The organism is Billgrantia antri, from assembly GCF_019430905.1.
Taxonomy (GTDB): domain Bacteria; phylum Pseudomonadota; class Gammaproteobacteria; order Pseudomonadales; family Halomonadaceae; genus Halomonas; species Halomonas antri.
The window spans coordinates 444,879-557,786 of sequence record NZ_JAHYCA010000002.1; the positions used below are offsets into that span (position 1 = coordinate 444,879).

At 64.7% G+C, this 112,908-nt stretch carries 95 protein-coding genes and 7 tRNA genes (2 of these 102 running past the window's edge); 67 read left to right on the forward strand and 35 right to left on the reverse strand.

What is annotated here, in order from left to right; translation table 11 throughout:
* Together KPL81_RS06495 and KPL81_RS06500 are read right to left on the reverse strand one after the other, a co-directional pair.
* On the reverse strand, positions 1–791 hold the 5' end (the start) of the coding sequence (locus KPL81_RS06495; protein ID WP_219791155.1) for a methyl-accepting chemotaxis protein. 949 nt of this gene lie to the left of the window's left edge; 791 of the gene's 1,740 nt are visible here — the first part of the coding sequence; it begins with the start codon at positions 789–791; its stop codon lies beyond the left edge, outside the window.
* A 149-nt stretch (positions 792–940) separates the two neighbouring features.
* Positions 941–1,762: an acyl-CoA thioesterase gene (locus tag KPL81_RS06500; RefSeq protein ID WP_209476479.1), complete on the reverse strand. Its 822-nt coding sequence runs from the start codon at positions 1,760–1,762 to the stop codon at positions 941–943.
* A gap of 59 nt (positions 1,763–1,821) precedes the next feature.
* Here KPL81_RS06500 and tadA point away from each other — a divergent pair, with 59 nt between their 5' ends.
* Positions 1,822–2,313 carry a tRNA adenosine(34) deaminase TadA gene (gene tadA, locus KPL81_RS06505; protein WP_209476480.1) on the forward strand — a complete coding sequence of 164 codons (492 nt, stop codon included), beginning with the start codon at positions 1,822–1,824 and terminating at the stop codon, positions 2,311–2,313.
* Here the strand turns inward: tadA and KPL81_RS06510 are convergent.
* Positions 2,290–4,269 carry a sensor domain-containing diguanylate cyclase gene (locus tag KPL81_RS06510; RefSeq protein ID WP_219791156.1) on the reverse strand — a complete coding sequence of 660 codons (1,980 nt, stop codon included), beginning with the start codon at positions 4,267–4,269 and terminating at the stop codon, positions 2,290–2,292. The two genes, tadA and KPL81_RS06510, sit on opposite strands and share 24 nt — an antisense overlap.
* Before the next feature lie 12 nt (positions 4,270–4,281).
* A complete protein-coding gene (mltF, locus tag KPL81_RS06515) occupies positions 4,282–5,748 on the reverse strand; it encodes a membrane-bound lytic murein transglycosylase MltF (RefSeq protein ID WP_219791157.1) in 1,467 nt (488 codons plus the stop codon).
* A 156-nt stretch (positions 5,749–5,904) separates the two neighbouring features.
* Between mltF and purL the strand changes: the two genes are divergently transcribed.
* A complete protein-coding gene (purL, locus tag KPL81_RS06520) occupies positions 5,905–9,855 on the forward strand; it encodes a phosphoribosylformylglycinamidine synthase (protein WP_219791158.1) in 3,951 nt (1,316 codons plus the stop codon).
* A 174-nt stretch (positions 9,856–10,029) separates the two neighbouring features.
* Positions 10,030–10,548 (forward strand): AmiS/UreI family transporter, encoded by a 519-nt coding sequence (locus KPL81_RS06525; protein ID WP_209476484.1) that lies wholly within the window; start codon positions 10,030–10,032, stop codon positions 10,546–10,548.
* A gap of 237 nt (positions 10,549–10,785) precedes the next feature.
* On the opposite strand, the gene KPL81_RS06530 is transcribed toward KPL81_RS06525, so the two are convergent.
* On the reverse strand, positions 10,786–11,283 hold the full coding sequence (locus KPL81_RS06530; protein WP_209476485.1) for a hypothetical protein: 498 nt from the start codon (positions 11,281–11,283) through the stop codon (positions 10,786–10,788).
* Between the two features lie 326 nt (positions 11,284–11,609).
* Between KPL81_RS06530 and KPL81_RS06535 the strand changes: the two genes are divergently transcribed.
* Positions 11,610–12,440 carry a crotonase/enoyl-CoA hydratase family protein gene (locus KPL81_RS06535; RefSeq protein WP_219791159.1) on the forward strand — a complete coding sequence of 277 codons (831 nt, stop codon included), beginning with the start codon at positions 11,610–11,612 and terminating at the stop codon, positions 12,438–12,440.
* A gap of 33 nt (positions 12,441–12,473) precedes the next feature.
* On the forward strand, positions 12,474–14,330 hold the full coding sequence (gene radD / locus KPL81_RS06540) for a DNA repair helicase RadD (protein ID WP_479688646.1): 1,857 nt from the start codon (positions 12,474–12,476) through the stop codon (positions 14,328–14,330).
* 29 nt (positions 14,331–14,359) lie between these two features.
* Here radD and KPL81_RS06545 read toward each other — a convergent pair whose 3' ends face one another.
* Positions 14,360–14,929 (reverse strand): bactofilin family protein, encoded by a 570-nt coding sequence (locus KPL81_RS06545; protein ID WP_219791160.1) that lies wholly within the window; start codon positions 14,927–14,929, stop codon positions 14,360–14,362.
* Between the two features lie 152 nt (positions 14,930–15,081).
* Here KPL81_RS06545 and KPL81_RS06550 point away from each other — a divergent pair, with 152 nt between their 5' ends.
* The 7 genes from KPL81_RS06550 (at position 15,082) to nadA (ending at position 19,994) form a co-directional block, all read left to right on the forward strand.
* A complete protein-coding gene (locus tag KPL81_RS06550) occupies positions 15,082–15,660 on the forward strand; it encodes a polymer-forming cytoskeletal protein (RefSeq protein WP_219791161.1) in 579 nt (192 codons plus the stop codon).
* 58 nt (positions 15,661–15,718) lie between these two features.
* Positions 15,719–16,696 carry a segregation and condensation protein A gene (locus KPL81_RS06555; protein WP_240549126.1) on the forward strand — a complete coding sequence of 326 codons (978 nt, stop codon included), beginning with the start codon at positions 15,719–15,721 and terminating at the stop codon, positions 16,694–16,696.
* A complete protein-coding gene (scpB, locus tag KPL81_RS06560; protein ID WP_219791162.1) occupies positions 16,693–17,550 on the forward strand; it encodes an SMC-Scp complex subunit ScpB in 858 nt (285 codons plus the stop codon). Before KPL81_RS06555 ends, scpB begins: the two co-directional genes overlap by 4 nt.
* Positions 17,547–18,404 carry a 23S rRNA pseudouridine(2605) synthase RluB gene (gene rluB / locus KPL81_RS06565; RefSeq protein WP_219791163.1) on the forward strand — a complete coding sequence of 286 codons (858 nt, stop codon included), beginning with the start codon at positions 17,547–17,549 and terminating at the stop codon, positions 18,402–18,404. Before scpB ends, rluB begins: the two co-directional genes overlap by 4 nt.
* A 77-nt stretch (positions 18,405–18,481) precedes the next feature.
* Positions 18,482–18,557, forward strand: a tRNA-Lys gene (locus KPL81_RS06570).
* A 32-nt stretch (positions 18,558–18,589) separates the two neighbouring features.
* Positions 18,590–18,665, forward strand: a tRNA-Lys gene (locus KPL81_RS06575).
* 300 nt (positions 18,666–18,965) lie between these two features.
* A complete protein-coding gene (nadA, locus tag KPL81_RS06580) occupies positions 18,966–19,994 on the forward strand; it encodes a quinolinate synthase NadA (RefSeq protein ID WP_420827854.1) in 1,029 nt (342 codons plus the stop codon).
* Between the two features lie 53 nt (positions 19,995–20,047).
* On the opposite strand, the gene KPL81_RS06585 is transcribed toward nadA, so the two are convergent.
* A complete protein-coding gene (locus KPL81_RS06585) occupies positions 20,048–21,505 on the reverse strand; it encodes a M48 family metalloprotease (protein ID WP_219791164.1) in 1,458 nt (485 codons plus the stop codon).
* A gap of 149 nt (positions 21,506–21,654) precedes the next feature.
* Here KPL81_RS06585 and KPL81_RS06590 point away from each other — a divergent pair, with 149 nt between their 5' ends.
* Complete coding sequence (locus tag KPL81_RS06590) at positions 21,655–21,906, forward strand: sulfurtransferase TusA family protein (protein ID WP_209476500.1); 252 nt, start codon at positions 21,655–21,657, stop codon at positions 21,904–21,906.
* Positions 21,903–23,012 (forward strand): AI-2E family transporter, encoded by a 1,110-nt coding sequence (locus KPL81_RS06595; protein WP_209476502.1) that lies wholly within the window; start codon positions 21,903–21,905, stop codon positions 23,010–23,012. Before KPL81_RS06590 ends, KPL81_RS06595 begins: the two co-directional genes overlap by 4 nt.
* Before the next feature lie 42 nt (positions 23,013–23,054).
* On the opposite strand, the gene KPL81_RS06600 is transcribed toward KPL81_RS06595, so the two are convergent.
* A complete protein-coding gene (locus KPL81_RS06600; RefSeq protein WP_209476504.1) occupies positions 23,055–23,531 on the reverse strand; it encodes a peroxiredoxin in 477 nt (158 codons plus the stop codon).
* Between the two features lie 183 nt (positions 23,532–23,714).
* On the opposite strand from KPL81_RS06600, the gene dapA reads away from it, so the two are divergent.
* The 13 genes from dapA to KPL81_RS06665 all read left to right on the forward strand — a co-directional run bounded on the left by dapA (position 23,715) and on the right by KPL81_RS06665 (position 38,032).
* Positions 23,715–24,599 (forward strand): 4-hydroxy-tetrahydrodipicolinate synthase, encoded by an 885-nt coding sequence (gene dapA / locus KPL81_RS06605; protein ID WP_209476506.1) that lies wholly within the window; start codon positions 23,715–23,717, stop codon positions 24,597–24,599.
* A 52-nt stretch (positions 24,600–24,651) separates the two neighbouring features.
* Positions 24,652–25,623, forward strand: coding sequence for a lipoprotein, NlpB (locus KPL81_RS06610; protein ID WP_240549083.1), 972 nt, complete (start codon positions 24,652–24,654; stop codon positions 25,621–25,623).
* Positions 25,623–26,429, forward strand: coding sequence for an MBL fold metallo-hydrolase (locus KPL81_RS06615; RefSeq protein WP_219791165.1), 807 nt, complete (start codon positions 25,623–25,625; stop codon positions 26,427–26,429). Before KPL81_RS06610 ends, KPL81_RS06615 begins: the two co-directional genes overlap by 1 nt.
* A gap of 43 nt (positions 26,430–26,472) precedes the next feature.
* Positions 26,473–27,186 (forward strand): phosphoribosylaminoimidazolesuccinocarboxamide synthase, encoded by a 714-nt coding sequence (purC, locus tag KPL81_RS06620; protein WP_219791166.1) that lies wholly within the window; start codon positions 26,473–26,475, stop codon positions 27,184–27,186.
* A 239-nt stretch (positions 27,187–27,425) separates the two neighbouring features.
* Positions 27,426–30,416, forward strand: a complete 2,991-nt coding sequence (locus KPL81_RS06625) for a xanthine dehydrogenase family protein molybdopterin-binding subunit (protein WP_219791167.1) — start codon at positions 27,426–27,428, stop codon at positions 30,414–30,416.
* Entirely contained in the window at positions 30,413–31,258 is an 846-nt protein-coding gene (locus tag KPL81_RS06630; RefSeq protein WP_219791168.1) for an FAD binding domain-containing protein, read from the forward strand. The genes KPL81_RS06625 and KPL81_RS06630 overlap by 4 nt, the downstream gene beginning before the upstream one ends.
* Entirely contained in the window at positions 31,242–31,769 is a 528-nt protein-coding gene (locus tag KPL81_RS06635; protein WP_219791169.1) for a (2Fe-2S)-binding protein, read from the forward strand. The genes KPL81_RS06630 and KPL81_RS06635 overlap by 17 nt, the downstream gene beginning before the upstream one ends.
* A complete protein-coding gene (locus tag KPL81_RS06640) occupies positions 31,762–33,291 on the forward strand; it encodes an AMP-binding protein (protein ID WP_219791170.1) in 1,530 nt (509 codons plus the stop codon). The genes KPL81_RS06635 and KPL81_RS06640 overlap by 8 nt, the downstream gene beginning before the upstream one ends.
* 29 nt (positions 33,292–33,320) lie before the next feature.
* A complete protein-coding gene (locus tag KPL81_RS06645; RefSeq protein ID WP_219791171.1) occupies positions 33,321–34,124 on the forward strand; it encodes an enoyl-CoA hydratase/isomerase family protein in 804 nt (267 codons plus the stop codon).
* Positions 34,125–34,167: 43 nt separating this feature from the next.
* Complete coding sequence (locus tag KPL81_RS06650; protein ID WP_219791172.1) at positions 34,168–35,445, forward strand: benzoate/H(+) symporter BenE family transporter; 1,278 nt, start codon at positions 34,168–34,170, stop codon at positions 35,443–35,445.
* 39 nt (positions 35,446–35,484) lie between these two features.
* A complete protein-coding gene (locus KPL81_RS06655; RefSeq protein WP_219791173.1) occupies positions 35,485–36,459 on the forward strand; it encodes an XdhC family protein in 975 nt (324 codons plus the stop codon).
* Positions 36,449–37,045 carry a nucleotidyltransferase family protein gene (locus KPL81_RS06660; protein ID WP_219791174.1) on the forward strand — a complete coding sequence of 199 codons (597 nt, stop codon included), beginning with the start codon at positions 36,449–36,451 and terminating at the stop codon, positions 37,043–37,045. The genes KPL81_RS06655 and KPL81_RS06660 overlap by 11 nt, the downstream gene beginning before the upstream one ends.
* A gap of 111 nt (positions 37,046–37,156) precedes the next feature.
* Positions 37,157–38,032 carry a helix-turn-helix transcriptional regulator gene (locus KPL81_RS06665; RefSeq protein WP_219791175.1) on the forward strand — a complete coding sequence of 292 codons (876 nt, stop codon included), beginning with the start codon at positions 37,157–37,159 and terminating at the stop codon, positions 38,030–38,032.
* 14 nt (positions 38,033–38,046) lie between these two features.
* Here KPL81_RS06665 and tsaA read toward each other — a convergent pair whose 3' ends face one another.
* Positions 38,047–38,781 (reverse strand): tRNA (N6-threonylcarbamoyladenosine(37)-N6)-methyltransferase TrmO, encoded by a 735-nt coding sequence (gene tsaA, locus KPL81_RS06670; RefSeq protein ID WP_240549084.1) that lies wholly within the window; start codon positions 38,779–38,781, stop codon positions 38,047–38,049.
* 83 nt (positions 38,782–38,864) lie between these two features.
* On the opposite strand from tsaA, the gene KPL81_RS06675 reads away from it, so the two are divergent.
* Entirely contained in the window at positions 38,865–39,401 is a 537-nt protein-coding gene (locus KPL81_RS06675) for a GNAT family N-acetyltransferase (RefSeq protein ID WP_209476524.1), read from the forward strand.
* Here the strand turns inward: KPL81_RS06675 and nadC are convergent.
* A complete protein-coding gene (gene nadC, locus KPL81_RS06680) occupies positions 39,398–40,252 on the reverse strand; it encodes a carboxylating nicotinate-nucleotide diphosphorylase (RefSeq protein ID WP_209478512.1) in 855 nt (284 codons plus the stop codon). The genes KPL81_RS06675 and nadC overlap by 4 nt on opposite strands.
* A 77-nt stretch (positions 40,253–40,329) precedes the next feature.
* On the opposite strand from nadC, the gene ampD reads away from it, so the two are divergent.
* The 6 genes from ampD to KPL81_RS06710 all read left to right on the forward strand — a co-directional run bounded on the left by ampD (position 40,330) and on the right by KPL81_RS06710 (position 48,394).
* Complete coding sequence (ampD, locus tag KPL81_RS06685; RefSeq protein WP_209476526.1) at positions 40,330–40,890, forward strand: 1,6-anhydro-N-acetylmuramyl-L-alanine amidase AmpD; 561 nt, start codon at positions 40,330–40,332, stop codon at positions 40,888–40,890.
* A 333-nt stretch (positions 40,891–41,223) separates the two neighbouring features.
* Positions 41,224–43,896, forward strand: a complete 2,673-nt coding sequence (gene aceE, locus KPL81_RS06690) for a pyruvate dehydrogenase (acetyl-transferring), homodimeric type (protein WP_209476527.1) — start codon at positions 41,224–41,226, stop codon at positions 43,894–43,896.
* Positions 43,897–43,957: 61 nt separating this feature from the next.
* Positions 43,958–45,961 (forward strand): pyruvate dehydrogenase complex dihydrolipoyllysine-residue acetyltransferase, encoded by a 2,004-nt coding sequence (gene aceF / locus KPL81_RS06695; protein ID WP_209476529.1) that lies wholly within the window; start codon positions 43,958–43,960, stop codon positions 45,959–45,961.
* 241 nt (positions 45,962–46,202) lie between these two features.
* Positions 46,203–46,859, forward strand: coding sequence for an adenylate kinase (gene adk / locus KPL81_RS06700; RefSeq protein WP_219791176.1), 657 nt, complete (start codon positions 46,203–46,205; stop codon positions 46,857–46,859).
* A 120-nt stretch (positions 46,860–46,979) separates the two neighbouring features.
* Complete coding sequence (tsaB, locus tag KPL81_RS06705) at positions 46,980–47,684, forward strand: tRNA (adenosine(37)-N6)-threonylcarbamoyltransferase complex dimerization subunit type 1 TsaB (RefSeq protein WP_219791177.1); 705 nt, start codon at positions 46,980–46,982, stop codon at positions 47,682–47,684.
* Positions 47,681–48,394, forward strand: a complete 714-nt coding sequence (locus KPL81_RS06710) for a class I SAM-dependent methyltransferase (protein ID WP_219791178.1) — start codon at positions 47,681–47,683, stop codon at positions 48,392–48,394. Before tsaB ends, KPL81_RS06710 begins: the two co-directional genes overlap by 4 nt.
* A gap of 110 nt (positions 48,395–48,504) precedes the next feature.
* On the opposite strand, the gene plsB is transcribed toward KPL81_RS06710, so the two are convergent.
* Positions 48,505–50,946 (reverse strand): glycerol-3-phosphate 1-O-acyltransferase PlsB, encoded by a 2,442-nt coding sequence (plsB, locus tag KPL81_RS06715; protein ID WP_219791179.1) that lies wholly within the window; start codon positions 50,944–50,946, stop codon positions 48,505–48,507.
* A gap of 123 nt (positions 50,947–51,069) precedes the next feature.
* Here plsB and KPL81_RS06720 point away from each other — a divergent pair, with 123 nt between their 5' ends.
* Entirely contained in the window at positions 51,070–52,191 is a 1,122-nt protein-coding gene (locus KPL81_RS06720; RefSeq protein WP_219791180.1) for a phospholipase D-like domain-containing protein, read from the forward strand.
* Between the two features lie 70 nt (positions 52,192–52,261).
* On the opposite strand, the gene KPL81_RS06725 is transcribed toward KPL81_RS06720, so the two are convergent.
* A complete protein-coding gene (locus KPL81_RS06725; protein WP_219791181.1) occupies positions 52,262–52,924 on the reverse strand; it encodes a YecA/YgfB family protein in 663 nt (220 codons plus the stop codon).
* Between the two features lie 84 nt (positions 52,925–53,008).
* Between KPL81_RS06725 and KPL81_RS06730 the strand changes: the two genes are divergently transcribed.
* Both KPL81_RS06730 and acs read left to right on the forward strand, forming a co-directional pair.
* Positions 53,009–53,578: a SprT family zinc-dependent metalloprotease gene (locus KPL81_RS06730; protein WP_219791182.1), complete on the forward strand. Its 570-nt coding sequence runs from the start codon at positions 53,009–53,011 to the stop codon at positions 53,576–53,578.
* Positions 53,579–53,728: 150 nt separating this feature from the next.
* Positions 53,729–55,675 carry an acetate--CoA ligase gene (gene acs / locus KPL81_RS06735; RefSeq protein ID WP_219791183.1) on the forward strand — a complete coding sequence of 649 codons (1,947 nt, stop codon included), beginning with the start codon at positions 53,729–53,731 and terminating at the stop codon, positions 55,673–55,675.
* Between the two features lie 63 nt (positions 55,676–55,738).
* Here acs and ku (KPL81_RS06740) read toward each other — a convergent pair whose 3' ends face one another.
* Genes ku (KPL81_RS06740) through ligD form a run of 4 tightly spaced genes read right to left on the reverse strand, consistent with a single transcriptional unit; the run spans position 55,739 to position 60,498 of the window.
* Positions 55,739–56,935 carry a non-homologous end joining protein Ku gene (gene ku, locus KPL81_RS06740; protein WP_219791184.1) on the reverse strand — a complete coding sequence of 399 codons (1,197 nt, stop codon included), beginning with the start codon at positions 56,933–56,935 and terminating at the stop codon, positions 55,739–55,741.
* Entirely contained in the window at positions 56,928–57,704 is a 777-nt protein-coding gene (gene ku, locus KPL81_RS06745) for a non-homologous end joining protein Ku (RefSeq protein ID WP_219791185.1), read from the reverse strand. Before ku (KPL81_RS06745) ends, ku (KPL81_RS06740) begins: the two co-directional genes overlap by 8 nt.
* Positions 57,704–57,907, reverse strand: a complete 204-nt coding sequence (locus KPL81_RS06750; protein ID WP_209476549.1) for a hypothetical protein — start codon at positions 57,905–57,907, stop codon at positions 57,704–57,706. Before KPL81_RS06750 ends, ku (KPL81_RS06745) begins: the two co-directional genes overlap by 1 nt.
* Before the next feature lie 32 nt (positions 57,908–57,939).
* Positions 57,940–60,498 (reverse strand): DNA ligase D, encoded by a 2,559-nt coding sequence (ligD, locus tag KPL81_RS06755; RefSeq protein WP_219791186.1) that lies wholly within the window; start codon positions 60,496–60,498, stop codon positions 57,940–57,942.
* Positions 60,499–60,792: 294 nt separating this feature from the next.
* On the opposite strand from ligD, the gene KPL81_RS06760 reads away from it, so the two are divergent.
* Together KPL81_RS06760 and KPL81_RS06765 are read left to right on the forward strand one after the other, a co-directional pair.
* Positions 60,793–62,082: an ATP-grasp domain-containing protein gene (locus KPL81_RS06760; RefSeq protein ID WP_219791187.1), complete on the forward strand. Its 1,290-nt coding sequence runs from the start codon at positions 60,793–60,795 to the stop codon at positions 62,080–62,082.
* A 17-nt stretch (positions 62,083–62,099) separates the two neighbouring features.
* The gene (locus KPL81_RS06765; protein ID WP_219791188.1) at positions 62,100–64,142 is read left to right on the forward strand and encodes a CocE/NonD family hydrolase; all 2,043 of its coding nucleotides are present in this window, start codon (positions 62,100–62,102) and stop codon (positions 64,140–64,142) included.
* Positions 64,143–64,319: 177 nt separating this feature from the next.
* Here KPL81_RS06765 and KPL81_RS06770 read toward each other — a convergent pair whose 3' ends face one another.
* Complete coding sequence (locus tag KPL81_RS06770) at positions 64,320–64,838, reverse strand: ferritin-like domain-containing protein (protein WP_219791189.1); 519 nt, start codon at positions 64,836–64,838, stop codon at positions 64,320–64,322.
* A 315-nt stretch (positions 64,839–65,153) separates the two neighbouring features.
* The gene (locus tag KPL81_RS06775; protein WP_219791190.1) at positions 65,154–65,441 is read right to left on the reverse strand and encodes a con-10 family general stress protein; all 288 of its coding nucleotides are present in this window, start codon (positions 65,439–65,441) and stop codon (positions 65,154–65,156) included.
* A gap of 323 nt (positions 65,442–65,764) precedes the next feature.
* Between KPL81_RS06775 and KPL81_RS06780 the strand changes: the two genes are divergently transcribed.
* Positions 65,765–66,427: a LuxR C-terminal-related transcriptional regulator gene (locus KPL81_RS06780; RefSeq protein WP_219791191.1), complete on the forward strand. Its 663-nt coding sequence runs from the start codon at positions 65,765–65,767 to the stop codon at positions 66,425–66,427.
* Positions 66,428–66,549: 122 nt separating this feature from the next.
* Here KPL81_RS06780 and KPL81_RS06785 read toward each other — a convergent pair whose 3' ends face one another.
* From KPL81_RS06785 to KPL81_RS06800, 4 genes are all read right to left on the reverse strand, one after another.
* Positions 66,550–70,503, reverse strand: coding sequence for a hybrid sensor histidine kinase/response regulator (locus tag KPL81_RS06785; RefSeq protein WP_219791192.1), 3,954 nt, complete (start codon positions 70,501–70,503; stop codon positions 66,550–66,552).
* A 91-nt stretch (positions 70,504–70,594) separates the two neighbouring features.
* On the reverse strand, positions 70,595–71,110 hold the full coding sequence (locus tag KPL81_RS06790; protein ID WP_219791193.1) for a hypothetical protein: 516 nt from the start codon (positions 71,108–71,110) through the stop codon (positions 70,595–70,597).
* Positions 71,111–71,204: 94 nt separating this feature from the next.
* The gene (locus tag KPL81_RS06795) at positions 71,205–72,986 is read right to left on the reverse strand and encodes a sodium:solute symporter family protein (RefSeq protein WP_219791194.1); all 1,782 of its coding nucleotides are present in this window, start codon (positions 72,984–72,986) and stop codon (positions 71,205–71,207) included.
* A gap of 6 nt (positions 72,987–72,992) precedes the next feature.
* On the reverse strand, positions 72,993–73,253 hold the full coding sequence (locus KPL81_RS06800; protein ID WP_197449805.1) for a DUF4212 domain-containing protein: 261 nt from the start codon (positions 73,251–73,253) through the stop codon (positions 72,993–72,995).
* A 693-nt stretch (positions 73,254–73,946) separates the two neighbouring features.
* On the opposite strand from KPL81_RS06800, the gene KPL81_RS06805 reads away from it, so the two are divergent.
* The 3 genes from KPL81_RS06805 (at position 73,947) to ttcA (ending at position 77,472) form a co-directional block, all read left to right on the forward strand.
* On the forward strand, positions 73,947–75,773 hold the full coding sequence (locus tag KPL81_RS06805) for a DUF294 nucleotidyltransferase-like domain-containing protein (RefSeq protein ID WP_209476564.1): 1,827 nt from the start codon (positions 73,947–73,949) through the stop codon (positions 75,771–75,773).
* Between the two features lie 43 nt (positions 75,774–75,816).
* Positions 75,817–76,446, forward strand: a complete 630-nt coding sequence (locus tag KPL81_RS06810; protein ID WP_209476565.1) for a 3'-5' exonuclease — start codon at positions 75,817–75,819, stop codon at positions 76,444–76,446.
* Between the two features lie 93 nt (positions 76,447–76,539).
* The gene (gene ttcA, locus KPL81_RS06815; protein WP_209476567.1) at positions 76,540–77,472 is read left to right on the forward strand and encodes a tRNA 2-thiocytidine(32) synthetase TtcA; all 933 of its coding nucleotides are present in this window, start codon (positions 76,540–76,542) and stop codon (positions 77,470–77,472) included.
* 89 nt (positions 77,473–77,561) lie between these two features.
* Here ttcA and fnr read toward each other — a convergent pair whose 3' ends face one another.
* From fnr to ccoN, 11 genes are all read right to left on the reverse strand, one after another.
* Positions 77,562–78,308, reverse strand: coding sequence for a fumarate/nitrate reduction transcriptional regulator Fnr (gene fnr, locus KPL81_RS06820; protein WP_209476568.1), 747 nt, complete (start codon positions 78,306–78,308; stop codon positions 77,562–77,564).
* Between the two features lie 116 nt (positions 78,309–78,424).
* Complete coding sequence (hemN, locus tag KPL81_RS06825; protein WP_240549086.1) at positions 78,425–79,840, reverse strand: oxygen-independent coproporphyrinogen III oxidase; 1,416 nt, start codon at positions 79,838–79,840, stop codon at positions 78,425–78,427.
* A gap of 106 nt (positions 79,841–79,946) precedes the next feature.
* The gene (locus tag KPL81_RS06830) at positions 79,947–80,648 is read right to left on the reverse strand and encodes a sulfite exporter TauE/SafE family protein (protein WP_219791195.1); all 702 of its coding nucleotides are present in this window, start codon (positions 80,646–80,648) and stop codon (positions 79,947–79,949) included.
* Complete coding sequence (gene ccoS / locus KPL81_RS06835) at positions 80,648–80,890, reverse strand: cbb3-type cytochrome oxidase assembly protein CcoS (protein WP_219791196.1); 243 nt, start codon at positions 80,888–80,890, stop codon at positions 80,648–80,650. The genes KPL81_RS06830 and ccoS overlap by 1 nt, the downstream gene beginning before the upstream one ends.
* Positions 80,887–83,361 (reverse strand): heavy metal translocating P-type ATPase, encoded by a 2,475-nt coding sequence (locus tag KPL81_RS06840; RefSeq protein ID WP_219791383.1) that lies wholly within the window; start codon positions 83,359–83,361, stop codon positions 80,887–80,889. Before KPL81_RS06840 ends, ccoS begins: the two co-directional genes overlap by 4 nt.
* A gap of 33 nt (positions 83,362–83,394) precedes the next feature.
* Entirely contained in the window at positions 83,395–83,904 is a 510-nt protein-coding gene (locus KPL81_RS06845) for a FixH family protein (RefSeq protein WP_219791197.1), read from the reverse strand.
* A 5-nt stretch (positions 83,905–83,909) separates the two neighbouring features.
* Positions 83,910–85,349 carry a cytochrome c oxidase accessory protein CcoG gene (ccoG, locus tag KPL81_RS06850; RefSeq protein ID WP_219791198.1) on the reverse strand — a complete coding sequence of 480 codons (1,440 nt, stop codon included), beginning with the start codon at positions 85,347–85,349 and terminating at the stop codon, positions 83,910–83,912.
* A gap of 128 nt (positions 85,350–85,477) precedes the next feature.
* Positions 85,478–86,407, reverse strand: coding sequence for a cytochrome-c oxidase, cbb3-type subunit III (gene ccoP, locus KPL81_RS06855; protein ID WP_209476578.1), 930 nt, complete (start codon positions 86,405–86,407; stop codon positions 85,478–85,480).
* Positions 86,404–86,643: a cbb3-type cytochrome oxidase subunit 3 gene (locus tag KPL81_RS06860; RefSeq protein ID WP_197568002.1), complete on the reverse strand. Its 240-nt coding sequence runs from the start codon at positions 86,641–86,643 to the stop codon at positions 86,404–86,406. The genes ccoP and KPL81_RS06860 overlap by 4 nt, the downstream gene beginning before the upstream one ends.
* Positions 86,644–86,645: 2 nt before the next feature.
* The gene (gene ccoO / locus KPL81_RS06865; RefSeq protein WP_219791199.1) at positions 86,646–87,254 is read right to left on the reverse strand and encodes a cytochrome-c oxidase, cbb3-type subunit II; all 609 of its coding nucleotides are present in this window, start codon (positions 87,252–87,254) and stop codon (positions 86,646–86,648) included.
* Between the two features lie 22 nt (positions 87,255–87,276).
* The gene (gene ccoN, locus KPL81_RS06870; protein WP_209476581.1) at positions 87,277–88,704 is read right to left on the reverse strand and encodes a cytochrome-c oxidase, cbb3-type subunit I; all 1,428 of its coding nucleotides are present in this window, start codon (positions 88,702–88,704) and stop codon (positions 87,277–87,279) included.
* A 211-nt stretch (positions 88,705–88,915) separates the two neighbouring features.
* Here ccoN and KPL81_RS06875 point away from each other — a divergent pair, with 211 nt between their 5' ends.
* The 7 genes from KPL81_RS06875 (at position 88,916) to KPL81_RS06905 (ending at position 92,476) form a co-directional block, all read left to right on the forward strand.
* Entirely contained in the window at positions 88,916–89,599 is a 684-nt protein-coding gene (locus KPL81_RS06875; protein WP_219791200.1) for an alpha/beta family hydrolase, read from the forward strand.
* Between the two features lie 128 nt (positions 89,600–89,727).
* A tRNA-Val gene (locus KPL81_RS06880) sits at positions 89,728–89,803 on the forward strand.
* Between the two features lie 53 nt (positions 89,804–89,856).
* Positions 89,857–89,933 (forward strand) — tRNA-Asp (locus KPL81_RS06885).
* Positions 89,934–89,962: 29 nt separating this feature from the next.
* Positions 89,963–90,039, forward strand: a tRNA-Asp gene (locus KPL81_RS06890).
* Positions 90,040–90,086: 47 nt separating this feature from the next.
* Positions 90,087–90,163, forward strand: a tRNA-Val gene (locus KPL81_RS06895).
* Between the two features lie 3 nt (positions 90,164–90,166).
* A tRNA-Asp gene (locus KPL81_RS06900) sits at positions 90,167–90,243 on the forward strand.
* A gap of 196 nt (positions 90,244–90,439) precedes the next feature.
* Positions 90,440–92,476 carry an FAD-dependent oxidoreductase gene (locus KPL81_RS06905; protein ID WP_219791201.1) on the forward strand — a complete coding sequence of 679 codons (2,037 nt, stop codon included), beginning with the start codon at positions 90,440–90,442 and terminating at the stop codon, positions 92,474–92,476.
* A gap of 9 nt (positions 92,477–92,485) precedes the next feature.
* Here the strand turns inward: KPL81_RS06905 and KPL81_RS06910 are convergent, their stop codons facing one another.
* On the reverse strand, positions 92,486–93,124 hold the full coding sequence (locus KPL81_RS06910) for an SCO family protein (protein WP_240549087.1): 639 nt from the start codon (positions 93,122–93,124) through the stop codon (positions 92,486–92,488).
* Complete coding sequence (locus KPL81_RS06915) at positions 93,121–93,990, reverse strand: cytochrome c oxidase assembly protein (protein ID WP_219791202.1); 870 nt, start codon at positions 93,988–93,990, stop codon at positions 93,121–93,123. The genes KPL81_RS06910 and KPL81_RS06915 overlap by 4 nt, the downstream gene beginning before the upstream one ends.
* A gap of 335 nt (positions 93,991–94,325) precedes the next feature.
* On the opposite strand from KPL81_RS06915, the gene coxB reads away from it, so the two are divergent.
* The 17 genes from coxB to KPL81_RS07000 all read left to right on the forward strand — a co-directional run.
* Positions 94,326–95,339 (forward strand): cytochrome c oxidase subunit II, encoded by a 1,014-nt coding sequence (gene coxB, locus KPL81_RS06920; RefSeq protein ID WP_219791203.1) that lies wholly within the window; start codon positions 94,326–94,328, stop codon positions 95,337–95,339.
* Positions 95,336–97,246: a cytochrome c oxidase subunit I gene (gene ctaD / locus KPL81_RS06925; RefSeq protein ID WP_219791204.1), complete on the forward strand. Its 1,911-nt coding sequence runs from the start codon at positions 95,336–95,338 to the stop codon at positions 97,244–97,246. The genes coxB and ctaD overlap by 4 nt, the downstream gene beginning before the upstream one ends.
* Positions 97,246–97,857, forward strand: a complete 612-nt coding sequence (locus KPL81_RS06930; RefSeq protein ID WP_219791205.1) for a cytochrome c oxidase subunit 3 — start codon at positions 97,246–97,248, stop codon at positions 97,855–97,857. Before ctaD ends, KPL81_RS06930 begins: the two co-directional genes overlap by 1 nt.
* The gene (locus tag KPL81_RS06935; RefSeq protein WP_219791206.1) at positions 97,847–98,215 is read left to right on the forward strand and encodes a hypothetical protein; all 369 of its coding nucleotides are present in this window, start codon (positions 97,847–97,849) and stop codon (positions 98,213–98,215) included. The genes KPL81_RS06930 and KPL81_RS06935 overlap by 11 nt, the downstream gene beginning before the upstream one ends.
* Entirely contained in the window at positions 98,212–98,574 is a 363-nt protein-coding gene (locus KPL81_RS06940; RefSeq protein WP_219791207.1) for a c-type cytochrome, read from the forward strand. The genes KPL81_RS06935 and KPL81_RS06940 overlap by 4 nt, the downstream gene beginning before the upstream one ends.
* Positions 98,571–99,467 (forward strand): c-type cytochrome, encoded by an 897-nt coding sequence (locus KPL81_RS06945; protein WP_219791208.1) that lies wholly within the window; start codon positions 98,571–98,573, stop codon positions 99,465–99,467. Before KPL81_RS06940 ends, KPL81_RS06945 begins: the two co-directional genes overlap by 4 nt.
* 178 nt (positions 99,468–99,645) lie before the next feature.
* Complete coding sequence (locus tag KPL81_RS06950) at positions 99,646–99,993, forward strand: NADH-quinone oxidoreductase subunit A (RefSeq protein ID WP_219791209.1); 348 nt, start codon at positions 99,646–99,648, stop codon at positions 99,991–99,993.
* Positions 99,990–101,291: an NADH-quinone oxidoreductase subunit D-related protein gene (locus KPL81_RS20825; RefSeq protein ID WP_219791210.1), complete on the forward strand. Its 1,302-nt coding sequence runs from the start codon at positions 99,990–99,992 to the stop codon at positions 101,289–101,291. Before KPL81_RS06950 ends, KPL81_RS20825 begins: the two co-directional genes overlap by 4 nt.
* A complete protein-coding gene (locus KPL81_RS06960) occupies positions 101,288–102,214 on the forward strand; it encodes a complex I subunit 1 family protein (protein ID WP_219791211.1) in 927 nt (308 codons plus the stop codon). Before KPL81_RS20825 ends, KPL81_RS06960 begins: the two co-directional genes overlap by 4 nt.
* Positions 102,215–102,233: 19 nt before the next feature.
* Positions 102,234–102,845 carry an NADH-quinone oxidoreductase subunit J family protein gene (locus tag KPL81_RS06965; RefSeq protein WP_219791212.1) on the forward strand — a complete coding sequence of 204 codons (612 nt, stop codon included), beginning with the start codon at positions 102,234–102,236 and terminating at the stop codon, positions 102,843–102,845.
* Between the two features lie 45 nt (positions 102,846–102,890).
* Complete coding sequence (gene nuoK / locus KPL81_RS06970) at positions 102,891–103,196, forward strand: NADH-quinone oxidoreductase subunit NuoK (RefSeq protein ID WP_219791213.1); 306 nt, start codon at positions 102,891–102,893, stop codon at positions 103,194–103,196.
* The gene (locus KPL81_RS06975; protein ID WP_219791214.1) at positions 103,193–105,106 is read left to right on the forward strand and encodes an NADH-quinone oxidoreductase subunit 5 family protein; all 1,914 of its coding nucleotides are present in this window, start codon (positions 103,193–103,195) and stop codon (positions 105,104–105,106) included. Before nuoK ends, KPL81_RS06975 begins: the two co-directional genes overlap by 4 nt.
* Entirely contained in the window at positions 105,106–106,590 is a 1,485-nt protein-coding gene (locus KPL81_RS06980) for a complex I subunit 4 family protein (RefSeq protein WP_240549130.1), read from the forward strand. Before KPL81_RS06975 ends, KPL81_RS06980 begins: the two co-directional genes overlap by 1 nt.
* Positions 106,590–107,999, forward strand: a complete 1,410-nt coding sequence (locus tag KPL81_RS06985) for an NADH-quinone oxidoreductase subunit N (RefSeq protein WP_219791216.1) — start codon at positions 106,590–106,592, stop codon at positions 107,997–107,999. Before KPL81_RS06980 ends, KPL81_RS06985 begins: the two co-directional genes overlap by 1 nt.
* Positions 108,000–108,300: 301 nt before the next feature.
* On the forward strand, positions 108,301–110,223 hold the full coding sequence (locus tag KPL81_RS06990; RefSeq protein WP_197449834.1) for a PrkA family serine protein kinase: 1,923 nt from the start codon (positions 108,301–108,303) through the stop codon (positions 110,221–110,223).
* Positions 110,224–110,246: 23 nt separating this feature from the next.
* Positions 110,247–111,530 carry a YeaH/YhbH family protein gene (locus KPL81_RS06995; RefSeq protein ID WP_209476608.1) on the forward strand — a complete coding sequence of 428 codons (1,284 nt, stop codon included), beginning with the start codon at positions 110,247–110,249 and terminating at the stop codon, positions 111,528–111,530.
* 18 nt (positions 111,531–111,548) lie between these two features.
* On the forward strand, positions 111,549–112,908 hold the 5' portion of the coding sequence (locus KPL81_RS07000; protein ID WP_209476610.1) for a SpoVR family protein. It continues 197 nt past the right edge of the window; 1,360 of the gene's 1,557 nt are visible here — the first part of the coding sequence; it begins with the start codon at positions 111,549–111,551; its stop codon lies beyond the right edge, outside the window.

A 112,908-nucleotide genomic window follows, 5' to 3' on the forward strand; every position in this document is an offset into this window, starting at 1 on the left:
AGGCGCCGGGTGAGGTCGCCTTGCCCCTTGGCGATGTCGCGCATGGCCTCGGCGGTACGACGGATCGGCGCAACGGTGCGGCGTACCAGCCATACCGACACGACCGCCACGCCGACGAACAGTCCCAGTCCCAGCAATGACGAGAACAGAATGGCGCGGCGCAGCGAGGCGGCTGTATGTGCTTCGGTCTCGGCCATGGCGGCATCGATCTCGGTGGCATAGACACCGGCGCCGATCATCCAGCCCAGCTCAGGCACGTTGGCCGCATAGGAGTACTTGGGCTCGACGCTCCCTGTGCCCGGATGCTCCCATGGGTACTCGTAGAAATCGCCTCCCCGCTGCGCTGCGCCGATCAGGTCGCGGAGGATGTAGGAGCCGTCCGGTGCCTGCAGGTCCCACATGTTGGTGCCTTCGCGCTCGGGCATCGGTGCGGTCACCACATTGAGCCCGTCGTACTGATAGGCGAAGACATAGTTACTGCCTTCGAACTTGATGGCGCGCAGGATCTCGGCAGCGCGCTCACGACGCTCGGCATCGCTGAGCCCCGGTGCCTGGAGCACGGGCTCGATGGCAGTGTGGGCGCTTTCGACCACGTCGCGGACACCGGTCTTGCGGGTCTCGATGAGCAGTTGGCGCTCACGAATGAGAGCGGCGTGGCTGTCCTGGATACGACTGTAGGCATCCAGAGCGACCAGACCGATGGTCGTGAGCAGCAAGGGGACCAGTACCAGGAGCAGGAGGCGAGCCTGGAGGCTAAGGGAGAATGAGGCCTTGGGAGGCGATGCTTGCATTGCGAAACCTCGAGAAGAGAAAGTGTACTGATACGGATGTCAGTAGCTACTAACTTCGGCCGATAATCGCTTTTCTTTAGGGTTACGCTGCCTCCTGTGGCTACGACATTCGTCGCGCAGGACCGTCTGGCGAGTCATGCCGTGGCGAGCTAGTGAGGCCCACGCAGGCGGGTCAGGCCCTCCTGGGCGGTGGAGGCGACCAGCCGACCGCTGCGGTCGTAGAGGCTGCCACGGGCGAAACCGCGGGCTCCACCGGCCCAGGGGCTGTCCATGTCGTAGAGCAGCCAGTCGTTGACCTTTACGTCGTGATGGAACCACAGCGCATGATCGAGGCTGGCGATCTGCAGCTTGGGGTCGCGAAAGGTAATGCCATGGGGCACCAGCGAGGTGGTCAGCAGATTGAAGTCGGAGCTGTAGGCCAGCAGGTAGCGATGCAGGGCGGGGTCGTCGGGCAGTTCTCCGGTAAGGCGGAACCACAGCCGCTTGCGCGAGGGTTGGCCAGGCTCGGCTTCGTCCCCCAGATGCAGAAACTCGATGGGGTGACCGGGAAAGCGCTCCAGGCGGGCCTGTGGATCCTGGGCCAGAACTTCGGGCGTCGCGACGTCGGGTGCGGCCATTTGATGGGACATGCTCTCTTCGCGACCGTGAAAGGAGGCGCTGCAGAAGAAGATGGGACGCCCCTTCTGGATGGCCGTGACGCGCCGGGTGGTGAAGCTGCCTCCGTCGCGCACGGCATCGACCTGATAGACTACCGGGCGATGGGGATCGCCGGGACGCAGGAAATACCCGTGCAGCGAATGCGCCTGGCGTGAAGCGTCCACCGTGTGGGTGGCGGCCGAGAGTGCCTGGCCGAGTACCTGACCGCCGAACAGCTGCGGCAGGCCGAGATCCTGGCTGCGGCCACGGAACAGGTTTTCCTCGATCTCTTCCAGGCCAAGCAGGTCGACGAGCGCGTTCAGGGCATCGGTCATGGGACGTCCTCGGGAGGTATCATACGGTTGTTTCAGACAGCATAACGGAGTCGGCGCCGATGCGCAGTGACGAATTCTACATGCACCGGGCGCTGGACCAGGCCCGCGAGGGCCTGGCCATCGGCGAGGTGCCGGTAGGGGCAGTTGTGGTGGATAGCGTCGGCGAGATCGTCGGTGCCGGCTACAACGCGCCCATCTCGGGCCACGACCCCAGTGGCCATGCCGAGATTCGTGCGCTGCGCGATGCCGCCGCCCGGCTGGGCAACTACCGCCTCGATGGCTGTAGCCTTTACGTCACCCTGGAGCCGTGTCTGATGTGCACCGGGGCGATCATTCATGCGCGTATTGCCCGACTGGTCTATGGCGCCGCTGAACCGCGTACCGGCATGGTCGAATCGAAGGCCAACCTGTTCGCCCAGCCCTGGCATAACCATCACGTCACGGTGGAGGGCGGCGTGCTCGCCGCGCGCGCCGCAAAATTGCTCAAGACCTTCTTCGAAGCCAGGCGCGAAAGTGGCGAAGCCCCGTCAGGCTCCCTCGACGGTGTTTAGGGCCTGGGCGACCTTGACACGATTACGCCCTTCGGCCTTTGCGCGATAGAGGGCATCATCGGCGGCCTGCATGAGGGTGGCGATGTCGAGCGGGCCATGTGTCAGAGTGACGACGCCGATGCTGACCGTCAGAACCCGGCCGTCATGGTGAAGCAGAGCGGCATCCAGCAGGCGCTGACGCAAGGCTTCGGCAATTTCCCGTGCTCGCACAGAGTCGGCTAGAGGCAGGAAGGCGACGAACTCCTCTCCGCCGTAGCGGGCGAACAGTCCACCCCAAGGTTCGACCACGTCGCGCCCTATCCGACCCAACTGCTCCAGGTATCGGTCGCCGACCAGGTGGCCCTGATGGTCGTTGATGCGCTTGAAATGATCCACATCACAGATCAGCACGCTCAGCGGGCGCCGCGTGGCGTTGGCTGCCAGCGTTTCCATGAACAGGCGCCGGTTGGGGAGCCGGGTCAGTTCGTCATGCCGGGCCAGCCATTCGACTTCTTCCTGTAGCTGGCTGCGAGTGCGAATCTCGCGGCGCAGTTCGTTGTTGGTGGCATGTACCCGACGGTGCTGGTGCGCCAGCCTGATGTACCCATGCAGCACCAGATAGAGCAAATAGGCCAGGGTCAGGCCGGTGACCAGCGTGACCATGGGAAGGCGAGGCAATTGTTCAAGCAGGCGGGAGTGGCTGGGCTGGATGGTCAGGCGCAGCGGTATGCCACTGATGTCGAGCTGCACCTCGTGCTGCCAGGGACCGAGTCGTGTGTCGGGGACCTGGCTGGCCAGGATCCGCTCGCCTTGGGTGAGCAGCAGGCTGGTGTGCTGGGTGTCGACTTCGCTGAACAGTGTGTCGGCCAGCATCGGCAGACTGATGACCATGGCCACGGCGCCCAGGGTGCGCCTCTCGTCGAGCGGAATCGGCAGGTAGTGGATGATACCAGGGACGCCCTGCAGCAGCATGATGACCTCCGTACGTCCGATGCGCTGCTCGACGAGTGCGCGGCGGACCGCTTCGCGCCCGGCGGGCTGGGCATCGAACAATCGCGCCCCCAAAACCTGGCGATTGCTGTCGCTGGGCGGATAGATCCGCATAATGCGGCTGTCGGTATCGACGAAGGCGATGTTGAGCAGATAACGGAAGTCGTGGTGGTAGGGCGCTGCCAACCTGTCCCACTCGGCCTGGCTCGGCGGAGTATCGGTCAGGGTCCAGGCGTTGGCGAAGCGCTCCACGGCGGCCAGGTGGTCGAAAATCTCGCGCATCAGGCGATCACCGAGCTGCCGGGCCTCGGTCTCGGTCGTGGCATGTAGCTCACGCGTGGTGACGCCCTTCTGGTGGTGCCACAGCAGCAGCGCGGCCAGAACGAGAAGGAGCGATGGCGTGAGGGTGCGCCGTAGAGCGGCGGCGTGGGCTCGCCATCCTGGCAGTGCCGCCACGCACAGGCCGGTCAGCAGTGTCGCCATGGCCAACGTGGACCAGGGGGAGGCGGCTGAGCGCGGCAGCTGCGCATCGAGGCCCATACCGTCGAGCAGCGCCTGGATGCCCAGCAGCAGCGCGGTCATGAGCAGCAGCAGCGGGCCACCTTGGGAAGCGCGGCCGCGCGTCGCGACGAGCATGGCGAGCAGGAGCAGGGCGATGGTCGTCAGCAGCCCCGGACGCCAATCCTCGAGGGTAAGCCCGGTCGCCAGGCCGCGGCTCATGGCATCCCACTGTGACAGGGGTATCCAGTACTCCGGCAGCACGTAGCTGGCCAGAGCCAGCGTCAACGGCAACAGGGCCAACCCTACCAGGGTCTTCGCTGGCCCATGCCAGCCTCGCAGCAGCATCAGCATGGCCAGGACGAGAGTGCCGGTCAGAGCAAGAGCGACCTGTTCATGCAGCGGAGATTCCCCCTCCACCAGTACGACACCGAGAACGAGAGGCACCATGGCCAGGCAGGTGACGAAGAAGGCGGCATGTCGGTACATGGGCACGCTCTTCTAGTGAAGGGGCGAAATGATGTCGAACAGCGGCGTATCGTCACCCTCGCCGTTAGACGTCTCATTGAGCTGCAGGAATTGCTGCTGACTACGGTCGACGTAGGTCAGGATCTCGTGGTAGCGCCGGATGTTACGCACGTAGATGACCGGTTCGCCGCCACGGGCATAGCCATGACGCGTCTTGCTGTGCCATTCGTGTTGCTGCAGCAGCGGCAGCGCCTCGCGAACATCTCGCCAACTATTTGGGTCGCCACCGCGCTCTTCGGCTATCTTGCGCGCATCGTATAGATGGCCGAGCCCCACGTTGTAGGCAGCCATGGCCATATAGAGGCGATCCTCGCCCTGGATCGATTCGGGCAGGCGTTCCATGATCTGACGCAGATAGCGCGCGCCGCCATTCACGCTCTGCGCCGGATCGAGCCGGTCGCTCACGCCCATCTCGCTGGCAGTGGGCAGGGTCAGCATCATCAGGCCGCGCACTCCGGTAGGTGAAGTCGCCTCGGGATCCCAGTGCGACTCCTGATAGCCCACTGCCGCCAGCAGCTTCCAGTCGAAGCCGGTATCGCGTGCCGCCTCGCGGAACAGCTCGGTATAGGCGGGGAGGCGTTCGTCGAGATGGGCGAGGAAGGTGCGTGCGCCGACGTATTCCAGATAATCGTCATGGCCGAAGTGGCGGGCGACCAGTTCGTCGAGTTTTCCTTCCTGCTGTAGGCCGCTCAGGAAGCGGTTGGCCTCCTGCTGCAATCCCAGGCCGCCTTCGGCGGGAAAGGCCCAGGCCAGGGACAGGGGCTTTCCCAGCGGGAAGCCGCGCTCCACGCCGGGAAAGAAGATGCGATTGATGCGAAACTGGTGTTCGAAGACAACGGCGGCATCCAGGGCGCCGCTTTCCACTTGGCTCAGCAACTCTGCCACTTCCACTTCCGGGGATTCGCGCCAGCCCAGCTCAGGGTGTTCGGTCTGCAGCTCTCTCAGCACGCGATCGGTACCCGAGTCGCGAATGGTGCCGACGCTGAGGCCGGCGAGGTCGTCAATCTGCGTGACCGGTGGCAGGCCGCGGCGATAGACCAGTACCGGTTGCAGGTCGAGAATCGGGCGGCTATAGATGAGGTCAGGTTGGGTCAGGTCGAGCGGCAGGGCCGCCGCGGCCATATCGCCTTCCTGGCGTACCGCTTCCAGTGCGCTCTGGATGTGGTGGCGCGCATCCAGAGTCAGGCTGACGCCGAGAAACTCGGCAAAGTGGCGCATCAACTCGTATTCGAACCCGGTCGGGCCGTGGCGCCCCTCGTAATAGGTCGTCGGCGTGTTGCGCGTGTGGATGCTGATGAAGTCGCGCTCGCGTACCGCCTCCAACAGGCCCTTGGCAGGCATGAAGTGGCGGTAGGGAAACAGGCACAAGACGATGCCCAGCAGCGACAGGGCGGCCAGGCGCAGGCGGCTCAGCAGGATACGACGTTCGGGCTCGGGCATTCAGGCGACGGTTGACGATGAGAGCTTCACGATAACGGCCCGGGACACGCCTGTCATCCGTTGCATTTCGTCCCACCCCCGCTTTCCAGTATCATGTCGCCTTTCCGCGCCGCCGTGCGGCCCTCCTTCCTCCGCTTGCTTCAGAGGCTTCAAGACATGCTCGAACTTCGAGGCGCGCCTGCCCTTTCCGCTTTCCGTCACGACAAGCTGCTGGCTGCCCTGCGCGCACGGGTTCCCGAGGTCGAGTCCCTGCACGCCGCCTACGTGCATTTCGTGGATCACGACGGTGAATTTTCCGGCGAGGAGCGCAACCTCCTCGATCAACTGCTCGACTACGGCGTCAGAAGCGAGAGCGGCGACACCCGAAGCGTGAAGGACAGCGAGGGTCAGCTGTTTCTGGTGGTGCCGCGTATCGGCACCCAGTCGCCGTGGTCATCCAAGGCCACCGACATCGCCCACAACTGTGGCCTGGGCGGCGTGCGCCGGATCGAGCGCGGCATCGCCTATCGCGTAGCGCTGAAAGCGCCGATGTCCGAAGCCGCTTTCATGGCGATTCGCGAGACCCTCCACGACCGTATGACCGAGAGCGTGCTGACCGATGCCAGCGATGCGGCGCAGCTGTTCGCGCATCACGAGCCGGCACCGCTGGGCCAGGTGGATGTACTCGGTGGTGGAAGGGCGGCACTGGAGGAAGCCAACCTGGGATTGGGTCTGGCCCTGGCAGAGGATGAGATCGACTACCTGGTCGAGGCGTTTGGCGAACTTCAGCGCAACCCCACTGACGTCGAACTGATGATGTTTGCCCAGGCCAACTCCGAGCACTGCCGGCACAAGATCTTCAACGCCGACTGGGTGATCGATGGCGAGGCGCAGAGCCACTCGCTGTTCAAGATGATCAAGAACACTTACCAGGCCTCGCCGGCGGACATTCTCTCGGCCTACAGCGACAATGCCGCGGTGATCCAGGGCACCACGGCGCCGCGCTTCTTCGCCGCACCGCTGACCGGCAAGGCCGCGGAGCGCGCGGTGTACGCCGCGCATCGCGAGCCGATCCACATCCTGATGAAGGTTGAGACCCATAACCACCCCACGGCGATCGCACCCTATCCAGGCGCGGCCACCGGTGCCGGCGGCGAGATCCGCGACGAAGGGGCCACCGGCATCGGTGGCAAGCCGAAGGCCGGCCTCACCGGGTTCACCGTATCCAACCTGCGCATTCCCGAATTCGTCCAGCCCTGGGAGGCGTTCGACTACGGCAAGCCCGAGCGCATGCAGTCGGCGTTGTCGATCATGCTCGAGGGGCCGATCGGCGGGGCCTCGTTCAACAATGAGTTCGGCCGTCCCAACCTGGCCGGTTACTTCCGCACCTACGAGCAGGATACCCTGGGGGCCGGCGGCATCGAGCGGCGCGGCTACCACAAGCCGATCATGATTGCCGGCGGTTACGGCAACATCCGCGAGGGCCACGTACAGAAGGGCGAGATCCCGGTCGGGGGCAAGCTGATCGTGATGGGCGGTCCGGCCATGCTGATCGGCCTGGGCGGTGGGGCGGCCTCGTCGATGGCTTCCGGTGCTTCCAGCGCCGATCTCGACTTCGCCTCGGTGCAGCGCGAGAACCCCGAGATCGAGCGCCGCGCTCAGGAAGTGATCGATCGCTGCTGGGCGCTGGGCGAAGCCAACCCCATTCGCTTCTTCCATGACGTCGGTGCCGGCGGGCTCTCCAATGCCCTGCCGGAGCTGGTCAAGGACGGCGAGCGCGGCGGCCGCTTCGAGCTGCGCGCGGTGCCCAACGCCGAGCCCGGCATGAGCCCGCTGGAGATCTGGTGCAACGAGGCCCAGGAGCGCTACGTGCTGGCGGTAGCGCCGGAGGACCTCGCCACCTTCGATGCACTGTGCGCTCGCGAGCGCTGCCCCTACGCGGTGGTCGGCGAGGCGACCGAGGCGCATCACCTGGAGGTACGCGACGGCCACTTCGACTCGAAGCCGGTCGACCTGCCGATGAGCGTGCTGTTCGGCAAGCCCCCGAAGATGCAGCGTGAATTCCAGCGCGAGGCGCTCGAGCTGCCCGGCGTGATGCTCGACAACCTCGACCTGCGCGAGGCGATGGAGCGTGTGCTGCGCCTGCCCACGGTGGCCTCCAAGAGTTTCCTGATCACCATCGGCGACCGCTCGATTACCGGCATGGTAGCCCGCGACCAGATGGTTGGCCCGTGGCAGGTGCCGGTGGCCGACGTCGCGGTTACCACGGCGAGCTTCGACACCCATGCCGGCGAGGCCATGGCCATGGGCGAGCGGCCGCCGGTGGCGCTGATCGACCCGGCCGCCAGCGCCCGCCTGGCAGTCGCCGAGACCATCACTAACCTGGCGGCGGCGCCCATCGAGAAGCTCGGCGACATCAAGCTTTCGGCCAACTGGATGAGCGCCGCCGACCATGTCGGCGAGAACCAGGCGCTGTACGATGCCGTGCACGCGGTGGGCATGGAACTCTGCCCCCAGCTCGGCATCGCCATACCGGTGGGCAAGGACTCCATGTCGATGCGCACCGCCTGGCAGGCGGAAAACGACAAGGGCGAGATCGAAGACAAGAGCATTACCGCGCCGCTGTCCTTGGTGGTCACCGGCTTCGCGCCGGTCACCGATGCCATGCGAACCCTGACGCCGCAGATCAATCTCGAACAGGACGAATCCGATCTGATCCTGATCGATCTAGGCGGAGGCAAGAATCGTCTGGGTGGCTCGGCATTGGCCCAGGTCTACGGTCAGCTCGGCAACGAGTGCCCCGACCTCGACGATCCCGAGGATCTCAAGGCATTCTTCGCCGTGATCCAGGGACTCAACGCCGATGGCAAGCTGCTGGCCTATCACGACCGCAGCGACGGCGGCCTGCTGGTCACCCTGCTGGAGATGGCCTTTGCCGCCCATGCCGGTCTCGAGATCAAGCTCGACTGGCTGATCGACGAGCCCACCCAGGCGGTGGACGCGCTGTTCGCCGAGGAGCTCGGTGCGGTGATCCAGGTCAACCGGCAGTTCACCGAAGAGGTGCTGGCGCAGTTCGCCGCCGCCGGCATCGAGACCTGCGGCGTCATTGCCCGGCCGCGCTACGACGACCAGGTGCGCGTCACCCTGTTCGAGGAACCGCTGCTCGAGACCACCCGGCTGCTGGCCCAGCGCAACTGGGCCGAGACCAGCTATCGCATGCAGGCGCTGCGCGATAACCCCGACTGCGCCAAGAACGAGTTCGATGGCCTGCTCGACGGCCGCGACCCGGGCCTCTCGGCCAGCCCCACCTTCGAGGTCGACGAGGACGTCGCGGCCCCCTTCGTCAACACGGCTCGCCCGGCGGTGGCCATCCTGCGCGAACAGGGCGTCAACGGCCACCTGGAGATGGCCTGGGCCTTCGACCATGCCGGCTTCGAGGCGGTGGACGTGCATATGAGCGATATCCTCGAAGGGCGGGTTTCCCTCGAGGCGTTCAAGGGATTGGTCGCCTGTGGCGGTTTCTCCTACGGCGACGTGCTGGGCGCCGGTGGCGGCTGGGCCAAGTCGGTACTGTTCAACTCGCGTGCGCAGGAGCAGTTCGCGGCGTTCTTTGCGCGCAAGGACAGCTTCGGCCTCGGCGTTTGCAACGGCTGCCAGATGTTCGCCCAGTTGAAGGAGCTGATCCCAGGGGCCGAGAACTGGCCGCGCTTCGTGCGCAACGAGTCCGAGCAGTTCGAGGCGCGGGTAGCTATGGTCCAGGTGGAGCAGAGCCCCTCGATCCTGCTCTCCGGCATGCAGGGCTCGCGGCTGCCGATCGCCGTGGCGCATGGTGAGGGCCGCGCCGAGTTCCGTGACAGCGCCCATCTGCGCAGCATGCAGGGCAGCGCCCAGGTCGCCCTGCGCTACGTCGACAACTACGGCCAGGTCACCACCCACTACCCGGCCAATCCCAACGGCTCGCCTTCCGGCATTACCGGTCTGACCACGCCGGACGGACGTGTCACCATCATGATGCCTCACCCGGAGCGTGTAGTACGGGCGGTGACCAACTCCTGGCGTCCCGCGGAGTGGACCCGCGACGGCGCCTGGATGCGGCTGTTCCGTAATGCCCGCACATGGGTGGGTTAAGCGCCTTCCTTGTACATCCAGACGAGGCGGCCTTCGGGCCGCTTTTTTGTGGTCCGAGAAAGGATGGAATTTATTTCCATTAATGTGTTGTCGTGGTCGTCGCTAGCGGCTATAAGAGCGCCTGATAGAGGGGCTCCGGCATGGGTTGGCGCCCCGAGCCGGGAGAATGCAAAGGTGCATGAGGGACTGAGTCTGCTCTACGTGGGCGCGGTGCTGGTGCTCAACGGCCTGTGGATGCTGGGACGCATCGAGGACCGCGAGATCCAGGTGATAAATTTCTTCGCCGGAGGCGTCAGTCTGGCGGTGGCGGCCTATGCCGCTTTCGGCCCGGGTGCCGATGCGAGCAGCGTGCGTGCCGCGGCCATGACCCTGCTATTTGCTTTTACCTATCTGTGGGTGGCCATCAATCGCCGCAACGGCAGCTCCGGCCATGGCCTGGGCTACTTCTGCCTCTTCGTGGCGCTCACCGCGCTGCCTACCGGACTACTGCAACTGGTAGTGGCCGAGGGGCTCTGGGGCTGGTGGTCGGGGCTCAACTGGCTGGCCTGGACGGGGCTCTGGTTCGGCTTCTACCTGATGCTTTGCCATCACCCCCAGCTGCAGCCGCTGGTGGCGCGTACCGCCCTGGCACAAGGCTTGGTGACCGCCTGGCTGCCTGGCTACCTGCTGCTCCAGGGCTTGTTGCTGGCTTGACGTGATGAGCCGCACCCGAAGCGTGTGGTGAGGGTGATGCCTCTCCTGGCATCTCGCGGAGTCACCTGCGGCAATGCCTGGATACGGCTGTGCCGTACTGCCTGCGTATGGCTCGGCTGACTCTAGGCTGGCATTAAAGGAAAGAGGCGACCTGCGGGTCGCCTCTTCGTTTGTTACTGTCTGGGCACATCCCTGCCGTTCTGTGGCTGGCTGCGCTGCTCGGGCAGGGCATCGCTGTCAGGCGCGCTGTTCCATCTGCGTCAGTCCACTGCGAGACGCGAGGAAGCCTTCCAGTACGGCATGCTCCGCCCGCTTCTGCTTGATTACTGCCGTCAGGGCGGGATAGAGCGCCGGGACGGTGCTGGCCTCGCGCAGGTGTTCATGGAAGTGCAGCGAATACCCCGCGTCGGTCACTGCCTGGCTCAGGACGTCGAATGCCACGGCTGGCGTACTGACGAAGAAGGGAGGAGCGGAAGCAGCCTGTGGCGATGCCTGGGGAGGGGAGGCCTCCGGCAGGCCCAACTGACGCGACAGGCGGTGCAACTCCTCGACGCGCATTTCGCACTGGATGCCGAGCGAGGCCATCAGGCGGCTCACGGCGGTATCGAAAGGCAGGAAACTGAAGGCAAGGCGTCGATAGCGTGCCACCTCGGCGCGTTCGTGCGCCTCGGCGAGTGTCAACAGCTCATCCAGCACCAGGGCCAGCCTGGTGATCCTTGTTGGTTTTTCTGGCATGGCAGTGTCCTCTTTTCGAAGGCCGAGCGTCAGCCGCTTCCCCGCATCAGCGGCGGCGTTTCATGATGCTCGCAGAAAGCCCCCGGTTTGCATGAGCTTCATCAAGTTTCGCGATGTTTAGGTCTGATGAACCAGTGATTTCATCCACGAGTATGACGATAGCCACGCTGCTTCCCCGTTGCCCTGAGGTGGCTTCGTCCGACACGACACTGAACCTTCACTATAGACGAATTGGGGGAAAAACCATCGAAGCAAAATGAAACGAATGTTTGACAATGGTAGCCGCCTCGCCAGACTGCCCTGAGGGACGATACGAGGTAGCAAGCATGACAAGACAAGTTTTTCATGAGCGGGTGACATTGGCGTTTCAGGACCATGTCGCCGAGGTTGCCCTGGCGCGGCCTCGCGAGCACAACGGTCTCGACTGGGCGATGATGGATGGCCTGCTCGAGGCGCAGCAACGCCTGCGTGAACTTGAAGGTCTGCGTGCGGTAGTGCTCTCAGGAACAGGCGAGAGCTTCTGCGCCGGACTCGACATGGCTGCGATCATGACCCGCCCGGAGCGGCTGCCCTTGCTGCTGGCTCCCGACGAGCAGGGCATCAATCCGGTGCAGCGCCTGGCATTGGGTTGGCGTGACGTCGGCGTGCCGGTGATCGCCGCCCTGCACGGGCATGTCTATGGCGGTGGGTTGCAGATCGCCCTGGGCGCCGACATTCGTGTGGCGCATCCCAGGGCAAGGCTGGCGCTACTCGAGATCCTCTGGGGCATCATTCCCGACATGGGGATCAGCGTGACCGGCGCGAGCATTCGCAGCGACGTGCTGCGCGAGCTGGCCTGGACCGGTCGCAAGGTAAGCGGCGGCGAAGCCGTGTCGCTTGGCCTGGCCACTCGGCTCGATGACGATCCCCAGCGCGCCGCGCGAGACATCGCCATGGAAGTGGCGGCCCGTTCGCCCAAGGCCGTGGCCGCGGCCCGTGAACTCTTCTCTAGTACCCCCGGCATGTCCGAGCGCGAGCGCCTGGCGCTGGAGGCGAGCCTGCAGCGGGGCCTGCTCGGCGGCGAGGAGCAGTTGGAGGCCGTGGCGGCCCGGATGGCCGGGAGAGAACCGCGCTTCGCCGGCCCGTATCGACCTGACGATGCGTCCGATGACGGTTAACATGACGGGCCTTGTCGCCTGCCGTGTCTTGCCATGAGCCCTAGCGTTGCCTCCGATATGCCTGCTGTTGCGGCCCCTTCGCTGCGTCCTTACCAGCACGAGGCCGTGCGCCGCGTGGTGATGCACTTCCGCCACTCCGACGAGCCGGCAGTGGTGGTGCTCCCGACCGGCAGCGGCAAGTCGCTGGTCATCGCCGAGCTCGCGCGCCTCGCCCGCGGGCGGGTCCTGGTGCTGGCTCACGTGCGCGAATTGGTGGAGCAGAACCACGCCAAGTACCTGGCCTACGGGCTCGAGGCGGACATCTTCAGCGCCGGCCTGGGACGCAAGGAGAGTGCACGCCAGGTGGTGTTCGGCTCGGTGCAGTCGGTGGTGCGCAACATCGAGCGCTTCGACGACAGCCAATTCACCTTATTGGTGATCGATGAGTGCCATCGGGTCTCGCCGGACAAGGACGCCAGCTACCGTCGGGTGATCGAACGCCTGCGCCAGGCCAATCCGCGGCTCAAGGTGCTGGGGCTGACCGCCACGCCCTACCGCCTGGGGCAGGGCTTCATCTATCACCGTCACCACCACGGCATGGTGCGCGGTGACGACGACTGCTTCTTTCGCGACTGCGTGTTCGAGCAGCCACTACGGCTGATGGTCAAGCAGGGCTACCTGGCCGAGCCGCGGCGCGTGGATGCCGCCGTCGAGCGCTATGATTTCTCGGCGCTGGCACCGGCCACGGGTGGGCTGTTCCGGGAGGAAGATCTCAACCGGGTGGCGGCGGGCAATCGCGCCACGCCGGGTATTGTCGCCGAGATCGTCGAGCGCGCCGCCAGGCGCCAGGGCGTGATGCTGTTCGCCGCCACGGTGGCCCATGCCGAGGAGATCCTTGGCTACCTGCCGTCCGCCGAGGCGGCGCTGGTGACCGGCGAGACGCCGTCGCGCGAGCGTGAGCGTCTCATCGATGCCTTCAAGGCGCGTGAACTCAAGTATCTGGTCAACGTGGCGGTTCTCACCACCGGCTTCGACGCGCCCCACGTCGACCTGATCGCGATTTTGCGGCCCACCGAGTCGGTGAGCCTCTACCAGCAAATCGTCGGCCGCGGCCTGCGTCTCGCGCCGGGCAAGGCCGATTGCCTGATCCTCGACTACGCCGGCAACCCCTGGGATCTCTACGCGCCCGAGGTGGGCAGCCCACGGCCGGCCTCGGACACCGAGCCGGTGCAGGTCGAGTGCCCTGCCTGCGGTCACGCCAATCTGTTCTGGGGCCGCAAGGAAGGGGAGCTCGTGATCGAACACTTCGGTCGCCGCTGCCAGGGGCTTGTTGGAGTGGCAACGGACGGCGTCGAGCATGGCGCGGCATTGGGCGCCAATAGAAAGCGTGGCGCGGCATCGGGCGCCTGTAAACCGTATCAGTGCGACTTTCGCTTCCGCTTCAAGGTATGTGGCGACTGCGGCACCGAGAACGATATCGCCGCGCGGCGCTGCCACGGCTGCCAAGCCCTGCAGGTGGATGCCGACGACAAGCTCAAGGAGGCGCTGCGCCTCAGGGATGCCCGGGTGCTGCGGGTGGCCGGCATGCTGCTCGAGGCCACCGTCAACGGCCGTGGGCTGCCGCGGCTCAAGGTGACCTATCACGACGAGGAGGGCACGACGCTGGCCGAATGGTTTGCCCTCGAGACATCGGCACAGCGCGCCGCTTTCGAGGCGGTGTTCCTGCGCGATCACTTGCGGGCGCCGGGAGCGCGCTGGCTGCCGTTGAGCGCGGAGGAAGTCGTCGCCGAGCGCCGGCGCTTGCGCCACCCCGATTTCGTGGTGGGACGCAAGGTGGGACGCCATTGGCAGGTGCGTGAGAAGTTGTTCGACTATACCGGGCGCTATCGCAAGGCCGAAGCGGCGGAGTGAGGCCGACTCCAGCACCGCGAGTGGCGCGATCAGCTCGAGTTTTCGACCTGCCGGGTATCGCCTTCCGGTTCTGGCTCGGCGTGGGGCTCATCGGTGTCGCCGACCTCGAACGATGCAAAGGGCGCCTGTGCGCCGGCGACAGGCTCGCCGAATGCCTCCTTGAGCAGGGCATTCTCGGGGTCCATGTCGATGCCGCCGTGGAACGTGCTGCCATCCTCGAGCATCAGACAGGGGGTCACGATCGTTCCCCTGACATTGGCACCCTTGTGAACCGTGGCACGATGCAGCGCCACCAGGTTGCCCTCGACCTCGCCGGCGACATGCAGGGTGTGCGCGTAGACGTCTCCGAGGATGCGACCGCCCTGTCCCAGGGTGACGGTGTGCTGCTTGCAGGTGATCGTTCCCTCGACGTGCCCTTCGATGGTCAGGTCCTCACCGGCGTCGATGTCTCCGCGTACGCAGGTATGGCTGCCGATCACCGAGACGCTGGACCTTGTTGCGGCTCTCTCCTGGCGGGGCGTGGGAGGCCGGTCGCTATCGTCTGCGACGATGCTGGACGTCGCAGTCGCCGATTGACGATGCTTTGCCTTGTGGAACATGCAACCCTCCAGGTTCGATGAGTCATCATGCAGCCTAGTTCGACTCTCTTGTCATCAAAGCGTAGAGCTATGCGGCATCTGGCGGCTTTTTTACTCCACCGCAGGTGAGGCCAGGCCCCTATAAGGGGGATGCGAGGATAGGGAGTAATGACATGGGCATTCAGACATGGCTTATCTTGCTTGGCGTGGTCTCCATGACACTGATCGTCTGGGACGGCGGGCGGCGCAAGAGAAAGCGCCTGGTGGCGGGAGTCACCCGGGAGGCTCCGCTACCGGCTTCGGCATTGAGCGAGCCGGTGGCCGAGGCGGCGAGAGTCGAACCGCCGGCCTTCGTCCGATTGCCGCAAGATCCCGAGGGTAGCCGTATCGGCATGGCGACACGGGTGACGGGTAGCCTGACGGCGCGTGAGCTGGTCGTGGTCAAGGGCAGCATCGAGGGGGCTGTCATCGCTCAGGATCACCCGGTCATGGTGACGATGAGCGGCAGCGTATCGGCGTATCTCGAAGGCCTTCAGGTCAGCATCGATGGGCATGTGGCAGGCATGATCAAAGCAGCGGACAAGGTTACGCTGCTATCGCGGGCATGCGTTAAGGGCACCGTGGAGGCCGGGCACCTCGAGTGTATCGCCGGGGCCCGCATACGAGGGGAAGTGATGCCGTTCGGCGGGCTCCCGCTGGTAGCGGGTACGAAGGCCGAGCCGGGCTTACCCTGCCCCCTGCACTCTTGCTAGACTGCGTGATCGACCTTCAGACGAGCCCTGCCGGGAGGCTAGGCCCCGCGTGAGCGAGATGCCCCAGACAGACACGCCCGAGCGGCACGAGACGCCCGATGCCGCGGTGCAGACGGAGGCACTGGCGCGCCTGTTTGACGAGCCGATCACCGAGCTGCCCGAGGATCTCTACATCCCGCCGGAAGCGCTGCGCATCTTTCTCGAAGCCTTCGAGGGCCCGCTCGACCTGCTGCTTTACCTGATTCGTCGCCAGAACCTGGATATCCTGGCCATCGACGTAGCTGCCATCACCCGCCAGTACATCGAGTACGTGGAGTTGATGAAGGCCATGGAGATCGAGCTGGCCGGCGAATATCTGCTGATGGCGGCGATGCTGGCCGAGATCAAGTCGCGCACCCTGCTGCCGCGCCCGCCCAAGGAGGGGAGCGAAGACGAGGAGGAGGATCCTCGCGCCGAGCTGATCCGCCGCCTGCAGGAGTACGAGCAGCTCAAGAGTGCCGCCGAGGCGCTGGCCGAGCTGCCGCGGGTGGGCCGCGACTGGTTCCCGGCGCGGGCCGCGCTGCCGCCGTTGCAGGCGCGGGTCATCCACCCCGACGTGGAACTCGACGAGCTGCTTGGGGCGCTGGCCGGCATCCTGCGTCGGGCCGAGCTCAACCAGGCCCACCAGGTGGGGCGCGAGGTACTCTCGACCCGCGAGCGCATGCTGGCGATCATGGAGCGGCTCAATCATGAGCATTACACGCCGTTCGAGGCCCTCTTCACCCTGGAGGAAGGGCGAGCCGGGGTGATCGTCACCTTCATGGCCATTCTCGAACTGGCCAAGGAGGCGATGATCGAGATCGTGCAGAATGCGCCGCTATCGCCGATCCATGTACGCGCCCGCACACCGCGAGAGACGCCGGAGGAGGAGGCCTACGACGACGGCACCGATGTCGAGAGTCCCTTTGCCGAAGAGCCCTATGTCGAGGTGCCCTATGCCGAAGCGACGTGGGGCGAAGAAGAGCAGAGCATGTCGCGAGGGGATGACACCGCATGACCGCCTTGGAGTTGCCCGACAGCCTCGACGAGATTCTCGAGGCGGCGCTGCTGGCAGCCGCCGAGCCGCTATCGCTGGAGCGCCTCGAAGGGCTGTTCGACGACCACGAGCGACCGCAGCGGCGCACACTGCGCGAGGCGCTGGAGCGGGTCGCGGTGCGCCATGACCGCGGTGCCATGGAGCTGATCGAGACCGCCTCGGGCTACCAGCTGCGCATTCGTCCGCGACTGTCGCCCTGGGTCTCGCGGCTGTGGGACGAACGCCCGCAGCGCTACTCCCGGGCGTTGCTGGAAACCCTGGCATTGATCGCCTATCGCCAGCCGGTGACCCGCGGCGATATCGAGGAGGTGCGCGGGGTGGCGGTGAGCAGTTCGATCATGCGCACGCTGGCCGAGCGCGGCTGGATTCGTGTGGTCGGTCATCGTGACGTGCCGGGCCGGCCAGCGGTCTATGCCACCACCCGCCAGTTCCTCGACGATTTCGGGCTCAAGACGTTGGACGAATTGCCGCCCATGCATGAGCTGAAGGGGATGGCGGAGCCGATCTTCGAGGACGAAGCGCCGCCGCCCAGTGCCCTGTTGGCGCAGGCCGACGAGCCGGCGACCGGAGGGGAAGACGTCGGCGAAGGCGACGACGAGAACGAGGCGAATGGGCGTGTCGCTACAGATGATACGCTTGCCGAAACGACGGCCGGGACGGCCGACGAACCACACGCCGGGAAGGCGTCCGACAGGCCAGGGCTGAGTTTCGCCGATCTCGAGGCGCGCCTGGCCGAACGTGCCCGCACCAGCGTCGACGATGATGGCGGAGCGGGGGCGGAATCCACCGTAGACGAGAAGTCAGACGACACATGACTAGCAACACCGAAAAACTGCAGAAGGTCCTGGCCCGCGCCGGGCTGGGCTCGCGCCGCGAGATGGAAGCGGCCATCGAGGCTGGGCGCGTCAAGGTCAACGGCAAGGTTGCCTCGCTCGGCGATCGTATCGAAATGCGCGACCGGGTCGCCTTCGACGACCGCCCGGTGACCCTGCGTGGGGCCGAGGAGACGCCGCGCCGGGTGATCATGTACAACAAGCCGGAGGGCGAGCTGTGCACGCGCAAGGATCCGGAGGGCCGACGCACCGTGTTCGAACGCCTGCCGCGCCTCAAAGGCGAGCGCTGGATTGCCATCGGCCGCCTGGACATCAACACCAGCGGGCTGCTGCTGTTCACCACCGACGGCGAATTGGCCAACCGGCTGATGCACCCCTCCACCCAGATCGAGCGCGAGTATGCCGTGCGGGTGATGGGCGAGGTGCGCAAGGAGCACGTGGTGGCGATGGTCGAGGGCGTCATGCTCGAGGACGGCCCGGCGCGCTTCACCGACGTGCAGGAATTCGGCGGCGAAGGCATCAACACCTGGTTCCACGTGGTGATCATGGAGGGGCGCAACCGCGAGGTGCGCCGGCTGTGGGAATCACAGGGACTGACCGTGAGCCGCCTCAAGCGGGTACGCTACGGCAACATCTTTCTCGACAAGCGGGCCAAGGCCGGCGAGTGGGTGGAGCTCTCCCAGGACGAGATCGACGACCTGGCGCAGTCCGCCGGCCTGACGCCGCGCAAGGTGCCCGAGTTGACTCCGGACGAGAAAAACCGCTGGAGCCGCGACAAGAACAAGCGGCGCCCGGTCCAGGCGATGCGCAAGCCCAGGAATTCCAACGGTAGGTAGGGGCCGAGGCAGGACGAAAGTCAAAAAAGTCCTTGCCAGCCAAGGGTGCGATCAGTAATATCTGCACCCGTTCGGAAGGGTCGTTAGCTCAGTTGGTAGAGCAGTTGGCTTTTAACCAATTGGTCGTAGGTTCGAATCCTACACGACCCACCATTTCCGGACCTGGATGCTTGCTGGCAAGTGCTGGGTCGTTAGCTCAGTTGGTAGAGCAGTTGGCTTTTAACCAATTGGTCGTAGGTTCGAATCCTACACGACCCACCAGATTTTGCGCCCCCGCTTCGTAAGAGGCGGGGGCGCTTTGCTTTCGGCCCGCGTGCCCCTTGAACGCGTACCCCTTGAAATAGGGAGGCACGAACCGCATTTGGTACTAGCGTGAGTGTGCCTGGACCCGCCGTTGGTCGGCAGGTGTCGCAAACGGCGAAGTGAGGTAAACTCGCGTGAGGGGCTGAAGTGGCGAGAGACGCCACTGGCAGCCCAGGCGTATCGTCCGTGCGGAGCGTACGGCTTGCGATACACCCGGTACACGCAGGGGGAGCCCCTGCAGTCACAGTGGTAGACACGATGACGATCATGACTTCCCGCCTCGAGGTACGCGAGCATCTCGCCCGCGCCTACTGCCCGACCCGCATTCCCGCCGAGGACGAGGCGCGCATCGACGAGATCAAGCGTCTGCTCGAGCAGCACAATGCCGTGCTCGTGGCGCATTACTACACCGACGACGCGATCCAGCAGCTGGCCGAGGAGACCGGTGGCTGCGTAGCCGATTCGCTGGAGATGGCCCGTTTCGGGGCACGCCATGAAGCCGACACCCTAGTGGTGGCCGGCGTGCGCTTCATGGGTGAGACGGCCAAGATTCTGTCGCCCGAGAAGCGCGTGCTGATGCCCACGCTGGAGGCGACCTGCTCACTCGATGTCGGCTGTCCTGCCGATGAGTTCAGCGCTTTTTGCGATCAACATCCCGAGCGCACCGTGGTGGTCTATGCCAACACCTCGGCGGCAGTGAAGGCGCGCGCTGACTGGGTGGTGACCTCTTCCATCGCGGTGGACGTCATCGAGTACCTGCAGGCGCGTGGCGAGAAGATCCTGTGGGCGCCGGACAAGCACCTGGGAGGCTACATCCAGCAGAAGACCGGCGCCGACATGCTGCTGTGGGACGGCGCCTGCATCGTCCACGAGGAGTTCAAGGCCAAGGGCATCGAGGACCTGAAAGGGCTCTACCCCGACGCTGCCGTGCTTGTGCATCCGGAGTCTCCCGCCTCGGTGGTGGCACTCGCCGATGTGGCCGGCTCCACCTCGCAATTGATCAAGGCGGCCAAGGAGCTGCCCCACGACAAGCTGATCGTGGCCACCGACCGTGGCATCTTCTTCAAGATGCAGCAGATGGTACCGGAGAAGACCCTGTTCGAAGCCCCCACTGCCGGCAACGGCGCCACCTGTCGCAGCTGTGCCCATTGCCCGTGGATGGCGATGAATGCCCTGGACAACCTGGCCGGCGCCCTGCGCGAGGGCAGCGGCGAGATCTTCGTCGACGCCGAGCTGCGCCTGAAGGCGCTCAAGCCGCTCGAGCGCATGCTCAATTTCAATTCCTGAGCTTCGGCAAAAAAGCCCGTGACAGCGTCACGGGCTTTTGCTTGGCTCGCAGCTCAGAATTTCTCCATCGTCTCGCGATAGCCCACGAAGTCTTCGCGTCGCTGCTCGATGCGCGCCAGGGCGTTGGTATCGCCGCTGCGCTCAGCGACTTGACGGGCCACATCGAGCTGACGAATCGCGCGTTGAATGTCGCCGGTGAGCTGCATCTGTTCGGCCCGCGCCAGGTGGCCCCAGGCCTCACGGCCGCTGCGGCCGGCGGCTTCGGCGAGCAGGGTGAAGACCTGTGGGTCCTCGGGGCGACGGTTGGCCAGCTCATTGAGGACTCGGTAGGCCTCGTTGGGATCGCGTTGGAGCAGCGCTTCACCCAGGATGCGCGTGGCCGGCATGTGACCCGGCATCAGTCGCAGCAGGCGTCGGCTGCGCTCGATGGCTTCATCGTAACGACCAGCATCGAAGGCGACCTCGGCGGCGCTGACCGGCATGATGGCCAGGTCGGGCAGCTCCTGGGCAAGGCGGTCGAGCTGGCTCAGCGCGCTGTCGGTCTGGCCCTGACGGGCAGCGATCAGGGCGTCCAGATAACGCCTGGCGACGGCCGGGGCGTCATCTTGCGCCAGGCGCGTCGCGGCCTGCTGCGGGTCACGCTGATTCACTGCCAGCAGTGCCCGGGCGCGCACTAGATGATAGCTCGGGTCATCCTCTTCGCGGGGACGCCTGGGGGCGAGCTGTGAGGCGCGGGACTCGGCGTCGCTGATGCGCGACTCGGTCAGCGGGTGGGTGAGCAGGAATTCCGGCGGATTGCCGCCCTGCAGGCTCACCTGGCGCTGCATGGCGCGGAACATTCTGACCATGGCGTCGGGGTCGAAGCCGGCCTGGGCCATGGTCAGCAGGCCGAGGCGATCGGCTTCCTGCTCGAAGCGCCGTGAATAGGCCAACTGGTCCTGGACGAAGGCGGCTTGTGAGCCCATGGCGGCAGCGATACCGGCATCGCCGCCGCCGCTGGCGGCGATCAGCATGCCGGCCAGCATCGCCGCCATGGCCGGCAACTGCGTCTGTTCGGCGCGTGCCTGACCGCGCGAATAGTGGCGCTGCGACAAATGGCCGAGCTCGTGCGCCAATACCGAGGCGACGGCATCCTCCTCGCTGGCGAAGGCGAACAGCCCGGCGTTGACGCCGATCACGCCACCCGGCACGGCGAAGGCATTGAGGGCGCGGTTGTCCACCAGTGCCACCACGGTACTGGTGTCGGTCAGCCCGCTATGTGGGAGCAGGCGCGACACCAGCGACTCTACGTACTCCTGGGCAAGGGGGTCTTGCCAGGCCGGCGTTCGAGCGCGGAATTGGCGTAGCCAGGCGCGACCCAGGCGGAACTCCTCGCCGGTGATGGCCTGACTGCTACCGGTCAGGTTGGGCAGCCCATAGTCCTCCGTGGCGCTTGCCGGGAGGGGGGCGGCCAGCGTCAGCGTCAACGCCATGGTAGCGGTGGTCAGGCAGGTTCGGGGCTTGCGCAGCATGTGCCAGTCTCTTTCGAAGCGGCGGTCGGTTCTCTATCCGACATTGATTCGGCCTGCAAAGTGCCTTTAAATCTCAAGGGTTTTACGCTTTGCTGCAAGGGCATGTTGCCCCAAGCGCACGAGCGCTCGCTATTTTCCCGGGAGACGACATGGCTGTGCAACCAGATGAAGTGCTCGATGCCTGCGGCTTGCCCTGCCCGCTGCCACTATTGAAGGCGAAGCAGGTATTGGCTCGGCTCGAGGCCGGCCTGGTACTCGAGATCCTGGCGACCGATGCCGGTTCCTGGCGCGACTTCGAGACCTTCGCCGATCACAGCGTCCATGAGCTGATCGCCCGAGAAGAGCGGGGCGAGGTCTACCACTACTGGCTGCGCAAGGGTGGTGAGGAGCCGACTCCATGACCCTGCGTCAAGTGTTCAAGGGCTGGGTCGAACACTACTTCTCCGACGAGGAGGCGGTGATCCTGCTGGTGTTGCTGGTGTTGGGCTTTGCCGCGGTAATCCTGCTCGGCCGCATGCTCGCGCCCTTCCTCACCGCTCTGGTAATCGCTTTCCTGCTGCAGGGCGGGGTCACTGCCCTGACCCAGCGCGGTATCCCTCACCTGATCTCGGTCATCGTCGTGTTTCTCGCCTTCATCGGCGTGCTGCTGGCGCTGGCCTTCATTCTGATGCCGCTGATATGGAACCAACTCGTCGGGTTGGTACAGGAAACGCCGCGCATCGTTGCCAGTGGACAGCGCTGGCTGGATGACCTGCAGGCGCGCTACCCCAACTTCGTCACGCCTGACCAAGTGCAGGAGTGGATCGCCGTCGCCGGCCGTGAACTGACCCAGTTCGGCCAGCGTGCGCTGACGCTCTCGCTGGCGTCGCTGGGCAACATGCTGGCGTTGATCATCTATCTTGTGCTGGTGCCGATCCTGGTCTTCTTCCTGCTCAAGGATCGCGAACAGTTGATCGGCTTCACCCTGTCACTGTTGCCGCAGCAGCGCTCGCTGATGACGCGCATCTGGCAGGAAATGGATGCCCAGATCGCCAACTACGTGCGTGGCAAGTTCATTGAGATCATCATCGTCGGCACCGTGTCGTTCTTCACCTTCGCCTTTTTCGGCCTGCCCTATTCGGCGTTGCTTGCGGTGCTGGTGGGCTGTTCGGTGCTGGTGCCCTACATCGGGGCCGCCGTGGCAACCCTGCCGGTGGCAGCCGTGGCGGGGTTTCACTTCGGCATGAGCGATCAGTTCCTTTATGTGCTGGTCGCCTATGGCGTGATACAGGCGCTGGACGGCAATGTGCTGGTGCCGATTCTGTTCTCCGAGGCGGTCAACCTGCATCCGGTCTCGATCATACTGGCGGTACTGTTCTTCGGCGGGGTCTGGGGCTTCTGGGGCGTTTTCTTCGCCATCCCCTTGGCGACCTTGCTCAAGGCGTTGGTCTATGCCTGGCCGCGAGGTATCAGGCAGTACCACGATGCACAGCAGCCCGTCGAGCTGAAGCAACAGGGCGGGGAGTAGGACGACCCCGCCCGGCAGTTACCGGGCGAGGCTCCGGTGGACTCAGCGGGCGGCGTGGAGTGCCTGGGCGGCTTCGAGAACCTCCTGTGCGTGCCCCTTGACCTTGACGCCGCGCCACTCTCGGGCAAGCTTGCCATCGGCGTCGATCAGGAAGGTGCTGCGTTCGATGCCGAGGTGCTCCTTGCCGTACAACTTCTTCAGCTTGATGACATCGAACAGCCGGCAGACTTCCTCGTCCTTGTCGGAAATCAGTTCGAAGTTGAAGGCCTGCTTGGCCTTGAAGTTCTCCTGCGCGCGTAGCCCGTCGCGCGAGACGCCGAGGATGACGGTGTTGGCCGCGTCGAACTCGGCCTTGCGGTCGCGGAAGTCGCCACCTTCGGTGGTGCAGCCGGGCGTGCTGGCCTTGGGGTAGAAGTAGATCACTACCTGGCGGCCCGCGAGGGCGGCGAGAGAAACGACGGTGTCGCCGGTGGCGGTGGCGCTGAAGTCGGGCACCGGTTGGCCGATGGCAAGCGTCATGAGAAGCTCCTTGACGGGGTGGGGAGCGGTTAATTACACGCATGCCGAGATGTGCTGTCAAAGAGCGCGTCGGCCGTGCTGTACAGGCCTGTGCCGCCTGAGTACCATTTACCCTTTGCTTGCGATGCTGTCGAGGCGGCAGCCGAGCGCGGCATGAGCGGCCATTGCGTAGAGGAAGAGAGGATGATCACTGGCAGTATCGTCGCCCTGGCGACGCCGATGAAGGCCAATGGCGATATCGACTGGGAGGCGTTGCGCCGTTTGGTGAACTTCCACCTGGAGAACGGCACCGACGGCATCGTCGCGGCCGGTACCACCGGCGAGCCCACCACCATGTCCTTCGCCGAGCACTTCGACGTGATTCGCGCCGTGGTGGAGGAGGTCGACGGCCGTATTCCGGTCATTGCCGGCACCGGGGCCAACGCCACCTCCGAGGCCGTGGAGCTGGCGCGCTACGCCAGCGAGGTGGGGGCCGACTACTGCCTGTCGGTATGCCCCTACTACAACAAGCCCACCCAGGAAGGGCTCTATCGCCACTTCAAGGCGGTGGCCGAGGGCAGCCGCCTGCCGGTGATCCTCTACAATGTGCCCGGCCGTACCTGCTCCGATCTCTACAACGAAACCGTGTTGCGCCTGGCCGAGGTCGACAATATCGTCGGCCTCAAGGATGCCACCGGCAACCTGGAGCGCGCTGAGGACCTCATCGCACGGCTCGAGGGCAGCGGTTTCATGCTCTACTCCGGTGACGACGCCACTGCCTGCGAGTTCATGCTGATGGGCGGCAACGGCGACATCTCGGTGACCGCCAACGTGGCGCCCAAGGCCATGCACGAGCTGTGCGTTGCCGCGGTCGCCGGTGATGCCGATCGCGCGCACCAGATCAATACCCGGCTGATGCCGCTGCATACCAATCTGGGCATCGAATCCAATCCGATTCCGGTCAAGTGGGCGCTGCACCGCATGGGCATGATCGAGCAAGGCATTCGCCTGCCGCTTACCTGGCTGTCCGGCAAGTACCATGCGACGGTGGACGAGGCCCTGCAACTGGCCGGCGTGATCGACGATTGAGGCGGCGTGGAACGCTCCCGCCGCCCCGAAAATCTGACTGCAAGGTGAATGCATGAACTCTGCGCTGAAATGGATGCCGCTGGTGGCTGTCGCTGCCCTGGCCACCGCTGGCTGTGCCCGAGAAGGCTTCTATGACGATCGCAACATCGATTACGTGGAGGCCCAGCGCAGTGCGCCCCTGGTCCTGCCGCAAGGACGCAACGAGCAGCGCTATCGCGATGCCATGCCGGTGCCGGAAGCCAGTGGCTCGCTGAACAGGCGTGATGACGGTTTCGAAGCGCCGAGCCCCAAGCGCCTGGTGTCCGGTGGTGCCGTGGAGCGGGACTTTGTCGAGCGGCGCGAGGTCGGCAACGACCGTTGGCTGGTGATCGGCGCCGATCCGGGAATGGTGTGGCCGCAACTGCAGGATTTCGCCCGCGCTCGCGGCCTGCAGGTGCAATCCAGCGATGATGCCCGCGGTGTGCTGGAGACGGCCCAGGGCCGGCTGAGCGTGCGCCAGGGGTTGCGCGCCGGCGACAGCGAGGTGCGCTGTGACCAGAACGGTCGCCCGGTAGCGGCCTGTCTCGATGCGCTGGAGCAGCACTTCAGCGCGCGTAGCGCCACCGCCAGTGCCGCCTCGCTGGCGGGTCAGCAGATTGCCAGCGAGGACCGCCTGCGCTTCGAGCAGCTCGCCAGCGGCGAGTGGGTCGTGCGCATTCCGCTCGCCATCGATCGTGTCTGGGCCGAGCTGAGCCATCAGCTTGAAGCCGACTTCAGCGTGGAGAACCGGCGCGTACTGCTCGAGCAGAACCCCGAGCAGCATGATTTCCTGGTCAGCTACATGACCGCTTCCGAGCGTGATCGCGGCATGCTGCAGATCATTCTCAGTCCCGACGTACGCCAGATGCCTCAGGAGATCCGCCTGGTGCTCGAGTCCGATGGCCCCGAACGCACTACGCTACGTGCCGTCAACGAGAGCGAGCGGCGCTTCACCGAAGGAGACGCCCGCGAGCTGCTCGAGCGGGTGTCGGGCATGTTGCGCTAATGCCGCAGGGGGCGGCCAACGAGCTGCTGCCGACCGAGGGCAAGCTTCGCTTCGCCTCGCTCGGCAGCGGCAGCAAGGGCAATGCCACCTTGGTCAGCGACGGCGAGACCACGGTGCTGGTCGACTGCGGCTTCGGCTTGCGGGAGGCCGAGCGGCGACTGGCGCGTGTCGGCCTGCATCCGCGTCAGCTCGATGCCGTGCTGGTCACTCACGAGCATGGCGATCATCTGCGCGGGGTGGGGCCCCTGGCACGTCGTCATGCGGTGCCGGTCTACATTACGCCGGGCACCTGGCTCTCCGGGCGTCTGGGCGAGGTGCCGCAGCGATACTGGATCACACCGCAGCTGCGCTTCGCGGTGAAGAGCCTCACGATCGACCCGTTCACCGTACCCCACGACGCCCGTGAGCCGGTCCAGTTCCGCTTCGAGTCGCATGGTCGGCACCTCGGCGTGCTGACCGACCTGGGCCATCCCACCGACCACGTGGTCGAGGCCTTCCGCGGCTGCGATGCCCTCATCCTCGAGTGCAACCACGACCGACACATGCTCGAGGTCGGGCCCTACCCACCGCGGCTCAAGCGCCGCGTCGGCGGCAACTGGGGGCATCTGGCCAACGTCCAGGCCGCGGCGCTGCTACGGCACCTGGGGCTCGATCGGCTGCAGCGTATCGTCTGCTCCCATCTCTCGGAACACAACAACCGCCCCGAGCTCGCCCTCGAGGCCTTGACGCCGCTGCTCGACGGCGATGCGTCTCGCCTGACGGTTGCCGCCCAGGACAGCGGGCTGCATTGGCAGGCGATCTACTGAACGGCCATCCTAATCGTCACGCGTCATCTTTCTGGAGACTCCCATGGAAAAGCGCCAAGAACTCTACGCCGGCAAGGCCAAATCGGTGTATGCCACCGACGATCCCGATCTGCTCGTCCTGCATTTTCGTGACGACACCAGCGCCTTCGATGGCGAGCGCATGGAGTCGCTGGCGCGCAAGGGCATGGTCAACAATCGCTTCAATGCCTTCATCATGGAGAAACTGGCCGCGGCTGGCGTTCCCACCCACTTCGAGAAGTGTCTTTCCGATACCGAGAGTCTGGTCAAGAAGCTCGACATGATTCCGGTGGAATGCGTGGTGCGTAACATCGCCGCCGGTGGTTTGGTCAAGCGTCTCGGCGTCGAGGAGGGGCGTGAACTCACCCCGCCCACCTTCGAGCTTTTCCTCAAGAACGACGCCCTGCACGATCCAATGATCAACGAGTCGCTGGCCGAGACCTTCGGCTGGGCCACGCCGGAACAGCTCGCCGAGATGAAGACGCTGACCTTCAAGGTCAATGAGGTGCTCAAGCAGCTGTTCGCCGATGGCGGGTTGCTGCTGGTCGACTACAAGCTGGAGTTCGGCCTGTTCAAGGGCGAGATCGTGCTTGGCGATGAGTTTTCGCCGGACGGCTGCCGCCTGTGGGACGCCGAGACGCGCAACAAGATGGACAAGGACCGTTTCCGCCAGGGGCTGGGCGGTGTTATCGAGGCCTACGAAGAAGTGGGACGGCGTATCGGTATCGATTTCGACTGAGCGTTATAACGAGCTTCATATTCTTCCAGAAGGCGGCCCAAGGGCCGCCTTCTTACGTTCTGATGGCGTCTGTTGAGCCGTTGCAAGCTTCTTATCCTTTAGTCGCAAATCGGACTCACGAGCAAAACACCCGATACTCGGGCCAAACTCCATTCCGCCGCGCAGGGTCGGTCTCCCCTTGATTCCATAGACTCCCCCAGATGGCAAGCCATTTCCCCATGGCTATCGCGGAGGAGTATATGAACAAGTTCGAGTCAGTGCGGCAGACAGGGCAGGGGAAGCAGATAGGCCGCCGGCAGCCGCGCGTCGAGGATGATGCCCTGCTGCAGGGGCGTGGTCGCTATGCCGACGACTTGGCGGTGGCGCCAGGCACCCTGCATGCCGCCGTTCTGCGTTCACCCCATGCCCATGCCCGGCTGGTCGACCTTGACGCCTCGCCGGCGCTGGCCATGCCCGGCGTGCACGCCGTCCTGACCGGCGAGGATATCCAGCGCTGGGCGCGGCCGTTTCCGGTCGGCGTGCGCCAGCCCATGGAGCACTGGTGCCTGGCGGTGGACAAGGTGCGCTATGTCGGCGAGCCGGTTGCCGTGGTGATGGCCGAGAGTCGTTATCTTGCCGAGGATGCCCTGGAGGCCATCCGCGTCGAGTACGAGATCTTGCCCGTCGCGGTGGATACCGAAACGGCCATCGCTGAAGAGGCTCCACTGCTCCATGAGGCAGTGGGGAGCAACGTCGTCAGCGAGCGCCACTTCCGCTATGGCGATCCCGAGCGGGCCTTTGCCGAGGCTGAGCATCGTGTCTCGCTCAAGGTGCGAGTGCCGCGCAGCTCCTGCACGCCGATGGAGTGCTACGTGGTCCTCGCCGAGTATGACCCGGCCAGTGCCAGCTATGACGTACTCTCCAACTTTCAGGGCCCCTACGCACTGCACTCGGTGATGGCACGTGCACTCAATGTGCCCGGCAACCGTCTTCGCCTGCGTACCCCACCGGACGCTGGTGGCAGCTTCGGCATCAAACAGGGGGTCTTTCCCTATGTGGTGATGATGGGCCTGGCCGCGCGCAAGGCCGGGGCGCCGGTCAAGTGGGTGGAGGATCGTCTCGAGCATCTCCAGGGGGCGTCCTCGGCCACCAATCGCGTCACCGAGATCGAGGCGGCGGTGACCGGCGATGGCCGGGTCACCGCGATGCGTTGGGACCAGGTCGATGACTGTGGCGCTTACCTGCGGGCACCTGAGCCGGCGACTTTCTACCGCATGCACGGCAACCTGACAGGTGCCTACGCCATCGAACATCTCCAGGTGCGAAACCGGGTGGCGCTGACCAACAAGACGCCCACCGGCCTCAACCGTGGCTTCGGCGGCCCCCAGATTTACTTCGCCCTCGAGCGGCTGATGCAGCGCATCGCCGTGGAGCTCGAGCTGGACCCTCTCGAGGTGATCCGCCGTAACCTGGTGCCGTCCGGGAGCTTCCCCTACCGTGCCGCGGCCGGGGCGTTGCTCGACTCAGGTGACTATCCCGCCTCTGTAGAGCAAGGCGTTCGTGACGGTGGATTGGACGAGCTGTTGGCGCGACGCGAGAACGCACGCCGTGAAGGGCGGCTCTATGGCATCGGCTACACCGTGGCGGTGGAGCCGTCGATCTCCAACATGGGCTACATCACCACCGCCATGACGCCCGAGGAGCGCCGCAAGGCCGGCCCCAAGAACGGTGCGGTGAGCACCGCGACGATCAGCGTAGGACCGCTGGGTGACATCAGCGCTCATGTCTCCTCGACACCCCAGGGGCAGGGGCACCGCACCGTGGTCGCCCAGGTGATCGCCGAAGTGCTCGGGGTGTCACTGGAGTCGATCAGCGTCAATGTCGAGCTCGATACCGGCAAGGATGCCTGGTCGATCGCCTCGGGCAACTACTCCAGTCGGTTCTCAGGTGCCGTGGCTGGGGCCGTCTATCAGGCGGCAGTGAAGGTGCGCGATCGCCTGGCCGGCATCGCCGCCGCCCAGTGGCAGGTGGAGGCCGCACGCATCCGTTTCGCCGAGGGGCAGGTGAGGGTGGAGGGTGGCGAGCTCACGATGCCCTTTGGCCGCCTGGCCGGCGCCACCCACTGGGCGCCTGGCACCCTACCCGACTGGGAGCCGGGCGGGCTGCGCGAGACGGCCTTCTGGTCGCCGCCCCAGCTCGAGGCACCGGACGACGATGACCGCATCAACAGCTCGCTCTGCTACGGCTTCATCTTCGACTACTGCGGCGTGGAGATCGACCGCATCACCGGCAGGGTGACACTCGATCGCTACGTCACCCTGCATGATGCGGGGCGCCTGCTCAATCCCGACCTGGTCGATGGCCAAGTCCGCGGGGCCTTCGCCCAGGGGCTTGGGGCGGCGCTGATGGAGGAGTTTGCCTACGGCGACGATGGCAGCTTTCAGTCCGGCACCTTCGCCGACTACCTGGTGCCTACCAGTGTCGAGGTGCCCGAACCGCTGATCCTGCACAGGGAGACGCCGTCGCCGTTTACCCCGTTGGGTGCCAAGGGCGTCGGTGAAGGGAACAACATGAGCACCCCGGTGTGCATCGCCAATGCCGTGGCCGACGCGTTGGGCATCGCGGATATCGAGCTGCCGCTGACGCCGTCCAAGGTACGCGCCTTGATCGGCATTGATGAGCCTCCGTGTCCCCAGGGAGTGGGCGAGGATCAGGCCGCTCCCGCAGCCGGTGGTGGCTCGCGGCTCACCGCCAGCGACTCGGTCACGTTGCCGGGCAGCCCCCGGGTGGTCTTCGATACCCTGCTCGACCCCGAGACCCTGCAGGCCATCATTCCTGGCTGTCATGCCCTGGAACTTACCGGGGAGAATGCCTATCGCGCCGATGTCACCGTCGGCGTAGGAATGATCCGCGCGCGCTTCGATGCGCGGGTGGCACTCTCCGACCTCGACCCTCCCCACAGCCTGCGACTCTCCGGGTCTGGTACCAGCGCCATGGGCTCGGCGGACGGCAGTGCACGCATTCGCCTGACCGAGATCGAGGACGGATATACCCGCCTCGACTATGACTACGACGCCTCCGTGGGCGGCAAGGTCGCCTCGGTGGGCGGGCGCATGCTGCAAAGCGCCTCGAGGATGATCATCGGCCAGATTTTCAGTCGTCTGTCACTGCGGATGGGCGGCACCGCGCCACGGCTGTCGCTGTGGCAGCGCTTCAAGACCCTTTTCGGCCGCTTGGGAGGTCGTTCATGAAGCCCGCAGCTTTCGATTATCTACGCCCGTCGAACCGTCGCGAGGCATGCGAGCGACTGCATGAGGCGGGTGATGACGCCCGGCTGATCGCAGGGGGGCAGTCGCTGATGGCGGTGCTCAATATGCGTCTGGCCCAGCCCAGGCAACTGATCGATATCGCCGGTATCGAGGATCTGCATTTCATCGAGCGCCGTGACGATCACCTGGCGGTGGGCGCCGGGGTGACCCAGGCCGAACTGCTCGAGTATCCCGGTCTCGCCGAAGCGGTCCCGTTGCTGGCCCAGGCGATGCCGTGGATCGGCCATTGGCAGACCCGTAACCGTGGCACCGTATGCGGTTCCATCGCACATGCCGACCCCAGTGCGGAGTTGCCGTTGTGCCTGGTGACCCTGGAAGGGCAGGTGGTGCTCGAGAACCGCCGCGGCAAGTCGCGCCGGGTCATGGCGGGGGACTTCTTCCAGGGCGTATTGACCACCGATCGCCGTCAGGACGAGCTGATCACCGAGGTGCGTTTTCCCTTGGCGCGGCCAGGTTTGGAGTACCGCTTCCAGGAAGTGTCCATGCGACATGGCGATTTTGCCATCGTCGCGCTGGCGGGGGTGATCGACGGGGCGCGAGTCACCCTTGGCGTGGGCGGCGTCGCCGACCGTCCAGTATGTCGTGTATTCGACCGCCACGAGGACCCGGGCGAGACTCTCAACGCCTTTGCCTGGTCATTGGGTGCCGAGGACGACGCCCATGCCACGGCGGCCTATCGCCGCCAATTGATTCGTGAGCGCGGCCGGGAGTTGATCGCCGGTGGGCCAAGTGACGAGGAGATCGCCCATGCACGCCAAGGCTGACCAGCGCATCCGCGTGACCCTGACCCTCAATGGCCGCGAGCGCAGCGGCTATGCCGAGCCCCGTACCCAACTGTGCGACTTCCTGCGTCATGAGCTGGGCGCCACTGGCACCCACGTGGGGTGCGAGCACGGCGTGTGCGGAGCTTGCACGGTGCGCGTCGACGGTCGCGCCAGCCGTAGTTGCCTGATGCTCGCGGTACAGGCCGAGGGTCGGCGGCTCGATACCGTCGAGTCGCTGGCAGGAGAGGAGGGCCTTTCCGATCTGCAACAGGCCTTCCGGCGTCATCACGCCCTGCAGTGCGGCTTCTGTACCGCGGGGATTCTGATGTCCTGCGAGGAGTTCCTGAGCCGTGTGGCCGACCCCAGCGAGGCCCTGGTGCGCGACATGCTGTCCGGCCATCTATGCCGTTGCACTGGCTATACCGGCATGGTCCAGGCGGTACTCGAAGTGGCTCGGTCGCGCCGCTTGGCGACCGGGCCCGACAGTCAACAGGAGAACAACGATGTTTGACCTTGGTCGTAGTTTTATCGCGTCGGTGGAGCGTCGCCCCGGGGCGATCGCCATTTCCGATGGCGAGCTTCGCAAGACCTATGCCGAGTGGTTCGAGGATATCCAGAGTGTCGCCAGAAGCCTCGAGGCGCTGGGCCTGACCAAGGGGGACCGCCTGCTGGTGGTGATGCAGAACCGCTGGCAGATGGCGACCCTGCACTGGGCCTGCCAATTCGCCGGGATCGTGGTGACCCCCCTCAACTGGCGGTCTACGGCTCGGGACCTGAGTTACTGCATCGAGGATGCCGAGGTCAAGGCGCTCGCCTATGACGCGTCGGTGGCCGAAGCGGTGAACGGCTGTGCCGAGGCGCAGCGGCTGCCGCGGATCACTGCCGGAGAGGTCGAGGACATCGGCGCTCATGACTTCGACGCCCTGCTCGGTGTGGAGGGTGAGCTGGTGCTACGTGCCGGCGCCGAGGATGTCTCGCTGATGCTCTACACCTCGGGCACCAGCGGCAAGCCCAAGGGCGTGCCACGCCTGCATCGCGCCGAGCGCACCGCAGCGCTGGCCCATGTGGCCCAGAACCTCTATCGCCATGACGAGTGCACCCTGGGGGTAATGCCGCTCTATCACACCATGGGCGTGCGCTCGCTGCTGTCGATGGCGCTGGTCGATGGCCACTTCGTCTGCGTGCCGAAGTTCGATCCTGCGGCGACGCTGGACGCCATCGAGCGTGAGGGCGTGACCAACCTCTACCTGGTGCCGACCCTTTACCACATGCTTATCGAGCACCCCGAGTTCTCTTCGTCTCGGGTGGCCAGCGTCGACAAGCTCGGTTTCGCCGGCGCGCCGATGAGTGCGGGACTGATGGCCCGTGTCCAGGAGGCGTTCAGGCCCAGCCTGTTCGTCAACCACTACGGCAGCTCCGAGATATATACCTTCACCATCGACCAGCGGGCCAGTGACAAGCCGGGCTCGTCGGGCCGGCCTGCGCTCAACCAACGCATCCGGGTCGTCCGGGTGGGGGCCGAGTCGCCTGACGAGATGCTGGGCGTGGGGGAGGAGGGCGAAATCATCGCCGACATGAACGGTGATGAGGCCTTCCAGGGCTACTGGCACCGCCCCGATGCCGACCAAAAGTCGCTCAAGGAGGGCTGGTACTTCACCAGCGACACGGGCTACTTCGATGCCGATGGCGACCTGTTCGTCACCGGCCGGGTCGATGACCTGATCATCACAGGCGGCGAGAACGTCAGCCCGGTGGAGATCGAGAATGTGCTCTCGGTGCACCCCCAGGTGGAAGAAGTCGTGGTGGTGGGGCTGGCCGACGAGCAGTGGGGCGAAGTGGTCACTGCCTTCGTCAAGGTCAGGCAGACCATCAAAGAGCAGGAGCTTGACCGGCACTGCGTGAACTCAGGCCTGGCCCGCTTCAAGCGCCCGCGGCGCTACGTCTTCGTCGACGAGATTCCCAAGTCCCCAGTGGGCAAGATCCTGCGTCGTGTGCTGCGTGATCACGATGCTCCCACTCCACAGACACACTAATCAACCGATACAGGACAAGGAACCAAGACATGACTCCCAATGACGTGAGCACCTATCTGGCAAGTAACTTCGATGGTTTCAGTGTTCGGATCGACGCAGAGGCCGAGCGCGCCGACATCATCCTGGCGCGTCCACCGCTCAACGTGATCTCGATGCCCCAGCGCGACGAGCTGCGCCGCGTGTTCGAGGCACTGGATGCCCATGACGGCGTGCGTGTCATCGTGCTGCGCGCCGAGGGCGAACACTTCTCCAGCGGTGGCGACATCAAGGGATTCCTCGAGGCGTCGCCGGAACATGTCTCGAAACTCGCCGACAACGTAGCCGCCCCGGCGCGTTGCTCCAAGCCGGTGATTGCCGCCAATCGCGGTTACACCTTCGGCGTCGGTTTCGAGCTGTCGCTGGCCTGCGATTTTCGCATCGCTTCGGAGACGACCCTCTATGCCCTGCCGGAGCAGAAACTGGGACAGATCCCTGGGTCCGGTGGCTCGGCCCGATTGCAGAAGATCATCGGCATCGCCCGGACCAAGCACATGGTGATGCGCGCCAAACGCATTAGCGGTCACCAAGCGCTGGAATGGGGTATCGCCACCGAGTGCGTCCCCGACGAACAGCTGGAAAGTGCCACCCAGGCCCTGGTGGATGAACTGCGTGGCTTCTCGCCGCTTGCCCAGCGCACCGCCAAGCGCCTGATCAACGACAACGAGGATGCGCCGCTGTCGGTGGCGATCGAGATGGAAGGCCACTGCTACAGCCGGCTGCGCACATCCAGCGACTTCCGCGAGGGTGTCGAGGCCTTCCATGGCAAGCGCAAGGCCGTGTTCATCGGTGAGTGATCGGCGTCAGCATGACACAACAACAACCTCTTGGAGACATAGCATGCACACACACGACAACAGTGGGTCCAGCCCTGCTTCCGCTGCAGCCGTGGACACCAAACGTCCACTGCTCAGGGATCTGACCCGGGTCTTCACCGCCAAGTCTATCAGTGCGGGAATCGTTGCTGCCTTGTTTGGTTGCTCGGGGCCGGCCCTGATCGTGATCAGCGCTGCCGATGCCGGCAACCTGAGCAACGGCCAGACGGTGGCTTGGCTGTTTGCCATCTACTTCCTGGGTGGCCTGATCAGCCTGATCATGGCCTTGCGTTATCGTCAGCCGATCACCGGTGCCTACTCGATTCCCGGGGCGGCGATCATGATCACCGCCCTGGCGACGATTCCCTTCAACGAGGCGGTCGGCGCCTTCATCATGAGTGGGGCGATCGTTCTAGCGCTAGGGGTTAGCGGAGTCGTCGGGCGCATCATGCGCTGGCTGCCAATGCCCATCGTCATGGCGATGATCGCCGGCGCCTTGATCCGCTTCGGCATCGGTGCGGTGAACTCGGTGGGTGCGGCCCCCTGGATCGCCGGCACGGCGGTGGTGGCCTTCTTCCTCAGCTCGCGCTTCGTCAAGGCGGTGCCACCGGTGCTGGTGGCGGCGGTAGTCGGCGTTGGCATCGCCCTGGCGATGGGGGCCGTGCAACCCGCCGACGTGGACATCGCTTTCGTCGTGCCGCAGTTCACCGCGCCGAGCTTTACCTTGGGTGCCTTCCTGGCCATTTCTGTGCCGTTGGCGGCACTGGTGATCGGGGCCGAGAATGCCCAGGCCACCGGGGTGCTGCTGGCCGAGGAGTACCGTCCCCCGGTCAATGCCATGACTATCATCAGCGGTATCGGTGGCATGTTCGCCGGCCTCTTCGGCGGTCACAACGCCAACATCGCCGGGCCGATGACCGCCATCTGCTCCTCCGAACAGGCCGGCGACGACAAGAGCACCCGCTATGGTGCCACCCTGGTGAACGGCGTGCTGTTCTGTGCCTTCGGGCTCTTTGCCGGTGCGGCCGTGCCCTTCATCCTAGCGTTGCCCAGCGCCCTGATCGGCAGCGTGGCCGGCCTTGCGATGATCGGCGTGCTTTTGGCGGCCTTCCAGCATGCTTTCTCCCGGCATCGCGGCCATCAGATCGGTGCCTTCGTGGCGCTGGTGGTGGCGATGAGTAACATCAGCCTACTTGGGATCAGCGCCCCCTTCTGGGCACTGGTGTGCGGTATCGCGGTCTCCCTGCTGCTGGGCGAGAAGACGCTCGATCCCGACACCGAGACGACTCAGGTGGCCGATTGAACGCGGCTGCATCATCGGTGGCCATGAGAGGGCGGAGCGATGCGTGACCTCGATCATCAGGTGATCACCCAGGCACTGGCCTGGGTCCGCGAGGGACACCCCATCTGGCTGTGCACCGTGCTGTCGACCTACGGCTCGGCGCCACGTGGTCCCGGTGCCATGCTGGTGGCGCGTCGCGACGGTCGGTATGTCGGCTCACTGTCCGGTGGCTGTGTCGAGGAGGCCTTCCTCGCGGAGCTCATCGCCGGCGATTTTTGCCGGATGGTGTCCCTGCGTCGCTACGGTGAAAGTCGCGAGGAGAGCCGACGCCTCGCCCTGCCCTGTGGCGGCGTGCTCGAGGTACTGATCGAGCACCGTGCCCCCGACACCGCCTGGCTGGCGCACCTCGAGGTGCTGCACCAGGCTTTGCAGGGGCAGCGCCGACTGGTGCGGCGTGTCGATGTCGAGGCCGGCGCCTTTCAGGCTCGCGATGATGATGTTGCCGAGGGGCCCTGCGTGGTGCGCCGGCCAGCGTCCGTCGACATCCGTATCGGGCCCGTGCTGCGCCTGCTGCTGGCCGGCCTCTCGCCGGTGGCCGAGGCCTGCGCTCGCTTCGCCCAGGCGTTGGGCCACGAGGTGATCGTCTGCGACCCTCGCCCCGAGATGCGTGAAGGTTTCGTGGCAGAGGGAGTTACGGTGGTGCCGCAGTTGCCGTCGGCCTTCATCGGCGCCGGAGGCTGCCATGCGGCAACCGCGGTGGTGGCGTTGACCCACGATCCGCGCATCGATGATCTGGCCATGATCGAGGCTGTGCGTACCGAGGCCTTCTATATCGGCGTGATGGGCTCGCGCCGGACCTCGGATGCCCGCGCCACGCGGCTGCTGCGTTCCGGAGGACTATCCCAGGCCGACATCGATCGCATTCACATGCCGATCGGCCTCGATCTCGGCAGCAAGACCCCGGCCGAGATCGCCCTCTCCGTGATGGCCGATATCGTGCGGGTCTACCATGGAAAAGGCCACTATGGCCGCTGACGCCGTCGTTGCCCTGGTGTTGGCAGCCGGTCGGGCGCGCCGCTTCGGCAACGACAAGCGCTTGGCACACCTGCCACAGCGTGGGCCGCTGCTGGCCGCCACGCTGGCGAGTCTCCGGCCACATTTCGGCGAGATTCGAGTAGTGGTGGGCCTCGAGGACGATCCCGTCCATCTGGGCATTGCCAAGGATGTCGGCACTATTGTTGCCGAGACGGCAGAACAGGGCATGGGGGCCAGCCTCGCCGCCGGTATCCGCGCACTGAGCATCGAGAGCCAAGCCTTTGCGGTGGCCGTGATGCTGGGCGATATGCCTTGGTTGAGCGAGGACACCTTGGCGCTATTGTGCTCAAGGGCCAGTGATCGGTCGATCGTGCGGCCCTTCTACCGGGGGCAGGGTGGGCACCCGGTGCTGTTCGGCCGGTGTTTCTGGGGCTCGCTCGAGCAACTGACCGACGACGAGGGAGCTCGCAGCGTGGTGCGGCGGCATGGGGCTGACTGCATCGAGATCGCGGTTCAGGACCCGGGCGTCGTGCAGGATGTGGACCGACCATGGGATCTCGACGGGGCAAGGCGTAATGGCCGCTGAGTGGCTTGCCATGCGACTTTGGTCTGGCTGCAGCCGTTGCACGAGGAAGAGATGGTACGCTGGCTGGTTACTAGGATGCATTTAACCTAACCTTCCACTGACGAGGACGTCATGTCGAGTGCCCACCGCATCTTGCATGGCGAGTTTGGTCGCGTTGCCCTGCTGGACATGGATGAGTCGCTGGTGCCCCACGCGCATTCCGAATGCCATGTGCTGCTCAAGGTCTACGGGGAGGATACCTACTTTTCCGTGCGTGATCACCGCTTGCCGCTGACCGACAGGACGGCGGTGCTCATCAATGCCTGGGAGCCGCATTTCTACGATCACCAGAGCGGTGCCGCTGATACTCTGATCCTGGCTCTCTACATCGAACCGAGCTGGCTGGCGGCCTTGCAGCGCGGCTTGGCGCTCAGCGGCCGGCCCGACTTCTTCTCCAGCCCCTGCATCGAACTCACCCCCCACATGCGGCATCATGCCGACTTGCTGATCGATGCCATGTTCTCCTTCGGGCTGGTGCCCCAGAATACTCTGGAAGAGCTGCTGTTTAATTTGCTTATCGGGATCACCGAAAAACATTCCGAACTGCGCCACCTTGCCAGGCTACGAGTGGGTGTTGCCAGTGATTTCTACGATGGCCGAATTCGCCAGGCGAGCCAGTTCATTCTCGACCATCCCCAGGGGGAGCTGGACATGGAAGGCATCGCCCGCCAGTGCGGTCTTTCCCGGGCGCATTTCTTTACCCTGTTCAAGCAGAACACCGGCATGACACCGCAGATGTTTGCCAATATCGGCAAGATGCAGATGGCGTTCCGCTGCCTCTCAGACAATCGCTCTGGCACCCTGGGTAACTTGTCGGAATCCTTGGGTTTCTCTGAACAGGGGCACTTCACCCGCTTCTTTCGCCGCCATATCGGGGCCTCGCCGAGTCAATACCGAAAGGTTATCGACAATTATCATTCCAAGAGCATGAGCGATCGCGGCATGTAAATGACCGTAAAATGCTAATTCTCGCTGACGATTTGGGTCACGTGCATTCTCGGCCTGCCCGCTAGTGCTGGGTTTTCTACTTGGAAGCGCACGTCGACGTCGCGCAGGCGTACGCCGTAGATTCGCTCCTCGACGCCCTGGCGATAGGCCGGGCGGGGATCCTGGGCCAGCACCTGAGTGATCAGCGCGCGCAGCGAGTCGCCGTCATCCCGTTCGTTCAGCGTAGCCTCGGCCGCGGGCGCGAAGCGCACTGCCAGTTGCGGGGGCGCCTCGGGGGCGTAGCCGGCCCGTGCCTCGGGACGTGCCTCCACCCAGGGCAGGTAGGGCTTGATGTCGAGTACCGGGGTGCCGCTTACCAGATCGCAGCCGCCCAGCACCAGGCGTACCCCCTGGCGGGTATCGACCTCGAGAAGTTCCACCAGCGACAGGCCCAGGCGGTTGGGGCGGTGGGTGCTGCGGCTGGCGAAAACGCCGACCTTGGTGTTGCCGCCGAGGCGCGGCGGACGCACCAGCGGCGTCCAGCGCTCGGGGCTGTGGTGAAAGACGAAGGTCAGCCACAGGTGGCTGAAGGCCTCGAGGCCGCGCACCGCCAAGGGCTCGTCGTAAGGGGAGGCGAGAATCAACTCGGCATGGGCAGCCGACGCCAGACCGGGCTGGCGGGGTATGCCGAACTTATCGGGAAAGTCGCTCTCGATGTAGCCGATGGGCTGCATCGGGTAGCCGGCGGCGGGAGAGGATGGTGCGTTCATGGGGAGGCATTATGCCCGCCATTGGCGTCGGCGGCGAGCTTGTGTAACCTGCATGCCGAGTCCAATCACGCAGGGCAGGGAAGATGGAAACGATGACGACGAACGACGCGCCTTCCCCGACGAGCGGCTCACCGCGGATCCTCTACCGCCAGGCCAGGGCCCGTGACGGTGCCGATCAGGCCGAGGTCTTCCATCATGCCGTGATGCAGGGTGCGGCCGCTCACTACAGCGTGGCGGAGCGTGAGGCGTGGGCGGCGACCATGCCGCGTGAGGGCAGCGTATGGGCCGCGCGTCAGGCCCTCTACACGACGTTGATGGCCACCTGTGACGGGCGCTGTGTCGGCTTCCTCGAGCTGGACGTTCCCAAGGGACATGTGCAGACACTCTATGTATGGCCTTCACTGGCGCGACGCGGCATCGGCTCGACCCTGCTGGTACATGCCGAGCGCATGTTGCTCGAGCACGGTCATGGTCGTGCCACCGTCGATGCCAGCCGCATGCTGGCCGAGAGCCTGCTGTGCCGTGGCTGGCAGGATCTCGGCACGGAATGGGTAACGCGCGGCGACGTTCGGCTCGAGCGAAGGCGCCTGGAGAAGCGCCTCGCGGCTATCGAAACCTAGCGCTTTTCCAATGCCGTGATACGCATCGACAGGTCGATCGCCTTGACGTCCTTGGTCAGGGCGCCGCTGGAAATGCAATCGACGCCGGTCTCGGCGATCTGGCGCAGGGTGGTTTCATCGACGTTGCCTGAAGCCTCCAGCGTTGCGCGCCCCGCGGTGCGCTTCACCGCCTCGCGCATGTCCTCCAGGCTGAAGTTGTCCAGCATGACGATATCTGCGCCGGCCGCCAGCGCCTGATCGAGTTCGTCGAAGCTCTCCACTTCCACCTCCACCGGCAGGTCGCGGGCGATGCTGCGCGCCTCCTTCACGGCGGCGGCGATGCTGCCGCAGGCGGCGATGTGGTTCTCCTTGATCAGGAAGGCATCAAAGAGCCCGATACGGTGGTTGTGCCCGCCGCCGCAGGTAACCGCGTACTTCTGCGCCAGGCGCAGGCCGGGCAGGGTCTTGCGCGTATCGAGCAGGCGCACCCCGGTGCCATCGAGTAGATCGACGTAGTGGCGCGTGCGAGTGGCGGTGGCGGAGAGCGTCTGCAGCAGATTGAGGGCGGCGCGCTCGCCGGTCAGCAGCCGGCGGGCTGGGCCTTCGACTTCCAGGAAGCATTGCCCTGCCTCCAGACGATCGCCGTCGGCGGCATTCCAGCGCAGTGTGATGCTCGGATCGAGGCGACGGTAGATCTCCTCGACCCAGGCCATGCCGCACAGGACTGCCGGCTCGCGGGTGATGACTCGCGCGGTGGCCCACTGCGCTTCGGGGATCAGCTGCGCGGTGATGTCACCGGGGCCGACATCCTCGGCCAGCAGGTGGGCGGCGGCTTCGCGGATCGCTTCGGCAAGGGCGTCCTGATAATGCATGGCGGGCCTTTTCATGTTCATGGAGCATCGGGACCGTCATTATAGGGAATCCAGCACCAGCACGTCAGGGGAACGAGATGAGAATCGAGGAAGGATGGCTGGCCGAGGTACGGCGTGTGCCGTCGCCCAACCAGGACGCGCGTCCGGCGGGGGAGGTATCGGCGGTAGTGCTGCATTCGATCAGCCTGCCGCCCGGCCAGTTCGGCGGCGAATACATCGAGCGGCTGTTCACCAACACGCTGGACGCCTCGGCGCACCCTTATTTTTCCGGCATCACCCAGCTGAGGGTGTCCGCTCATGTGCTGATTCGACGCGACGGCGAGTGCGTGCAGTTCGTGTCTTTCGACCGGCGTGCCTGGCACGCCGGTCGTTCCTGTTGGATCGATCGGGGACGGGTGCGGCGGGCGCTGAACGATTTCACCGTGGGCATCGAACTGGAGGGTGACGAGGTTCATGCCTATCGCGAGGCTCAGTATCGGGCGCTTGCTGCGGTCATGAAGGCGCTCAAGGTGAACTACCCTGACATGAACTTCGCGCGTATCACCAGCCATGCGCGAGTCGCTCCACTGCGCAAGAGCGATCCCGGCGCGGCCTTCGACTGGGCCTATTTTCGTCAGTGTCTCAAGACGTTGGGATGATCGATGCGAAGTGGGGCAAGGTGGGGTGGAAGTAATCATACGGTAGTTTTATTACAACCGAGATATTTTCGGCTGAAACTATCGGGAGGGCGCGTAACAGCTTGTGTTGCAATGCACTATTCAGAATGTGGAAAAAAATTCCATTCCCCCGAGATTGGCAGGAAGGCCACTTTACGGTATGTTCTACGCCATTCGTTGCATACGCTTCTGTAAAATGACTACAACAGCCGCGTCGCGGCCTGACATTCCCCTGATGGTCAGTAGCAACACTTGCCTCGGCGTCCAAGCACGCAGGGGCGACCTGACATCACATTGTCACTCGGAGAGACGTCTATGAGTCTGGAGGCAAGAGAAGATTTCGATCCGGTCGAAACCACGGAATGGCTGGATTCCCTGGAATCGGTCCTGGATCGTGAGGGCGAGGAACGCGCCCGGTACCTGCTGACGCGCCTGGCCGACCGGCTGCGCCGCGACGGCATGCAGGCACCCTTCTCGGTGACGACGCCGCATCGCAACACCATCCCGGTGCATCGTGAGGCACCGATGCCGGGTGACCTGTTCATGGAACGGCGTATCCGCTCGCTGATTCGCTACAACGCCATCGCCCAGGTGATTCGCAACAACCGCGCCAATCCCGGGCTCGGCGGCCACATCGCCAGCTTCATGTCAGCCGCCACGCTCTACGACGTCGGCTTCAACCATTTCTTCCGCGCACCCAACGGTGACTTCGAGGGCGATCTGGTCTACATCCAGGGGCACGTGGCCCCGGGCGTGTATGCCCGCGCCTATCTCGAAGGACGCCTGACCGAGGCGCAGATGGACAAGTATCGCCAGGAAGTCGACGGCGACGGCCTCTCCTCCTACCCGCACCCCTGGCTGATGCCGGACTTCTGGCAGTTCCCCACCGTCTCCATGGGCCTGGGGCCGATCCAGGCGATCTACCAGGCTCACGTGATGAAGTACCTCGACTCGCGCGAGCTGAGGAACATGCACGATCGCAAGATCTGGTGCTTCATGGGCGACGGCGAGTGCGACGAGCCGGAGTCGCTGGGTGCCATCCACCTGGCCAGCCGCGAGAAGCTCGACAACCTGATCTTCGTCATCAACTGCAACCTGCAGCGCCTGGACGGCCCGGTACGCGGCAACGGCCGTATCATGGACGAGCTCGAGGGCGTCTTCCGCGGCGCCGGCTGGAACGTGCTCAAGGTGGTCTGGGGCCGGCTGTGGGATCCGCTGTTCGAGAAGGACAAGAAGGGCATCCTGCAGAAGCGCATGGACGAGGCGGTCGACGGCGAGTACCAGAACTACAAGGCCATCGACGGTGGCTACACCCGTGAGCATTTCTTCGGCAAGTACCCCGAAACCGCCGAGATGGTCAAGGACATGTCCGACGAGGACATCTGGCGCCTGAACCGCGGCGGCCACGACCCGTTCAAGGTCTACGCGGCCTACCACGAGGCGGTGAACAACGCCAACGGCCGCCCCACCGTGATCCTGGCGCATACCGTCAAGGGCTACGGCATGGGCAGCGGCGAGGGTGAGGCGTCGATGGAAGCCCACCAGGTCAAGACCATGGAATACGAGGCGCTGCGCAAGTTCCGCGATCGCTTCGGCATTCCGCTGACCGACGAGCAGCTCAAGGAAGTGCCGTACTACAAGCCGGACGACGACTCGCCCGAGCTTAAGTACATGCACCTGCAGCGCGAGCGCCTGGGCGGCTACCTGCCGCAGCGGCGCAGCGATTTCCAGGCGTTGACGATCCCCACTCTCGAGGACAAGACCTTCGCCACCCAGCTGGCCGGTTCCAAGGGGCGTGAGATCTCCACCACCATGGCCTTCGTGCGTATCCTCAACGGCCTGGTGAAGGACAAGAAGATCGGTCAGCAGGTAGTGCCGATCGTGCCCGACGAGGCGCGTACCTTCGGCATGGAGGGCATGTTCCGCCAGCTCGGTATCTATACCTCCGAAGGCCAGAAGTACGAGCCCGTCGACAAGGGCCAGATCATGTTCTACCGCGAGGACAAGAAGGGTCAGATCCTCGAGGAGGGCATCACCGAGGCCGGCGCCATGTCGGCGTGGATCGCCGCGGCGACGTCCTATAGCAACCACAACCTGCCGCTGCTGCCGTTCTACATCTACTACTCGATGTTCGGCTTCCAGCGTATCGGCGACCTGGCCTGGGCCGCCGGCGACCTGCAGGCGCGGGGCTTCCTGGTCGGCGGCACCGCCGGGCGCACCACGCTCAACGGCGAGGGCCTGCAGCACCAGGATGGCCACAGCCACCTGCAGGCGGCGATGATCCCCAACTGCCGCAGCTACGACCCCACCTACGCCCATGAGGTCTCGGTGATCGTCCAGGACGGTCTGAAGCGCATGTTCGCCGACAAGGAGAACTGCTTCTACTACCTGACGGTGATGAACGAGAACTACGAGCATCCCGAGCTCGAGAACGTACCGGCCGAAGACATCATCAAGGGCATGTACCTGCTGCGCGAGCACCAGGGCGACAAGGGGCACGTGCAGCTGCTCGGCTCCGGCACCATCCTGCGTGAGGTGGAAGCCGCCGCGCAGATGCTCGCCGAGGAGTGGGGCGTGGGCGCCGACGTATGGAGCGTGACCAGCTTCAACGAGCTGCGGCGCGAGGCCCTGCTGCTCGAGCGTGAGGCGTTCGTCAACGCCGCCGAGGAGACGGTCAAGCCGCACGTCACCCGCTGCCTGGAAGGGCGCAAGGGGCCGGCCATCGCCTCCACCGATTACATGCGCCTGTTCGCCGACCAGGTCCGCGCCTGGGTACCGACCGACTACCATGTACTGGGAACCGACGGCTACGGCCGCTCCGACACCCGCGAGAAGCTGCGCCACTTCTTCGAGGTCGATCGCTACTTCGTCACCGTGGCCTCGCTCAAGGCGCTGGCCGACCGCGGCGAGCTGGATCGCAAGGTCGTCGCCGAGGCGATCAAGAAGTATGGCATCGATCCCAACAAGCCCAACCCGCTGACCAGCTGATCCGGTGGCCAGGCGGGCCTGGGCCCGCCTGTTCCAGGCACGATTTGGAAGGAGCGCGACCTTGAGTAGCGAAATCATCAAAGTTCCAGACATCGGCGGCAGCGAAGATGTCGAGATCATCGAAATCGCCGTATCCGAAGGCGATGTCATCGAGCCCGAGGACACGCTGATCACGCTGGAGTCCGACAAGGCCAGCATGGACGTACCCTCGCCCAAGGGCGGCAAGGTGGTCCGTGTACTGGTGAAGGAGGGCGACACCGTCTCCGAGGGCGACGACATCGTCGAGCTCGAGGTGGAGGGCGGCGGTAGCGATGACGCCGCAGGCCAAGAGAAAGCCGAGGCCAAGCAAGAAGAGGCGCCCAAGGAGTCCCAGTCCGCCGAAGAGAAGCCGGCGGCCAAGAAAGCCTCCGGCGGCGGCAAGCGTACTGTCGAGGTCAAGGTGCCCGACCTGGGCGGCTCGGAAGACGTCGAGGTGATCGAAGTGACGGTCTCCGAAGGCGACGAGGTCAACGAGGAAGACCCGCTGATCACGCTGGAGTCCGACAAGGCCTCCATGGACGTGCCGAGCCCCTATAGCGGCAAGCTGGTGTCCCTCACCGTCAAGGAGGGCGACACCGTCTCCGAGGGCGACGTGATCGGTACCATGGAAATCGCCGGCGAAGGCGGCGATGAGGCCGAGCCGGAAGCCGTCGAGAGCACTGACGAGCCCGCCGAACAGGCCGAGGCGCCGGCCGAGGAAGAGGCGACGAGCGGCGAACCCGAGCGCAAGGAGATCCGCGTGCCCGACCTCTCCGGCTCGAGCGACGTGCCGGTCATCGAGATCGCCGTCAGCGCCGGCGACGAGGTCGACGAGGAAGACCCGCTGATCACGCTGGAGTCCGACAAGGCCTCCATGGACGTGCCGAGCCCCTACAAGGGCAAGCTGATCGAACTCACCGTCAAGGAGGGCGACACCGTCTCCGAGGGCGACCTGATCGGCTATATCGAAGTGGCAGGCAGCAAGCCGGCGCCTAAGAAGGCCGACAAGCCGGCCGAGCAAAAAGCCGCGGCGTCATCCTCGGCCAAGGCCGACAAGCCTTCTCCGACCCCGGCCGGCACGCCGAGCCCCGAGGCGCAGATGGCGGCTCACAAGCCGCGCGACGGCAAGCTGGTTCACGCCGGCCCCGCGGTGCGCATGCTGGCCCGTGAGCTGGGCGTCGACCTGGGGCTGGTCAAGCCCAGCGGTCCCAAGGAACGCGTGCTCAAGGAGGACGTCCACGCCTACGTCAAGCAGGTGATGGCAGGCCAGGCCAAGGCGCCTGCTGCTGCGCCGGCGGCAAGTGGCGGTGCGGGCATCCCGCCGGTGCCGGACCAGGACTTCAGCCAGTTCGGCGAGATCGAAGAGAAGCCGATGGGGCGCCTGCTCAAGATGGGCGCTACCAACCTGCATCGCAGCTGGCTCAACGTGCCCCACGTCACCCAGTTCGACGAGGCCGACATCACAGAGCTGGAGGCCTTCCGCAAGTCGATGAAGGCCGAGGCCGAGGCCCAGGGCGCCAAGCTCACGCCGCTGCCGTTCCTGATCAAGGCGTGCGCCTTCGCCCTGCGCAAGTTCCCGCAGTTCAACGTCAGCCTGAAGAGCGACGGCGAGACCCTGGTATGGAAGAAGTACGTCCATATCGGCGTTGCCGTGGACACGCCGGACGGTCTGATGGTGCCGGTGATCCGCGACGCCGACAAGAAGTCGTTGATCGACCTGGCCAAGGAGAGCGTGGAACTGGCCGGCAAGGCACAGTCGAAGAAGCTCAAGCGCGAAGAGATGACCGGAGGCTGCTTCACCATCTCGAGCCTGGGCTCCATCGGCGGTACCGCCTTCACGCCGATCGTCAACGCCCCGGAAGTTGCCATCCTCGGCGTCTCCAAGGCGCAGATGAAGCCGGTGTGGAACGGTGCCGACTTCGAGCCGCGGCTGATGATGCCGCTGTCGCTCTCCTACGACCACCGGGCCGTCAATGGCGCCGATGCCGCGCGCTTCACCGCCTTCCTGGCGGCGGCGCTGAGCGATATCCGGCGCATGTTGCTGTGATGTGCTAGTCGGGAAACAGTGCCGACGGCGTCCTGCGGGGCGCCGTCGGTTTTTTTGCACACCACTTTAGGCAAGGAAGACCAAAGTGCTACCCGGCCTTAATTGACTGAAAAAGCAGCAGCTTTAGGCGGATAGGCGAGGCTTTTCGGTAGCTTGCGGTTGTCTGATGTCGTCGCCGCGGTTATCGTTCATGACATTCCGTTTACTCACAAGAATTCCCACTCTCTCAAGGAGCAGCTAGATGCGTTTGATCCTGTTGGGCGCGCCGGGTGCCGGCAAGGGTACCCAGGCCCAGTTCATCTGCGAGCGCTACAAGATTCCGCAGATCTCCACCGGCGACATGCTGCGTGCTGCCGTCAAGGAGGGCAGCGAACTGGGCCTGAAGGTCAAGGAGATCATGACCAGCGGAGGCCTGGTGTCCGACGATCTGATCATCTCTCTGGTCAAGGAGCGCATTGCTCAGCCCGACTGCGAGAATGGCTTTCTGTTCGACGGGTTCCCGCGCACCATCCCCCAGGCCAACGCCATGAAGGACGCGGGGGTCAAGATCGACCATGTGCTCGAGATCGCCGTGGCGGATGAAGAGATCGTCAAGCGTCTGGCGGGGCGCCGGGTGCACCCGAGCTCCGGCCGGGTCTACCACGTCGAGTACAATCCGCCCAAGGAGGAAGGCAAGGACGACGTTACCGGCGAGCCGCTGATCCAGCGCGACGACGACCGTGAGTCCACCGTACGCAATCGCCTGGGGGTGTACCACGAGCAGACGGCTCCGCTGGTGGACTACTACCAGCAGTGGGCCGCGGAGGCTCCGGACGTGGCGCCCGCCTACCACCGCGTCGAAGGGGTCGGCAGCGTCGACGAGATCACGCGCAAGGTGATCCAAGCGCTCGAAGGCTGATCCGGGGTACCGACCAGTCCTGATGGCCCGCTTCGGCGGGCCATCGTCGTCATGGGCCATCGTCCCGCGTCACGCGGCGGCGTATAATGGTCCGCCCATGCCCTGACCCGACGCTTTCCTATGCCGAACCTGCTGGCCCTCGATGCCTCCTCCAGCGCCTGCTCCGCCGCCCTGCTGATCCAGCGTGGTGGCGGCGAACCGAGGCTGGTGTCCCGTTTTGCCCTGACCCCCCGCGAACATACCCGCCGGCTGCTGCCGATGGTCGACGAGGTGCTGGCCGAGGCGGGCGTGACCGTCGCCGAGCTGGACGCCGTGTCCTACGGTCGTGGCCCCGGCTCCTTCACCGGGCTGCGCATCGCCGCCGGCACGGCTCAGGGGCTGGCCTACGGCCTGGACCTGCCGCTGCTCGGCGTGTCGACGCTCGAGGCGCTGGCTTTGGCGGCACATCGGCGTCACGGCGTCGAATATGTCGTTACTGCCATGGACGCACGTATGGGCGAGATCTACGTCGCCGCCTGGCGTTGCCACGATGGGGCGGTCGAGGCGCTGCGCGAGGAGGCGGTCATGCCACCTCAGCGGCTTCAACTGCCTGAGATGGCCGAGCGGGTCGGGTGGTACGGCATTGGCTCCGGCTGGTCATTGTGGGAGAAGATGCCGACCGAGGTGCAGTCGAGTGTCACCCAGCGCGACGTCGAAGCCGAGCCGGCGGCCGAGGAGATGGTGCTGTTGGCCGCCCGGGACCATGCGCAGGGTATTCGCCCTGCCGCCCATGAAAGCCAGCCGATCTACCTACGCGATCAGGTGGCGTGGCAGAAGGGCAAATGAGCTTCGTCAGTGCGCGTTCGGGCCAGGTGAGCGACGGGCTCGAGCTTCTGCGCGAAGGGGATGCGCTGGTGCTGGCGGGCGACCCGGCTCGCTACGGCAAGCCGCTGCGGGTCGACTTCGCCGAAGGCCGGGCCGCGCATCGGCGTCGCTTCGGTGGCGGCCGCGGCCAGCTCATCGCTCGTGCCTGCGGCCTTGCGGCGGGCGTCACGCCCAGCGTGGTCGATGCTACCGCTGGGCTCGGCCGCGATGCCTTCGTGCTGGCGAGTCTCGGTGCCGAGGTGCTGCTGATCGAGCGCGTGGCGGCGATACATGCCCTGCTGGAGGACGGCCTGGCGCGTGCCGCCGATGACCCCGAGGTGGCAGCGATCGTCGCCCGCATGCACTTGGCGCATGGCGATGCCACCCGCGAACTCGCCTCGTTGGTTGCTGCCAGCCCGGTGGCGCCTCAAGTGATCCATCTCGATCCCATGTTTCCCCATCGGGAGAAATCGGCGTTGGTCAAAAAAGAGATGCGCCTGTTCCGCGAGCTCGCCGGCGACGATGACGACGCGCCGCGCCTGCTCGAAGCGGCGCTGGACGTGGCCACCCACCGCGTGGTGGTCAAGCGCCCGCGCAAGGCGCCACCCATCGAGGGTCGGGCACCGCAGCACGCCATCGAAGGCAAAACCAGCCGCTACGACCTCTACGTCCACCGCTCGCTCAAGGCCTAAAGCTACTCAGGAAAGTGACCTCAAGCGTTACTGGAAAGCGCTCAGCAGTGGGCGAGCGAGATGAAGCGCAACGCAGCGATTCGCTCCAGAAGCATTGACTAAGTCTTTCCCTATCCGTGGCTGACGAGCTGCAGTCGGTGCCGCAACGCCGGATCGTACAGCTCGCCGGTGCGCTGCGCGGCGCTGCGCAGCCGCTCGTCGAACCATAGACGTTCATTCTGCTCCCAGATCCAGCCTTCGGCTTCCAGGCTATCGATCAGGCTGGCGAACAGCTTGTGGTCGAAGAACTCTGGCGCATCGCGGCCGGTGAGCAAGGCCAGACGCTCGGTCAGTTGCTGGCTGCGCTCGGCGAGGGCGTTGCGCCCCAGAGTGCCGGCCGGCTGGCTGAGCAGCAGCGCAAGGAGCAGGTAGCCGCGCTCCAGCGAGGGCTGCATCAGCCTCGCCAATAGGCGAAGTTGCTCGCCGGCCTCCAGTGCTGCGGGCCGTTGCCAAGCGTCGGCATGACGGTGCAGCAGGCCCTGCTGGCAAAGCGCGTCGAGCATGGCGGGCAAGGCCTGGGGCAGTGCCACCGGGTCGAGGAACAGCTCCCGCGCCAGAATCGGCCAGGGGGGGGCGAGCTGTGCCTGCAGGCTATCGAGATCATGACGCGGTGCATGGCGGAAGGCGAAGGCGGTCAGGCCGGCCAGGGCGAAGAGGTGCAGGACGTTGTTGCGGTACCACACCAGCAGACTGGCCTGCTCCGCCGTCGCCGTCACGATGTCGCCCAGCGCATGGGGGCGGCGCTCGACCATCCCCAGTGACACGACTTCATCGATCCACTCGTCGGGTTCGCCTTGGGGCAGGCTGACGTGCTGCCCTCCGGGGCTGTGACGCTGCAGCGCCGTCAGCAGAGCGAGCTGGCGCGACATCAGGCTGGCTTCGATGGCGTGATGCGGCGTGGCCAGCAGAACCAGTGCCACCAGATTGACCGGATTGAGTGCCGCCGCGGCGTTGATACGCCGGGCCAGCTCGTCGCCCAGCCGCGGCACGGCCTGGTTGAGCCAGGCTGGCTTGGCCTGGGCGAGGTCGTCCCTCCAGCCCGGTGTGGTGTCATCCAGCCAAGCGCCGAGTGGTAGCGGCTCACCGACATTGACCGCGACCTTGCCGAATGGCTGGCGCAACTTGCCGAGGACCCGCAGCAGGGCCAGCGGGGATTCCTTGCGCTTCTTGCCGCCGCGCAGCTCGCGCTGGTAGCTGGCGCTCTCGATGATGCGCTCGTAGCCGACATAAACGGGCACGAAGGCGAGCCGGGGAGGGCTGCTGCCTGCTGCGCTGCGGCGAAACGAGCGCAGCGTCATCGACAGCATGCCGGGGCGCGGCGTAAGCATGCGGCCGCTGCGCGAGCGGCCGCCCTCGATGAAGTATTCCAGCGGGTGACCGCGCTCCAGCAGGCGATGCAGGTACTCGTTGAAGACGGCTGCATAGAGCGGCTTGTCGCGGAAGCTGCGGCGCAGGAAGAAGGCCCCGCCGCGGCGCAGCAGCGGGCCGATCAGCGGCATGTCGAGGTTGCGCCCGGCGGCGATGTGCGGCGGCATCAGGCCGTCGCGGTAGAGCACGTAGGAGAGCAGCAGGTAATCGATATGGCTGCGGTGGCAGGGCACGTAGACTAGCGTATGGTCGCCGGCCAGCGCCTTGACCCGCTCGAGGCCGCGTACCTCGACGCCGTCATACAGCCGATTCCACAGTCGGCGCAGCAGGCCGTCCATGAAGCGCAGCACCGGGTAGGTCATGTTCGAGGCGATCTCGCGACCGTAGCGCAGGGCTCGCCGCTGTAAACGCTCCGGCGAACGCTTCTCGGCCGGTGCCAGCTCGCCGATGACGCGTCGCACCTCGGGGCTGGTGGCCACGCCTTCGATCAGCGTGCGGCGGTGGGAGAGGTCAGGACCCAGGACGCGTGTGCGCATGCGCCGGAAGTGGACGCGCAGCAGGCGGGCGCTCTTGCGATTGGCCACGGCGGGCCCGCGCTCGTCCAGCAGGTCGCGAAGCTCGAGCGGCGCGCCGAAGTGCACCTCGACGCTCTTGCCGTTGACCAGCACCGACAGCGCCCGGCGTAGCTTGCCTGTCAGCTGCCAGCTGTCGGCCGCCAGAAGGTGCCAGAAGCCGAAACGCTTGCCCGGTGCCCGCCCCCAGAACACGCTCACCGGAACCAGTTGGATATCGGCCTCGGGATTGTCGGCGAGGTATGCCAGGGCCTGGTGGAAAGGGGCCTCCAGGGCACGGCTGCGGCGCCATAGCCGGCGTTGCCTGACAGGCAGTGCGACACTGGCCGGGAGATCGAGAGCCTGCAAACGGATCCTGCCTCGTGCCGATGGCAGCCCATGGCGCTGGCACAGCACATCGAGCAGCAAGGCGTCGGAAAGCGCCGGATGGGGCAGTACGTAGAGGGTGGGGAGCGAAGGGTCGAGGGACAGGTCGCCGGGCTCGGGCTCTATGAGGCGGGTCCCGACCCAGGCCTTGATCAAGCCCTTCAACGGGGCGCGAAGTGCAGCGAACAGAGTATGGGCTAGGGCCATCCGATTGCCTCGACGTCGAACCGAGGGGCCAGTATAGCCATGCTGCCCTGGGCGGGTCAGGTGCTTTCCCTCGATGGGCAAAACGTGCGTCAATCATATAAGGCAAGGAGACGGGAGGCAGCCATGCACGGCGTGTGGCGGGATGGCAATCGGTTCGAGCTGCTGGCGGAGTCGTCGCGTTTCCTGCCGGCGATGTTCGCGTCCATGGAAGAGGCGCGCCGCTCGATCCTCGTCGAACTCTACCTGATGGAGTCGGGGCAACTGGCCACGGCGCTGATCGATTCGCTGTGCCGGGCCGCGCAGCGTGGCGTGACGGTCGCGCTGATGCTGGACGCCTACGGGGCCATGGGGCTTGGTGGGGAGGACCGCCGGCGCCTGGAGGAGGCCGGTGTGGCACTGCGGCTGTTCAACCCGCTGGGGCTGCGTTCGCTGACACGCAACCTGACCCGCGATCATCGCAAGCTGGTGGTGGTCGACGGGCAGGTCGCTTTCACCGGCGGCTTCGGTGCGGTCGACGAGTTCCTCGAGGCCTGGTATGAGGTCGCGGTGCGGATCGAGGGACCGGTCGTTGCCGATTGGGTACGGCTGTTCTCGCGGGTATGGGATTCGCCGATGACACGTGGCGCCGGCGATGCGGCTCTGGTACGCCACTTGCAGCTCGGGTTCCACCCACACGAGGATTACCACGCCATGCGCGGCCGCGTGGTGTGGGGGCAGGGCTATCGCTACCAGGCCATCCGCCACTCGCTGTATGGCCGGGTGTCGTCTGCCCAGCGCCGCATCTGGCTGTGCACGCCCTATTTCGTGCCCACCTTCAGCCTGCGCATGCGCTTGGCCCGTGCGTCTCGCCGCGGCGTCGATGTGCGCCTGCTGCTGCCCGGCCAAGGCCACGACCACCCCTGGGTGCGCTATGCCGGCCAGCGCTTCTACCGGCGCCTGCTGCGCGCCGGCGTGCGCATTTTCGAGTTCCAGCCCACTTTCATCCATGCCAAGTTCTCGCTGGTCGACCAGTGGTCGAGCCTGGGCTCGTGCAATTTCGACCACTGGAGCCTGCACTGGAACCTGGAGGCCAACCAGGAGGTGGAAGACACCCGCTTCGCCGGCGAGGTGGCTGCACTGTTCGAGCGCAACTTCGCCGCCAGCCACGAGATCACCTACCGGGCCTGGGTGCGGCGCCCGCGCTGGCAGCGCTTCAAGGAGTGGCTGTTCGGCAGTTTCGATGCCTGGCTGACACGGCTACGGTGATGGCCTATTGCGCTTGGCCATACGGCGTGACGCCAATCCTCGATGTGCCATCCTATTGCTGATCACCCTATTAGTGCTTGCCGCCGGGTTTGCCCTTGCCGGCGCTGCGGCCGGCGGGCTTTTTCTTGCGCGGCATCGGTTTGGGCGTCTCGGGGGGCACGCGGTAGTGCAGGTAGAGATCCAGCACCAGGTCCGGCAGCTGACCGGCCAGCGATTCCAGGCGAGCAGTGTCCGCGGTCATGTCGGCCATGTCGGGTTCGTCGTCGAACAGGCCCGAAAGCGCCATGAAGGGCAGCAGCAGGGTGGCGACCGTCTCTTCGTCCTGTTCGAACCAGGCGGCTTCGTCGAGGAATACGCCTTCCATGAAGCCGGCGCACCAGTCGCCGATGGGCGTCTCTTCCGGGGCCGCACCGTCCAGGGTCAGTTCGAAGGGCAGTTCGGGCAGGCCGCCCTGTTCCAGGGTGTCGATGGCATTGCCGCGAAGTTTCTCCAGCAGGCCTAGGATCTCACTGCGTTCAGCAGCGTCGGCAAAGGCCGGTTCGCCGTGGAACAGCTCGGCCACCCAGGTGGTGGCTTCGATCTCACGAGGCGCCACTGCCAGGGCGACGAGAAAGCCATGGGCCGAGATCAGGTCCAGGGCATCGGGGTCGACGCGCTCGGAGTCGAGAAACTCGTCGAGGCGCTCGAGTTCGTCGTCCTCGAGCAGGGGCTGGGGCAGGGGCGTATCTGACATCGGGCCTCTCGCATGGCATCGTGAAGGCGGATCGTGGCCGCTTTGGGCTGGACAGCGCCGTGGCGGGACGTCATTTTAGCACCCATGAAACGACATGCGCTCCCTGATCCCTGCCCCGAATGGCTGGCAAGTCTCGACGATGCAGCGCTTGAGCGTGCCCTGCTGGAACGGGTGGAGGCCGCCTGGCAGCTGTGTCGCCACTATCATCCCGAACTGCCCCGGCCCAGGGTCTGGAGCGACCTGCGTGGCAAATGCGCCGGTCAGGCCCACTACGGCCGCGGCGGGCTGCGCTTCAACCCGGTACTGTATCGTGAGAACCGCCATGCCTTTCTCAGCGAGGTGGTGCCGCATGAAATGGCCCACTGGCTGGTGCGACACCTGAGCGATGGTCATCGGGCCAGGCCCCATGGGCGCGAGTGGCGTACCGTGATGACGCGGCTGTTCGGGCTCGAGCCGCGGGTGACGCATCGCTTCGATGTGGGACGCGCAAGTCCTACGCCGTATCGCTATCACTGCGGCTGCCAAGCGCATTTCTTCACCTCGCGGCGCCACTCGCTGGCGCGCAACGGGCGCCGCTATCGCTGCCTGTCGTGTGCTCAGACGTTGGTCTATCAGCCCTTTGGAGGGCATGGGAAAACTACTACAAATGGCTGATTAATAACGGAAAAATCCTGATACCAATGTCTAAGAGTTAGGCCCGCTCCGAGGGTATATGCTGGAAGGCGAATCTGAAGCCGGCGCAACGACAAAAAGGCAGCCGGTCACATCCACCGTGAGGGTGCATCTCCTGGAAGAGGCTAGCCAATGACCGATCAGCATGTCTATCCGGTACGCGACGACATCGCCGCCAACGCCTGGATCGATCGCGAGAAATATCAGGCCCTGTACAAGCAGTCTGTCGACGACCCCGAGGGCTTCTGGGCCGAGCAGGCCAAGCGTATCGACTGGTTCAAGGCGCCGACGAAGATCAAGCATACCTCCTACGATCCGCACAACGTCGACATCCGCTGGTTCGAGGACGGCACCCTGAACGCCAGCGTGAGCTGCCTCGACAGGCATCTGGAGACACGTGGCGACCAGACTGCGATCATCTGGGAGGGCGACGATCCCAAGGATGCCAAGCACGTCAGCTACCGCGAGCTGCATGCCAAGACCTGCCAACTGGCCAACGCGCTCAAGGAACTCGGCATCGGCAAGGGCGATGTGGTCACCCTCTACATGCCGATGATTCCCGAGGCGGCGGTGGCCATGCTGGCCTGTGCCCGCATCGGCGCCGTGCACTCGGTGGTGTTCGGCGGCTTCTCTCCCGATGCCTTGGCCCAGCGCATCATCGGCGCCGATTCCAAGCTCGTCATCACCGCCGACGAGTCGGTGCGCGGCGGCAAGCAGGTACCGCTCAAGGACAACGTCGATGCCGCCTTGACCCGCAAGGGCACCGAGGTGTGCGAGAACGTGCTGGTGGTCAAGCGCACTGGCGGCGAGATCGAGTGGAAGGAGGGCCGCGACCTCTGGTATCACGACCAGGTCGACAAGCAGGCGACCGACTGCCCGGCCGAGGAGATGAACGCCGAGGATCCGCTGTTCATCCTTTACACCTCCGGTTCCACCGGCGCGCCCAAGGGGCTCAAGCACACCACCGGCGGCTACCTGGTCTATGCCAGCCTGACCCACCAGTACATCTTCGACTATCAGGACGGCGAGGTGTACTGGTGCACCGCCGACGTGGGCTGGGTCACCGGCCACAGCTACATCGTCTACGGGCCGCTGGCCAACGGCGCCACCACGCTGATGTTCGAGGGCGTGCCGAGCTATCCGACCCACGGTCGCATGGGCGAGATCGTCGACAAGCACAAGGTCAACATCCTCTACACCGCACCTACCGCCATCCGCGCGCTGATGGCGCATGGCGACGACGTGATGGACTCGAGCAAGCGCGACACGCTGCGCGTGATGGGGTCGGTGGGCGAGCCGATCAACCCCGAGGCGTGGGAGTGGTACCACCGCGTGATCGGCAACTCCCGGTGTCCCATCGTCGACACCTGGTGGCAGACCGAGACCGGCGGGATCATGATTTCGCCGCTGCCTGGCGCCATCGACCTCAAGCCGGGTTCGGCCACGCTGCCGTTCTTCGGCGTACAGCCGGCGCTGCTCGACAGCGAGGGCAACGTGCTCGAGGGTGCCGTGGACGGCAACCTGGTGATCAGCGACTCCTGGCCCGGTCAGGCGCGCTCCATCTGGGGCGATCATGATCGCTTCGTGCAGACCTACTTCTCTACCTATAAGGGCTATTACTTCACCGGCGACGGCTGCCGCCGCGACGAGGACGGCTACTACTGGATCACCGGCCGCGTCGACGACGTGCTCAACGTCTCCGGCCACCGCATGGGCACCGCCGAGATCGAGTCCTCGCTGGTGGCCCACGAGGCCGTGGCCGAGGCCGCCGTGGTGGGCTTCCCGCACGACATCAAGGGCCAGGGCATCTACATCTACGTGACCCTGACTGATGGCGTCGAGCCCAGTGACGAGCTCAAGAAGGAACTGACCCAGTGGGTGCGCAAGGATATCGGCCCGATCGCCTCGCCTGACGTCATCCAGTGGGCGCCGGGGCTGCCCAAGACCCGCTCGGGCAAGATCATGCGTCGCATCCTGCGCAAGATCGCCGCCAACGAGACCGATGGTCTGGGCGATACCAGCACCCTGGCCGATCCGAGCGTGGTCGACGATCTCATCGAGAATCGCGCCAACCGCTGATTTGTCCAGCGCTTCTAGAATGGCATGAACGACCTAGCCGGCCTTCGGGCCGGCTTTTTCGTCTCAGTGTGCGCCGGCGACGGCCTTGGCCAGTTCGGCCTTGCTCATGCGGCTGCGGCCTGGCACGTCGAGCTTTCGGGCGCGTTCGTAGAGTTCATCACGGGAGAGATTCTCCAGTTCGTCAAGCCCGGCGCTGCGGCGCTTGCCGCGTGGTGCGGCCTTGCCGTCGTCCTGATCGGCAGCCTTCTTGCCCGTGCCGTGCTGGCCTGAGGGGCGCTTCTTCGTCTCGCTGCGCTTGGCCGTCGGCTTACCGCGCTTTCTCGGTTGGCTCTCGCCGTCATCGTTGCGCACCTCCTGGCCGGGAGGGCGTCCTTCGGCCAGGCTCTGCTTGAGTACCTGCATCAAGTCGATCACTTCGCCGCCCTGTTCCGGATCGAGGTCTGGCTCGTCTTCCTTGCCCAGGGCGATCACATCCTCGCCGCGCTCGAGCTTCTCTTCGGCACGCGCGATGATGCGCTGGCTCTGCCGGTCCTGCAGCGCCTCGCGCTCGAGGGCCTCTTCAGTCAGGGCCTCGATGGACTGCTGCATCGCCTTCACCCTGTTCTTGTCGACCTTGGGCGGTTCGGGAAGGTCGATGTCGTCCGGAGTGCGCAGTTCTTCGGCGAAGCGCAGCGTCTCGGCGCGCAGGATGCCTTTCTCGGCGATGATCGCCACCAGGTACTCCTTGCCACGCATGACGAAGGTGGCAATGCCGGCGCGCCCGGTGGCCTCCATGCTTTCCGCCAGCAGGCGGTAGGCCTTGGTCACGCCCTTGTCGGGGGTCATGAAGTAGGCGCGCTCGAAGTACATCGGATCGATCTCGTCGAGGCCGACGAAGCGCTTGAGGTCGATCTCCTGGGATTTCTCCGGTGCCAGCGAATCGAGCTCGCGATCCTCCACCACGACGAATTCGTTCTTCTCGACCTCGTAGCCGCGGATCAGCTCATCGTAGTCGAGCACGCGCTCCTCCTTCTCGCAGAAGTAGCGCCGCGTCAGCGGTGTGCCGTCGCTGTCGACCATGCGCAGCGACACCGGCTTGGGGCGGTTGGCCGGGTAGAGGTTGACCGGCAGGCTGACCAGGCCGAAGGTGATGGTGCCCGACCACAGCGGGCGCGGGCCGCTGGCGTGAAAGCGCTGCTTCTCCTCGCCATGAGCCGGCTCGTCCTTCTCCTTCGTCTTGCGCTTGTCCTTCGGCTTGGCTTTCGATTTCAGGCTAGGCACGCTTGCGCTCCTTCTTCAGGCTGGCCTCGAGCGCCTTGGAGAGATCGTCGGAAGCTTCGCGCCGGCGAATCGGGGTGACCTTGACCCTCTTGCCGCGCCGTTTGGCCTCGATCAGCTCCAGCACCCGCTCGCGGTACTCGTCGTGATATTCGTCGGGATCGAACTCCGCCTCCAGCATGCCGATCAACTGGCGTGCCATGTCGAGCTCCCTGGTGTCGAGTGCCTTGCCCTTGGGTGGCTCCAGTGAATCGACCGGCACCACCTGCTCCTCGTGGCGCAACGACATCAGCATTGGCACGCCGCGATGCAGGCGCAGCGCGCCGAGGTAGCTCTTCTTGCGCATGACCCAACGCGCGAGGCCCTCTTTGTCGCTGTTGCCCAGCGCCTCGGCCAGGGCGAAATAGAGCGACTCGCTGCCATCCGGGCCGAGGAAGTAGGGGCGGTCGTACCAGCGGTGATCGATCACCTGCGGTGGCATGAAGCGGATCACTTCGATATCGCGGCCCGAGTCCGGCTCCAGCGCTTCGAGTTCCTGCTTGTCGAACACCACCAGGCTGCCCTCGTCGGTGCGATAGGCGCGGCGGGTCTCGGCGTGGGGTACGATCTGCTCGGTGTCGGGATTGACCATGGCCTGCTTGACCGGCGAGCGGTCCTTTTCGTGCAGCAGGCGGAAGTGCACGCTGCGATCCTGTACCGCAGAGTAGAGCTTTACCGGTACCTCCACTTCACCGAAGCGGATCACGCCCTTCCACATCGCTCTGGCTGCCATCAGCCTTTCCCCCCATGGTTTACGCCTTCTTCATGGCATTCGGGGCACAGCGTCTCGCGGCTCTCGAAGCGTGTTTCGACGCAGATCGGACAGATCGGCCGATCACAATAGATGCAGTGATAGCCCGCCTCGTAGTGAAAGGTGCGCAGACAGAACTGGCAGGTCTCGGGACCGGATTCCATCCACCAGGGCACTTCGCTCATCTCGTTCCTCCCGCTCCTGACCCAGACTGCCGTCACTTCACGCCCACGGCCTTGAGCAGATCGGCTTCCAGCGGGCGTGCCGCCTCGTCGAAACCCGCCCAGGGGTCCTCGCGCAGGGCAGATAGCCGGCGACGCAGATTCTGTACGTTGTAGCGGTCGGCACGCAGCGCGGCGTTGAGTTCGTCCCAGCGAATCGGTACCGCCACCGGGGCGTTCTCGCGTGCGCGTACCGTGTAGGAAGCTACCGCCGTGGCACCGCGACCGTTGCGCAGATAGTCGATGAAGATACGCCCTTCGCGCTTGGCCTTGGACATGTTGGTGGTCAGCCGTTTGGGGTCATCCTTGGCGTGTGCTTCGGCCACTCCCTTGGCGAAGGCCTTGGCCTGATCCCACTCGGCGCTGGGCACGAGCGGTACCACCAGGTGCAAGCCCTTGCCGCCGGTGGTGCGCAGGAACGCCGTGAGGCCCAGCGATTCGATGCGCTCGCGCAGGGTGCCGGCAACACGCAAGATCTCCTTCCACGCGATACCTTGGTCCGGGTCGAGGTCGAACACCAGGCCGTCGGGCTGCTCGAGGTGGTCGATGCGGCTGCCCCAGGGGTGGATCTCCAGCGCACCGGCCTGGACCAGGCCGATAAGGTCGGCAGCCGTTTCGACGTAGACGTACTCGGCGCTGCCTTTCTTCTCCGGCACGTCGATGCGCGGCACGCTGTCGGGAATGGCGGTGCGCGGGTGCTTCTGGAAGAAGCATTCGTCGTTGCGTCCCTGGGGACAGCGCACCAACGACAGTGGCCGGCGGACCAGATGGGGCAGCACCCAATCCTGGATCTGCTCGTAGAAGCGCGCCAGGTCGAGCTTGGTCAGGCCCTGCTCGGGGAACAGCACGCGGTCGGGGCTGGTGAGGCGAACGCCGAGCAGCGAGGTCTCGTCCTTGCGCTTGCTGGGAGCCGGCTTGTCGGGCTTGGTATCCTGCTCCGGCGTGCCTTCGGCGGCCATTTCCTTGGTCGGGGTCATGCGGATCTCCTCCGGGTTGCGGTCCTCGCGCAGGCCGCGAAAGGCAGGGTGGCGCAGGCGACCGTCGCGGGTGCGCTCGGTGAACTCCACTTCGATCACGATTTCCGGCCGCACCCAATGCACCGAGCGGCTGTCCGGCACGCTGCCGTGAAAGGGTGAGCGTTTCACTTCGAGTTCCTGCAGGGTGGCGCTGAGCTGCTCCAGCAGCCGATTGTTGAAGCCTGTGCCCACGCGCCCGGCATAGGCCAGGCCCTGCTTGCCGTAGGCGCCCATCAGCAGCGAGCCGAAACCGCTGCGCGAGCCGCCGGGGTCGGTGTAGCCGCCGATCACGAACTCCTCGTGGCTGACGCACTTGACCTTGAGCCAGTCGCGGCTGCGCTTCTGCCGGTAGTGGCTGTCGGCGCGCTTGCTGATGATGCCCTCGAGCCCCATCTGGCAGGCGCGTTCATGGAAAGCCGCGCCTTGTGCGTCGAGATGGTCGGAGTAACGGATGGTGCCGGTGCCCGATGCCATGTCTGCCGCCTCGAGCAGCGCCGCGAGCGTGCGCTTGCGCTCCAGCAGCGCCACATTCTGAAGGTCGTGGCCCTGGAGATAGGGCAGGTCGAAGAGCTGGTAGACCAGCGCGGCGGTACGCCCGCTGGAGAGTGCTTCCTGCAGGTCACCGAAGCGGCTCACTCCATCCTTGCCCATGGCGACCACTTCGCCGTCGAGCAGCGCCGAGTCCACCGGCAGCGACTCGAGCGCCCGGGCGATCTCGGGGAAGCGGTGGGTCCAATCCTTGCCGTTGCGGGTGATCAGGCGCACGTCACCCTTGTCGAGGCGGGCGAGCAGACGGTAGCCGTCGAGCTTGATCTCGTGGACCCACTCGCCCTGGGCCGGCACCTCGCGGGCCAGGGTGGCGAGCTGCGGCTGCACTTCTTTTGGCAGCCTGGCCTTGCGTGCGCCGTCGAGTCGGCTGGGGTCGGGTGGGGCAAGCGTGGCCTCACCTGCATCGTCGGCCGAGCCCCAGGTGTCATCGCGATCCTCGGCAATCTCGCGCATGCTGCGCCCGCTGGCGACGCTCGCGTCGAGGTCGGCCGTGAGCGAATCCTTCATGCGCGGCTTGTCGTCGTGGCGCTTGATCATCAGCCAATTGCGCCCGTGCTTGTCCTGGCGCTTGCCGCTCATGCGAGTCAGGGTCCAGCTGCCCTTGAGCCGCTCACCATCGAGTTCGATGTCGATGCGATCCTGCTTTGGCCGGCCCTTGAGCTGCCAGGTGCCGCGATCCCACAGCATCACGGTACCGCCGCCATAGGCTTTCTCGGGAATCACCCCTTCGAAGTCGGCGTATTCGAGCGGGTGGTCTTCCACCTCGACGGCCAGGCGCTTCTCGCCGGGCTCGAGGCTGGGTCCCTTGGGCAGGGCCCAGCTCCTGAGCACGCCGTCCTGCTCCAGGCGCAGGTCGAAGTGGTCGTGGCTCGCCGCATGCTTGTGCATCACGTAGAGGTTTCCCGTGGCGGCTTCACCCTGAGCCTCTCCGGCGGGTTCCCGGGTGCGCGTGAAGTCGCGCTTGCGGCGGTATTCCTCGAGTCGTTCCATCGGCTCCATCCTTGGCCGCTGTACTCAGGCAACGAGTCCTGTTTCTCAGCCTAGCCCCGCTCGCGGCAAGGGCCAAGTACACGGGCGCGGCAACCGACTACCTGGCTGCAGCAGTAGGTATTGGAAGAAGTAGATGGGGCTTTGCGTGCCGTTTTGTTTCCCCGGGGTTTGAAAGGGTAAAGAATCGCTCAGGTTATGGAACCTTGAACGCCGCCTACTTATCTTGAGGTATGTATGGAAGAAAGGAGAGCCCGTTACTGGGCTTTCCAACGATACTGTCATGGAGATAGACGGATGAAGCGGAACATCTTTGTCGTGGCGCTGGAAGACCAGCAGCGCCAGGAACTGGAAACCCTGCGCCACTCGGAAAAGTTCAAGATACACAGCCTGCTGTCGGTCAAGGAGGCCGTTGAATCGCCCAACTTTTCGTTCAATGCCCTGCTGGACGAGGCGCGTAGCAAGCTCGAGGCGTTTTATGGCTCCGTTGACGCCATTGTGGCGCAGTGGGACTTTCCCACCAGTGTCATGGTTCCCATCCTGTGCCGGGAGTACGACATTCCCTCGCCTTCGGTGGAGAGCGTGCTCAAGTGCGAGCACAAGTACTGGAGCCGGCTCGAGCAGCAGAAAGTCGTTCCCGAAGTGGTACCGGCGTTCTGCGGCGTCGATCCCTTTGCGGAGGACCCGCTCTCTCAGGTCACGCTGGACTATCCGTTCTGGCTCAAGCCGGTCAAGGCCTTCTCCTCGCATCTGGGCTTCAAGATCGAGAACGACGAGCAGTTCCATGCAGCCATCAAGGAGATTCGCGAAGGCATTCGTCAGTTGGGGGATCCGTTCAACGAGGCGCTGAATCATGCCGAGCTGCCGCCGGAAATCCAGCACATGGACGGCAATTCCTGTATCGCCGAGCAACTCGTCGCAGGCGTGCAGGGCGCTCCGGAGGGGACCGTTTATCGCGGTGAATTCAATGTACACGGCATCATTTCCCAGCCCAGCACGGAAATGAGCGATGCTCCCTACGACCGTATCGAATACCCAAGCCACCTGCCGGAGCCCATCCATCGTCAGATGATCGATGTCTCCAAGAAGTTTCTCGAGCATATCGGTTACGACAACGGCTGCTTCAACGCCGAGTTCCTCTGGGATGAGTCGCAGGACAAGCTGTGGCTGATCGAGGTCAACACCCGTATCTCCCAGTCCCACAGCGAGATCTTCATCATGGTCGATGGCATGTCGAATCATGAAGTGGCCATCGATATCGCCTTGGGCGAGCGTCCCTCCCTGGCCAATCGCCTGGGCGATCATGCCGTCGCCGCCAAGTGCTTCATCCCCTACAAGCATGAGGATGGTATCGTCCGGCGGGTGCCGAGCCGTGAGGAGATCGAGGCGCTTGCCGAGCGCTTTCCCGGTACCAAGGTGCGGCTCGACGTGCAACCGGGCGACCGTCTGGGCGATCTCATGCATCAGGACAGCTTTAGCTATCGCCTGGGAACCCTCTATGTTGCAGGGGAGGATCACGAACAAGTCGATCAGCGCTACAAGGCTTGCCTGGAGGCGCTCCAGTTCGAGATCGAACCCATTGAATGAACCAGCAAGGAGGCGCTGTGAGTGTCGTAGACTCGTTTCCCTACCAGGTTCGCGAAATAGAGAACGTCTTCATCCCGATGCGTGACGGGGCTCAACTGGCAGCCAGGATCTGGCTGCCGGAAAAGGCCGAACGTGCGCCGCTGCCGGCGATCATGGAGTACATACCTTACCGCAAGCGCGACATCACCCGCGGCAGGGACGCCGCCAACCATGCCTACCTGGCCGGCCATGGCTACGTCTGCGTGCGGGTCGACATGCGCGGCAGCGGCGACTCGGATGGCGTGCTCACCGACGAGTACACCCAGCAGGAGCAGGAAGATGCCGTCGACGCCATTGCCTGGCTGGCCGAGCAGCCCTGGTGTGACGGCAATGTCGGCATGATGGGCATCTCCTGGGGTGGCTTCAACAGCCTGCAGGTGGCGGCCAAGCAGCCGCCGGCGCTCAAGGCGATCATCAGCATCTGCTCGAGCGATGATCTTTATGCCGACAACATGCACTACATGGGCGGCTGCCTGCTCGGTGACAATCTCTCCGAGGCGACCGTGATGTTCGCCTTCAATACCCTGCCGCCAGATCCCCAGATCGTCGGCAACCGCTGGCGCGACATGTGGTTCGACCGCATGGAGAACAGCGGGCTGTGGCTCGAGCAGTGGATCGAGCACCAGCGTCGCAGCGCCTATTGGTCCACTAGCTCGGTCAACGAGTACTACTCGGCGATCCAGTGTCCGGTCTATGCCATTGGCGGCTGGGCAGACGGCTTCACCAATACCGTGCTGCGCCTGATGCAGCATCTGGAAGTGCCGCGCAAGGGCTTGATCGGGCCCTGGGGCCATAAATATCCCCATCAGGGCATCCCCGGGCCGGCCATCGGCTTTCTACAGGAATCGCTGCGCTGGTGGGATTACTGGCTCAAGGGCCAGGAGACCGGCATCATGGACGAACCCATGCTGCGTGCCTGGGAGCAACACAGCGTGCCGCCGGACACGTCGTACGACGAGCGTCCCGGCCGCTGGATAGGTGAGGCGAGTTGGCCGTCCGACAACATTCGCACGAGGCGCTATGGCTTGGGTCCCTATACCATTGCCATGGGCGAGGGGCATGGCGGACCCCATCAGCAGGAGGGGCATGAAAGCGCACTGGCGCTGCAGTCGCCGCTCAGCGTGGGGCAGTCGGCCGGCAAGTGGTGTTCCTATGCCGCCACGCCGGATCTGCCTGGCGACCAGCGCGAGGAGGACGGCGGCTCGTTGATCTTCAGCAGCCGCCAGCTGGCCGAGCCGCTCGAGATCTTCGGCATGCCGGTGGTGGAGTTCGAGCTCTCCTGCGACAAGCCGCAGGCGATGCTGGCCGTGCGTCTCTCCGACGTGGCGCCGGATGGCAAGTCGACCCGCGTCACCTATGGCCTGCTCAACCTGTCGCATCGTGACAGCGACGCCGATCCCGAGCCGCTGGTACCGCATCGCCGCTATCGTGTGCGCATCCCGATGAACGGCATCGCGCAGTGCTTTCCGGTAGGTCACCAGTTGCGCCTTTCGGTCTCGACTTCCTACTGGCCGCTGGCCTGGCTGCCGCCAGAACCGGCTCAGGTCGACATCTACCCGGACAGCAGCGTGCTGATACTGCCGGAGCGCACGCCGAGTAAGGAGGACGAACGCCTGCCGGAGTTCGATGAACCGCAGGAGGCTCCTCCCCTGGACGTCCACACCTTCGCCGCCAGCGAGCACAACTGGCTGCTGCATCGCGACCTGGCGAGCAAGGAGTCCACTCTGGAGGTGATCAACGATCAAGGACATTTCCGCATCGAGGACATCGGCACCGAGATCAGGCGCAGCACTCGCGAGTGGTACAGCACCGTCAATGATGACTTCACCTCGGCGCGCGGCGAAACCTATACGGAGCGTTCGTTCAAGCGCGATGACTGGAACGTGGAGATCTATACGCGCAGCATACTGAGCTGCGATGAGAGCAATTTCTTCATCCACGCGCAGCTCGACGCCTATGAGGACGATTATCGCGTCTTTTCCAAGAACTGGGAGAAGGTGATTCCCCGCGACCACATGTGACACCGTGAAGGTACAGCATGCAAACATGGCGCCGCTCCTGCGTGGGGCGGCGTTTTCTCGTTGAACATTCGGGTGTTCGCCAGGCAAAAAGCCCCGGCGAGGAGCCGGGGGAAGCGAGGGGGCTATCTAAATCGTTGAAAAAATACGTGGCAACGTCCTCTGAAGCTCGCTGTGTCTTCAGGTCTTGGCGCGCAGATCGCTGTCCTCGGAGCGCTCCAGGAATTGGCGTGTGGTTGCGTCGAGATGCTGGCCCAGCCACTCGGCCATGGCTTCCTCTTCGCGCAGGATCTGTTCGCAGATGCGAGCGATCTCGGGCTTGCCGACCTTTTCTGCAGCCTGGATCAGCGCCTTGTAGCTGGCGATCTCGAAGTGCTCGAAGGCGTAGCTGGCGAGGCCGCCCTTGACCACCTCGTCGCCTGCCATCATGCCGCCCATGGCTTGGCCGAAGGCGGCCAGCTTACCGCCGATGTCTTTCATGGAAGAGAGGTCGGCGCCGAGCAGCGAGATACACTGTTCGATCTTTTCCGCCTGGCCGCGAGTCTCTGTCAGGTGCTGCTCGATGCGTGCCTTGAGTTGTGGATAGTGCTCCAGCCGGCTGGCCTGGGCTTCGAGCATCTTCTCGGCCTGCTTTTCCATGGCGTGAGCATCGCGTAGCCAGTCTTCCAAATGCTTCGGGGCTTGCGGTTCAGTGCCCATGGGCTATCTCCTTGCGGTTGCGATAGGGTATCCGCTCACTTGGACGGATGGATCTGCTCTTCACACGTGCTTGAGTGCGGCTTGGCGGGGCCCAGCTTGGGTTCTTGGCTTGCGGTGCAGACTGGTTCATGACCGTATATTTGCTGCGACCGGCCAAAGCGGCTCGAACCGCGCATCCGACCTGCAAATAGGGTGCGGATGGCATGTTCATACCGTTCGGTGCGGGAGAAGAAGCTGCCGGAGGCAGGCTCCGGCAGCTTGAGTCGGTCAGCGCTGGATCAGACCAACGCCGAGGGCTGAAGAGAGCGGCAGCACTCAGCTGTTCTTGCCGCCCTTGCGACCGGCTTCGGAGGCTTTCTGGCGGTCGTTGGCGAAATTGCCGCCACTGTGCTGGCCACCCTTCTGGCCGGCCTGGGAGGCCTTTTGCGGGTCGTTGGCGAAATTGCCGCCACTGTGCTGACCGCCTTTCTGGCCGGCCTTGGAGGCCTTCTGTGGATCGTTGGCGAAGTTGCCGCCGCTGTGCTGGCCGCCTTTCTGGCCGGCCTTGGAGGCCTTCTGTGGATCGTTGGCAAAGTTTCCGGGGTTCTGGTTACGCTGTGCCATGGTTATCTCCTTGAATCCTTTCCGCATGTTTCCATGCTTGTACTTCCATTTACCGGGAATCCGGCACTGCTGGCGTCTGCCATCGTCTTTGAAGATAGAAGCGGCTTTAAACGATCGGCAAGGGGATTGCTGTTTCCGAGTGAAAAGAAAATTGTCCCGGTGCGCTTGGCCATTCTCCTTGCACTCACATTTTCTCGAACGTTGTCGACAACTGCTGCCGTACGCTTGGGAAGCGCCCAAGCATGGGGTAACATGCGATGAACAATCGATGAGCCCTAAGAGGCGGCCCCAGGCCCCGAGCTCGAGGAACCGGAGGAGTATCCATGGCCTTTGCCCAGAAATTCATCGTTGCCGATGACCATCCGCTGTTCCGTGCGGCGCTGACGCAGGCGCTGCGCCAGCTGGCGCCACAGGCCGAGATCGTCGAGTCCGACACCATGGAGGCCACCTGCGAGGTCGTCACCCGGCATCCCGACGCCGACCTGATTTTGCTCGACCTGCACATGCCGGGTGCCCATGGCTTCTCCGGCCTCATCCAGCTGCGTGGCCAGACGCCGGACATTCCGGTGGCGGTGGTATCCGGCAGCGACGAACCCCATGTGGTGCGCCGCGCGATCGACTATGGGGCGTCGGGCTTCATCCCCAAGTCCTCCTCCCTGCAACTGATCGCCGAGGCGGTGGGTGAGATCCTCGATGGCGAGGTTTGGCTGCCCCAGGAACTGGCCGACGCCATGGGCGATGCCAACGAGGAGGAGACCCGCTTTGCCGAGGCCATCGCCTCGCTGACGCCGCAGCAGTTTCGAGTGCTGAACATGCTCACCGAAGGCCTGCTCAACAAGCAGATCGCCTATGAGCTGAACGTCTCCGAAGCCACCATCAAGGCCCATGTCACCGCCATCCTGCGCAAGCTGGGCGTGCACTCGCGCACCCAGGCGGTCATCGCCGCGCAGAAGCTCGAGGTGGAACCGCCGAAGGTCGAATCCTGAACACCGCACGCCAAGCCTGAACATAAGACAGGACCGCCGGATGGAAACATGCGGCGGTTTTTCTTTGCCTGGGCCTGTTGTCGGCGTCGCGGCTTGCCCCGTCAGCGGGACGTGACCCTGTTCTAACTCTCCTGCCGAGCAGCCCGGCTGGCCTGCAGCGTGCGGGTCAGCAGGGCGCGCAGCGCGGCAGGGCGTACCGGTTTCTGCAGCAGATGATAGCCGCTGCGACGTATCTCCTCGGCCACCTCCTCGGTGCGGTCGGCGGTGATCACGATGCCCGGTACGGCGCCCTGAAGCCGCTCGCTGAGTGCCTCCAGCGCCATCAGGCCGGTCACTTCGTTGTCGAGGTGGTAATCGGCCAGTATGGCATCCGGCTCGCCGTCGAGGTTGCGCAGCACCGACTTGGCCCCGCCGATGGTAGTGGCGGTGTAGACCTCGCACCCCCACCCCGACAGCATCGCTCTCATGCCTTCGAGAATCAGCGTCTCGTTATCGATGCACAGGATACGGGAGCCGACCAGCTTGTTGCCTACGCGGCGCGGCGAAGCGGCTTCTTCGGCACGCTCGGCGGCACTGCGCGGTGCCACTACCGGCACGCCGACCGAGAACATGGTACCGATGCCTTCCCGCGAGAAGACCTTGATCGGATGATCCAGCACGCGGCTCATACGATCGGCGATCGATAGTCCCAGGCCCAGCCCTTTCTCGCTCTCCTTGTGGCGCGTGGCCTGGTCCAGGCGACGAAACTCCTGGAAGATCTCGGCCTGCTTGGATTCGGGAATGCCCGGCCCCGAGTCCCACACTTCGATGGTCAGGCGCGCCCCGCGGCGCCGACAGCCCAGCAGTACCCGTCCTTCCTGGGTATAGCGCAGCGCATTGGAGAGAAAGTTCTGGATGATCCGGCGCAGCATCTGCGGGTCGCTATCGACCCATTGACGGGTCGGGACCACCACCAGGTCGAGGCCACGATCCTCGGCCATCACCTCGAACTCGGCGCGTAGGGGCTGGAAGATGTCGGCCAGGGCGAAGTGGCTGCGCCTCGGCGTCAGGGCGCCGGCATCGAGCTTGGAGATGTCGAGCAGGGTGCCGAGCAGCTCCTCGGCAGCCTGCAACGAATTGTCGATATGGCCGATGGTGCGCTTCATGTCCTCGGCGTCCATTTCCTGCGACAGCGCCGAGGTGAACAGGCGCGCGGCGTTGAGCGGCTGCAGCAGGTCGTGACTGGCGGCGGCGAGGAAGCGGGTCTTCGAGGCGTTGGCATCCTCGGCCACCTGCTTGGCCTGGCGCAAGGCCTGTTCGGCCTCGGCGCGCACGCGGTTCTCCTGGCGCAGCGCGGTGTTGGCCTCGGACAGCGCCTGGGTACGCTCCCGCACGCGCTCCTCCAGGGTCTCGTTGGTCTCTTTCAGCGCTATCTCCGCCAGGCGACGCTCGGTGATGTCCTGGTAGAGAGCGAAGAAGCCCAGAATCACGCCGCTATCGCCGAAGTGCGGGGTATAGGTCACCAGCATGTAGCGCAGATCCTCGGCAATGCGCATCGACACCTCGAAGCTGACGCGCTCGCCGGCCAGGGCGCGGCGAATCCAGGGGTCGCGTTCTTCGGCCATCTCGCTGCTGATGACGGCCTCGAGGGGCTTGCCGATTACCTCGTTGCGATCGATGCCGAAGGCCTGCTCATAGGCGCGGTTGGTGAAGAGGTAGCGGCACTCCTTGTCGAAGTAGGCGATCAGCGCCGGCACGTTGTCGGTGTAGATGCGAATGTTGTTCTCGGAGCGGATCAACGCTTCCTCGATGCGCTTCTGTTGGGTGATGTCCTGATAGGTGTAGACGAAGCCGCCTCCCGGCATGGGATTGCCCTGTACCTCCAGTACGCTGCCGTCCTGGCGGTAGCGCACGTAGCGGTGAGGCTGGCCGTCACGGATGTTGTCGATCAGCAGCTGCACGTGCTCCTCAGGATCACCGGGGCCGTACTCGCCGTTATGGGCGTTGTAGCGGAAGATCTTGTCCATCGGCGCACCGACCCGGATCAGGTGGTCGGGGAAGCGGAACAGTTCCAGGTAGCGCTGGTTCCACACCACCAGGCGCATGTTCTGATCGACCACGCTGATGCCCTGGTTGATGTTCTCGATGGTGGCTTGCAGAAGGGCGCGGTTGAACTCCAGTACCTGCGAGGCCTCGTCGACGATGGAAATCACGTCGGAGATACCGATGCCGCGCCCCTGAAGCGCCGAGTTGACCACGATGCGTGCCGATGACGCCCCGAGCACCGAAGCCAGGAAGCGTTCGGTGAACTGGATCACGTCGATGGAGGCACGGTTGCCGTCCTCCAGCGGTTTGCCGGTGCGTCGGGCGTAGTCGTCGAAGGCGCGCGATACCTGGCCGGCGGCGAGGAAACGCTCGCACAGCACCTTGAGGTCGCCGACGGTGGTGGCGCCGGTCCAGGGGCGGTTGACCGAGGTCTGACGGGTCTCGACGCTGTCGACGAACAACGAGGCCTGAATGCGTTCGACAACCCGCTGCGAGGTGATCTGTGAAACGAAGATGTAGCAGAACAGATTGACGCCGAGCGAGAGCATCACGCCATGGGTGAAGCTGTCGCCGAAGTTGAGCCCGAACAGCGCGGTGGGCGTCAGCCAGGGGTGGCCGAAGGGGCCACCGGCGAGCCACTCGGTCGGCAGCACGCCGGCCTGGATCATTCCCGGCATCAGCAGGCTGTAGGCCCAGATGGCAAACCCGGCGTTCATCCCCACCACCACCCCGAGGCGGTTGCCGCGCTTCCAGTACAGGCCGCCAAGTAGTGCGGGAGCGAACTGCGCGGCCGCGGCGAAGGAGAGCATGCCGATCGAGGCCAGCGAGGTGAACTCGCCGATGAGCCGGTAGAAACCATAGGCCAGCGCCAGGATTACGCCGATGGTGATGCGCCGCGCCTGAAGCACCAGGCGGCCATAGTCACGTGGCCGAGCATCCAGCCAGCGCAGCCGGAACAGCAGCGGTATAACGATCTCGTTGGAGATCATGATCGAGACCGCGACCGTGGCCACGATGACCATCCCGGTCGCCGCGGAGAAGCCGCCGATATAGGTGAGCAGGGTCAGCCACTGCTGGCCGGCTGCCATCGGCAGTGCCAGCACGAAGGTATCGGGTTCCACCGAGCCGTCGGGGAACAGGGCCAGGCCGGCGGCAGCGATGGGCAGAATGAAGAAGGCGAATGCCACCAGGTAGAGCGGGAATAGCCAGCGTGCCTTGGCGGCATCGTTGGGATGGGTATTCTCCACCACGGCGACGTGGAACTGGCGTGGCAGGCAGAAGATCGCCAGCATGGCGAGCAGTGTCTGGGCCCAGAAGCCGCGGCCGAAATCCTGATCGGCGAGCTGGCGCTGCAGTTCCATCTGGGTGTCGGCGATGGCCATCAGCTCGCCAAGTCCGTCGAACATGCCCCAGGTGACATAGGCGCCCAGCAGCAGGAAGGCCAGCAGCTTGACCATCGACTCGAACGCGACGGCGTGAATCAAGCCTTCATGATGCTCGGTGGCATCGGTGTGGCGGGTGCCGAACAGAATGGCGAACGCAGCCATCACGATGGCCACGAAGAAGGCCGTATCGGCAAACAACGGGGTACGGGTGATGTCGGCTGCATCCGTCAGTACGGCGAACGAGGTCGACACGGCCTTCAGCTGCAGGGCGATGTAAGGCAGCGTGCCGATCAGCGCGACCAGGCTGGCGAAGGCCGCCAGGGACTGCGCCTTGCCGTAGCGCGAGGCGATGAAGTCGGCGATCGAAGTGACGTTCTGCCGCTTGGCCACGCGGATCATCTTGGCCAGTATCGGCCAGAACAGCATGAAGGTCAGGATCGGCCCGACGTAGATACTGGCGAAGGACCAACCCGAGGTCGCTGCCTGGCCGACCGCACCGTAGAAGCTCCACGAGGTGCAGTAGATGGCCAGCGCCAGGATATAGATGACAGGGCGCTGGCGACTGGTGCCACGCCGGCGTGCGTTGCGATCGCCCAGCCAGGCGATGCCGAACAGGATGGCGATGTAGAGCAGCGAAACGGCGACCAGCAGCCAACCGGCAAACATGATTTCTCCCCCCGGCAAGTGCCGATCATTCTATCGGGATATCGGCCCGAGGGCACTCGGGCCTGGCGGTGGCTTGGCAGTGGCTCCGGAACTACTCGGTCGAGCAGACCGCCTGATAGAGCGCGGACTCCCGATCGAGCTCACGCAGGGCATCGACGCGTGGCCGGCGGCTCTCTTCGGCGAGCGGCACCAGCTCGGCCGAGGCGCAGTTCATCAGGTACGGCTGGTGGTGGAGTCGATCCACATGGGCCCTCTGGAAACGGTAAAGAATGAATTCAACCAGCTGATGATCGTCGGCCTGGCGTCGCTCCATGCTGCTGTGGTCGACCACGCTGAAGCCCACTGTCAAGGGAAAGGCATAGGTCCACGGGCGCCAGAACATGCGGTCCTGTTCGGTATCGACCACCTGCGCCGTTGCCGGCAGCTGATTGCGCTTATGCTCGTACCAGCTGTACTCATGGTTGATCTGATAGCCAAGGATACCCAGGCCGGCAAAGACCGGGACGATCCAGCGGGGCAGCCGCTTGCCGCTCAGGGTCCGCAGCAGGAGTCCGACGCCTGCGGCGCCGAGTCCGGCGAAGACCGCCGCAATAAAGTGCCAAATCATGTTGGGAGCTTCCTGACAGCCATCGGGCTTCCCGAAGGAAGCCCGATGTGAGATGGGTTCCGGCGCCAGGGTGACGCCGGGATAGGATTATGACTCAGTGGTCGACCGCCATGCCAGCTCCCTTGGGATAGCGAACGCTTTCCACCAGTTCCTGGATCTCCTGGGGAGGCTCCTGGGTCGCCTTGGAGAGGGCGAACGCCACGGCAAAGTTGATCAGGGCCCCGATCGCGCCGATGGAGAGCGGCGAGATGCCCAGCACCCAATTGTCCGGGGTATCCGGCAGGTTGTTGGTGCCCGGGATGAAGAACCAGCCCTTGTAGACGAAGATGTAGACCACGGTGAAGATCAGACCGGCCAGCATGCCGGCGATGGCCCCCACGTTGTTTACCCGCTTGGAGAAGATACCCATCATCAGCGCCGGGAACAGCGAGGCGGCGGCAATACCGAAGGCCAGTGCCACCACCTGGGCGGCGAAGCCCGGCGGGTTGGCCCCCAGGTAGGTAGCCACGATGATGGCAACGGACATGGAGATTCGTGCCGCCATCAGCTCGCCTTTCTCGGAGATGTTGGGATTGATCGAGCCCTTGATAAGGTCGTGACTGATCGCCGAGGAAATGGCCAACAGCAGACCCGCGGCCGTCGACAGTGCGGCAGCCAAGCCGCCTGCGGCGATCAAGCCGATGACCCAGCCGGGCAGGTTGGCGATTTCCGGGTTGGCCAGTACCAGAATATCGTTGTTGACGGTCAGTTCGTTGCCTTCCCAGCCGCGATCGGTGAAGTCGGCATTGCCGTTATACATCTGAATGCGGCCGTCGTCGTTGAGATCCTGGAAGGAGATCAGACCGGTCTCTTCCCAGGTGCGGATCCACTCGGGGCGATCCTCATAGAGGATGGGGTTGGTAGCGGCTTCTTCCATGTTCTCGACCTGGCCGGCCATCTCGGGATAGATGGTGGTCGCCAGGTTCAGGCGCGCCATGGAGGCCACGGCCGGAGCGGTCAGGTAGAGCAGGCCGATGAATACCAGGGCCCAGCCGGCGGACCAGCGTGCGTCGGCCACCTTCGGCACGGTGAAGAAGCGGATGATGACGTGGGGCAGACCGGCAGTACCGATCATCAGCGTCAGGGTGAACAGCACCATGTTGAGCTTGTTGTCCACATCCGCCGTGTACTCGTTGAACCCCAGCGCGGTGACCACCTCGTTGAGCTTGGTCAGCAGCGGTACGCCGGATTCGGCGTGATCGGAAAACAGGCCCAGCGGCGGAATCGGATTGCCGGTCAGCTCCAGGGAGATGAATACCGCCGGAATGGTATAGGCGATGATGAGCACGATGTACTGGGCCACCTGGGTGTAGGTGATCCCCTTCATGCCACCGAGTACCGCATAGAAGAACACCACCACGGCAGCAATGATCAGGCCGGTGGTCGCTTCGACCTCCAGGAAGCGAGAGAAGGCCACGCCCGCGCCCGCCATCTGGCCGATAACGTAGGTCACCGAAGCCACGATCAGGCAGATGACCGCCACCAGACGGGCCTGCTTGCTGTAGAAGCGGTCACCGATGAATTCGGGGACGGTGAACTTGCCGAACTTGCGCAGATAGGGGGCAAGCAGCATGGCCAGCAGCACGTAACCACCTGTCCAGCCCATCAGGAATGTCGAGTTGGCATAACCGCCGGCAGCGATGAGGCCGGCCATGGAAATGAATGATGCCGCGGACATCCAGTCGGCACCGATTGCCATGCCGTTGGTAATGGGGTGCACCCCACCGCCGGCGACGTAGAAATCCTTGGTCGAGCCGGCCTTGGCCCATATCGCGATACCGATATAGATGGCAAAGGAGCCGCCGACGAAGAGAACGTTGATCGCAAATTGACTCATGCTGGCTTACTCCCCGAGGCCGAACTGCTGATCGAGCCGATTCATCTTCCAGGCGTAGAAGAAGATCAGCACGATAAAGGTCAGGATGGATCCCTGTTGGGCAAACCAGAATCCAAGGTCGGTGCCGCCGACAGGAATGCCTGACAGCAGGGGGCGGAACAGGATGGCACAGCCGTAGGAGACGAATGCCCAGACGATCATACAGCCGGTAATCAGGCGTAGGTTCGCCTTCCAATATGCAGTCGCGTTGGATTTGTCATCTGCCATAGTGAATGCTCTCCACTTGTTGTTAAGGTTGGGAAGCCGCCAAGAGAGTTGCCAAGCTTCATCAGGGGGCTCCAAGCGAGTCGAGCGGTAAGGACTAGAGATGCTAGCCAGCATCAGTTGACCCATGATCCCTGCGGACGAGCCGCACTTCCCACCACGTCTGGTTACCTGTCATCGAGCCGCTTTAAACAGGCGCGTTATCCCCAATGGCTCAAGAGCAATAGTGGTCAATAAATCAAAAAATTAAAATCCCAGACTTTCGTATCATGAGCAAACTGCGATACTCTCATCTTCGTATAAAGTTTTTAAATTCAACAAGTTACGTTTTCGTGGCATGTGTATTGCGATACCGCTTCCGTTGATGGTAGGACGATTGTCTAGCATAGAACTTTTGTCTATCTCATTGGCTCGTAAGACCATTGTCTAGTGCGGATGGAAAGTCTTCGTAGTCGGTGTCCTTTGACGTTGGTCTAGGTTATGTCTTGAAAGTCGGGACTGTTATTCTGCCACTGTAAGGCCGGTTAGGCGTAAGTCCCCCAAATGGGAAAACGTGTTTCTTCGAGTTTCAGGCGGCAAGGCGTGTATGCCCAGGCTTGAGTGGTCCCTCGATACCGCGACTTGCCAGCCAGGCTTCTCTTTCGGACTCGTTCGAGTGCTGACGGCGATGACGGCCGCACCACGAGGGTTACCAACATGGTCGATGTCGATCTTTCTCAGCCCCCTTTCTCCTTTTTGAACGAAGAGGGGCGTGAGCGTGTCCGTCATGGCATCGACCTGGCTTACTTCGACCGTGACGAGATCATTCTCGAAACCGGTCAGCCCGGCGAGTACGTCTTTCTCATTCACAAGGGCGAGGTGGCCGAGCTGGACACCACCCAACCGGGAGCCCGCGAGCGAATCGGCCACTACACCGCGGGTGATCTGTTCGGTGCCATCAGTATTCTCAACGGCAAGAGTCGCTATCGCTTCCGCGCCGAGCAGGAGTGCCTTTGTTACCTGATGCCGAAGGCACTGTTCCTGCAGTTGTGCGATGACTATCCCCCCTTTGCCGAATTCTTTCGCCAGACCCTTGCCCACAAGGCGCGCCTGCTGACCGAGCAGCGCGCCGAGGGCGGAGTGACCATGGCCGGCTTCATGCTGGCGAGAGTCAGTGAATGCATGCGTCCGCCGCTGTGCATGGGGGCGCAGACGACCATTGCAGAGGCAGTCGCCAGATTGCACGAGAGCCATGCCGACAGCCTGCTGGTGGAAAGCGAGCAGGGTGCAGGTATGGTGACCAAGACCGATCTGCTCAATGCGCTGGTCCTGGAGGGGCATGACAGGGAGAGTCCGCTGCGTGAGATCGCTCACTTCGCGCTGGTGACGGTACGGCCCGAACAGTACCTGTTCGAGGTGCTGGTCATGATGACCCGCCACAAGGTGGAGCGTGTCGTGGTGCAGGAGGCCGAGGGGGCGCCACCGACCGGCGTGGTCGAATTGACCGATGTGCTGAGCTATTTCTCCAGCCGCAGCTATGTCGTCAGCCTGCAGGTGGAGCAGGCCGATAGCCTCGATGCCCTGTTCCGCGCCAGCCGCCGGACCCCCGAGCTGGTCAAGGCGCTCATGGCGCAGGGCGTCAAGCTGCGTTTTGCCATGGGCCTGCTGGCGGCGCTCAACGGGCGCATCATGTCCAAGGCGTGGGGTTTTCTGATCGACGAGCGCTACCATCGCGACAGCTGCCTGATGGTGATGGGCAGCGAAGGGCGCGGCGAACAGATCCTCAAGACCGACCAGGACAACGGCCTGATTCTGGCCGACGGGCTGGAGTGGCCCGGAGTCAGCGAGCAGATGCAGCGCCTGACCGAGACGCTGATCGAACTCGGCTACCCGCCTTGTCCCGGACACATCATGGTCAACAATCCCGAGTGGGTGGGCACCGTCAGCCAGTGGCGCGAGCGTATTGCCCGTTGGGCGCAAAGACGCGATGGCGACAGCCTGATGAAGCTCGCCATCATGCTCGACTCCCACGCAGTGGCGGGCAACCCGGCGCTGCTCGAGCGGGTGCGCGAAGCGCTGTTCGAGCAGTGCTCGCGTGACGAACTGCTGCTCTCCTATTTCGCCCGCACTGCGCTGCGCTTCTCCACGCCGCTGACGCTGTTCGGCTCACTCAAGAAGCCCCAGCACGGCATCGACATCAAGAAGGGCGGCATCTTCCCCATCGTGCATGGGGTCCGCACCATGGCGCTGGAGCGCAAGATCAAGCCGACTTCGACTTTGGAGCGTCTCGAGGCATTGACGGCGGACGGCAGGCTGGAAGAGCGCGTTGCCGAAAATCTGGCCGAGGCGCTGTCTTTATTCACCGAGCTGCGCTTGAAGCAACAGCTCGAGCGCCTCGACGGCGACGGCAACGGCAAGAGCCCCGACCGTGTCGTGGTCCAGCAGCTATCGTCACTGGAGCGCGACCTGCTGCGAGAGGCGCTGCATATCGTCAAGGACTTCAAACAGAGCCTGTCGCAACGTTACCACCTCGAATATTCGTGAGGTTCGTGGCGGCGGGAGGCGGACAGATACAAAGGAGGTAGGCATGTTTCGAGCGCTGCGTCGGGCCAACGACCGTCGGCGCCATGCAGGTGGCGAGTATGGCTGGCTTTTTCGTCCCTATACCGGGGACGAGCTGGTCGCCATCGACTGCGAAACCACCGGTATCGATACGCGTACCGCCGAGCCCGTCTCCATCGGTGCGGTCAAGGTCCGCGGCGACAGGGTGCTCACCAGCGAATCGCTGGATCTGCGCCTTAGGCGACCCGCGACACTGACCGGCGACTCCATCCGCGTACATGGGCTGCGCGGTGTCGATCTGGACGATGGGGTCGGCCTGGACGACGCGCTGGCGACCCTGCTCGACTTCATCGGCAACCGGCCGCTGCTGGGCTGGCGGCTCGACTTCGACATGACCATCCTCAATCGCCAGATCCGTCCCCGCTTCGGCTTCGACCTGCCCAACAGCGGAATCGATGTCGCGCAGCTGTACCATCGGCAGCAACGTCGCAGCGTCATGGAGCCAGAGTCACCTGCGCAGCGATTCGAGGCAGTGGCGGAGGCGCTCGGCGTTCCGATCATGGGCCGCCATACTGCGCTCGGCGATGCCGTGACCACGGCGCTCATGTACCTGCGCCTGGAGCGGGCCGGCATGCAGGACCGCCGCGAGGCATGAGACAGTAAGTCGCTGCCATGGCGTCGCCTACGGGCGGCGTCGATGGTAGCATGTGCGGCCTCACCCACCGTTCGCTCTGGCAGTGCCCCGACCATGCAAGACGCCGTCTCATTCGACCCCCGTGCCGTTGCCGATCTCGATGTCTCTCTGCCGCAGGACGAGGCGCACGCCCCGCTGGAGCAGCTCGATGCCAAGGGGCGGCGAGAATTCAACAAGCTGCAGAAGCGCCTGAGGCGCCAGGTGGGCAATGCCATCATCGACTACGGCATGATCCATGAAGGCGATCGTGTCATGGTTTGCCTGTCGGGCGGCAAGGATAGCTATACGCTGCTCGAGATACTGCGCAATCTGCAGCGCAACGCACCGGTGAACTTTTCTCTGGTGGCGGTCAACCTCGACCAGAAGCAGCCCGGCTTTCCCGAGCACGTGCTGCCCGAGTATCTCGAGACCACCGGCATCGAGTACTACATTCTGGAGCGCGACACCTATTCGGTGGTAAAGGAGAAGACGCCGGAGGGCAAGACTACCTGCGCGCTCTGTTCACGTCTGCGGCGTGGCTCCCTCTACGGCTTCGCCGAGGAGATCGGGGCGACCAAGGTAGCGCTGGGCCACCATCGCGAGGACATTCTCGAGACGCTGTTCCTCAACATGTTCTATGGCGGAAGCCTTAAGGCCATGCCGCCCAAGTTGCTCTCCGACGATGGCAAGAACATCGTCATCCGGCCGCTGGCCTACTGCCGTGAAGCGGACATCGCCGAATTCGCGCGGCTGATGGCTTTCCCCATCATCCCCTGCAACCTGTGCGGTTCCCAGCCCAACCTGCAGCGTCAGGTGGTCAAGGAGATGCTGGCCGAGTGGGAGCGTAAGCACCCCGGCCGCATCGAGTCGATGTTCAAGGCGGTGTCCAACGTGGCGCCGTCGCAGCTGGCCGACCGCGAGCTGTTCGACTTCGAGGGGCTCGAGGCCAAGCAGGCGCGACTGCGCGACAGGCGCATTGATGCATTGAATGTTGCGCACGACAGCTGAGCCGTCAGTCCACCCCGAATAGTTCGTCCGAACGCAAACCGCCCGGCATTGGCCGGGCGGTTTGCGTTTGCTCGTGGTGACGGCAAGGATCAATGATCGTCCTGGGCCTGTGCCACCAGCGCTTCGAGATTGAGAATGTTCACTTCGCGTCCCGACACCTCGACCAGCCCCTGCTGCTGGAAGCGCCCGAGAATGCGGCTCACCGTTTCCACGGCCAGCCCCAGGTAGTTGCCGATATCGGCCCGTGACATGGAGAGGCGGAAGCTGTAGGGCGAATAGCCGCGACGACGGAAGCGGTCCGACAGGCTGGTGAAGAAACTGGCCAGGCGCTGGTCGGCCGTCTTGCGCGACAGCAGACGCATCATCTTGCGGTCGTCGCGCAGCTCCTTGCTCATGCTGCGGTAGAGCTGGCCGCGTAGCTCCGGCAGCTGCTCCGAGAGCGAGTCGAGCCGGTCGAAGGGAATCTCGCAGACGGTGGTGGTCTCCAAGGCGATCACGCTGCCGGGGTACTGCTGCTCATCGATCCCGTCGAGGCCGACCAGTTCGCTGGGCAGATAGAAGTTGGTCACCTGGTCCTCGCCCGAGCCCTCGGTAGTGACCTGCTTGAGGCTGCCGGAGCGCACCGCGAAGACGCTGCTGAAGGCACTGCCCTGACGAAACAGCGACTCGCCCTTCTTCAGCGGTGAGCGACGCCGGATGATGGCGTCGAACTGCTCCATGTCTTCGAGTTCCAGCGCAAGAGGCAGGCACAGGGAACTCAGGCTGCAGTTCTGGCAACGGGTTTCATGCAGCAGCGAGCGCCGCTTGCCGAGTGCATTGGCCGCGTTGACCGGCATGCTCCACCTCCTCGTTCACTGTCGTGAAGCCATTATGGAGCATTATTCATGCAGGTGAAATGCCCCTTGCGACTATTGGCCGCAATGTACTTAACCCTCAGTGTGCTACCGGGCTCTCAGACGATGCGTGAGAAACGTTCGTCGGGAGTGGGGGACAGGTGAACATCGAAGGCCATGGCCAAGTGACGGATCAGCAGTCTGCCGAGCGGTGTGGCCACGATTCGATGGCTTTCAAAGGACAATAGACCATCGCGCTGGAGTGCTTCCAGCCTTGACAGGCTATTTGCCAGGTAGCGCGGGGCGTCGATGCCGAACGTTTCACTGAGTTCATCAAGATCGAGCGCCATGTCGCACATCAGGCGCTCGATGGCATGCCACCTCACGCGATCGTCGAACGTCAGGCGTATACCGCGTGCGGTAGGTAAATGACTGGCGTCGAGCGCCGCTTCGTAAGCGGCGAGATGGGTATGGTTCTGTACATGGACATCATCGATGCTGGAGATGGCCGAGACCCCCAGTCCCACGAGGTCGCACTGGGCGTGGCTGGAGTAACCCTGGAAGTTGCGCTGCAGAGTGCCTTCGCGCTGGGCGATCGCCAGACTGTCGTCGGCGCGGGCGAAGTGATCCATGCCGATGTGCACGTAGCCCGCTCCGGTGAGCATGGCGATGGTAGTGCGCAGGATTGCCAGCTTCTCCTTGGGGCCGGGGAGGTCCTCGGTGTTGATGAGACGCTGGGCCGCGAAGCGCTCGGGCATGTGCGCATAGTTGAAGACCGAGATGCGCGCCGGCGCCATGGCGATCACCTGCTCCAGGGTGGCGGCGAACGTGTCCCGGGTCTGCAACGGCAGGCCGTAGATCAGATCCAGGTTGAGCGAATGAAAGCCGAGACGGTCGGCCTCGTCGAGCAGCGCTTCGGTGAGAACGCGCGGCTGTACCCGGTTGACGGCGCGTTGCACCCGTGGATCGAGATCCACCACGCCGAGACTGAGACGATTGAATCCCAGCGCCTGCAGGTGGCGCAGGGTAAAGACGTCGGCCTCGCGCGGGTCGATCTCGATGGCGTAGTCGCGGTCACGGGCATTGGACAGTCCAAAGCGGGCATCGAGTCGATCGATCAGGTCGCTCATCTGATCGAGGCTGAGAAAGCTCGGCGTGCCGCCACCCCAGTGCAGCTGGGCCACTTCACGGCGCGTATCCAGATGCGGCTTGATCAACACCATCTCGCGATCCAGGCGCGAGAGGTAGGGCTCGGCCAGCTTGGCGTTGCGGGTGGCGATCTTGTGGCAGCCGCAGTAATGGCAGGCCTTGCGACAGAAGGGGATGTGCACGTAGAGCGACAGTGGCCTGGCATCGGTGTTGCTGCGGGTCAGGGCCGCCAGGTAATCTCGCTCGCCGAATGCCTCGCTGAAAGAATAGAGGGTGGGGTATGAGGAATAGCGTGGACCGTGGGTGTCGTAGCGTCGCAAGAGGGCTTCGTCCCAGGCGAAAGGATCGGCCATCGCTTGATGCACGCAGCGTGCGGGGACGGACATGATGACACTCCGAAAGGCTAACGGTTACCTCATGCTAGCGGTATGCTGCCCAAGGCGGATTGAGCTGCGTCAAACGAAGTGGTAATGCCGCTTCGCGGCGGCGTCATCAGTGGCCTGTGGCACTCTGCGACAGCAGCGCGACGAGCTGCCACAGGGCAAAGGCGATGATCGCAATGGCAGCCAGGGTGCGGGTCGCCGGGTGGCGAATCAGCGTGCTGAGCTGGCGCGCGGCGAAACCGGTGACCAGTAACGCAGGTAGAGTACCTAGCCCGAAGGATGCCATAAGCAGCGCACCGCGCAGCGGATCCGCCGTGGCCAGGCTCCAGGCCAGCATCGAGTAGACCAGGCCGCAGGGCAGCCAGCCCCATATCGCGCCGAGGCCGATGGCCTGGGGTATTTTAACCACTGGCATCAGCCGCTTGCCGACCGGCTCCAGGTAGCGCCACAGGTGCCGGCCCAGGGCTTCCACCTTGAGCAGTCCCTTCCACCAGTTGGCGATATAGAGGGCCATCAGGATCAGCATGAGCGCGGCGAATAGCTGCAGGCCGACTCGCGCCGTCGATGAGAGCGCCACCACGGTACCGAGCGAGGCCACCAGGGCGCCGGCCAGCGTGTAGCTGGCGATGCGCCCCAGGTTGTAGCCGAGCAGGAGCCCCGACAGGCGTGCCGGGCTGCGCATGCTGGGCGGCACGGCGAAGGTCAGTGCGCTCATGATACCGCCGCACATTCCGATGCAGTGGGCGCCGCCGAGCAGGCCGAAGACGAAGGCCGCCAGCAGCGGCGGCAGGCCGAGGCCGGTAGGATCCATCAGCGCTCCGCCGGGTCGTCGCCATCCGCGCCGGCCGCGCCGGCCGACTTGTGCCGGCTGGCCTGGCGTCGCCGCTCGCGCTCTTCCGGCGTCAGGTCGTTCTCGTCCTCGTCGAAGAGAATGCGGTGGGCCGGTCCTTCGAGATCCTCGAACTGGTCGTTCTTCACCGCCCAGAAAAAGGCCCACACGGCGAGGCCGAGCAGGATCAGCGAGAGCGGAATGAGAAGATAGAGGATCGTCATGCGTTCACCCATCGTGCGTCGGGAGTCGGTGTCTGGCTAGGGCGCAGACGAAATCGGTTGAGCCGCAGCGCGTTACCCACCACCACCAGAGAACTACCCGACATGCCCAGCGCCGCGACCCAAGGCGGTACGATGCCGATGGCGGCCAGCGGCAGTGCAGAGAAGTTGTAGCATACCGACCAGATCATGTTCTGGCGCATGACACGCCGGGTGGCCCGGGCGATCTCGATCGCCTCGACGATACGCATCAGCCGTGGGCTCAGCAACACCGCATCGGCGCTGGTGCGCGCCAGGTCGGTAGCGCCGTTCATGGCGATCGACACGTCGGCGCCGGCGAGCACCGGCACGTCGTTGATGCCGTCGCCGATCATGGCGACCTTCTCACCGGCAGCCTGGCACGTGCGGATGCGCTCGAGCTTGCCCTCGGGACCGACGCCGGCGTGCCAGGTATCGAGGCCCAGCTGTTCGGCCATGCCGCGTACGGCGTCGCTGGTGTCGCCGGAGAGCAGCTCGACGTGTATGCCTCGCGCCACCAGCTCGGCAATGGTCTGCGCGGCGTCGTCGCGCAATCGGTCGCGCAGGGCGAACCAGGCACGCGGCACGCCGTTCTCGCTGAGCAGCAGCCATTGCCCCTCGCCCGGGGCGGCCAGGGAATGGTCGGGCGCGGCGAAGTCGGCGTGCCCAAGACGCCAGCGCCGGCCGTCGATCGTGCCCTCCACGCCCTGGCCGGTACGGCTCACGCGTTCGCGTGCCTCTACCGTCGCTTCGCGCCAGGGGCGGAAGGCGCGGGCAATGGGGTGCTCGGAGTGGGCCTCCAGCGCCGCACCGATCATCCTGGCCCGCTCCGCCGGCAGGTTGCCGAGCGGATGGGTGTCGACCAACTGCATCTCGCCGCAGGTCAGCGTGCCGGTCTTGTCGAAGATCACTCGGTCGATCTGGGACAGCGACTCGATGGCATCGGCGCGGGTGATCAGCACGCCGCGCCGACGCAGTTGGCCATGTCCCGCGGTGAGCGCGGTGGGCGTGGCCAGCGCCAGGGCGCAGGGGCAGGTCACCACCAGCACCGAGAGCGTCACCCACAGCACGCGGCTGGGATCGATGAACCACCAGGCGACGCTGACGCAGGCGGTCACCACCAGCAGACGCAGCACGAACAGGTGCGCCATGCGCGCGGCCATCTGCGCCAGGCGCGGGCGGCTGGCGAAGGCACGGTCGGTAAGGTCGATGATGCCGGCCACCCGCGCCTGCTTGCCGGCGTGGGTGACGCGCACTACCAGCGGGCTCTCGATGTTCTGGCTGCCGCCGGTGACGCTGTCGCCGACACGCCGAGTCACCGGCAGGTACTCGCCGGTGAGCATCGATTCGTCGAGGCTCGACTCGCCCTCCTCGATGACGCCGTCCGCGGGTACCCCATGGCCGGGCTTGATCACCACCCGGTCGCCGGCGACGAGCTCGCTGGCCGGCAGGATGCGCTCCTCGCCGTTCGCCTCGAGGCGCACGGCGGAGATCGGCAGGGCGCCGGCCAGGGCATTGCCGGTATGGCCGCTGCGGCGTCGTGCACGGGCTTCCACGTAGCGGCCGAAGAGCAGGAAGAAGGTGAACATCGTCACCGAGTCGAAATAGACCTCGCCGCTGCCGGAGAGTACGGCATAGCCGCTGGCGAGGTAGGCACCGCCGATGGCGATGGAAACCGGCACGTCCATGCCTAGCACCCGCGTGCGCAGGTCGCGCGCGGCATTGCGGAAGAAGGGCATGGCGGAGAAGAACACGACCGGGGTGGCCAGGGCGAACGACAGCCAGTGGAACAGTGCTAGGAAGTCCTCGCTGATCTCGCCGGGGCCGGCCGTATAGATCGGGATCGAGAACATCATCACCTGGGCCATGCCCACCGCCGCCACGATGAGACGGCGGATGTTCATGCGCTCCTCGAACTGCAAACGCTGCTGGGCCGCATCCGGTTCGTAGGGCTGGGCGCTATAGCCGATGCCGGCCATCTCGGCGAGAAGACGCGACAGCTTGAGGCGGGCCGGGTCCCAGGCCACGCGAACGCGATGATGAGTGAGGTTGACGGCGCTGGCGGTCACTCCCTCCAGGGCGTTGAGGCGATGCTCGATCAACCAGGCGCAGGCGGCGCAGGTGATGCCGTCCACTGCCAGAGTGGCGTGTACCTCGCCATCGTCGCCTTCGGCATGCACGAACTGCTGCTGCAGGCCCGGATCGTCGAATACCGCCCAGGTCTCGGCCTTGACCGCCTGGCGTTCGTCGGGCCGCTCGGGCAGCTCGGTGCGAAAGCGATAATAGCTGGCCAGGCCGCCCTCGACGATGGCGTGGGCCACCGCCTCGCAGCCGGGACAGCACAGGGGGTGCGTTGCCTCGTCCAGAGTGATCGACCAGGGGGCCTGGGCAGGCACCTGGTTGCCGCAGTGATAGCAGGACTGGCTCGGGGGTGGCTGGCCGGCAGCCAGACTCATGTCGTCAGGCGTCAAGGGTCGTCACTACGCTCATCAGCTGCTCCGCTCGACGCCGGGGGTGAGGCTGAAGCTCTCGTCGCTGGGAAAGCGCGCCTCGCCCACCAGGCGCCACTCGGGCGTCTCCGCGCTGGGCTGCAGCTGCAGATACCAGCGGTGGCGCAAGTTGTCGGGCGCCTGGCCCAGGTAGTGGCCGTCGCGCACATGCTCCAATGTCAGGTCCTGGTCGCGGTTGTCCTGGGTGGGGAAGATCAGCCGCAGGTGGAGCCGCTCAGGACGATCGTCGCCGTCGAGCTGGACGATGATGTCACTGGTCAGCGGGTCGATACGCAGGTCGGCGGCAAGGTTGAGCGCATGGGCGCGCTGCTGCTTGGCCAGCACCATGTTGATGGCGCGGCCATGCTCGTAGTAATCCTCCTGCACCATGCCGTCGAAGGAGCGAACCGAGAGAACGGCAAAGGTCGAGCTGACACCGATTGCCGAGAACAGCAGGCCGATCAGAAACCACGGCCAGAACTGCTTGTACCAGGGCGCGGGGGTGGACATGGCGGTCATCTCCGGATATTTCCGATGAAGCGGGTTTCGCGCTTGAGAGCGATGCTTTCGTCGTGCTGCGCTTGCAGCAGCAGCTCGATCGGATGGCTGGGCATCTCCAGCGCCGCGGGATCGACGGTGGCCTGTACGGCGAACAAGCGCGTGCTGCCGGCCGGCACCTCCAGCGTCAAGGTATCGAGCGTGAGACCTGGCAGGCCGCGTGCATCGAGTCGATAGACATGATCCCGTTCGTCGAGGTTGCGCACCGTCAAGGTATAGACATTGCTGATACGCCCGTCACGGGTCATCTGGTAGAGCTGGCCGCGCTCGCGCTCGACTTCGACATTGAGCGGCATGCGATCGCCCAGCGCCCAGGCGAACAGGCCGATCATGACCACCAGGGCGGCAAAGTAGCCGAGCAGGCGAGGTCGCAGGATATGCGACCGCTTTCCTTCCAGCGCGTTCTCGGTGGTGTAGCGGATCAGCCCGCGTGGGTAGTTCATGCGGTCCATGACGCTGTCGCAGGCATCGATGCAGGCGGCGCAAGTGATGCACTCATACTGCAGGCCGTCGCGAATGTCGATGCCGGTGGGGCAGACCTGCACGCACAGATCGCAGTCGATGCAGTCGCCATGGCCGGCTGCACGCGCCTCGGCGTGGCTCAGACTCTTCTTGCGTGATCCTCTGGGTTCGCCGCGCTCGGTGTCGTAGGAGACGATCAGGGTGTCGGCATCGAACATCACTGACTGGAAGCGTGCATAGGGGCACATGTAAATGCATACCTGCTCGCGCAGCCAGCCGGCATTGAGGTAGGTGAAGACCAGGAAGAAGCCGACCCAGAAGTAGGACCAGCCATGGGCCTCGAGGGTGGGCAGCTCGGCGACCAGCTCGCGGATCGGCGTGAAATAGCCGACGAAGGTGACCCCGGTGGCCAGCGCGATGGCCAGCCAGATGGCGTGCTTGGCCCCCTTGCGCCAGGCCTTGTCGAGGCTCATCGGCGCGCGGTCGAGCTTGATGCGGCGATTGCGCGAGCCCTCCAGGCGATTCTCCACCCAGATATAGAGGAAAGTCCACACGCTCTGCGGACAGGTATAGCCGCACCATACGCGTCCGGCGAACACGGTGATGAAGAACAGGCCGAAGGCGCAGATGATCAACAGCCAGGAGAGCAGCACGAACTCCTGCGGGTAGAAGGTGGCGGCGAAGATGTGGAACTCACGCCCGGGCAGATCGAACCAGATCAGCGGACGGTCGCCCCAGGTCAGCCACGGCAGGCCGAAGAAGGCCAGCATCAGCAGCCAGTTCGCCACACGGCGCACGCGCTGGAAGACCCCTTTTATCTCGCGCACGTAGATGTGGCGACGCCTGGCGTACATCTCCTGGCGAACCGTCGTCTGGGGCGTGTGGTGGCCCACGGCGTCCGGGGTCACGTCTCGAGTGGGAATCTTGTTGCTCATGTCGGACTCGCGACGGGCCGCGCTGGCCCGCTTGGGAAGGCAATGAAGTGGGCTTCATTGTATCGGGAGCCCGTCGGGTGGCGGGGCAGTGCGACGGTGGGTCGCACTGCCCCGCCCGGGCGGAGTCGTCAGTCGTTCAGGCGCAGGCTGTAGATATAGGCGGCCACCAGGTGCACGCGCTCGGCACCGATGTAGGCCTCCTGGGCCGGCATATGGCCGTTACGGCCGTTACGCAGCGTCTGGCGTACCGAGTCGAGGACGCTCTGGCCAGGTGCCTGATAGAGCCAGGTGTCGTTGGTCAGGTTGGGTGCGCCCAGCGCCTGGTTGCCGGTACCGTCGGGCCCGTGGCAAGCCGCGCACACCGAGGTGAAGACCGAAGAACCCAGCTCGGCGCGCTCGGCGTCGTGCTCCAGGCCGGAGAGCGACAGCACATGGTTGGCGACGTTCTCGATGTTCTCCTCGCCGAGCTGCTGCCAGGAGGGCATCAGACCGTTGCGCCCGCGGACCAGCGTGGTCAGGATCTGTTCCGGCTCGCCGCCGTACAGCCAGTCGTCGTCGGTCAGGTTGGGAAAGCCGTAGCCGCCTTGAGCGTTGGCGCCGTGGCATACCGCACAATTGTTGAGGAAGATCCGCTCGGCCACTTGCATGGCCTCGCCGTCCTGAGCCAGCTCGGGGATCGGTATCTCCTCGTACTGAGCGAAGATCGGCGTGAAGCGCTCCTCGGCGCGGGCCACCTCCTCTTCCCACTGGCCCTCCTGGGTCCAGCCGAGCAGACCGGCGAAGTTGCCTAGCCCCGGGTAGAGCAGCAGGTAGCCGAGCGAGAACACCACGGTGGCGACATACAGCTGGAACCACCAGCGCGGCAGCGGGTTGTCGTATTCCTCGATCTCGTCGGCGGCATGGCCGGTGGTTTCCACGTTGCCTTCGGCATCGGGCACCTTGTCGGTCTTGCGGTTGGCATACAGGATCCAGAAGGCGAAGGCGATAGAGCCCAGCGTTATCAAGATGATCCAGGCGCTCCAGAACCCGGAAAGGGAGTCATCCCATAGATTGCTCATGCGTTTTCGTCTCCCCTGTCTTTACGGGAATCGGCTTCGCCTGCCTGCTCGCGATGCGAGCCCTGCTGCGAGGCGCTGCGGTCTCGGTTCGATTGTTCGTCTTCGTCGGCGAAGGGCAGCTGGGCCGCTTCGTCGAAGTCCGGCTTGCGCCGCCGGGAATAGGCCCACCACACGATGCCGAGGAAGGCGATGATCAGCAGACCGGTGATAATGCCGCGAAAGGTACCGGTATCCATGATCAGCGCGTGCCCTCGAGTACGGTCCCCAGCTGCTGCAGGTAGGCGACCAGCGCCGTGATCTCCTGCTCGCCGCGCACCTCACGGGTGGCATTGGCGATCTGCTCGTCGGTGTAGGGCACGCCGAGGCTACGCAGCACCTCCATCTTGCGCGGCGTGTCCTCGCCGTCGAGGGTGCGCTCGAACAGCCAGGGGTAGGCCGGCATGATCGACTCGGGCACGACGTCGCGCGGATTGTACATGTGGGCGCGGTGCCAGTCGTCGCTGTAGCGGCCGCCAACGCGGGCCAGGTCCGGGCCGGTACGCTTGGAGCCCCACAGGAAGTTGTGCTCGTAAACCGATTCGCCGGCCACGCTATAGTGGCCGTAGCGCTCGGTCTCGGCGCGGAATGGGCGCACCATTTGAGAGTGGCAGCCGACGCAGCCTTCGCGGCGGTAGATATCACGCCCCTCCAGCTCGAGGGCGGAGAGAGGGCGCAGGCCGTCGACCGGCTCCGTGGTCTGCTTCTGGAAGAACAGTGGAACGATCTCGGCCAGGCCGCCGAAGCTGATCACCACCAGAATCAGCACGGCGAGTAGGCCAACGTTCTTTTCGACGATCTCGTGTTTCATTGGTGTCGGTTTCCCCGGTTACTCAGGCAGACTGCGGAATCGGCTGCTGGCTGGCGGCTTCACTGCGCTTGACGGTCATGAAGACGTTGTAGGCCATGATCAGCATGCCGGTGACCCAGAAAAGGCCGCCGATCAGGCGCACGATGTAACCCGGGCCGCTGGCCTCGACGGCCTCGATGAAGGTATACATCAGCGTGCCGTCCGGGTTGATGGCGCGCCACATCAGGCCCTGCAGGATGCCGTTGACCCACATCGAGGCGATGTAGAGCACGGTGCCGATGGTGGCCAGCCAGAAGTGCACGGCGATCAGCCCGACCGAGTGCATCTCGGTGCGACCGAACAGGCGCGGAATCAGGTGGTACATGGAGCCGATCGTGATCATCGCCACCCAGCCCAGGGCGCCGGCATGGACATGGCCGATGGTCCAGTCGGTGTAGTGGGACAGCGCGTTGACCGTCTTCACCGCCATCATCGGGCCTTCGAAGGTGGACATGCCGTAGAACGACAGGGCCACGACCAGGAAACGCAGGGTCGGATCGGTGCGCAGCTTATGCCAGGCCCCAGAGAGGGTCATCATGCCGTTGATCATGCCGCCCCAGGAGGGCGCCAGCAGGATGATCGACATCACCATGCCCAGCGACTGCGCCCAGTTGGGCAGTGCGGTGTAGTGCAGGTGGTGCGGACCGGCCCACATGTAGATCATGATCAGCGCCCAGAAATGGACGATCGACAGGCGATAGGAGTAGACCGGACGCTCCGCCTGCTTGGGCACGAAGTAGTACATCATGCCGAGGAAGCCGGCGGTCAGGAAGAAGCCCACCGCATTGTGGCCGTACCACCACTGCACCATGGCGTCGATGGCGCCGGCGTAGATCGAGGTGGAGTACATCCATGATACCGGGATGGCGGCGTTGTTGACGATGTGCAACACCGCCACGGTCAGGATGAAAGCAGCGAAGAACCAGTTGGCCACGTAGATGTGGGAGGTCCTGCGCTGCTTGATGGTCATCAGGAAGACGATGGCATAGCTGACCCAGACCACGGCGATCAGAATGTTGATCGGCCACTCGAGCTCGGCATACTCCTTGGTGGTGGTGTAGCCCAGCGGCAGCGTGACGACGGCGGACAGAATCACCGCCTGCCAGCCCCAGAAGGTAAAGGCGGCCAGTCGGTCGCTGAACAGCCGCGTCTGGCAGGTGCGTTGTACCACGTAATAGGAGGTGGCCATCAGCGCGGAGCCGCCGAAGGCGAAGATGACTGCGTTGGTGTGCAGCGGGCGCAGGCGGCCGAAGCTCGTCCAAGGCAGGTCGAGGTTGAGTTGCGGCCAGACCAGTTGTGCGGCAAGGATGACACCGAGGAGCATGCCCACGATGCCCCACACCACTGTCATGATCGCGAACTGCCGAACTACCTTGTAGTTGTAGGTCGGATGCTCTAGTGCTGTGCTCATGTCAGGTTCCCGTCGAACGCGAATCGAGAGCTCGCGGTGGCGCAGGCCACGGCAAGATTCCCGGTTGAGGGTGATGCAGGTTAGAAAGCAGGGCGGATTCTAGCGCAGCCGCCTGACAGACTGAACCAAGGATACAGGCGAAACTGGTATAGGAAATTGACGTGTGTCCAACTTTGCTCGATTAGATGCGGTTCCTATTGAGGTAATTCAGATGCATGAAAAGGGAGGCGTATGGGAGCCAGGACGCTGGTACGTCGAGGGACTCGGGCCGCTGGAGGTGAAGGGGGATGGCGGTACCGGATGCCTGCTGATCGCCCATGGCGCGGGGGCTGGGCAGCACTCTCTTTACATGAATCAATTGCGTGATGCGCTTGCCGAACGGGGCGTGCAGACCCTGGCCATCGAGTTCGCCTACATGCAGCGTGCCGAGCGTGAAGGCAGGCGAATACCGCCACCGCCCGTTGAACGCCTGGTAGAAGAATTATCGCGCTGGTGCGACATTCTGACACATCCTCAAGGGGGTACGTTGTGGCTTGGCGGCAAGTCGATGGGCGGCCGGGTAGCCAGCCTGTTGGCGGCGCGCCAACGAGCGGCTGGGTTGATACTCTGCGGCTATCCATTCCATCCTCCCGCCAAACCGGAAACCTTGCGTCTCGCCCATTGGCCGCAAATCGACAGTCCCACCCTGGTGGTGCAGGGCAGTCGCGACCCGTTTGGCACCCGTGAGGAGGTCGAGAGCTATGTGTTGGGCGAGCGGGCGTGCGTCCACTGGCTGGAAGATGGCGATCATGACTGGAAACCGCGGCGACGCTCGGGTCGTACCCAGGCGGAACTGATCGAAGAAGGGGCGACCGCGATCGCCGCTTTCATGAAAACGCATCGGGTGCCACAGTGAGCAATGATACGAACGACGCGGGATTGAGCCGCTTTCGTCTCGAGAAAACGTGCCGCCCTGGCCGTTTTGCACGGCCAGGGCATTGACAACCAAGCCGATCCCTGTAGAATTCAGCGCCACGTGACCAGGGGTGGTTAGCTCAGCTGGGAGAGCACCAGCCTTACAAGCTGGGGGTCACAGGTTCGAACCCTGTACCACCCACCATCGCGCTCAAACTTGGGCGATGGCGAATCCTGAGCACGTAGGAAACATGCAGCGGACCGGTAGTTCAGTCGGTTAGAATGCCGGCCTGTCACGCCGGAGGTCGCGGGTTCGAGTCCCGTCCGGTCCGCCATCGTTTCCACCGCTGGTGTCATCTGTTGTGGACCGGTAGTTCAGTCGGTTAGAATGCCGGCCTGTCACGCCGGAGGTCGCGGGTTCGAGTCCCGTCCGGTCCGCCACAATGTCCTGGCCTGGCAAGTCCTCATCGCAGCAATGCGATATCCGTGGGTGATTAGCTCAGTTGGTTAGAGCACCAGCCTCACATGCTGGGGGTCACTGGTTCGAGTCCGGTATCACCCACCATGCGGACCGGTAGTTCAGTCGGTTAGAATGCCGGCCTGTCACGCCGGAGGTCGCGGGTTCGAGTCCCGTCCGGTCCGCCATTCGATTTCAGGCCCCGAGCTGATGGCTCGGGGCCTTTTCGTATCGTCTATACTCCCTCCGTCTTCGCTTTCGCCCGTTGGGCATGAGCCGCGGCACCTCCTGTCGCGAGAGCCAGACGCACTTCGTCTTTGGGCGAAAGCGTCGCTTTTTCTTTGCGCCTGCCGTCTGGCTATCATACAGTTGTTTGAAATTACCGTGACTCGACCCAAGGAGGAGTTCGGCGTGCGCTATCCTCATCTGTTTCGTCCGCTCGAGGTAGGCCATCTGACGCTGCCCAATCGTGTGCTGATGGGCTCCATGCATACCAACCTCGAGGAAGCGCAGGGTGGCTTTGCGCGCCTGGCGGCCTTCTATGCCGAGCGCGCCCGTGAAGGCGTCGGCCTGATCGTCACCGGCGGCATCGCGCCCAACAAGGAGGGTGCCGTCTTCCAGGGTGCCGCCACCTTGGAGCGGGCCGAGCAGGTAGCCGACCATGCCGGCGTGGTCGAGGCGGTGCATGCCGAGGGCGGTCGCATCTGCCTGCAGATCCTGCATGCCGGGCGCTATGCCTACTCACCCGAGCTGGTGGCGCCGTCGCCGATTCAGGCGCCGATCAACCCGTTCACGCCGCACGAACTCTCCGACACGGAGGTGGAGCAACAGATCGAGGCCTACGTGCGCTGCGCTTCCCTGGCGCGGGAGGCGGGCTACGACGGCGTCGAGGTGATGGGTTCCGAGGGCTACCTGATCAACCAGTTCCTGTGTCTGCGCACCAACCAGCGCGACGATCGCTGGGGTGGGCCGTTCGAGAATCGCATGCGCTTTGCGATCGAGATCGTGTCGCGGATCCGTGCGGCGGTGGGCGACGACTTCCTGATCATCTTCCGCCTGTCGATGATCGACCTGGTGGAGGAGGGCAGCACCTGGGAGGAGGTCGTGACCCTGGGGCGTGCCATCGAGGCAGCCGGGGCCAGCCTGATCAACACCGGTATCGGCTGGCACGAGGCGCGCATACCCACCATCGTCACCAGCGTGCCGCGGGCGGCCTTCACCGAGGTGACCCGGCGCATGAAGGCCGAACTCGCCATCCCGCTGATCACCACCAACCGCATCAACATGCCCGGGGTGGCGGAACGCGTGCTCGCCGAGGGCCATGCCGACATGGTCTCCATGGCGCGCCCCTTCCTCGCCGACCCGGCCTGGGTCAGCAAGGCGGCCGAAGGGCGCGACGACGAGATCAACACCTGTATCGCCTGCAACCAGGCGTGCCTCGACCATACCTTCCAGGGCAAGCTCACCTCCTGCCTGGTCAATCCACGGGCGTGCCACGAGACCGAACTCTTGATCGAGCCGGCCGAGACGCCGCGTGACGTTGCCGTGGTCGGTGGCGGCCCGGCCGGCATGGCGGCGGCGCTGACCGCTGCTCAGCGTGGCCATCGTGTGGTGCTGTTCGAGCGTACCGGTGAGCTGGGTGGACAGTTCAACCTGGCGCGCAAGATCCCCGGCAAGGAGGAGTTCGACGAGACCCTGCGTTACTTCAAGGTCATGCTCGACAGGCACGGCGTCGCGGTGAAGCTTGGCAGCGAACCCGACGTGCAGGCGCTGCGTGGCTTCGATGCGGTGATCCTGGCCAGCGGCGTGCGTCCGCGGCGCCTCGATCTGCCGGGTATCGAGCACCCCAAGGTGATGAGCTATCCCATGGCGATCCTGCATCCCGAGCGGGTCGGGCGACGGGTGGCGATCATCGGTGCCGGTGGCATCGGCTTCGACGTGGCCGAGCTGCTCACCCATGTGGGGCATCCTTCGCTGGACCGCGAAGCCTGGTGCGCCGAGTGGGGCGTGGATCTCGCGGTTACCGAGCGTGGCGGCATTCGCCCCCCCGAGCGTCCCGAGACGCCGCGTCAGGTCTTCCTGCTGCAGCGCAAGTCTTCCAAACCCGGCAAGGGGCTGGGCAAGTCCACCGGCTGGGTGCATCGGGCCTCACTGCGCCATCGCGACGTCGAGGCGTTGGCCGGCTGCGAATACGTGGGCATCGATGACGACGGCCTGCATATCCGCCATCTCGAGGAGCCGCGCCTGCTCGAGGTCGACAACGTGGTGGTCTGCGCCGGTCAGGATCCGGTCCGCGAGCTGCTCGAGCCGCTCCAGGAAGCCGGTGTGGCGGTGCACTTGATCGGCGGGGCCGACGAGGCCGCCGAGCTCGATGCGAAACGCGCCATCGACCAGGGCACGCGGGTAGCGGCGGGGCTGTAGGCCGTCGCCTTATCCGCTGGCCAAGAGTTGGCGCAGATCGCTCACCACCGCCTCCCTTGCGTCGTCCTGGCGAATGAGCAACTGCGCCTCGCCGTCGCGGTCGAAGGCAAAGATCGCGCTGGGGTGGGACACCATATAGTGTCCCTCGGCATTCTTTTCCCCATAGCCGTAGGTCACGCGGTAGCGGCGTGTCAGGGCATCCAGCTGGTCCTCGCTGCCGGTGAGTCCGAGGAACTCGGGGCCGAAATTCGCGGTGTACTCGCGCAGGGTCGCGGGATCGTCGCGGGCCGGGTCCACCGAGACGAACAGCACCCGAAGGTCGTCGCGAGCCTCTGCGCCGAGCGTGTCCAGGATCGAATCGAGGCGCGCCATGGTCGCCGGGCAGACGTCATGGCAGTGAGTGAAACCGAAGAACAGCAGCGTTGCATCGCCGCGAAAGGCCTCTGCCTCGACTACCTCTCCCGACTCGTCGGTGAGCTCGAACGCCAGGGGTGGCATGAGGCCGGAGATGTCCTTGGTCTGCCAGCCCGGATCGGTGCACCCCGTCAGCAAGACGCCCAGCCCCAGCAGCCCTGCCAGCGCTAGGGCCCGAGCGTGGCGCAGGGGGCGTCGCTTCGGCGAAGCGTAACGGGGCATCATGAATGTCATGGCTGCGGGACTCCTCTTTCCTGCTCCGGTTCGCCCAGGTGCGTGTCGCCCTTGCCGGAGAGTATGCTGCGGATCACGATCAGCACGCCGGCCACGCTCATCATCGAGGCGGGGATCCAGGTAATCAGGCCGCCCAACTGCTGGTCCGTCAACGGTGAGAGCGGCCAGGCGCGACCGCAGACGGCGTAGACGTCGAACAAGACGTTCTCGCTGAAGGTCAGGTAGGCCCCCAGCAGAATCTGGGGGGGAATCACCACCAGCAGCGCCAGGATGCGCATCCCGTACCCCAGGCCGCCCTGTTGCGGCGTGCGTGGATCGAGCACCAGGAACCAGAACAGCAGCCCATCCAGCAGCATGCTCCAGTTCATGATCTGATAGAGCTCGCGGCTGAGCATGGCATCGAAGTGAATCTCTGGAATGAGCCAGAAGTAGATCAACCCCACAAACAGCAATGGCGCCATCGCCGGATGTTGCAGCAGACGGTAAGCCGGTCGCAAGATCCCGACGATAGCGGCCCGACCCGGAGGGTGGTGAAGACGACTCGGCACGCCGGCCGCCAGCACCGGCAACGGCGCGGCCAGGGCGATGAGGAACGGCGCCGCATGATGCAGGGCCAGGTGCTGGGCACGATGGGTGAAGAACATGTACTGCGACAGGTAGTCGTAGTGGGTCTGCGTCACCGCATATACGGCTCCAACGCCCAGCAGAAAGGCGAACGGGCGCCAGAAACCCACCGTCCGCCCCTGATGGCGGTGACGCTGCAGGCCACGCAGGTACAGACCCGCCGCAAGCAGGCAGGCAGCGATCCAGGACGGTGAGAATTCCCAGGGCAGCAAGACGCCCAACGTTCGCTCGAATTCAAGCATTTGCTTCCTTTGCCGTGGCGACGGGCAGCCACCTGAAGTTTGCCAATCAGCATAGCGAACTTGACCGCTGGTGAAACGCCCAGCCGGCAGTGCCGGTAGGAGAGCCCGTCGCTGTCAGTGGTCAATGCAATCGCTGGGTGGGTAAGCGTAAGAAGCGGTGTTCATTGTCGGCAGCGATGAGCAGGCCACGCCAACCTGTACTAGGGTGAAGGCGGAGCAGGGCGACGAGCCGGCTCCGAATCCTCGACGCGTCCACAGTGCGTCTACCGAATATGCATGGAATGCACCCGCAACTGCCGCTTCGCGCATGCACGTTGCAATGGATTGTCACCGCGATGTCCTTCAGCAAGCACAAACGTTCAACCGGACTGGTCGGGGCCACCGCCCCGTTGCTGGCCGCCTGCGAAGGCCCTCAGTCGGCGCTCGATCCGGCGGGGGCGGCCGCCGATCTGATCGCCAGACTGTGGTGGCCTACGCTGTTGGTTGCCACCTTGGTCACGCTGCTGGTGCTGAGCCTGCTGGCGGTGGCCGTGCTGCGTGCCCGGCGCAAGCAGACCGCAATGCCATTGAACGCCCGGCAGAGCCGCAACCTGGTGATCGCCGGCGGCATCATCCTGCCGCTGGCAGCGACGATTCCCTTCGCCCTGTCGAGTTTCTCCATCGGCCGGGTGATCGATGCCCCACTGCCCGACGATGCCATGACCGTGGAGGTCATCGGCAAGCAGTGGTGGTGGGAAGTCCACTACCTGGACGAGGCGGGAGAGCGTATCGCCACGACCGCCAACGAGATTCACATCCCCGTCGGTGAGCCGGTGCGCTTTCTGCTCAAGTCGGACAACGTCATTCACAGCTTCTGGGTACCCAACCTGAAGGGCAAGACGGACATGATGCCGGGGCGCACCAACGTCACCTCGGTGACGGCGGACGAACCTGGGGTTTACCGCGGCCAGTGCGCGGAATACTGCGGTACCCAGCATGCGCTGATGGCCTTCCTGCTGGTGGCAGAAGAGCCGGAAGCGTTCGACGCCTGGCTGGAGGGCCAGCGCCAGCCGGCGTCCGCACCGCAAACGCAGGCGCAGGTAGACGGCCAGCAGGTGTTCATGCAGGCCGGCTGCGCCGGGTGCCATGCGATTCGCGGTACGTCGGCCAGCGGCGATGAGGGGCCCGACCTGACCCATCTCGCCAGCCGGCGCACCCTGGCCGGTGCCACGGTACCCAACCGCACCGGGCATCTCGGCGGCTGGATCACCGATCCGCAGCACGTCAAGCCGGGCAACAAGATGCCGCCGAGTGAGCTGACGCCGGAAGAGCTCACGACATTGCTTGGCTACCTGGAGGGTCTGGAATGACGCGCGAGAGACCCGTCGCCCCTTACGCGGTGACCGATTCGCCGGAGGAGACCGCGAGGCTGGAGCGCACCTGGCACTCGCCCGGCGGGCTGCTTGGCTGGTTCACCCACGTCAACCAGCGCATGATCGGCAAGCGCTTCATCATCACCGCCTTTTGCTTCTTCCTGCTGGCGGGGATCCTCGGCATCCTGATTCGCCTGCAGCTGGCCGGCCCCGAGCAGCAGCTGCTCGGGCCGGAGCTCTACAACCAGTTCTTCACCATGCATGGCACGGTGATGATGTTCTTCTTCGCCATTCCGGTGATGGAGGGCTTCGCCATCTACTTCGTGCCGCTGATGGTCGGGACGCGCGACATGGCCTTTCCCCGGCTCAACGCCTTCGGTTATTACGTCTACCTGATCGGTGGCATCGTGCTGTTCGGTTCGCTGCTGCTGAGCATGGCGCCCAATGCCGGTTGGTTCAACTACGTGCCGCTGTCGAGCAAGCTCTACTCGCCTGGCTACGGGGTCGACGTCTGGACGACCATGATCACCTTCATCGAGGTATCGGCACTGACCGCAGCGGTGGAGCTGATCGTCACCACGCTGCGGATGCGCGCACCGGGCATGTCGCTGAATCGCATGCCACTATTCGTCTGGGCGGCGCTGGTGATGTCATTCATGATCGTCTTCGCCATGCCGGCGGTGATCGTCAGCAGTACGCTGCTGATCCTCGACCGGCTGGTGGACACCCAGTTCTTCATCGTCGAGAGCGGCGGTGAGCCACTGCTATGGCAGCATCTGTTCTGGTACTTCGGTCACCCCGAGGTCTACATCATCCTGGTGCCGGCGCTGGGCATGATTTCGACCATCATCATCACTTTCACCCGGCGCCCGATCTATGGCTACACGGCACTGGTGCTGTCGGTGGTGGCCATCGGCTTCGTCAGCTTCGGCCTGTGGGTGCACCACATGTTCACCACCGGCCTGCCCCAGCTCGGCATGAGCTTCTTCACCGCCGCAAGCGCTACCATTGCCATTCCCAGTGGGGTACAGATCTTCTGCTGGATCGCCTCGCTGTGGGGGGCCAAGATCCGCTTCGCCACGCCGATGCTGTGGGTGCTGGGATTTTTCGCCATTTTCGTCATCGGCGGGCTGACGGGCGTCATGGTGGCGTCCATCCCCTTCGACACCCAGGTGCACGATACCTTTTTCCTTGTCGCTCACTTCCACTACGTGCTGATCGGCGGGGCGGTCTTCCCGCTGATCGGCGCGACCTACTACTGGTGGCCCAAGATCACCGACCGCATGATGAGCGAAACGGCCGGCAAGTGGAGCTTCTGGCTGGCCTTCATCGGCTTCAACGTGACCTTCTTCCCCATGCACCAGCTGGGGCTCGAGGGCATGCCGCGGCGCATCTACACCTACGTCGAGGAGATGGGCTGGGGCGACCTCAACCTGCTGGCGACGATCGGCTCCCTGGTGCTGGCGGCGGGTTTCGGCGTCACGCTGATCAATGCCGTTTGGAGCGTATTTCGCGATCGGCGGGCCGAGCCCAACCCCTGGGGGGCGCCGACCCTGGAGTGGGCGGCGGACTCGCCGCCGGCCTCCTACAATTTTCGCCATATCCCCATGGTCGAGAGCCGCTGGCCGCTGTGGGACTGGGAGAAGGCGGGTGAACGTGCAGTGGTGACCGGCCTGCGCAACGACCGCCGCGAGGTGGTGCTCACCAGCATCCTGGACGCCAAGCCCGTGGGAGTACAGGTACTGCCCGAGCCGACCATCTGGCCGTTCGTCTCGGCGCTGGCCGCCTCGATGGGATTCATCGGCATCATCTTCCATCCGGTCTTCTTCGTGATCGCCTTCTTCCTGGTGGCCTTCACCCTGGTGGCCTGGTTCTGGCCACGCCGGCCCTGGAGGGACGATTGATGAGAGTCGTGCAAGGTATCGACGTCGCGGAAATGACTCGCTTCAACCCGGACCGGCGGGCACCGCTGTGGTGGGGCATTCTCGGTCTGATCACGATCGAGTCCGCGGTGGTGCTGACCTTCTGCGTCAGTTACATGTACCTGGCGGCCTATGCCGACGTCTGGCCACCGAGCGGCGAGTCGGCTCCCCCCATGCTGTGGCCGAGCATCAATCTGGGGCTGCTGATGCTGAGCAGCCTGACCATGTTCCTGGCTGGCCAGGCGATCAATCGTGGCAACAAGCGAGGGCTGGCCATCGGCGTCACCGCCAGCGTGCTGCTGGCGACGGCGGTGCTGGTGCTGCGCTCGCTGGAGCTCATGGCCTATGAATTCAGTTGGAAGGACCACGCCTACGGTTCGATCGTCTGGACCATCTCCGGCTTTCACTACGTTCACGTGACGTCGATCGTCTTCGGCAGTGCGGTGGTCGCCATCCTCGCCTGGCGCGGCTATTTCACCCGGCAGCGACAGATCGGCGTCGTGGTCGATACCAACTACTGGTATTTCGTCTGCTTCGCCTGGATTCCCTTTTATCTACTCTTGTACTGGGGGCCGCGCGTCTATGGCCAGTGAATCGGAACGCGGCGTGCTGCTGCACCCCTTGATGCTGTGGCTCGGCTGGGTAATCGGCCCCACCGCCTGGGCGCTGCACCTGCTGGGCAGCTACCTGCTGGTATCCCGGGCCTGCGAAGCCGGCTCCATGTGGATGCTGCACGCCACGACTCTGGCCACCTTGTTGCTGAGCCTGGCGGGCGTCGCGGTGGCCTGGCGACAGTGGGGCCGGGCCGGGCGGCACTGGCCGGGCTCCGGCGATGGCGAGGCGGGGCGAATCCGCTTCATGGCGGTCATGGGGCTGCTCATCAGCGCGTTGTCCGCGCTGCTCGTCGTGGCCGAAGGTGTTCCCAACTTCTTTCTGGGGCCGTGCCTATGACAGCGAGAACTGTGCTCCTCTTGCTGCTGCCGTTGCTCATTGCCAGCGGCTGCAGCAGTGACGAAGGCGAGCCGCCGCCGGGCGACCCGGAAGTGGGCCAGGCGGCGATCCGTGAGTACGGCTGCGGCAGTTGCCATGTCATCCCCGGCATCGGCGGAGCAGATGGGCGCACCGGGCCGTCACTCGAGCGCATTGCCAAGCGTGTCTACCTGGCGGGGGTGCTGCCCAACACGCCCGACGACATGGTGCGCTGGATTCGCGAGCCGGAAGCGGTCGACCCGCGTACGGCCATGCCGAACATGGGCGTCAGCGAAAGCGACGCACGAGACATCACCGCCTACCTGTACACGCTGAAATGAAGAATCAGAACCGCCAAGACTCCGTCCGGAAGATCCGCAAGCGGATCGAGATACATGTCGGCATCGCCATCGCGGCGCTGGTGGTCGCCATGGGGGTAGGCGCGGCAGGCTTCGTCTATTGGGGGGCGTACAACGTCTCGGCGCTGCAGCAGCACACCGAGCCCGTCTTTACCGTGCTCAACATGGCCCTGGATCGTTCCATTCGCCAGCGCGCCGAAGAGGTCGAGACGCCCAGGTTGACGGCGGAAATGGCCGAGCAGGGCCGGCCCATCTTCCAGCGCAAGTGCGTGCAGTGCCATGGGGCACCTGGGGTAGGTCGCGACGACGTGGGCAAGGGCATGACCCCGGTACCGCCCAATCTGGCGCATACGGCAAAAGCCAAGAGTGCCGCCGAGGTGTTCTGGTCGGTCAAGCACGGCATCAAGATGACCGGCATGCCGAGCTGGCAGTTCAAGTTCACCGACGAGCAGATCTGGAATGTCACCGCCTTCGTCATGCGCCTGCCCGAGCTAAGCCCCGCCGAGTACCAGGCCATGGTCGCCGAAGAGCACGTCGAGGAAGGGGCCGACAGGAATGACGTCAGTGCCCCTGCGCAGGCGCGACGGGCCGCGACGCCCGACGCCGAGCGCGGCAAGATGGCCATGTACGGCTATGCCTGCATCGCCTGTCATCGTATTCCGGGCACGGTGGGACCGCATTCTGACGTCGGCCCGCCGCTCGCGGGCATCGGCGGACGGCGCTATATCGCCGGGGTGCTCGCCAACACGCCCGAGAACATGGTGCACTGGCTGCGCCACCCCACCGAGGTGGATCCGCTCACTGCCATGCCGGATCTAGGCGTGACCGAGCAGGACGCCCTGGACATGGCGGCCTACCTCGAGACGCTGGAGTAGGTCTGCCCGACACCCGGTCGACAGCAACCTGGTCGCGAGGGGGGACCATGCGTGGCCTTTGTTCCTGTCGAATTCGGCAACTACCCTATGAGGGGCCCGGACTTGATAATCGCCGAAGGGGATGGAAACCCCTCTTGATGCCTTGCTGGGTTTCGTGAACGCAACGCGAGGGATTCGCATGGCGCTTCTCACCCTGACAACCGTTCTGATGGCTACCCTGGGCCTTGGATGGCTGCTGCAATGGCTGCCGGCCCGCGGACAGCCAAAGCCGACTTACCCCCAGCGGGCTCCCTTCCTGGGGGGCGGCAGTCCCGACACGCATGCCTGGAACCGCTACCACATTCGCTACTACCCCATGACACTGCTGCTGATCGCCTTCGAGATGGAGATGATGTTCATGTACCCATGGGCGGTGGTGTTCGTCGAGAAGGGCGCCATGGCGGTCATGGAAATGGGCATGTTCCTGGCCATCCTGTCGGTGGGCATCGTCTACGCCTGGCGTGAGGGGGTGTTCCGGTGGCAGTGAGCTGGCAACGTCGCCTGGCGGCTCATGCGCCGGCGGCCGTCTTCCTGGCCGAGGGGGCGCGAATCGGCCCGCTGCGCGAAACGCTCGCGCTCTCGCCGGGCATTCGCCTCGTCGACACGCCCCGCCATGCCAGCGTGCTGCTGGTAGCGGGCGATATCCCGACCGGCTGGCGCGACGACCTGCGTCGTGTCCACGACCAGTTGCCCGCACCGTTCGCCAGCGTGTGGTGCTGTTGCGAGCCGTTCGAGGCACTGCACGACCCCATACGTATCGACACCCTCGAGGCGTTGCCCCAAGGCGTGGCCGAGACGCATCGCGAGCTGATGCTGGGCAAGCGCGACAGTGCGCCCCGGCTGCAGCCGGACGAGCCACCGAACCCCTGGGAGGGGCTAGGCGACGATGGCCATGGCGGCGAGGGCATGATGGGCGGTACGCCCTACGGTCGGCCCATGGCCATGAACATGCAGGACGACCTGCGTGATGGCTTGACGCTGGACACGCTGACCTTCCGGCTGGGGCCGTTTCATTCCGGGTTACCGCCGGGACTGCAGGCGGAGATCAGCCTGCAGGGCGACCTGGTGCAGGCCTGGACGGTCACGCGCAAGCCTTTTGCCAGCGTCGTCGAGCCGATCTTCCATGCGGCCCGCCAGGCACCGGTGCCGATCGCCGAGCTCGAGCTGAGCCGTGCTCGCCATCATCTGCGCCGGCTTTACCGGGGTCTATTGGTCGCGGGCTGGCCGCGACTGGCAGAACGAACCCTGAGCTTGACGGGGCAACTGAGCCCGAACAGCGACATTACAGCCTTGCGCCGCTCATTGGAGCGCGGGGGGCTGTGGCGGCTGGCATTGCCCGAGCCCGGCCGCGGCGTGCTGGACGAAGCGCAGGTGCGGGAGTTGGGAGGCCCGGCGGTTCGCGCGGCGGGTATCGACGAGGACCTACGCAGCCATGACGCGCATTACCGCCGGCTCGGCTTTGCGCCGACCTGTCGCGACGCGGGCGATACCGCGGCTCGCTGGCGGCAATGGCTCGACGAGATCGAGCAGTCTTTGTGGCTGGCAGGTCAGGCTGCGCGACACGACCTGAAGACCGCCGAGACCGATGCCGTCGAGACCCCGCGTGGCCCCTGGACCGATGCCTTTCCTCACGACATGAGCGACCTGCTGGGGCAGGTGCTACCGGGGCTGGAGTGGGGCGAAGCGATGCTGACCCTGGCCAGCCTGGATGTCAGCGCCCTCGATCTGCATCCCCTTGAGGAGCCTTGGCAGCGTTCCACCGGCGACCGGGAGGGGCGTGCATGATCCTCGATCAACTGATCCTGCCGTGGCTGTTGGCCTGGCTGATGGTCGGCCTGGGTGCTTATCTCGTGGCGGTGTTGGACCGTTTGTTGGCAACAGGCTCGGCCCGGGACGGAAGCGTATGGCTCGCTCCCCTGGCCAGCGCCGCCTGGTTGATGACGCAGCAGGCCACGACCACCGAGGCACCGGACGCTCCCGCCTGGCGGTTGGCACCGGCGCTCTACCTGGCCTTGGCCGCCACGGGGCTGGCGCTGGTGCCGTGGTCGCCGACGCTGGTCGGGGTCGACCTGGCGACCAGCCTGGTGCTGTGGGGCAGCCTGGAAGCCCTGGCCACGGTGGTGATCTTCCTGCACGGCTGGTCGGCCAACGCTCACCTGGCCCTGATCGGCGCCTACCGCTACGTCGCCCTGGGGCTCTCCTACCTGCTGATCAGCATGTTCGTGCTGATCGGCGTGGCGCTGCCGGCCGAGTCGCTGCGCTTGACCGAGGTGGTAGCGGCGCAGACGTCGCTCTGGCACGTGGTTTCCCAACCGTTGGGGCTACCGCTGTTTCTGATGGTGGGTCTGGGGCTGACCTTCTGGGGGCCGCTCGACCTGGCCGACTCGACGGACCTCTCAGGCGGCACCGCGGTAGAGCGCTCGGGCCCGCCGCGTCTGGTATGGGCGCTGGCGCGTGCCGCCATGCTGGTGGCATTCAGTGCCATCGCAGCTACCGCTTTCCTTGGAGGTTGGTTGGGTCCCTGGTTGCCGGGGCCGGCCTGGTTGCTGATCAAGAGCCTGGCGGTACTGGTCGCGCTGCTGTGGTTGGGGCGCCGGCTGCCCAGGTTCGCGCCCGAGCGCTGCGTGACGCTGATGTGGGTGGTGCTGCTGCCGCTTTCTTTTATCGACCTGATCTGGGCGGGGGCAGTTGCCCTATGGATGGCCTGAACGAAGCCAAGGGGTGGTCATGACACCGAGTCTCGGTACACATATCGCTTTTGGAGTCCTGGCGGCGTTCGCCGTCCTCACCGGCTGGCGCGTGTTCTGCACCGATTCGATGGTGCGTGCTTCGTTCTTCCTGCTGCTGTCGTTCATCGCCGTCGGCGCGATCATGATCCTGCTGACCGCCGAATACCTGGGCGTGGCGATGTTCTGCATGATGGCCGTTGAGATGATGGTCATGGCGCTGTTCATGGTCATGTTCATGATGAACCCGGCCGGGCTAAACCCGATGAAGATGGTTCATCAGGAGCGCGTTGCCATCGTCGTCGGCGTAATAGCCTTTGTCGTGCTCTCGGCGGTGGCCGTGCTCAGCGAGTTTCCCGACGCGCCGCTGCCGGCCGAACACGTGCCGACAATTTCGCTGGGCCGCGAGCTGCTCGGCGATTCGATGCTGGTCTTCGAGACCGCCGGCGTTGTGTTGCTGACGACCATGGTCGGCGTGGTGGTGTTGTCGAGTCGGCGTGGGCGCTATGGCTGTGCCGACGATGGCTCTATGCCGCCGGGCCTCGAGCCCGGCGGCGAACCGGCCGGGCAACCGAGCGAGGAGGAGGGAGAGCACACCCATCACCACCATTGAACGACGAAGCCAGGGAACGACCAAGGACGAGGCCAGGAGGGCGATATGACACTCACCACACTTCTCATTCTTGCCGCAGCATTGATCGGGATCGGCCTCTATGGGGCGCTGTCCCAGCAATCGTTCGTGATGCTGATGATGGGCCTCGAACTGATGCTCAACGGTGTGATGCTGGCCGCAGTGGCCTTCTGGGCCTTTAGCGGTACCGGCGCCCCCGAAGGGCAGCTGTTGACCATCGTAGTCATGGCGGTCATGGCGATCGAGATGGCGCTCGGCTTTGCCCTGGTGGTGGCGGTGTTTCGCGCCAAACAGGCCGACATGACCGAAGCCCTGAGCGAGCTGAAGCAATGACGCTCTGGGGCGTACCGCTGACGCCGTGGTTGCTGGCACTGCTGCTGTACGGGGCAGGTCGACGCCTCGGGCCGCTGGCTCTCGGACTCTCGGCGGGAGTGGCGCTATTGCTGACTCTTGCCGTGACTGGCCTCTCGCTGAACGCCGGGACGGCGGCGAGCTATCGCTGGAGCGAGGCCCTGACGCTGGGGCTGGAGCGCTCCATGGCAGGCGACATATTTGCCTGGCTGGTGCCGCTGGTGGCATTGCCGGTGACGCTCTATGCCGCAGCCCATGTCGGTCAGGCGCCGCGTCGCCTGGTAGCACTGCTGCTGGCCTTTGTCGGCGCCATGCAATTGCTGGTGCTGGCCAGTGACCTGCTGACCCTGCTGGTGGCTTGGGAGCTGGTCGGGGCCTGTTCCTGGGGGTTGATCCTGCATCGCTGGCAGGAGGAGGACATTCCGAGCCAGGCGATGCAGGCCTTCCTCGTCACCCGACTGGGCGACCTGGGGCTCTACATCGCCGCGGCGGCCTTGTTTGCCGGCACCGGCGGGTTCGGCTATGACGCCCTTGGCGAACTCTCGGGCGGACTGTTGCACGTCGCCGTGGCGGGCATCGTACTGGCGGCGGCGGCCAAGTCGGCGCAACTGCCGTTCAGTGCCTGGCTGTTTGCCGCCATGGCTGGGCCGGTGCCGGCCTCGGCATTGCTGCATTCGGCGACCATGGTCGCCGCCGGTACTTTCCTGCTCGCTCGGCTGGCGCCGCAGCTCGACCAGGCAGCCTGGTTTTCGCCCTTGGTGGTTTTCCTGGGACTGGCCACGGCGCTGATCGGAGGCCTGGTGGCGAGCTGCCAGGGCCACGCCAAGCGGCTGCTGGCCGCTTCCACGTCGGCGCAGTATGGGCTGATGTGGGTGGCCGTGGGAGCGGGCTTCCCCGGCGTGGCGCTGCTGCACACCGTTACCCATGCCTGCTTCAAGGCAGGGCTGTTCCTGGTCGCGGGGCTGGCCGAACGGCGTGTCGAGAGCTACCGGCTGGCCGACATGCGTCTGGGGCGGCTGCTGCCGGGTGTGGCGAGTTTGAGCCTGGTGCTGTGCCTGGCACTGGCCGGTGTGGCGCCGCTGGGCGCGGCCTGGAGCAAGGAGCAGATCGCCTCCGCCGCAGCCGACGTCTCGACCTGGCTGGCCCTGGGCATAGCCGTGGCGGGCGGGCTCAGTGCGCTGTATGCCACGCGCTTCCAGAGGCTGGCCTTCGGTCGCTCGCAACGGCAACGCTCCTCGGGCCGGCCGCCGGCGTGGGAAGAGCGGATTGCGCTGGCAGGGCTGGCGTTTGTGACGCTGATGCTCTCATTGCTCTGGTGGCGGCCGTTCTCCGAGGCAATCGCCGCGTTCTTGGGAATCGTACTGCCCAAGGAGCATGCATGGCTGATGGTGGTATCGCTGATACTCGTGGCGCTGGGTATCGGCGTGGGGCTCTGGGCCACCCGCACGAGCGCACCTGAGGCCAAGCCGGCATGGCAGGCCGTATTGGCCGGCTGGCTCGGCCTACCGACGCTGCATCAAAAGGTGGCAGGTGGCGTCATGCGATTCGCCCACTCTCTGGCACGCTTCGATGACTGCGTTTTCGATGCTCCTGCCACCCAGCTCGCATTGGGCCTTCGCGGCACTGCAAGAGGCTTGGCGCGCGGCGACGATCGGGTCGTCGATGCCGGCCTGATGATCGCTGCGCGCTGCTGGCAGTGGCTGGCCGACATCAACGCACGGCGCGGTGAATGGCTGGTCGACGGTCTGCCCAGTGCGCTGGCACAAGGGGCCGAGACCGGCGGGCGCTGGGCGCGTGCCACCCAATCCGGCCAGACGCACCACTACTACACCACGATCACCGTCGGTCTTGGTGCGTTCATCCTGTTTCTGCTGATAGGAGCCATCTTGTGATGCTGACCGTCGCGCTGTTCGCCCCCTTGCTGGGTGCCCTCGTGCTCGTCGCGACCTCACGCTGGAGTTCCGCTCAGGCGCGCTGGATCGCGACGGGGTGGTCCGGCGTGTCGCTGCTGGCCCTGGTGATGGCCTGGCTGGCGTTCGATCCGAGCGGTGCCTTGTTTCAACACGTCGACGAGGTGCAGTGGGTGCCGTCGCTGGGCATGGCCTATCGGGTCGGCGTCGATGGCATTGCCCTGGCCGTAGCGACCATGAGTGCCGTACTGTTCTTGGCGGCCATTGTCTATCCATTTGATACACAAGGACGGGCGCGCCAGTACTATGCCTGGCTGTTGTTCCTGCATGGTGTATCGCTGGGTGTCTTCCTGGCCCTCGATCTGCTGATGTTCTACGTATGCTTCGACCTCACCCTGGTGGGCATGTATTTCCTGATCGGACGCTGGGGGCATGGCGAGCCCCAGCTCGCCGCCTTCAAGTTCTTCCTCTATACCTTTGCCGGTTCGCTGGCGCTGCTGCTCGGCATCATCGCGCTTTATCTCTCGCTCGACTCGCCGACATTCGACATGCGCACCATCATCGAGCAGCAGCCGCTGGCGGGCAGTGGTACCTATGCCAGTCTGGTGTTCCTGGCCATGATGCTGGGGCTGGCGATCAAGACGCCGCTGGTGCCGGTGCATACCTGGCTGCCCCAGGCCCACGTCGATGCGCCGGGGCCGGCCTCGGCGATTCTCGCCGGGGTGCTGCTCAAGATGGGGACCTACGGCATGATCCGGCTGCCGTTGGCGATGCTCGGCGAGACCTTCGCCCGATTTGCCCTGCCGGTGGCGCTGCTGGCACTGCTGGCGATTCTCTATGGCGCCCTGGTGGCGCTGGGCCAGGCCAACCTCAAGCGGCGTATCGCCTATACCTCTATCAACCATATGGGCTACACCGTGCTGGGGATTGCCGTGGCCGCTTCGCTGGCCGGAGGGCATGACGAGGCGCGTCGGCTGGCGCTGACCGGTGCCACGGTGGAGATGGTTGCCCACGGCCTGATCACCGGTTCGCTGTTCCTGATCAGCGGCTCGCTGTGGCAACGCACGGGGGACTATGCCATGGCGCGCTATGGTGGCTTGGCTCGTCGGGCGCCGCAGCTGACCGCGTTGACCGTGCTGGCGGCCTTCGCCAGCCTCGGAATGCCGGGGCTGGCCGGCTTCGTTGCCGAGTTTCAGGTGTTTACCGGAACCTTCGCCGTCTACCCCTGGTTGGCAGTGCTGGGGGTACTGGGCATCGTGATCACCGCGGCGCTGTTTCTGGATTTGCTGTGGCGGCTGTTCTTCGGTCGGCTGCCCGAGCACCTGGAAAATTTCCCCGACCTCAACCGTGCCGAAATCGGTGTGCTCGGTGTCCTGGCGCTGGGTATCGTGGCGATCGGCGTGGCGCCGCACTTCCTGCTCGAGGTGGTTGAGGCCTCGGCGAGCCTGCTGAGCGGAGGACGCTGATGCCCGTGGCGGACCTGACCCCCGAACTGGCGTTGCTGATCGGGGCGGTGGTGATCGTGCTGGGTGCCGCCTTCATGCCGCACTCGCGCCAGGGCTGGCTGGCCGGCGCGGCGCTGGTGGCGCTGACGATCGCCTTGGTCGCCGTGATCGTACAGTGGCCGGCAGCGCCTTCGTTGACGTTCACGGGGGTGTGGATCCTGGATGCGCCTGCCTCGTTGGCCAAACTCATCATACTGGGTAGCGGCGCGCTCGCCGTAGCCATGTCTCCGGACTGGATGCGCAGCGACCCGCGGCATGGCGAGTATTATGCGCTGTGCCTGTTCGCGCTGCTGGGCGCCATGGTCATGGCGGCGGCAGGCGATAGCATGGAGCTGCTGCTCGGCGTGCTGCTCTCCTCGGCGGCCAGCTACCCGCTGGTGGCCTACCACCGCGGATTTGCGCCGGCGCTGGAAGCGGGCATGAAATATTTTCTGATCGGCGCCCTGGCCAATGCGCTGCTGTGTGTCGGGGTGGTCATGCTGTTCGGCCTGGTCGGCGACACCGACTACCGCGTGCTGTCCGCCTTCCTGGCCCAGAGCGACCGGCTTGCCCTCAGCGTGGCCATGGGCTGCGTGATCCTGGGGCTCGCCTTCAAGCTGGCGGCATTCCCCGCGCATGCCTGGATGCCCGATGTCGCCCAGGCGGCGCCGGCGCCGATCGCTGCGCTGCTCAGCGTTGCCCCCAAGGTGGGGGCAGCGCTGGCGCTGGCGCGTCTGGTGGCGCTGTTGCCCGTCGAGCAAGGGCTGACCTGGCTGCTGGCCCTGGTCTCGGCGACCACCATGACCCTGGGCAACCTGGCGGCACTCCGCCAGAACGATGTTCGCCGGCTGCTGGGCTGGTCGTCGGTTTCCCAGTCCGGCTATGCGCTGATGGCCGTGGCCATGATCGGACGCGCCACGGATGCCGCCACGGCACTGCTTGTCTTCCTTGCCGCCTATGCGTTGGCCAACCTGACGGCCTTCGCGGTGGTCGTTCAGCTTCGCGGGCGCACCGACCTCGACGATTACCGCGGCCTGGTACGCTCGCAACCCCTGGCGGCATCGCTGCTGATCGTGGCCATGCTGTCGCTGGTGGGCATCCCACCGCTGGTGGGCTTCTTCGGCAAGTTCTTGCTCTTCGAGGTGACGCTGGCGGCCGACCATGCCTGGCTGGCCGTAGTCGCGGTACTCAATACGCTGGCCTCGCTGTATTACTACCTGCGAGTAGCCGCCGTTATGACTTTCTCACGCCCAGCCGGGGGCGTTTCCGTGCTGGGGCATTATTCAAGGTTCTCCATGCTGGCCGGGGGCTTGGGCCTCGTGGCGTCATCCCTTTTCATCGAATTCCTCATGAGGTCTGCGGGCGAAGCCATGCTTGCCTTTCCCCCCTGAGAGGGCGCCGGCACCGCTGCAAGCATGCAATGGTGTGCAGCGGGAGGGAATCTATCCGCTCAGATGGCTGGACCAGCTGCGCGGGGCCGGGGCGGGCAGTTCATGGCGTCTGCGTTCAAGTAGCGTTTAATTATCACCATGCGCTGATCGAACCCTTGGCACGCCCTGCGTTCTCATGATTATCCTTACCTTGCGTTGATTCTTTGCCACCCACTCTGCCCCGAAGTGTCTAGGCTGATGAGTAACCCACGGTGGCCATACGGATCGATGGTCAGGGGGGTAAGGCAAACAGGAGGCTTCGATGAGCATCTTCGATCATGTGCAAAACCGCTTCTCCCGTGTCCAGCAGGAGGAAATGAGCCTGCAGGAGTACCTGGAGCTGTGTCGTGAGGACCCCATGGCCTACGCCAGCGCCGCCGAGCGGATGCTGAAGGCCATCGGCGAACCCGAGGTGATCGACACCGCCAAGGATCCGCGGCTCTCCCGAATCTTTTCCAACAAGGTGATTCGCCGCTATCCCGCCTTCTCCGAGTTCTACGGCATGGAGGAGGCCATCGAGCAGATCGTGGCCTACTTCCGCCACGCCGCCCAGGGGCTCGAGGAGCGCAAGCAGATTCTTTATCTGCTGGGCCCGGTGGGGGGCGGCAAGTCGTCGCTGGCCGAGCGGCTCAAGCTGTTGATGGAGCGGATCCCGTTCTATGCCATCAAGGGCTCGCCGGTATTCGAGTCGCCGTTGGGGCTGTTCTCGCCCGAGGAGGATGGTGAACTGCTCGAGAAGGAATACGGCATTCCGCGTCGCTACGTGAAGAGCGTGATGTCGCCCTGGGCGGCCAAGCGGCTCAAGGAGTACGGTGGCGACATCTCCCAGTTCAAGGTAGTGCGCCTGTACCCGTCACGACTCAACCAGATCGCCATCTCCAAGACCGAGCCGGGCGACGAGAACAACCAAGACATCTCCTCGCTGGTGGGCAAGGTCGATATCCGCCAGCTCGAACTCTACTCTCAGGACGATCCGGACGCCTACAGCTTCTCCGGCGGGCTGTGCAAGGCCAACCAGGGCCTGATGGAATTCATCGAGATGTTCAAGGCACCGATCAAGGTGCTGCATCCGTTGCTGACCGCCACCCAGGAGGGCAACTACAACCCCACCGAGGGCATGGGGGCGATTCCCTTCGACGGCATTGTGCTGGCCCACTCCAACGAGAGCGAGTGGCAGGCGTTTCGCAACAACCGCAACAACGAGGCCTTCCTCGATCGCGTCTACATCGTCAAGGTGCCGTACTGCCTGCGCGTGACCGAGGAGATCAACATCTACAAGAAGCTGCTCGAACACTCCTCACTGGCCGAGGCGCCCTGCGCCCCGGATACCCTGCGCATGCTGGCGCAGTTCTCGGTGCTCTCGCGTCTCAAGGAGCCGGAGAACTCCAGCATCTACTCCAAGATGCGCGTCTACGACGGCGAAAACCTCAAGGACACCGATCCCAAGGCCAAGTCGATCCAGGAGTATCGCGATGCGGCCGGGGTCGACGAGGGGATGGACGGGCTCTCCACCCGCTTCGCCTTCAAGATCCTGTCGAAGGTGTTCAACTTCGACAACCACGAGATCGCCGCCAACCCGGTGCACCTGCTCTACGTGCTGGAGCAGCGCCTCGAGCAGGAGCATCTGCCCAAGGAGACCTTCGAGCGCTACCTGCGCTACATCAAGGAGTTCATGGCGCCACGCTACGTCGACTTCATCGGCAAGGAGATCCAGACCGCCTATCTCGAGTCCTACTCCGAATACGGCCAGAACATCTTCGACCGCTACGTCACCTACGCCGACTTCTGGATCCAGGACCAGGAGTACCGCGACCCGGAGACCGGCGAGCTGTTCAACCGTCAGGCCCTCAACGAGGAGCTGGAGAAGATCGAGAAACCGGCCGGCATCTCCAACCCCAAGGACTTCCGTCACGAGGTGGTCAACTTCGTGCTGCGGGCGCGGGCGCAGAACAATGGCATGAACCCCAGCTGGCAATCCTACGAGAAGCTGCGCGGCGTCATCGAGCACAAGATGTTCGCCAACACCGAGGAGCTGCTGCCGGTGATCTCCTTCAATGCCAAGGCCTCGACCGCGGACCAGAAGAAGCACGAGGACTTCGTCGCACGCATGAAGGAACGTGGCTATACCGAGAAGCAGGTGCGGCTGCTCTCGGAGTGGTATCTGCGGGTGCGTAAATCGCAATAAGCGGCGCGAGCCAGGAGGTCGGCATGACCTATTTCATCGATCGACGCGCCAACGCCAAGAACAAGAGCGCCGTGAACCGTCAGCGTTTCCTCGATCGCTATCGCACGCACATCAAGCGTTCGGTCGAGGAGGCCGTCAACCGCCGTTCGATCACCGACATGGAGCGCGGCGAGAAGGTCTCGATTCCGACTCGCGACATCTCCGAGCCGGTGTTCCAGCATGGCCCGGGCGGCAAGCGCACCATCGTCAGTCCGGGCAACAAGGAGTTCGTCGAGGGCGATCGCCTGCGCCGCCCCAGCGGGGGTGGCGGTGGCGAGGGCGCCGGCGAGGGCGGGGCCTCCAACCAGGGCGAGGGCATGGACGAGTTCGCCTTCAGTCTGACCCGCGAGGAGTTCCTCGATTTCGTCTTCGACGGCCTGGAGCTGCCGCACCTGGAGCGCAAGGCGCTCAAGGACCTCGACGAGGTGAAGCCGGTGCGCGCCGGGGTGACCCGCGACGGCGTGCCGGCGCGGATCAACATCGTGCGCTCCATGCGCGAGGCCTATGCCCGCCGCATCGCCATGCGCGCGCCCATTCGCCGGGCGCTGCGCGAGGCGCAGGAGGCGCTGGAAGAGGAGGAGCGCAAGGATCCGGTGTTGCGCAATCCGTCACGGATCGCCGAGCTCAAGGCCGAGATCGAGCGCCTCGAGAAGCGCCTCGAGGCGGTTCCCTTCATCGATACCTACGACCTGCGCTACAACAACCTGATCAATCAACCGCAGCCTTCGAGCAAGGCGGTGATGTTCTGCGTGATGGACGTCTCGGGCTCCATGACCCAGGCCCACAAGGACATCGCCAAGCGCTTCTTTCTGTTGCTTTACCTCTTCCTCGAGCGCAACTACGAGAAGGTCGAGCTGGTCTTCGTGCGCCACCATACCGCGGCCAAGGAGGTCGACGAGGAGGAGTTCTTCTACTCGCGGGAGACCGGCGGCACCATCGTCTCCAGCGCCTTGACGCTGGTCGACGAGATCATCACCCGGCGCTACCCGCCCTCGCAGTGGAACCTCTATGTGGCTCAGGCCTCGGACGGCGACAACTGGGACGACGATTCGGTGAACTGTCGCGAGCGGCTGATGAAGTCGCTGATGCCGCGCTTGCAGTACTACACCTACGTGGAGATCACGCCCCATGCCCACCAGGCGCTGTGGGAGGAGTACGAGACCGTAGCCGCCGAGTTCCCCGACCGCTTCGCCATGCGTCAGATCGTCGAGGCGGGCGACATCTACCCGGTGTTCCGCGAGTTGTTCAAGCGCCGCGCCGCCCATTGACGTGGACGAGGAGGCAGCATGACCCGACGCAAGCCGATTGCCACCGGTTCCGACTGGAACTTCGAGATCCTCGAGGCGTATGAGCGAGAGTTGTCCAGGCTGGCCGACGAGTATCGGTTGGATACCTATCCCAACCAGATCGAAATCATCACCACCGAACAGATGATGGATGCCTATGCCAGCGTGGGGATGCCGGTGGGCTACCATCACTGGTCGTTCGGCAAGCAGTTCCTGGCGGTCGAACAGGCTTACCGGCGCGGCCAGATGGGGCTGGCCTACGAGCTGGTGATCAACTCCGACCCCTGCATCGCCTACCTGATGGAGGAGAACACGCTGATGATGCAGGTGCTGGTCATGGCCCACGCCTGCTACGGTCATAACTCCTTCTTCAAGGGCAACTACCTGTTCCGCACCTGGACGGACGCCAGCTCGATCGTCGATTATCTGGTCTTTGCCCGCCGCTACGTCGCCGAGTGCGAAGAGCGTCACGGCGTGACGGCCGTCGAGCAGCTGCTCGACGCCTGCCACGCGCTGCAGAATTACGGTGTCGACCGCTACAAGCGACCATCGCCGATCTCCGCCGAGGAGGAGGTGCGCCGCCAGGCGGAGCGCGAGGAGTACCTCCAGGCACAGGTCAACACGCTGTGGCGTACCATTCCCGGGCGTCCGCAGGCGGATGCCCTACCCGGCAGCCTGGACAGCGAGGAGGACCCCCTGGGGCTGCATGCAGGAGGGCGCTATCCCCCCGAACCCCAGGAGAACCTGCTTTACTTCCTCGAAAAGAATGCCCCGCTGCTGGCGCCTTGGCAGCGCGAGATCGTGCGTATCGTGCGCAAGCTGGCGCAGTACTTCTATCCCCAGCGCCAGACTCAGGTGATGAACGAAGGCTGGGCCTCGTTCTGGCACTACACGCTGATGAACCGGCTCTACGACGAGGGGCTGGTCGACGAGGGGCTGATGCTGGAGTTCCTGCAGTCGCATACCGCGGTGGTCAGCCAGCCCGGTTTCGACAGCCCGTTCTACAGCGGTATCAATCCCTATGCGCTGGGCTTCGCCATGTTCAGCGACATCAAGCGCATGTGCGAGAACCCCACCGACGAGGATCGCGAGTGGTTTCCCGACACCGCGGGCAGCGATTGGCTCGAGGCGGTGCACTTCGCCATGCGCAACTTCAAGGACGAGTCCTTCATCCAGCAGTTCCTCTCGCCCAAGGTGATGCGCGACCTCAAGTTGTTCAGCATCGTCGACGACGATCAGGAGGAGATGCTGGAGGTCACGGCGATTCACGACGAGCGTGGCTATCGTCGGATCCGCGAGGCGTTGGCGCAGCAGTATGCGCTGTCACTGCGCGAGCCTAATATCCAAGTCTTCGAAGCCA

What these genes read in the sequence shown, in the direction of transcription:
- KPL81_RS06750 (WP_209476549.1), bottom strand. Translation starts at nt 57,907, where the DNA reads ATGAGCGAAGTGCCCTGGTGGATGGAATCCGGTCCCGAGACCTGCCAG.
- KPL81_RS06610 (WP_240549083.1), top strand. Translation starts at nt 24,652, where the DNA reads ATGAACTCTGCGCTGAAATGGATGCCGCTGGTGGCTGTCGCTGCCCTG.
- KPL81_RS06785 (WP_219791192.1), bottom strand. Translation starts at nt 70,503, where the DNA reads ATGTTTGCCGGTTGGCTGCTGGTCGCCGTTTCGCTGCTCTACATCGCC.
- KPL81_RS06630 (WP_219791168.1), top strand. Translation starts at nt 30,413, where the DNA reads ATGAAGCCCGCAGCTTTCGATTATCTACGCCCGTCGAACCGTCGCGAG.
- rluB (WP_219791163.1), top strand. Translation starts at nt 17,547, where the DNA reads ATGACTAGCAACACCGAAAAACTGCAGAAGGTCCTGGCCCGCGCCGGG.
- KPL81_RS06650 (WP_219791172.1), top strand. Translation starts at nt 34,168, where the DNA reads ATGCACACACACGACAACAGTGGGTCCAGCCCTGCTTCCGCTGCAGCC.
- KPL81_RS06510 (WP_219791156.1), bottom strand. Translation starts at nt 4,269, where the DNA reads ATGTACCGACATGCCGCCTTCTTCGTCACCTGCCTGGCCATGGTGCCT.
- KPL81_RS06535 (WP_219791159.1), top strand. Translation starts at nt 11,610, where the DNA reads ATGACAAGACAAGTTTTTCATGAGCGGGTGACATTGGCGTTTCAGGAC.
- KPL81_RS06805 (WP_209476564.1), top strand. Translation starts at nt 73,947, where the DNA reads ATGGTCGATGTCGATCTTTCTCAGCCCCCTTTCTCCTTTTTGAACGAA.
- KPL81_RS06860 (WP_197568002.1), bottom strand. Translation starts at nt 86,643, where the DNA reads ATGGATACCGGTACCTTTCGCGGCATTATCACCGGTCTGCTGATCATC.
- KPL81_RS06645 (WP_219791171.1), top strand. Translation starts at nt 33,321, where the DNA reads ATGACTCCCAATGACGTGAGCACCTATCTGGCAAGTAACTTCGATGGT.
- purL (WP_219791158.1), top strand. Translation starts at nt 5,905, where the DNA reads ATGCTCGAACTTCGAGGCGCGCCTGCCCTTTCCGCTTTCCGTCACGAC.
- KPL81_RS06770 (WP_219791189.1), bottom strand. Translation starts at nt 64,838, where the DNA reads ATGGGCACTGAACCGCAAGCCCCGAAGCATTTGGAAGACTGGCTACGC.
- KPL81_RS06655 (WP_219791173.1), top strand. Translation starts at nt 35,485, where the DNA reads ATGCGTGACCTCGATCATCAGGTGATCACCCAGGCACTGGCCTGGGTC.
- KPL81_RS06640 (WP_219791170.1), top strand. Translation starts at nt 31,762, where the DNA reads ATGTTTGACCTTGGTCGTAGTTTTATCGCGTCGGTGGAGCGTCGCCCC.
- scpB (WP_219791162.1), top strand. Translation starts at nt 16,693, where the DNA reads ATGACCGCCTTGGAGTTGCCCGACAGCCTCGACGAGATTCTCGAGGCG.
- KPL81_RS06960 (WP_219791211.1), top strand. Translation starts at nt 101,288, where the DNA reads ATGATCCTCGATCAACTGATCCTGCCGTGGCTGTTGGCCTGGCTGATG.
- KPL81_RS06800 (WP_197449805.1), bottom strand. Translation starts at nt 73,253, where the DNA reads ATGGCAGATGACAAATCCAACGCGACTGCATATTGGAAGGCGAACCTA.
- KPL81_RS06635 (WP_219791169.1), top strand. Translation starts at nt 31,242, where the DNA reads ATGCACGCCAAGGCTGACCAGCGCATCCGCGTGACCCTGACCCTCAAT.
- KPL81_RS06710 (WP_219791178.1), top strand. Translation starts at nt 47,681, where the DNA reads ATGAGCTTCGTCAGTGCGCGTTCGGGCCAGGTGAGCGACGGGCTCGAG.
- KPL81_RS06530 (WP_209476485.1), bottom strand. Translation starts at nt 11,283, where the DNA reads ATGCCAGAAAAACCAACAAGGATCACCAGGCTGGCCCTGGTGCTGGAT.
- ccoO (WP_219791199.1), bottom strand. Translation starts at nt 87,254, where the DNA reads ATGAAACACGAGATCGTCGAAAAGAACGTTGGCCTACTCGCCGTGCTG.
- KPL81_RS06995 (WP_209476608.1), top strand. Translation starts at nt 110,247, where the DNA reads ATGACCTATTTCATCGATCGACGCGCCAACGCCAAGAACAAGAGCGCC.
- KPL81_RS06615 (WP_219791165.1), top strand. Translation starts at nt 25,623, where the DNA reads ATGCCGCAGGGGGCGGCCAACGAGCTGCTGCCGACCGAGGGCAAGCTT.
- KPL81_RS06990 (WP_197449834.1), top strand. Translation starts at nt 108,301, where the DNA reads ATGAGCATCTTCGATCATGTGCAAAACCGCTTCTCCCGTGTCCAGCAG.
- ligD (WP_219791186.1), bottom strand. Translation starts at nt 60,498, where the DNA reads ATGGAACGACTCGAGGAATACCGCCGCAAGCGCGACTTCACGCGCACC.
- KPL81_RS06775 (WP_219791190.1), bottom strand. Translation starts at nt 65,441, where the DNA reads ATGGCACAGCGTAACCAGAACCCCGGAAACTTTGCCAACGATCCACAG.
- KPL81_RS06980 (WP_240549130.1), top strand. Translation starts at nt 105,106, where the DNA reads ATGCTGACCGTCGCGCTGTTCGCCCCCTTGCTGGGTGCCCTCGTGCTC.
- KPL81_RS06950 (WP_219791209.1), top strand. Translation starts at nt 99,646, where the DNA reads ATGGCGCTTCTCACCCTGACAACCGTTCTGATGGCTACCCTGGGCCTT.
- KPL81_RS06840 (WP_219791383.1), bottom strand. Translation starts at nt 83,361, where the DNA reads ATGAGTCTGGCTGCCGGCCAGCCACCCCCGAGCCAGTCCTGCTATCAC.
- KPL81_RS06915 (WP_219791202.1), bottom strand. Translation starts at nt 93,990, where the DNA reads ATGCTTGAATTCGAGCGAACGTTGGGCGTCTTGCTGCCCTGGGAATTC.
- KPL81_RS06875 (WP_219791200.1), top strand. Translation starts at nt 88,916, where the DNA reads ATGCATGAAAAGGGAGGCGTATGGGAGCCAGGACGCTGGTACGTCGAG.
- KPL81_RS06790 (WP_219791193.1), bottom strand. Translation starts at nt 71,110, where the DNA reads ATGATTTGGCACTTTATTGCGGCGGTCTTCGCCGGACTCGGCGCCGCA.
- KPL81_RS06500 (WP_209476479.1), bottom strand. Translation starts at nt 1,762, where the DNA reads ATGACCGATGCCCTGAACGCGCTCGTCGACCTGCTTGGCCTGGAAGAG.
- KPL81_RS06665 (WP_219791175.1), top strand. Translation starts at nt 37,157, where the DNA reads ATGTCGAGTGCCCACCGCATCTTGCATGGCGAGTTTGGTCGCGTTGCC.
- radD (WP_479688646.1), top strand. Translation starts at nt 12,474, where the DNA reads ATGAGCCCTAGCGTTGCCTCCGATATGCCTGCTGTTGCGGCCCCTTCG.
- KPL81_RS06550 (WP_219791161.1), top strand. Translation starts at nt 15,082, where the DNA reads ATGGGCATTCAGACATGGCTTATCTTGCTTGGCGTGGTCTCCATGACA.
- KPL81_RS06910 (WP_240549087.1), bottom strand. Translation starts at nt 93,124, where the DNA reads ATGACATTCATGATGCCCCGTTACGCTTCGCCGAAGCGACGCCCCCTG.
- KPL81_RS06590 (WP_209476500.1), top strand. Translation starts at nt 21,655, where the DNA reads ATGGCTGTGCAACCAGATGAAGTGCTCGATGCCTGCGGCTTGCCCTGC.
- KPL81_RS06795 (WP_219791194.1), bottom strand. Translation starts at nt 72,986, where the DNA reads ATGAGTCAATTTGCGATCAACGTTCTCTTCGTCGGCGGCTCCTTTGCC.
- mltF (WP_219791157.1), bottom strand. Translation starts at nt 5,748, where the DNA reads ATGCCCGAGCCCGAACGTCGTATCCTGCTGAGCCGCCTGCGCCTGGCC.
- aceE (WP_209476527.1), top strand. Translation starts at nt 41,224, where the DNA reads ATGAGTCTGGAGGCAAGAGAAGATTTCGATCCGGTCGAAACCACGGAA.
- nuoK (WP_219791213.1), top strand. Translation starts at nt 102,891, where the DNA reads ATGACACTCACCACACTTCTCATTCTTGCCGCAGCATTGATCGGGATC.
- KPL81_RS06930 (WP_219791205.1), top strand. Translation starts at nt 97,246, where the DNA reads ATGAGAGTCGTGCAAGGTATCGACGTCGCGGAAATGACTCGCTTCAAC.
- tsaA (WP_240549084.1), bottom strand. Translation starts at nt 38,781, where the DNA reads ATGAACGCACCATCCTCTCCCGCCGCCGGCTACCCGATGCAGCCCATC.
- ccoP (WP_209476578.1), bottom strand. Translation starts at nt 86,407, where the DNA reads ATGAGCAATCTATGGGATGACTCCCTTTCCGGGTTCTGGAGCGCCTGG.
- KPL81_RS06585 (WP_219791164.1), bottom strand. Translation starts at nt 21,505, where the DNA reads ATGCTGCGCAAGCCCCGAACCTGCCTGACCACCGCTACCATGGCGTTG.
- KPL81_RS06830 (WP_219791195.1), bottom strand. Translation starts at nt 80,648, where the DNA reads ATGGATCCTACCGGCCTCGGCCTGCCGCCGCTGCTGGCGGCCTTCGTC.
- purC (WP_219791166.1), top strand. Translation starts at nt 26,473, where the DNA reads ATGGAAAAGCGCCAAGAACTCTACGCCGGCAAGGCCAAATCGGTGTAT.
- ctaD (WP_219791204.1), top strand. Translation starts at nt 95,336, where the DNA reads ATGACGCGCGAGAGACCCGTCGCCCCTTACGCGGTGACCGATTCGCCG.
- KPL81_RS06965 (WP_219791212.1), top strand. Translation starts at nt 102,234, where the DNA reads ATGACACCGAGTCTCGGTACACATATCGCTTTTGGAGTCCTGGCGGCG.
- KPL81_RS06935 (WP_219791206.1), top strand. Translation starts at nt 97,847, where the DNA reads ATGGCCAGTGAATCGGAACGCGGCGTGCTGCTGCACCCCTTGATGCTG.
- tadA (WP_209476480.1), top strand. Translation starts at nt 1,822, where the DNA reads ATGCGCAGTGACGAATTCTACATGCACCGGGCGCTGGACCAGGCCCGC.
- KPL81_RS06720 (WP_219791180.1), top strand. Translation starts at nt 51,070, where the DNA reads ATGCACGGCGTGTGGCGGGATGGCAATCGGTTCGAGCTGCTGGCGGAG.
- fnr (WP_209476568.1), bottom strand. Translation starts at nt 78,308, where the DNA reads ATGCCGGTCAACGCGGCCAATGCACTCGGCAAGCGGCGCTCGCTGCTG.
- KPL81_RS06675 (WP_209476524.1), top strand. Translation starts at nt 38,865, where the DNA reads ATGGAAACGATGACGACGAACGACGCGCCTTCCCCGACGAGCGGCTCA.
- coxB (WP_219791203.1), top strand. Translation starts at nt 94,326, where the DNA reads ATGTCCTTCAGCAAGCACAAACGTTCAACCGGACTGGTCGGGGCCACC.
- hemN (WP_240549086.1), bottom strand. Translation starts at nt 79,840, where the DNA reads ATGTCCGTCCCCGCACGCTGCGTGCATCAAGCGATGGCCGATCCTTTC.
- ku (WP_219791185.1), bottom strand. Translation starts at nt 57,704, where the DNA reads ATGGCAGCCAGAGCGATGTGGAAGGGCGTGATCCGCTTCGGTGAAGTG.
- nadA (WP_420827854.1), top strand. Translation starts at nt 18,966, where the DNA reads ATGACGATCATGACTTCCCGCCTCGAGGTACGCGAGCATCTCGCCCGC.
- KPL81_RS06625 (WP_219791167.1), top strand. Translation starts at nt 27,426, where the DNA reads ATGAACAAGTTCGAGTCAGTGCGGCAGACAGGGCAGGGGAAGCAGATA.
- KPL81_RS06595 (WP_209476502.1), top strand. Translation starts at nt 21,903, where the DNA reads ATGACCCTGCGTCAAGTGTTCAAGGGCTGGGTCGAACACTACTTCTCC.
- KPL81_RS06760 (WP_219791187.1), top strand. Translation starts at nt 60,793, where the DNA reads ATGAAGCGGAACATCTTTGTCGTGGCGCTGGAAGACCAGCAGCGCCAG.
- KPL81_RS06660 (WP_219791174.1), top strand. Translation starts at nt 36,449, where the DNA reads ATGGCCGCTGACGCCGTCGTTGCCCTGGTGTTGGCAGCCGGTCGGGCG.
- nadC (WP_209478512.1), bottom strand. Translation starts at nt 40,252, where the DNA reads ATGCATTATCAGGACGCCCTTGCCGAAGCGATCCGCGAAGCCGCCGCC.
- ccoS (WP_219791196.1), bottom strand. Translation starts at nt 80,890, where the DNA reads ATGACGATCCTCTATCTTCTCATTCCGCTCTCGCTGATCCTGCTCGGC.
- tsaB (WP_219791177.1), top strand. Translation starts at nt 46,980, where the DNA reads ATGCCGAACCTGCTGGCCCTCGATGCCTCCTCCAGCGCCTGCTCCGCC.
- KPL81_RS06600 (WP_209476504.1), bottom strand. Translation starts at nt 23,531, where the DNA reads ATGACGCTTGCCATCGGCCAACCGGTGCCCGACTTCAGCGCCACCGCC.
- KPL81_RS06985 (WP_219791216.1), top strand. Translation starts at nt 106,590, where the DNA reads ATGCCCGTGGCGGACCTGACCCCCGAACTGGCGTTGCTGATCGGGGCG.
- KPL81_RS06945 (WP_219791208.1), top strand. Translation starts at nt 98,571, where the DNA reads ATGAAGAATCAGAACCGCCAAGACTCCGTCCGGAAGATCCGCAAGCGG.
- ttcA (WP_209476567.1), top strand. Translation starts at nt 76,540, where the DNA reads ATGCAAGACGCCGTCTCATTCGACCCCCGTGCCGTTGCCGATCTCGAT.
- acs (WP_219791183.1), top strand. Translation starts at nt 53,729, where the DNA reads ATGACCGATCAGCATGTCTATCCGGTACGCGACGACATCGCCGCCAAC.
- KPL81_RS06975 (WP_219791214.1), top strand. Translation starts at nt 103,193, where the DNA reads ATGACGCTCTGGGGCGTACCGCTGACGCCGTGGTTGCTGGCACTGCTG.
- ampD (WP_209476526.1), top strand. Translation starts at nt 40,330, where the DNA reads ATGAGAATCGAGGAAGGATGGCTGGCCGAGGTACGGCGTGTGCCGTCG.
- plsB (WP_219791179.1), bottom strand. Translation starts at nt 50,946, where the DNA reads ATGGCCCTAGCCCATACTCTGTTCGCTGCACTTCGCGCCCCGTTGAAG.
- dapA (WP_209476506.1), top strand. Translation starts at nt 23,715, where the DNA reads ATGATCACTGGCAGTATCGTCGCCCTGGCGACGCCGATGAAGGCCAAT.
- ccoN (WP_209476581.1), bottom strand. Translation starts at nt 88,704, where the DNA reads ATGAGCACAGCACTAGAGCATCCGACCTACAACTACAAGGTAGTTCGG.
- ccoG (WP_219791198.1), bottom strand. Translation starts at nt 85,349, where the DNA reads ATGAGCAACAAGATTCCCACTCGAGACGTGACCCCGGACGCCGTGGGC.
- KPL81_RS06780 (WP_219791191.1), top strand. Translation starts at nt 65,765, where the DNA reads ATGGCCTTTGCCCAGAAATTCATCGTTGCCGATGACCATCCGCTGTTC.
- KPL81_RS06940 (WP_219791207.1), top strand. Translation starts at nt 98,212, where the DNA reads ATGACAGCGAGAACTGTGCTCCTCTTGCTGCTGCCGTTGCTCATTGCC.
- KPL81_RS06730 (WP_219791182.1), top strand. Translation starts at nt 53,009, where the DNA reads ATGAAACGACATGCGCTCCCTGATCCCTGCCCCGAATGGCTGGCAAGT.
- KPL81_RS06845 (WP_219791197.1), bottom strand. Translation starts at nt 83,904, where the DNA reads ATGTCCACCCCCGCGCCCTGGTACAAGCAGTTCTGGCCGTGGTTTCTG.
- KPL81_RS06725 (WP_219791181.1), bottom strand. Translation starts at nt 52,924, where the DNA reads ATGTCAGATACGCCCCTGCCCCAGCCCCTGCTCGAGGACGACGAACTC.
- KPL81_RS06810 (WP_209476565.1), top strand. Translation starts at nt 75,817, where the DNA reads ATGTTTCGAGCGCTGCGTCGGGCCAACGACCGTCGGCGCCATGCAGGT.
- KPL81_RS06545 (WP_219791160.1), bottom strand. Translation starts at nt 14,929, where the DNA reads ATGTTCCACAAGGCAAAGCATCGTCAATCGGCGACTGCGACGTCCAGC.
- KPL81_RS06555 (WP_240549126.1), top strand. Translation starts at nt 15,719, where the DNA reads ATGCCCCAGACAGACACGCCCGAGCGGCACGAGACGCCCGATGCCGCG.
- adk (WP_219791176.1), top strand. Translation starts at nt 46,203, where the DNA reads ATGCGTTTGATCCTGTTGGGCGCGCCGGGTGCCGGCAAGGGTACCCAG.